73 protein-coding genes, 2 tRNA genes and 2 pseudogenes (2 of these 77 only partly in view) are annotated in these 115,343 nt (G+C 69.0%); 44 read left to right on the top strand and 33 right to left on the bottom strand.

Going from position 1 to position 115,343, the window contains the following annotated elements:
- Positions 1-1,576: the 3' portion of an MMPL/RND family transporter gene (locus tag MRAB57_RS27695; protein WP_077090179.1), read on the top strand. The gene continues 1,334 nt to the left of window position 1, outside the view; 1,576 of the gene's 2,910 nt are visible here — the last part of the coding sequence; its start codon lies off the left edge, out of view; it ends in the stop codon at positions 1,574-1,576.
- Here the strand turns inward: MRAB57_RS27695 and MRAB57_RS27690 are convergent.
- Positions 1,573-2,232 carry an ACT domain-containing protein gene (locus tag MRAB57_RS27690; RefSeq protein ID WP_108638019.1) on the bottom strand — a complete coding sequence of 220 codons (660 nt, stop codon included), beginning with the start codon at positions 2,230-2,232 and terminating at the stop codon, positions 1,573-1,575. The two genes, MRAB57_RS27695 and MRAB57_RS27690, sit on opposite strands and share 4 nt — an antisense overlap.
- A gap of 73 nt (positions 2,233-2,305) precedes the next feature.
- Here MRAB57_RS27690 and gatC point away from each other — a divergent pair, with 73 nt between their 5' ends.
- Both gatC and gatA read left to right on the top strand, forming a co-directional pair.
- Positions 2,306-2,605 carry an Asp-tRNA(Asn)/Glu-tRNA(Gln) amidotransferase subunit GatC gene (gene gatC, locus MRAB57_RS27685; protein WP_077090177.1) on the top strand — a complete coding sequence of 100 codons (300 nt, stop codon included), beginning with the start codon at positions 2,306-2,308 and terminating at the stop codon, positions 2,603-2,605.
- An 8-nt stretch (positions 2,606-2,613) separates the two neighbouring features.
- On the top strand, positions 2,614-4,095 hold the full coding sequence (gatA, locus tag MRAB57_RS27680; protein ID WP_077090918.1) for an Asp-tRNA(Asn)/Glu-tRNA(Gln) amidotransferase subunit GatA: 1,482 nt from the start codon (positions 2,614-2,616) through the stop codon (positions 4,093-4,095).
- Here the strand turns inward: gatA and MRAB57_RS27675 are convergent, their stop codons facing one another.
- Genes MRAB57_RS27675 through MRAB57_RS27665 form a run of 3 tightly spaced genes read right to left on the bottom strand, consistent with a single transcriptional unit; the run spans position 4,096 to position 8,562 of the window.
- Entirely contained in the window at positions 4,096-6,078 is a 1,983-nt protein-coding gene (locus MRAB57_RS27675) for a serine/threonine-protein kinase (RefSeq protein ID WP_077090176.1), read from the bottom strand. It lies immediately after the preceding gene.
- A gap of 34 nt (positions 6,079-6,112) precedes the next feature.
- Positions 6,113-8,029: a serine/threonine-protein kinase gene (locus MRAB57_RS29470; RefSeq protein ID WP_077090175.1), complete on the bottom strand. Its 1,917-nt coding sequence runs from the start codon at positions 8,027-8,029 to the stop codon at positions 6,113-6,115.
- A gap of 38 nt (positions 8,030-8,067) precedes the next feature.
- The gene (locus tag MRAB57_RS27665) at positions 8,068-8,562 is read right to left on the bottom strand and encodes a hypothetical protein (RefSeq protein ID WP_077090174.1); all 495 of its coding nucleotides are present in this window, start codon (positions 8,560-8,562) and stop codon (positions 8,068-8,070) included.
- Between the two features lie 152 nt (positions 8,563-8,714).
- On the opposite strand from MRAB57_RS27665, the gene MRAB57_RS27660 reads away from it, so the two are divergent.
- From MRAB57_RS27660 to gatB, 3 genes are all read left to right on the top strand, one after another.
- Positions 8,715-9,746 carry an ATP-dependent 6-phosphofructokinase gene (locus MRAB57_RS27660; protein WP_077090173.1) on the top strand — a complete coding sequence of 344 codons (1,032 nt, stop codon included), beginning with the start codon at positions 8,715-8,717 and terminating at the stop codon, positions 9,744-9,746.
- A gap of 48 nt (positions 9,747-9,794) precedes the next feature.
- Complete coding sequence (locus MRAB57_RS27655; protein ID WP_083743552.1) at positions 9,795-10,850, top strand: MinD/ParA family ATP-binding protein; 1,056 nt, start codon at positions 9,795-9,797, stop codon at positions 10,848-10,850.
- 107 nt (positions 10,851-10,957) lie between these two features.
- A complete protein-coding gene (gene gatB, locus MRAB57_RS27650) occupies positions 10,958-12,472 on the top strand; it encodes an Asp-tRNA(Asn)/Glu-tRNA(Gln) amidotransferase subunit GatB (RefSeq protein WP_077090172.1) in 1,515 nt (504 codons plus the stop codon).
- Between the two features lie 6 nt (positions 12,473-12,478).
- On the opposite strand, the gene MRAB57_RS27645 is transcribed toward gatB, so the two are convergent.
- Positions 12,479-13,600 (bottom strand): PQQ-dependent sugar dehydrogenase, encoded by a 1,122-nt coding sequence (locus tag MRAB57_RS27645; protein WP_173813978.1) that lies wholly within the window; start codon positions 13,598-13,600, stop codon positions 12,479-12,481.
- 242 nt (positions 13,601-13,842) lie between these two features.
- Between MRAB57_RS27645 and MRAB57_RS27640 the strand changes: the two genes are divergently transcribed.
- On the top strand, positions 13,843-14,685 hold the full coding sequence (locus MRAB57_RS27640) for a DoxX family protein (protein WP_077090916.1): 843 nt from the start codon (positions 13,843-13,845) through the stop codon (positions 14,683-14,685).
- A 4-nt stretch (positions 14,686-14,689) separates the two neighbouring features.
- On the opposite strand, the gene MRAB57_RS27635 is transcribed toward MRAB57_RS27640, so the two are convergent.
- Complete coding sequence (locus MRAB57_RS27635; RefSeq protein WP_077090915.1) at positions 14,690-15,028, bottom strand: PH domain-containing protein; 339 nt, start codon at positions 15,026-15,028, stop codon at positions 14,690-14,692.
- 348 nt (positions 15,029-15,376) lie between these two features.
- On the opposite strand from MRAB57_RS27635, the gene MRAB57_RS27625 reads away from it, so the two are divergent.
- The 4 genes from MRAB57_RS27625 to MRAB57_RS27610 are packed head-to-tail and all read left to right on the top strand — an operon-like array spanning position 15,377 to position 19,171.
- A complete protein-coding gene (locus MRAB57_RS27625; RefSeq protein WP_077090170.1) occupies positions 15,377-17,239 on the top strand; it encodes an acetolactate synthase large subunit in 1,863 nt (620 codons plus the stop codon).
- The gene (gene ilvN / locus MRAB57_RS27620; RefSeq protein ID WP_173813977.1) at positions 17,236-17,751 is read left to right on the top strand and encodes an acetolactate synthase small subunit; all 516 of its coding nucleotides are present in this window, start codon (positions 17,236-17,238) and stop codon (positions 17,749-17,751) included. Before MRAB57_RS27625 ends, ilvN begins: the two co-directional genes overlap by 4 nt.
- Before the next feature lie 33 nt (positions 17,752-17,784).
- Positions 17,785-18,786 carry a ketol-acid reductoisomerase gene (ilvC, locus tag MRAB57_RS27615; RefSeq protein ID WP_108638017.1) on the top strand — a complete coding sequence of 334 codons (1,002 nt, stop codon included), beginning with the start codon at positions 17,785-17,787 and terminating at the stop codon, positions 18,784-18,786.
- 31 nt (positions 18,787-18,817) lie between these two features.
- Complete coding sequence (locus MRAB57_RS27610; protein ID WP_077090168.1) at positions 18,818-19,171, top strand: nuclear transport factor 2 family protein; 354 nt, start codon at positions 18,818-18,820, stop codon at positions 19,169-19,171.
- Here the strand turns inward: MRAB57_RS27610 and wrbA are convergent, their stop codons facing one another.
- Both wrbA and MRAB57_RS27600 read right to left on the bottom strand, forming a co-directional pair.
- Positions 19,172-19,771: an NAD(P)H:quinone oxidoreductase gene (wrbA, locus tag MRAB57_RS27605; RefSeq protein WP_077090167.1), complete on the bottom strand. Its 600-nt coding sequence runs from the start codon at positions 19,769-19,771 to the stop codon at positions 19,172-19,174.
- Positions 19,768-21,231, bottom strand: a complete 1,464-nt coding sequence (locus MRAB57_RS27600; RefSeq protein WP_077090166.1) for a phytoene desaturase family protein — start codon at positions 21,229-21,231, stop codon at positions 19,768-19,770. Before MRAB57_RS27600 ends, wrbA begins: the two co-directional genes overlap by 4 nt.
- A 29-nt stretch (positions 21,232-21,260) precedes the next feature.
- Here MRAB57_RS27600 and serA point away from each other — a divergent pair, with 29 nt between their 5' ends.
- Positions 21,261-22,847: a phosphoglycerate dehydrogenase gene (gene serA / locus MRAB57_RS27595; protein ID WP_077090165.1), complete on the top strand. Its 1,587-nt coding sequence runs from the start codon at positions 21,261-21,263 to the stop codon at positions 22,845-22,847.
- Positions 22,844-23,854: a 3-isopropylmalate dehydrogenase gene (locus MRAB57_RS27590; protein ID WP_077090164.1), complete on the top strand. Its 1,011-nt coding sequence runs from the start codon at positions 22,844-22,846 to the stop codon at positions 23,852-23,854. Before serA ends, MRAB57_RS27590 begins: the two co-directional genes overlap by 4 nt.
- A gap of 181 nt (positions 23,855-24,035) precedes the next feature.
- Here MRAB57_RS27590 and MRAB57_RS27585 read toward each other — a convergent pair.
- Both MRAB57_RS27585 and MRAB57_RS27580 read right to left on the bottom strand, forming a co-directional pair.
- Positions 24,036-25,001: pseudogene (locus MRAB57_RS27585) on the bottom strand (MFS transporter); the annotation flags it as partial.
- Between the two features lie 114 nt (positions 25,002-25,115).
- Complete coding sequence (locus MRAB57_RS27580) at positions 25,116-26,339, bottom strand: MFS transporter (RefSeq protein ID WP_077090162.1); 1,224 nt, start codon at positions 26,337-26,339, stop codon at positions 25,116-25,118.
- Between the two features lie 217 nt (positions 26,340-26,556).
- Between MRAB57_RS27580 and MRAB57_RS27575 the strand changes: the two genes are divergently transcribed.
- The 4 genes from MRAB57_RS27575 to MRAB57_RS27560 all read left to right on the top strand — a co-directional run bounded on the left by MRAB57_RS27575 (position 26,557) and on the right by MRAB57_RS27560 (position 29,151).
- On the top strand, positions 26,557-27,357 hold the full coding sequence (locus MRAB57_RS27575; protein ID WP_077090161.1) for a fumarylacetoacetate hydrolase family protein: 801 nt from the start codon (positions 26,557-26,559) through the stop codon (positions 27,355-27,357).
- The gene (gene gltX / locus MRAB57_RS27570; protein WP_077090160.1) at positions 27,354-28,817 is read left to right on the top strand and encodes a glutamate--tRNA ligase; all 1,464 of its coding nucleotides are present in this window, start codon (positions 27,354-27,356) and stop codon (positions 28,815-28,817) included. Before MRAB57_RS27575 ends, gltX begins: the two co-directional genes overlap by 4 nt.
- A gap of 105 nt (positions 28,818-28,922) precedes the next feature.
- Positions 28,923-28,994: transfer RNA gene (locus MRAB57_RS27565), tRNA-Gln, on the top strand.
- Positions 28,995-29,078: 84 nt separating this feature from the next.
- Positions 29,079-29,151: transfer RNA gene (locus MRAB57_RS27560), tRNA-Glu, on the top strand.
- A 7-nt stretch (positions 29,152-29,158) separates the two neighbouring features.
- Here MRAB57_RS27560 and MRAB57_RS27555 read toward each other — a convergent pair.
- Together MRAB57_RS27555 and MRAB57_RS27550 are read right to left on the bottom strand one after the other, a co-directional pair.
- Positions 29,159-29,671 carry a pyridoxamine 5'-phosphate oxidase family protein gene (locus tag MRAB57_RS27555; protein WP_077090159.1) on the bottom strand — a complete coding sequence of 171 codons (513 nt, stop codon included), beginning with the start codon at positions 29,669-29,671 and terminating at the stop codon, positions 29,159-29,161.
- A gap of 221 nt (positions 29,672-29,892) precedes the next feature.
- On the bottom strand, positions 29,893-30,594 hold the full coding sequence (locus tag MRAB57_RS27550; RefSeq protein ID WP_077090158.1) for an IclR family transcriptional regulator: 702 nt from the start codon (positions 30,592-30,594) through the stop codon (positions 29,893-29,895).
- Positions 30,595-30,676: 82 nt separating this feature from the next.
- On the opposite strand from MRAB57_RS27550, the gene leuC reads away from it, so the two are divergent.
- The 3 genes from leuC to MRAB57_RS27535 all read left to right on the top strand — a co-directional run bounded on the left by leuC (position 30,677) and on the right by MRAB57_RS27535 (position 33,584).
- A complete protein-coding gene (leuC, locus tag MRAB57_RS27545) occupies positions 30,677-32,095 on the top strand; it encodes a 3-isopropylmalate dehydratase large subunit (protein ID WP_077090157.1) in 1,419 nt (472 codons plus the stop codon).
- Between the two features lie 21 nt (positions 32,096-32,116).
- A complete protein-coding gene (gene leuD, locus MRAB57_RS27540) occupies positions 32,117-32,710 on the top strand; it encodes a 3-isopropylmalate dehydratase small subunit (protein WP_077090156.1) in 594 nt (197 codons plus the stop codon).
- 217 nt (positions 32,711-32,927) lie between these two features.
- Positions 32,928-33,584, top strand: a complete 657-nt coding sequence (locus MRAB57_RS27535) for an HU family DNA-binding protein (RefSeq protein WP_077090155.1) — start codon at positions 32,928-32,930, stop codon at positions 33,582-33,584.
- 70 nt (positions 33,585-33,654) lie between these two features.
- Here the strand turns inward: MRAB57_RS27535 and mutT1 are convergent, their stop codons facing one another.
- The 3 genes from mutT1 to cofC form a co-directional block, all read right to left on the bottom strand.
- Positions 33,655-34,572 carry an 8-oxo-(d)GTP phosphatase MutT1 gene (gene mutT1 / locus MRAB57_RS27530; RefSeq protein WP_245836025.1) on the bottom strand — a complete coding sequence of 306 codons (918 nt, stop codon included), beginning with the start codon at positions 34,570-34,572 and terminating at the stop codon, positions 33,655-33,657.
- 75 nt (positions 34,573-34,647) lie between these two features.
- Positions 34,648-36,837 carry an RNA degradosome polyphosphate kinase gene (locus MRAB57_RS27525; RefSeq protein WP_077090153.1) on the bottom strand — a complete coding sequence of 730 codons (2,190 nt, stop codon included), beginning with the start codon at positions 36,835-36,837 and terminating at the stop codon, positions 34,648-34,650.
- Between the two features lie 89 nt (positions 36,838-36,926).
- Entirely contained in the window at positions 36,927-37,589 is a 663-nt protein-coding gene (gene cofC / locus MRAB57_RS27520; RefSeq protein WP_077090913.1) for a 2-phospho-L-lactate guanylyltransferase, read from the bottom strand.
- Positions 37,590-37,668: 79 nt separating this feature from the next.
- Here cofC and MRAB57_RS27515 point away from each other — a divergent pair, with 79 nt between their 5' ends.
- Both MRAB57_RS27515 and MRAB57_RS27510 read left to right on the top strand, forming a co-directional pair.
- On the top strand, positions 37,669-38,700 hold the full coding sequence (locus MRAB57_RS27515; protein ID WP_077090912.1) for an NAD(P)H-dependent glycerol-3-phosphate dehydrogenase: 1,032 nt from the start codon (positions 37,669-37,671) through the stop codon (positions 38,698-38,700).
- 20 nt (positions 38,701-38,720) lie between these two features.
- Positions 38,721-39,830: a D-alanine--D-alanine ligase family protein gene (locus tag MRAB57_RS27510; RefSeq protein WP_077090152.1), complete on the top strand. Its 1,110-nt coding sequence runs from the start codon at positions 38,721-38,723 to the stop codon at positions 39,828-39,830.
- Positions 39,831-39,846: 16 nt separating this feature from the next.
- Here MRAB57_RS27510 and MRAB57_RS27505 read toward each other — a convergent pair whose 3' ends face one another.
- Entirely contained in the window at positions 39,847-40,407 is a 561-nt protein-coding gene (locus tag MRAB57_RS27505) for a DUF3515 domain-containing protein (protein ID WP_077090151.1), read from the bottom strand.
- A gap of 86 nt (positions 40,408-40,493) precedes the next feature.
- On the opposite strand from MRAB57_RS27505, the gene MRAB57_RS27500 reads away from it, so the two are divergent.
- Positions 40,494-41,471 carry a thiamine-phosphate kinase gene (locus tag MRAB57_RS27500; RefSeq protein ID WP_077090150.1) on the top strand — a complete coding sequence of 326 codons (978 nt, stop codon included), beginning with the start codon at positions 40,494-40,496 and terminating at the stop codon, positions 41,469-41,471.
- Between the two features lie 9 nt (positions 41,472-41,480).
- Positions 41,481-42,164: a uracil-DNA glycosylase gene (locus MRAB57_RS27495; RefSeq protein WP_077090149.1), complete on the top strand. Its 684-nt coding sequence runs from the start codon at positions 41,481-41,483 to the stop codon at positions 42,162-42,164.
- Positions 42,165-42,185: 21 nt separating this feature from the next.
- Here MRAB57_RS27495 and rpmB read toward each other — a convergent pair whose 3' ends face one another.
- On the bottom strand, positions 42,186-42,380 hold the full coding sequence (gene rpmB / locus MRAB57_RS27490; protein WP_077090148.1) for a 50S ribosomal protein L28: 195 nt from the start codon (positions 42,378-42,380) through the stop codon (positions 42,186-42,188).
- Positions 42,381-42,591: 211 nt separating this feature from the next.
- On the opposite strand from rpmB, the gene MRAB57_RS27485 reads away from it, so the two are divergent.
- From MRAB57_RS27485 to MRAB57_RS27475, 3 genes are read left to right on the top strand one after another with little or no spacing between them, the layout of a single operon-like run.
- Complete coding sequence (locus MRAB57_RS27485) at positions 42,592-44,265, top strand: DAK2 domain-containing protein (protein WP_077090147.1); 1,674 nt, start codon at positions 42,592-42,594, stop codon at positions 44,263-44,265.
- A 2-nt stretch (positions 44,266-44,267) separates the two neighbouring features.
- The gene (gene recG / locus MRAB57_RS27480; protein ID WP_077090146.1) at positions 44,268-46,481 is read left to right on the top strand and encodes an ATP-dependent DNA helicase RecG; all 2,214 of its coding nucleotides are present in this window, start codon (positions 44,268-44,270) and stop codon (positions 46,479-46,481) included.
- The gene (locus MRAB57_RS27475) at positions 46,478-47,188 is read left to right on the top strand and encodes an HNH endonuclease family protein (protein WP_077090145.1); all 711 of its coding nucleotides are present in this window, start codon (positions 46,478-46,480) and stop codon (positions 47,186-47,188) included. Before recG ends, MRAB57_RS27475 begins: the two co-directional genes overlap by 4 nt.
- Before the next feature lie 4 nt (positions 47,189-47,192).
- Here MRAB57_RS27475 and MRAB57_RS27470 read toward each other — a convergent pair whose 3' ends face one another.
- Together MRAB57_RS27470 and MRAB57_RS27465 are read right to left on the bottom strand one after the other, a co-directional pair.
- Complete coding sequence (locus MRAB57_RS27470) at positions 47,193-48,038, bottom strand: aldo/keto reductase (RefSeq protein ID WP_077090911.1); 846 nt, start codon at positions 48,036-48,038, stop codon at positions 47,193-47,195.
- 5 nt (positions 48,039-48,043) lie between these two features.
- On the bottom strand, positions 48,044-48,889 hold the full coding sequence (locus MRAB57_RS27465; protein WP_077090144.1) for an aldo/keto reductase: 846 nt from the start codon (positions 48,887-48,889) through the stop codon (positions 48,044-48,046).
- On the opposite strand from MRAB57_RS27465, the gene MRAB57_RS27460 reads away from it, so the two are divergent.
- The 6 genes from MRAB57_RS27460 to coaD are packed head-to-tail and all read left to right on the top strand — an operon-like array spanning position 48,888 to position 55,793.
- Positions 48,888-50,009, top strand: coding sequence for an alpha/beta hydrolase (locus MRAB57_RS27460; protein WP_077090143.1), 1,122 nt, complete (start codon positions 48,888-48,890; stop codon positions 50,007-50,009). The genes MRAB57_RS27465 and MRAB57_RS27460 overlap by 2 nt on opposite strands.
- A gap of 35 nt (positions 50,010-50,044) precedes the next feature.
- The gene (locus MRAB57_RS27455; RefSeq protein ID WP_077090142.1) at positions 50,045-50,812 is read left to right on the top strand and encodes a DsbA family protein; all 768 of its coding nucleotides are present in this window, start codon (positions 50,045-50,047) and stop codon (positions 50,810-50,812) included.
- Positions 50,769-51,407 carry a vitamin K epoxide reductase family protein gene (locus MRAB57_RS27450; protein WP_083743550.1) on the top strand — a complete coding sequence of 213 codons (639 nt, stop codon included), beginning with the start codon at positions 50,769-50,771 and terminating at the stop codon, positions 51,405-51,407. The genes MRAB57_RS27455 and MRAB57_RS27450 overlap by 44 nt, the downstream gene beginning before the upstream one ends.
- Before the next feature lie 10 nt (positions 51,408-51,417).
- A complete protein-coding gene (locus MRAB57_RS27445) occupies positions 51,418-54,813 on the top strand; it encodes a pyruvate carboxylase (protein ID WP_077090141.1) in 3,396 nt (1,131 codons plus the stop codon).
- Positions 54,810-55,292 carry an RsmD family RNA methyltransferase gene (locus tag MRAB57_RS27440; protein ID WP_077090909.1) on the top strand — a complete coding sequence of 161 codons (483 nt, stop codon included), beginning with the start codon at positions 54,810-54,812 and terminating at the stop codon, positions 55,290-55,292. Before MRAB57_RS27445 ends, MRAB57_RS27440 begins: the two co-directional genes overlap by 4 nt.
- Positions 55,293-55,316: 24 nt before the next feature.
- Complete coding sequence (gene coaD / locus MRAB57_RS27435) at positions 55,317-55,793, top strand: pantetheine-phosphate adenylyltransferase (RefSeq protein ID WP_077090140.1); 477 nt, start codon at positions 55,317-55,319, stop codon at positions 55,791-55,793.
- A 15-nt stretch (positions 55,794-55,808) separates the two neighbouring features.
- On the opposite strand, the pseudogene MRAB57_RS27430 reads toward coaD, so the two are convergent.
- Positions 55,809-56,713, bottom strand: a pseudogene (locus tag MRAB57_RS27430) (alpha/beta fold hydrolase).
- Positions 56,714-56,739: 26 nt separating this feature from the next.
- The gene (locus MRAB57_RS27425; protein ID WP_077090139.1) at positions 56,740-58,290 is read right to left on the bottom strand and encodes an HNH endonuclease signature motif containing protein; all 1,551 of its coding nucleotides are present in this window, start codon (positions 58,288-58,290) and stop codon (positions 56,740-56,742) included.
- A 200-nt stretch (positions 58,291-58,490) separates the two neighbouring features.
- Here MRAB57_RS27425 and MRAB57_RS27420 point away from each other — a divergent pair, with 200 nt between their 5' ends.
- The 4 genes from MRAB57_RS27420 (at position 58,491) to MRAB57_RS27405 (ending at position 74,475) form a co-directional block, all read left to right on the top strand.
- The gene (locus MRAB57_RS27420; protein ID WP_216823765.1) at positions 58,491-60,140 is read left to right on the top strand and encodes a PfaD family polyunsaturated fatty acid/polyketide biosynthesis protein; all 1,650 of its coding nucleotides are present in this window, start codon (positions 58,491-58,493) and stop codon (positions 60,138-60,140) included.
- A gap of 519 nt (positions 60,141-60,659) precedes the next feature.
- Positions 60,660-67,004 (top strand): type I polyketide synthase, encoded by a 6,345-nt coding sequence (locus MRAB57_RS27415; RefSeq protein ID WP_083743549.1) that lies wholly within the window; start codon positions 60,660-60,662, stop codon positions 67,002-67,004.
- Positions 67,005-67,027: 23 nt separating this feature from the next.
- Positions 67,028-72,451: a beta-ketoacyl synthase N-terminal-like domain-containing protein gene (locus tag MRAB57_RS27410; RefSeq protein WP_077090137.1), complete on the top strand. Its 5,424-nt coding sequence runs from the start codon at positions 67,028-67,030 to the stop codon at positions 72,449-72,451.
- Positions 72,370-74,475, top strand: coding sequence for a polyketide synthase dehydratase domain-containing protein (locus MRAB57_RS27405; protein ID WP_077090136.1), 2,106 nt, complete (start codon positions 72,370-72,372; stop codon positions 74,473-74,475). Before MRAB57_RS27410 ends, MRAB57_RS27405 begins: the two co-directional genes overlap by 82 nt.
- Here the strand turns inward: MRAB57_RS27405 and MRAB57_RS27400 are convergent.
- Positions 74,469-75,641, bottom strand: a complete 1,173-nt coding sequence (locus MRAB57_RS27400; RefSeq protein WP_077090135.1) for a permease — start codon at positions 75,639-75,641, stop codon at positions 74,469-74,471. The genes MRAB57_RS27405 and MRAB57_RS27400 overlap by 7 nt on opposite strands.
- 417 nt (positions 75,642-76,058) lie before the next feature.
- Here MRAB57_RS27400 and MRAB57_RS27395 point away from each other — a divergent pair, with 417 nt between their 5' ends.
- Positions 76,059-77,798, top strand: coding sequence for an AMP-binding protein (locus MRAB57_RS27395; RefSeq protein WP_077090134.1), 1,740 nt, complete (start codon positions 76,059-76,061; stop codon positions 77,796-77,798).
- Positions 77,795-84,355 (top strand): sulfolipid-1 biosynthesis phthioceranic/hydroxyphthioceranic acid synthase, encoded by a 6,561-nt coding sequence (gene pks2, locus MRAB57_RS27390; RefSeq protein ID WP_173813976.1) that lies wholly within the window; start codon positions 77,795-77,797, stop codon positions 84,353-84,355. Before MRAB57_RS27395 ends, pks2 begins: the two co-directional genes overlap by 4 nt.
- 9 nt (positions 84,356-84,364) lie before the next feature.
- Here the strand turns inward: pks2 and MRAB57_RS27385 are convergent, their stop codons facing one another.
- From MRAB57_RS27385 to MRAB57_RS27340, 11 genes are all read right to left on the bottom strand, one after another.
- A complete protein-coding gene (locus MRAB57_RS27385; RefSeq protein ID WP_077090133.1) occupies positions 84,365-85,615 on the bottom strand; it encodes a saccharopine dehydrogenase family protein in 1,251 nt (416 codons plus the stop codon).
- A complete protein-coding gene (locus MRAB57_RS27380) occupies positions 85,612-86,868 on the bottom strand; it encodes a phthiocerol/phthiodiolone dimycocerosyl transferase family protein (protein ID WP_077090132.1) in 1,257 nt (418 codons plus the stop codon). Before MRAB57_RS27380 ends, MRAB57_RS27385 begins: the two co-directional genes overlap by 4 nt.
- 13 nt (positions 86,869-86,881) lie before the next feature.
- Positions 86,882-87,715: an ABC transporter permease gene (locus MRAB57_RS27375; protein ID WP_077090131.1), complete on the bottom strand. Its 834-nt coding sequence runs from the start codon at positions 87,713-87,715 to the stop codon at positions 86,882-86,884.
- Positions 87,715-88,527 carry an ABC transporter permease gene (locus MRAB57_RS27370; RefSeq protein WP_077090130.1) on the bottom strand — a complete coding sequence of 271 codons (813 nt, stop codon included), beginning with the start codon at positions 88,525-88,527 and terminating at the stop codon, positions 87,715-87,717. The genes MRAB57_RS27375 and MRAB57_RS27370 overlap by 1 nt, the downstream gene beginning before the upstream one ends.
- Positions 88,524-89,522, bottom strand: coding sequence for an ATP-binding cassette domain-containing protein (locus MRAB57_RS27365; RefSeq protein WP_077090129.1), 999 nt, complete (start codon positions 89,520-89,522; stop codon positions 88,524-88,526). The genes MRAB57_RS27370 and MRAB57_RS27365 overlap by 4 nt, the downstream gene beginning before the upstream one ends.
- Positions 89,523-89,538: 16 nt before the next feature.
- Entirely contained in the window at positions 89,539-93,972 is a 4,434-nt protein-coding gene (locus tag MRAB57_RS27360; protein ID WP_281254398.1) for a type I polyketide synthase, read from the bottom strand.
- 4 nt (positions 93,973-93,976) lie between these two features.
- Positions 93,977-99,352, bottom strand: coding sequence for a type I polyketide synthase (locus MRAB57_RS27355; protein WP_077090128.1), 5,376 nt, complete (start codon positions 99,350-99,352; stop codon positions 93,977-93,979).
- Positions 99,352-105,864, bottom strand: a complete 6,513-nt coding sequence (locus tag MRAB57_RS27350) for a type I polyketide synthase (protein WP_077090127.1) — start codon at positions 105,862-105,864, stop codon at positions 99,352-99,354. Before MRAB57_RS27350 ends, MRAB57_RS27355 begins: the two co-directional genes overlap by 1 nt.
- Entirely contained in the window at positions 105,864-110,621 is a 4,758-nt protein-coding gene (locus tag MRAB57_RS27345; protein WP_077090126.1) for a type I polyketide synthase, read from the bottom strand. Before MRAB57_RS27345 ends, MRAB57_RS27350 begins: the two co-directional genes overlap by 1 nt.
- Entirely contained in the window at positions 110,618-110,743 is a 126-nt protein-coding gene (locus tag MRAB57_RS29465) for a hypothetical protein (RefSeq protein ID WP_281254397.1), read from the bottom strand. Before MRAB57_RS29465 ends, MRAB57_RS27345 begins: the two co-directional genes overlap by 4 nt.
- A gap of 447 nt (positions 110,744-111,190) precedes the next feature.
- Complete coding sequence (locus tag MRAB57_RS27340) at positions 111,191-111,952, bottom strand: thioesterase II family protein (RefSeq protein WP_077090125.1); 762 nt, start codon at positions 111,950-111,952, stop codon at positions 111,191-111,193.
- A 223-nt stretch (positions 111,953-112,175) separates the two neighbouring features.
- Between MRAB57_RS27340 and sepIVA the strand changes: the two genes are divergently transcribed.
- The 5 genes from sepIVA to MRAB57_RS27315 form a co-directional block, all read left to right on the top strand.
- The gene (gene sepIVA / locus MRAB57_RS27335) at positions 112,176-112,913 is read left to right on the top strand and encodes a cell division protein SepIVA (RefSeq protein ID WP_077090905.1); all 738 of its coding nucleotides are present in this window, start codon (positions 112,176-112,178) and stop codon (positions 112,911-112,913) included.
- Positions 112,914-112,976: 63 nt separating this feature from the next.
- Complete coding sequence (locus MRAB57_RS27330) at positions 112,977-113,573, top strand: YceD family protein (protein ID WP_216823764.1); 597 nt, start codon at positions 112,977-112,979, stop codon at positions 113,571-113,573.
- Positions 113,570-114,283, top strand: a complete 714-nt coding sequence (gene rnc / locus MRAB57_RS27325) for a ribonuclease III (protein ID WP_077090123.1) — start codon at positions 113,570-113,572, stop codon at positions 114,281-114,283. The genes MRAB57_RS27330 and rnc overlap by 4 nt, the downstream gene beginning before the upstream one ends.
- Positions 114,284-114,296: 13 nt before the next feature.
- Positions 114,297-115,157, top strand: a complete 861-nt coding sequence (gene mutM / locus MRAB57_RS27320; protein WP_077090122.1) for a DNA-formamidopyrimidine glycosylase — start codon at positions 114,297-114,299, stop codon at positions 115,155-115,157.
- A gap of 85 nt (positions 115,158-115,242) precedes the next feature.
- A protein-coding gene (locus MRAB57_RS27315; protein WP_245836023.1) for a FeoA family protein crosses the window boundary here: on the top strand, positions 115,243-115,343 show its beginning. 184 nt of this gene lie beyond the right edge of the window; the window shows 101 of its 285 coding nt (coding positions 1-101); the start codon lies at positions 115,243-115,245; the stop codon falls past the right edge of the window.

Here is a 115,343-nt window from a genome sequence, read left to right as displayed (position 1 = left end):
CATGCGTGATCCGGCCGACATGCTCATCCTGGACAAGGTCGCCAAGGCGGTGTTCCACGTGCCCGGCATCGCGCAGGTGCAGACCATCACCCGGCCGTTGGGCACCCCGCTGGTGCATAGCTCGCTGGCGTTCGTGATCAGCAACCAGAGCGCCGCGCAGCAGGAAAACCTTACCTATCAACGGGATCGGGCCGACGACGCCCTCAAGCAGGCCAACGAGCTGTCGAAGACCATCAACATCCTCAAGCAGCAGTACACGCTGCAGCAGCAGCTCGCCGACGCCACGCACAGCGAGACCCAGAACTTCAAGGACACCATCACCACGATCAACGACCTGCGCGACAAGCTCGCCAACCTCGACGACTTCCTGCGGCCGCTGCGCAGCTACTTCTATTGGGAAAAGCACTGCTACGACATTCCCGCCTGCTACGCGATGCGGTCCACGTTCGAGGCGCTCGACGCCACCGACCAGCTGAGCGCGAAGTTCGAAGACCTGGTGGCGACGCTGGACAAACTCGACGCGCTGCAACCGAAGCTGGTGGCGCTGATACCGCCCCAGATCCAAAGCCAGGAGACCAACCGCGATCTGACCCTGGCGAATTACGCGACGCTGTCCGGCATTTACGCGCAGACCGCCGCGGCGATCGACAACGCGACGGCGCTGGGGCGGGCCTTCGACGCGGCCAAGAACGACGACACCTTCTACCTGCCGCCCGAGGTATTCGACAACCCCGACTTCAAGCGCGGGCTGAAGCTGTTCCTCTCACCCGACGGCAAGGCCGTCCGGATGATCGTCACGCATGACGGCGATCCCGCCACCACCGAAGGCATTTCGCACATCGATCCCATCGCCAAGGCCGCGCATGAGGCCCTGAAGGGCACGCCGATGGCCGATGCCAAGATCTATCTCGGCGGCACCGCGGCCACGTACAAGGACATCCAGGACGGCGCGAAGTACGACCTGATGATCGTGGCGTTCGCCGCGTTGAGCCTGATCCTGTTGATCATGATGCTCATCACGCGAAGCCTGATCGCCGCGCTGGTGATCGTGGGCACCGTGGCCCTGTCGCTGGGTGCCTCGTTCGGGCTGTCGGTGTTGGTCTGGCAGTACCTGTTCGGCATCCAGCTGTACTGGGTCGTGTTGGCGCTGGCCGTAATCCTGCTGCTGGCAGTCGGTTCCGACTACAACCTGCTGTTGATCTCGAGATTCAAGGAAGAGATCCATGCCGGGCTGAAGACCGGCATCATTCGCGCGATGGCGGGCTCGGGTTCGGTGGTCACCTCCGCCGGCCTCGTCTTCGCAATCACCATGTGCGCGTTCGTGTTCAGCGGCTTCCAGGTACTCGGTCAGATCGGGACCACGATCGGCCTGGGATTGCTGTTCGACACGCTGATCGTGCGGTCGTTCATGACGCCTTCTGTCGCAACACTTCTCGGTCGCTGGTTCTGGTGGCCGCAGCGAGTGCGGCCGCGTCCGGCCAGCACGATGCTGCGACCCTACGGGTCGCGCGCGGCGGTGCGCCAGCTGCTGCTGTGGGAAGACGACGATCCCGTCGTGGCGTCAAAAACGCACTAGCGCAGCACGGTGGCGACGATCCCGGCCAGATAACCCAGCCGGGCCACCTCCGAGGGCCGGAACTCCGGGCCGGGACGGCCCAGCACGATGGCCGTGTGCGAATCACCCAGCGGGGCAGCGACCATCGTGATGTCCATGTCGCGCCAGGCCTGCGGCACCCAGTCCGCGCTGCCGTCGAGCGTCGCCGCCTGGTCGATGGGCAGCCAGGGGGCCGACGCCGCCCGCGTCTCCGGGGCGCTCTGGCTGGCGGCGAGGCGCTGCAGCTCCCCGTCGTCGGAGCGGCGCAACACCGTGCACCAGCTCACCCGCAACACCCTGGGCGCCTCGTCGGCCAGCACCTGCAGCCTGGCCGCGCGGCCGCTCGCGGCCGCGACGTGATCGAGGAGCTCCAGCTCGCGGTGTGCCTCCAGCAGACCGGTGTGCGGACGGACGCTGTCCACCCGCACGCCGGACAGCGACTCGGCCGCGGTGATCAGCGTGTCGGGCATCGCGCCCGGCGGCAGTTCGATCACCAGGTCGTCGATCGCGTGGCCTCTGGTGCGCTCCACCACATCCAGCGACAGGATGTCGGCGCCGACCGAACCGAGCGCGACGGCCAGCGAGCCGAGGCTTCCCGGGCGGTCGACCAGCTCGATGCGCAATAGATAGGACGGCACGCGCCCACTGTCGCACAACGCTGTTTCCATGGCATTTCGGCGGGGCTCACGGTCGAGGCTAGGCTTTTCGCTCGTGTCCCAGATCTCCCGCGACGAGGTGGCCCACCTGGCCCGGCTGGCCCGGCTGGCGTTGACCGATGCCGAGCTGGACAGTTTCGCCGGCCAGCTCGACGCCATCATCACCCACGTCAGCCAGATTCAGGCCGTCGACGTCACCGGCGTCGAGGCCACCGACAACCCGCTCAAGGACGTCAACGTCACGCGTCCGGACGAGACGCGGCCGTGCCTGACCCAGCAGGAGGCGCTCGCCGCGGCGCCGTCGGCCGTCGATGGCCGCTTCGCCGTCCCGCAGATCCTCGGAGAAAGCCAGTGACGGCGCCATTGAATGACATTCTGCGAGCTGACGCGGCGACCCTGGCCGCCCAGATCGCCGCCAAGGAGCTGTCGTCGGTCGAGATCACCCAGGCCTGCCTGGACCAGATCGAAGCGACCGACGAGCGCTTCCACGCCTTCCTGCATGTGGCGGCCGACCAGGCGCTCGCGGCGGCGGCCGCCGTGGACAAGTCGCTGGCCGCAGGCGAGCAGCCGCCGTCGGCGCTGGCCGGGGTGCCGCTGGCGCTCAAGGACGTGTTCACCACGACGGACATGCCCACCACCTGCGGCTCCAAGATCCTCGAGGGCTGGCAGTCGCCGTACGACGCGACCGTCACCGCGCGGCTGCGCACGGCGGGCATCCCGATCCTGGGCAAGACCAACATGGACGAGTTCGCGATGGGCAGCTCGACGGAGAACTCGGCCTACGGCCCCACGCGCAACCCGTGGAACGTCGACCGCGTGCCCGGCGGCTCCGGCGGTGGCAGCGCGGCGGCGCTCGCCGCCTTCCAGGCGCCGCTGGCAATCGGGACCGACACCGGCGGCTCGATCCGCCAACCCGCGGCGCTGACCGCGACCGTCGGCGTCAAGCCCACCTACGGCACGGTGTCCCGCTACGGGCTGGTGGCCTGCGCGTCGTCGCTGGACCAGGGCGGGCCCTGCGCGCGCACCGTGTTGGACACCGCGCTACTGCACCAGGTGATCGCCGGCCATGACCGGATGGACTCCACCTCCATCGACGCCGCGGTGCCCGACGTGGTCGGCGCCGCCAAGACCGGCGCGGCCGGCGACCTCAAGGGCGTGCGCGTCGGGGTGGTCAAGCAGCTGCGCGGCGAGGGCTACCAGCCGGGCGTGCTGGCGTCGTTCGAGGCCGCGGTGCAGCAGCTGACCGAACTGGGCGCGCAGGTGAGCGAAGTCGACTGCCCGCACTTCGACCATTCGCTGGCCGCCTACTACCTGATCCTGCCGTCGGAGGTGTCGAGCAACCTGGCCCGCTTCGACGCGATGCGCTACGGGCTGCGCGTCGGCGACGACGGCAGCCACAGCGCCGAGGAAGTGATGGCACTGACGCGGGCCGCTGGATTCGGACCAGAAGTCAAGCGGCGCATCATGATTGGTGCCTACGCGCTGTCGGCGGGCTACTACGACGCGTATTACAACCAGGCGCAGAAGGTGCGCACGCTGATCGCGCGTGACCTCGACGAGGCGTACAAGTCCGTCGACGTCCTGGTCTCGCCGGCCACCCCCACCACCGCATTCGCGTTGGGCGAGAAGGTCGATGACCCGCTGGCGATGTACCTGTTCGACCTGTGCACGCTGCCGCTGAACCTGGCCGGCCACTGCGGGATGTCGGTGCCGTCCGGGCTGTCGCCGGACGACGGCCTGCCGGTGGGGCTGCAGATCATGGCGCCCGCGCTGGCCGACGACCGGCTCTACCGGGTCGGCGCCGCCTACGAGCTCGCCCGCGGTGCGCTGCCGTCGGCGATCTGACTACTGCCCCCGCGGCACGTAGGTGGGCGGCTGTGCCGACAGGTCGGCTTGGGAGTCCACCGTGTAGGTAGAGCGCAGCGGCACCGTCTGGGAGTGCAGCGTCGCCTGGGCGCTGTAGTAGAGCGTTCCGGTGATGTGCACCCGCAGTGTCTTGGGGTCGAGTTCGTAGTTCATGTTTTGGGTGCTCTGCAGCTTGATGAGCTTCTGCGAGTTGGGTTCGACCCCGGTGTTCTGGGTTACCGGGCAGCCGCCGGGCGGGCAGCATCCCTCCGGGGGCGCGACGCCGGCGAAGCAATAGACGAGCCTGCGGTCGAGGGCGTCGAGCGAGGCCTGGCGACCGGCGTCGTTGAGCGTGATGACCGGGGCGATGGTCGGCGGGTGCGCGGTATTGGTCAACGCCTCCAGCAGCAGCGGCCTCGTGTCCGCGGTGATGTCGATGTAGCGATTGGACGACGAAACCTGCGGTGTCCCAGGGAATACCGAGATGGTGGTGGCGCCGTCGATGCTGGCGCCCGAAACCGTGAGCGCCTTCATCGCGGCGTCGGCGTTGGGCGGCGGGGTGATCGTGACCGCGATGGTGGTCGCGTCGAGCTTCCACTGGCCGTCCTTCTTGTGCGCCGAGATCGCGGTCTGCGACGGGGTGGGCCCGAAGTGGGCCGACAACGTCAGGTGTTGGGTATCCGAAGGGACATCGGCATTTTGGGTCGGGTCGATGGTCACCATGATGTCGGTGATCGGCGTCGCGGACAGCTGCGCGTTGAGGGTCTTGTCGGTGAGCAGCTGCGGGGTGGCGGGCTGCTGCGTGCTCAGCGACAACACCGTGCGCGCGTCCCCGGTGGCCAGCGCCTCCAGATAGTGCTGGCCGGCCAGGCGTGCGCCATCGCGATCCTGGGCGGCGAGCGCGGCGGCGTCGGGCCCGCCGAACTTGTGGACCGCAACGATGGCGGCGCCCACCAGCACGGCGATCGCGGCCAGGGCCGAAACCAGCCCGAGGACAAGGCGTTTCCGCTTGCGCCTCGGCGGGCCCGGCTGCCACTGCGGTGGCGGGGACCCGGGATAGCCCGAAGGCGGCGGGGGCATGGGCCCGCCGTGCGGCTGAGGCGGTGGCGCGGCAGCAGGCTGCTGTTGCAGCTGGGCGGCCAGCGCCGCGGCGAATTCACCGCACCGGCCGAAGCGCTGCGCGGGATCCTTGGCCAGTGCGCGGGCGAAAGTCGCGTCGGTGGTGGACAATTCGGGCCGGGTGGCCCCTGGGCGCGGTGGGGCGGCGGTCAACTGCGCGTTGATGACCGCGATGGGGTTGGCGTGTGAGAACGGGCGCTCGCCGGTGAGCAGCTGATAAGCGGTCGCGGCCAGCGCGTATTGGTCGGTGCGGCCGTCGATCTTGGCGCCGCGGAGTTGTTCGGGCGCGCTGTAGTTGAGGCTGTGGCCGATGACCGTCGTGGTGGTGTCGGTCACGGCCTGTGTGGCATCCGCATCGTCGGCGGTGGGGCGGGCAATGCCGAAGTCGCTCAACAGGATTCGTGGTGCACTGCCGTCGTCGGGTCGGCTGATCATGATGTTTTCGGGTTTGACGTCGCGGTGCAGGAGCCCGAGGTGATGCGCGTGGTCCAGGGCGTTGGCCACCGCGCTGACCACTTCCACGACCTCGCCGGCCGAGAGCCCGCCCTGGCGGCGCTCGGCCAGCACGGCGGTCAAGTTGGGGCCGTTGACGTAGTCCATGGCGATCCAGAGCCGGCCGTCGTATTCGCCGCGGTCGTGCACTCCCACGATGTTGGGGTGCCACAGCCCGGAGGCCTGGTCGGCCTCCTGATTGAACCGCCGCTTGAAATCGGGGTCGGCCGACAGGTCGGCGCGCAGGATCTTCAGCGCTTCGAACCGGGGCAGGCGGGGGTGGCGGGCCAGGTACACCTCGCCCATCTCGCCGCTGCCGAGCAACCGCGTCACCGTGTAGCCGGCGAATTGCTCGCCCTCACTCAACGGCATTGGGGCTCACTTTCCTTATTCGTCATTCGGCTGGCTATCTTCCCCCGCCGGGGCGGGCGTAGGTCGGTCGATCTTTCGTGAGATCCACCGTTCCGGCGGCGTTGTAGGTCACGGTGGCGGTGGTCTGCGAGTGAGCGATATAGACGACGCTGCCTGACACGGTCACCACCATGGTGTTCGGGTCGAAGGCGAACTGGGCTTTGGAAAAGTCACCCGCGCCGGTGATCGACACGGTGCTGTCGTTGTTGCTGAGGGAACCGCACTCCGGTGGTGGGGCGACTCCCTGGTAGCAATAGTGCTCATCGTTGTCGACGGCCGTCTTGGCGGCGGCGAGGCCCTTGTCGTTGAGGGTCGCGACGGGCTGGATCGTCGTGGGGCTGCCGTTGCCGGTCAGCGCGTTCAGTAGCACCGGTGGCGCTTGCGCGGTGATGTCGATGAAGCGGTTCGACGACGAGACCGCAAGTGCGCCAGGGAAAACGGCGATCGACGAGGCCCCATTGGCCGGGACGCCGAATACGGCGACCGCCTTGTACGAGGCGTTGGTCACGCCGGGTGTGCCGATGTTGACGGGAGCGGTGGCGTTGTCGAGCTTCCAGTCATTTCCGTTGCGGCGCAAGGCGACTCGGGCCTGGGAAAGGGTCTGGCCGAAGCGGGCCGACAGCATCACGTATTGCACGCTGTTGGGATCGTCGCCGGGTGCCGCAGGGGCCGAGGTGACCGCGATGTCGGTGATCGGGGACGACGCGAGCTGGGCGCGCAGCGTGTCGGCGCTGACCCACTGCGTGTCGGCCGGCGCCTTGGCGCCCATCGACAACGCGGCGGCGGCGTCCCCGCGGGACAGCGCCTCGAGGTAGTGCTGGCCGGCCAGCCGGGCGGCGTCCTGCGCCTCCGCCGCGTTCTGGGTGGAGTGGCCGCCGCCGTCGGAGGGGATGGCGAGGTAGCCGGCCACCGCCGCGACGGCGATCACGGCGGCCGCGACGGCGGCCACCCGCAGCGCGCGCCCGCGCCTCTTCGGCGCGGGTCCCTGCGTGTGCGTCGGCGGCGGCGCGGGCCAGCCCGGGTAGCCGGCGGGCGGCGCCGTAGGCGGGATCGATTGGGGATGTGCCGAGATCCGGAGCTGGGCAGCCAGGGCCGCGGCGAAGTCGCTGCACCGCCCGAAGCGCTGTCGAGGATCTTTGGCCAGCGCCCGGGCGAACACTGGGTCGGCGGCGTCCAGGTCGCGCCGTATCGCGCCCGGCACGGGCGGGGGAGCCGTCAGGTGGGCGCTGATCACCGCCACCGCAGGCAGATTGGCGAACATCTTGACGCCGGTCAGTAGATAGTAGGCCGTTGCGGCAAGCGAGTACTGGTCGGCGCGGCCGTCGAGCGGGGCGCCCATGAGTTGTTCAGGCGAGCTGTAATTGACCGTGCCCATCGCCATGTTGGTGGCCGTCAAGCCGGTGGTGTCGTCGATGGGGCGCGCAATACCAAAGTCGCTCAACAGGATTCGGGGCGAACTTCCGTCATTGGGTTGGCTGACGATGACATTGGCCGGCTTGACATCGCGGTGCAGCAGGCCCTGGCGATGGGCGTGGTCCAGGGCGTCGGCCACCGCGCTGACGATGGCGACCACCTGGTCGCGCGGCATTCCGGTCCGATAGCGCGAGCTCATCAACTCGCCCAGGTCCGCGCCGTCGACGTAATCCATCGTGATCCACAGCTGGCCGTCGAACTCGCCGCGGTCGTGCACCCCGACGATGTGGGGGTGCCACAGCCCGGCGGCCAGCTCCGCCTCCCGGTTGAACCGCTGCTGGAAATCGCGATCCGCGGACAGATCCGGGTGCAGCACCTTGAGCGCTTCAAAGCGCGGGAAGCGTGGGTGGCGGGCCAGATACACCTCGCCCATGCCGCCGCTGCCAAGCAGCCGCACCATCGTGTAGCCGGCGAACTGTTCGCCGTCTCTCAACGGCATAGCGTCTCGATCCGCATAACCACTTTTCTCGTCTCGTCTCAGGTAGCTGATGGCTCGGGCAGGCGGCGGCGCCGGCCGCCGCGCGGGTTGCGGGCGACCGCCCATCGATCGTGGAAGGCCTGGACGGACGCCCTGGTGTAGAACCGGCCCGCGGCGCAATGGACCACGGGCGCGGGAAAGTCCGGGTCGTCGGCGAGCTTTCCGGCACGCTGGCGCGACACGCCCAATTCGCCCGCGATCTCGGTGATGCCGATCAGGTCGAGATTCAAAGCTTCCGGGTGCGCGGCGAAGTCGGCGGTGCTCTGCACCAGCAGGCGTATCGGCGTCAGCAGCAGCCCGGTGGTGTCGGCCGCCCGCAGGCCGGTGTCGGTGGCGGCTTCGAGCGAGTCGGCCTCGACCTCGAGCGTGATCTGCAGCCGGCCGCTGCGCGCGTCATAGCTGACGTCGGCGGGACCCAGCCCGCGCGAGAGCGCCGCGGTCTCGTCGGGCGTCAGCGCCGCGGCGGTGTAAGTGAGCTGCGCGGTCCAGGTCATGGCGCGGTCGTCCCCCAGTTTCGGCGCGTTGCGTCTGCGCTCCCTTGGGCCATCGTGGGGCATAACTGTTGACAGGCGCAATAGTGCGGCTTGGTTCGGCGCATCTGAGGCCAATTCCCGCCGCGGGCCGTTCTCACAGGCAAGATGAAGGCATGCGGATCGGAATTCTCACGGGCGGTGGCGATTGTCCCGGCCTCAACGCCGTCATCCGGGCGGTCGTGCGCACCTGCGACTCCCGGTACGGCTCGTCGGTTGTCGGCTTCCAGGACGGGTGGCGCGGGCTGCTGGAGAACCGGCGCATCCAGCTACAGAACGACGAACGCAACGACCGGCTGCTGGCAAAGGGCGGAACCATGCTGGGCACCGCCCGGGTGCATCCCGACAAACTGCGGGCCGGGCTGAACCAGATCAAGCAGACATTGGACGACAACGGCATCGACGTGCTGATCCCCATCGGCGGCGAGGGCACGCTGACGGCGGCGCACTGGCTGTCCGAAGAGAACGTGCCGGTGGTCGGTGTGCCCAAGACGATCGACAACGACATCGATTGCACCGACGTGACTTTCGGTCACGACACCGCGCTGATGGTCGCCACCGACGCCATCGACCGGTTGCACAGCACGGCCGAATCGCACCAGCGGGTGATGCTGGTCGAGGTGATGGGCCGGCACGCCGGCTGGATCGCGCTGAACGCCGGGCTGGCCTCCGGCGCGCACATGACGCTGATCCCCGAGCAGCCCTTCGACGTCGAAGAGGTGTGCCGGCTGGTCAAACGGCGCTTCCAGCGCGGGGATTCGCATTTCATCTGCGTGGTCGCCGAGGGCGCCAAACCCGTTCCTGGCTCGATTGCGTTGCGCGAGGGCGGAATTGACGAATTCGGCCACGAGCGCTTCACCGGTGTGGCCGCGCAGCTCGCCATCGACGTGGAGAAGCGGATCAACAAGGAAGTGCGGGTGACCGTGCTGGGCCACGTCCAGCGGGGCGGCATCCCGACGGCCTACGACCGGGTGCTGGCCACCCGGTTCGGGGTCAACGCCGCCGACGCCGCGCACGCCGGCGAATACGGGCAGATGGTGTCGCTGCGCGGCCAGGACATCGGCCGGGTGCCGCTGGCCGATGCGGTGCGCCAGCTCAAGCTGGTGCCCGAAAGCCGCTACGACGACGCCGCGGCTTTCTTCGGATAGCCCCATATTGTGGTTTAGCTAACACCGGGCAGCGGCTATACGGCTGCCATGAGCAACCGCGGCTCCGTGCGCGGACCTGGTCAGCGGCAGGCCGCTCCACCGGCGTGGCAACTCGACGCCAGCTCGACGGCGGCCACCGTGCCGGAACCGGTACAACGCGTGCGGCGGGGCGTGGCGTCGCTGCGCCGCGACGTGACGCTCGGTGGGTTGGCCCTCGACGGGCCCGATCAGCAGGAATCCCCGTTCAGCGCCGGCACCAGCTGGCGGGACATGCTGCGCCGGGCGACCGGCATCGACCTGGGCCCCAGCAAGGGCTCGGCGCACGAGGACGACCTGCGCCGCCGCATCCGCACCGGCATCGGCGGGGTGTTCCCCGTCGCGGTCCTGAACTTCAAGGGCGGCGTCGGCAAGACCTCGGTGGTCGAGGCGCTGGGCTCGACCTTCGCCGATGTGCGCAACGACCGGGTGATCGCTGTTGACATCGATGCCGGCGACCTGGTTGAACGGCATGGTCGCCGCAACCCGCTGAGCATGGCCGACCTACTCGCCGACAATTCGATCACGCAATACCGCGAGGTCCGGGCGCACACCTACATGAACAGCTTCGGGCTGGAAGTGCTCGGACTGCCGGACTACGGCCGCACCGATTGGCGGCTGGGACGCTCGGGCATCGTCAAGGCGTTTTCGGTTCTGCGCAAGCACTATTCGGTCATGTTGGTCGACTGCGTGAAGGCGATCAATTCCAGCGTGATGGACGCCGTGCTGCCCGAGGCTCGGGCGCTGGTGGTGGTCACCGGTGTCTCCAGCGACGCGGTGCGCAAGACCCGGACGACGCTGGACTGGTTGTGCAACAACGGATACCGGCGGCTGCTGGGCAGGACGGTGCTGGCCGTCAACAATGCCGGCCCGGACAAGCCCGACCGGGTGGTCGCCAAGGAACTGGAGGCGCTGTCGGCCCGCGTCGCCGCCACCGTGGAGCTGCCCTTCGACCGGCATGTGCGCGAGGGCAAAGAGATCGGCCTGGACCGGTTGAGCAAGGACAGCAGGCGCGGCTACCTCGAGCTGGCCGCCGCGCTGGCCGACATGGTGCCGGGCCGGTCCTGACAGTCGGCCCGCAGCACCGGGCGGGCAAGCGTCGGACACTAGGTTGATGGTGGCGGCCCGCTTCGCCCGGCTTCGCCGCCCTCGCGACCGCCACTACGATCGACGGCATGAGTGTTGCTGCCAGCGCCGATGTCATGGACTACGACGAGGTCCTCGAGCGCTTCGATCCGGTCCTGGGCCTCGAGGTGCACGTCGAGCTGTCCACCGCGACCAAGATGTTCTGCGGCTGTTCCACCGGATTCGGCGCCGAACCCAACACCCAGGTGTGCCCGGTCTGCCTGGCGCTGCCCGGTTCGCTGCCGGTGCTCAATCGGGCCGCGGTGGAGTCGGCGATCCGCATCGGGCTGGCGCTGAACTGCGAGATCGTGCCGTGGTGCCGGTTCGCCCGGAAGAACTACTTCTACCCGGACATGCCGAAGAACTACCAGATCTCGCAGTACGACGAGCCCATCGCGATCAACGGCTACCTCGAGGCGCCGCTGGACGACGGCAGCACCTGGCGGGTCGAGATCGAGCGCGCGCACATGGAGGAGGACACCGGCAAGCTCACCCACATCGGCAGCGAAACCGGCCGCATCCACGGCGCGACCACCTCGCTCGTCGACTTCAATCGCGCCGGCGTGCCCCTGATCGAAATCGTCACCAAGCCCATCGTCGGGGCCGGGGCCCAGGCGCCGCAGATCGCCCGGGCTTATGTGACCGCGCTGCGGGATCTGTTGCGCGTCTTGGACGTATCCGATGTGCGGATGGACCAGGGCTCGCTGCGCTGTGACGCCAACGTATCGCTAAAGCCAACGGGGACAACAGAATTCGGTACCCGCACCGAGACCAAGAACGTCAACTCGCTCAAGAGCGTCGAGGTCGCGGTGCGCTACGAGATGCAGCGCCAGGCCGCGGTTCTCGTGTCCGGCGGCCAGATCATCCAGGAAACCAGGCACTTTCAGGAGGTCGGCGGCACCACCAGCCCGGGCCGCGCCAAGGAGACCGCGCAGGACTACCGCTATTTCCCCGAGCCGGACCTGGAACCGGTCGCGCCCAGCCGCGAGCTGGTCGAGCGGCTGCGGGAAACCATCCCGGAGCTACCGTGGTTGAGCCGCAAGCGGATTCAGGACGAATGGGGCGTCTCCGACGAGGTGATGCGCGACCTCGTCAACGCCGGCGCGGTCGACTTGGTGATCGCGACCGTCAAGCACGGGGCGCCCAGCGAGCAGGCGCGCGCCTGGTGGGGAAACTTCTTGGTGCAGAAGGCCAATGAGGCCAACATCGCGCTCGACGAACTGGCCATCACCCCGGCGCAGGTCGCGGCCGTGGTGGCGCTGATCGACGAGGGCAAGCTGTCCAACAAGCTGGCCCGCCAGGTCGTCGAGGGTGTGCTGGCCGGCGAGGGCGAACCCGCGCAGGTGATGACGGACCGCGGTCTGGCGCTGGTGCGCGACGACTCGGTGACACAGGCCGCCGTCGACGAGGCCCTGGCCGCCAATCCCGATGTGGCGGAAAAGATTCGCGGCGGCAAAGTTCAAGCGGCCGGCGCGATCGTCGGCGCGGTGATGAAGGCCACCCGGGGCCAGGCCGACGCGGCCCGGGTTCGCGAGCTGGTGCTGGCGGCCTGCGGCCAGAGCTAGCGCCCGCTAGGTCTTGTCGTCGTTGTTGCGCGGGAAGCCGCCGCCCTGCGGGAACAACGGGAACACCACGTCGTCCAGCTTCTCGGCGTCCCCGGCGGTCTTGTTGACCGTTGCGCCCCAGATGTTTCCGTCAGGCGACATCCGCAGCGCCCACGCGTGGGCGTGAGTGTCCTTCCGGACGACCTCGGGCTCACCGGTGACCGCACCCGTCGCGGGCGCAAGCCGAATCGCCACGGTCATTTTGGTGTTGATCAGGTTGACCATGATGGTGCCGTCCATCGCAGCGCAGCCGGCCACGCCCGGCTTGTCCGGCCAGGTCCACACCGTGGACACCTGAGAGTTCTTGGTGATGCGCTGCAGCCGGTCGGCGCTGGGGGTGCGGTCGGCGACGTACAGCGAGCCGTCGACCGGGTCGGTGCACAGGCCGCCGCCGGAGCCGACGCCGGACAGCGCCGTCGTCGGCGGCGCCTGGCCCACGGTGGTGGGCTGCTCGATGCGCAACACCTTGCCGGCCAGTGATCTGGGATCGGCGGCCATCGCCGGGTTGCCCGCATCGCCGGTCATGACGACCAGCGTGGTGGGGCTGGTGAACATCAACGCCCCCATGTTGCCGGTGGCGCCCTTGGGGATCCCGGTCAGGATGTCCTTCGGAATGTCACCGTCGGCGATCCGGATCACCCGGTTGTCGGTCGGGGTGCTGATGTAGGCGTACATCAGGCGGTCCTGCGTGTAGGTGGGCGACATCACGATGTCCATCAGTCCGCCGTCGCCGGACGGGTCGACTGGGATGACGACCTTGACCTTCGGCTCGGCGCTGACCGCGATCTCCTTGACCGCCCCGGTGGTGCGCTCGGCGACCAACGCGGTTTTGCTGTCGGGGCCCATGATGAGGCCGCTGGTGCTCTCCAGGCAGCCCTGCATCACGCCGGGCGCCGGGCACTGCTTGGGAAAGGGGTTGGGCGGCAACGGCGGCGGCGGGGGAGGCGTCGAGCTGGGCTGTGGCTTGAGTTCCGGATTGGTGGTGAACGGCGCGGAGGCGGCGTCGTTGAACCGTGCACAGCCGGTCGACACCAGCATCAGCGCACACAGCGCAGCAAGCCCGCCCCGCATCGAGCGCCGTAACCGCATGAACGACAGGCTACGGACATGGCGGGCTCCGATGCCACACGCCTGCCGGGTGTGAGCGCACGGGCCGGTCGCGCCGGACCTTCGGGTGGGGGCCGGTTTTCGGCGTGCGTTCACCCGTTCGGAACCACCGCGAGACCATTTCGGGACCAACCGGGCGCATTTGGTGGTTCGGCGACCGATTTCCCGGCGAAAGCGCCGCTCAAATCCCCAATCTGGCGCGAAATGCCCTTACCCTGACACCCGTGACCAGTCAACCTCATGACGCCCCTTGGCAGCGGCCCGGCGAAGCTCCGGAGCCGGCTCCGGGCCGTCCCGCCGCAGCACGCTTGGTCGATCCCGAGGACGACCTGACGCCGGTCGGCTACCCGGGCGATTTCGGGCCCACCACCGTCATCCCGTACCAGGAACTGAATCAGGGGGCCAGCCCCGCGGGCGGGGCGTACCACCCCCTCGACCAGCAGGAGCCGCTGCCGTACGCCCAGCCGCAGGCGGCGCCCCGGCATCTGGCCGCCGAGCCGGCGGAGATCGAGCCGCACGACGACCACGACCGGCACGACGACATCGGCCGCCGCGGCACCCAGAACCTGGGTTTGCTGGTGCTGCGGGTGGGGCTCGGTGTGGTGCTGGGCGCCCACGGTTTGCAGAAGCTGTTCGGCTGGTGGGGCGGGCAGGGGTTGGGCGGGCTCAGGAACTCCCTGGCCGACGCCGGCTTCCAGCATGCCGACATCCTGTCTTACGTGAGCGCCGGCGGTGAGCTCGCCGCGGGCGTGCTCCTGGTGCTGGGGCTGTTCACTCCGGTGGCCGCCGCGGGCGCCTTGGCGTTCCTGATCAACGAGCTGCTGGTCAGCGTCTCGGGACGGCCGCACACGTTCGCGTACTTCCTGCCGCAGGGGCACGAATACCAGATCACGCTCATCGTGCTCGCTGTGGCGATCGTCTTGGCCGGGCCCGGCCGGTACGGCCTCGACGCCAACCGGGGCTGGTCGCATCGGCCGTTCATCGGATCGTTCGTGGCCCTGCTCGCGGGCATTGCCGCGGGTATCGCGGTGTGGGTGCTGCTCAACGGCGTCAACCCGATCGCCTGACGCCCTACCGGTAGGGGTTGGGCACCCACCCGCCGCTGGCCATCGTCAACTGCGGCAACGTCGCGAAGCTGACGGCGGGCAGCCGCAGCTCGCCCCCGCTCTTGAGCCGGGCGCGCGCCCACGACCCGCGGTGAAAGCGCAGCCCGTCGATGTCGTCCCAGCGCACCGTCTGGCTGCCCACGAGCTTGCGCACGGTCACGCCCCGCGCGTCGGCGACCGTGCGCAGCCGGGCGATCATCGCCGACAACAGCACCGGGATGACAAGCAGCGGAGCCGATACGGGCCAGGCCAGCACCGGGATCAGCAGGCCCAGCGTCAGGAATGCCACGGCGATATGCGCCATCGGAGAGACCTTGATGATCAAGGGCGAGTCGGCGGGTGTCGGGGCAGACGAACCAGGGGCCACTCGCTCATCATTTCATCCGCCGCCCGCGCGGCCGCGATCCGCTCCTGCGGCAGCGGATTTGACGGTTGACCTGTGCGAAGGCTACCGTCGGGGGCTATGGATACCGCCGGAACGCCCGGGATGCTCGTAGTACTTAGTCAGCGCGTTGGTGTCTGACTAGCTTTCAGCATTTGAAGCGGCCCAGCACCAGCGCGCAACCCTCGTACAGCGGATGAGCTGACGGGGGTTTTTTCTTGCGTAGCAGCCAAACCTCCACAGCGATCAGGACAAGAGGACGAAAACACCGTGAGCGCACCCACCAGGCCAGATGTCGGGGCGGCGAAAGTCGCGACGGACGCGGCGAGCGCCGTCGCGTCCACTTCGTCGGGCCACCCGAAACGTATTGGACCCGAACAACTTACCGGCGCGCAGTCGGTGATCCGGTCGCTGGAGGAACTCGACGTAGAGGTCATCTTCGGGATTCCCGGCGGCGCGGTGCTGCCGGTCTATGACCCGCTGTTCGACTCGAAGAAGCTGCGCCACGTGCTGGTCCGCCACGAGCAGGGCGGTGGGCACGCCGCCAGCGGTTACGCGCACGCGACCGGCAAGGTCGGGGTCTGCATGGCGACGTCGGGTCCCGGCGCCACCAACCTGGTGACCCCGCTGGCCGACGCGCAGATGGACTCGATACCCGTGGTCGCGATCACCGGGCAGGTCGGTCGCGCGCTGATCGGGACCGACGCCTTCCAGGAGGCGGACATCTCGGGCATCACGATGCCGATCACCAAGCACAACTTCCTGGTCCGCTCCGGCGACGAGATCCCCAAGGTGCTGGCCGAGGCGTTCCACATCGCGTCGTCGGGCCGCCCCGGCGCCGTGCTCGTCGACATCCCCAAGGACGTGCTGCAGGGACCGTGCACCTTCAGCTGGCCGCCGCGGATGGAGCTGCCCGGCTACAAGCCGAACACCAAGCCGCACAGCCGGCAGATCCGCGAGGCCGCCAAGCTGATCGCGCAGTCGCACAAGCCGGTGCTGTACGTCGGCGGCGGCGTCATCCGGGGCGAGGCCAGCGAGCAGCTGGCCGAGCTGGCCGAGCTGACCGGCATTCCGGTGGTGACCACGCTGATGGCGCGCGGCGCCTTCCCGGACAGCCACCCGCAGAACCTGGGCATGCCCGGCATGCACGGCACGGTGGCCGCGGTGGCGGCGCTGCAGCGCAGCGACCTGCTGATCGCGCTGGGCACCCGCTTCGACGACCGGGTCACCGGGCAGCTGGATTCCTTTGCGCCCGAGGCCAAGGTCATCCACGCCGACATCGACCCGGCCGAGATCGGCAAGAACCGGCATGCCGACGTGCCGATCGTCGGCGACGTCAAGGCCGTCATCACCGACCTGATCGCGATGCTGCGGCAGAAGGGAACGGGCGCGGCCGAAAAGCCGGACATGGCTGCGTGGTGGAACTACCTGAACGAGGTGCAGTCCACCTACCCGCTGAGCTACGGCCCGCAGAGCGACGGCAGCCTGAGCCCGGAGTACGTGATCGAGCAACTGGGCAAGCTCGCCGGGCCCGACGCGGTCTACGTCGCCGGCGTGGGGCAGCACCAGATGTGGGCCGCGCAGTTCATCTCCTACGAGAAGCCGCGCACCTGGCTCAACTCCGGCGGGCTGGGCACCATGGGCTTCGCCATCCCGGCGGCCATGGGCGCCAAGATCGCCCGGCCGGACGCGGAGGTCTGGGCGATCGACGGCGACGGCTGCTTCCAGATGACCAACCAGGAGTTGGCCACCTGCGCCATCGAGGGCGTGCCGATCAAGGTGGCGCTGATCAACAACGGCAACCTGGGCATGGTGCGGCAGTGGCAGACCCTCTTCTACGAGGAGCGGTACTCGCAGACCGATCTGGCCACCCACTCGCACCGCATCCCCGACTTCGTCAAGCTCGCCGAGGCGCTGGGTTGCGTCGGGATCCGTTGCGAGCGTGCCGAAGACGTCGTCGACGCGATCAAGGCGGCCCGCGAGATCAACGACCGTCCGGTGGTGATCGACTTCATCGTCGGCGCGGACGCGCAGGTGTGGCCGATGGTGGCCGCGGGCACCAGCAATGACGAGATCCAGGCCGCGAAGGGCATCCGTCCGCTCTTCGACGACGAGAGCGAGGGGCACGCGTGACAACGGGATCGCCCAAGTCGCACACGCTTTCGGTGCTCGTCGAAGACGTGCCCGGTGCGCTCGCCCGGGTGGCGGCGCTGTTCTCGCGCCGCGGCTTCAACATCGAGTCGCTGGCCGTGGGCGCCACCGAGCAGAAAGACATGTCGCGGATGACGATCGTGGTCTCCGCCGAGGAGACGCCGCTCGAACAGGTCACCAAGCAGCTCAACAAGCTGGTCAATGTCATCAAGATCATCGAGCAGAACGACGACAACGCGGTGTCGCGCGAGCTGGCGCTGATCAAGGTGGGCGCCGACGCCGGCACCCGCAGCCAGGTGATCGAGGCAGTAAACCTGTTCCGCGCCAAGGTGGTTGACGTTTCACCCGAGGCGCTGACCATCGAGGCCACCGGCGACCGCGGCAAGATCGAAGCCTTTCTGCGGGTGCTGGAACCGTTCGGCATTCGCGAGATCGTTCAATCGGGAATGGTTGCGCTTTCCCGCGGTTCGCGCAGTATCGGGACCGCTAAGTAGCTGACAAGGAGAAAATCAACAGTGGCATTAGAAATGTTCTACGACGACGACGCGGACCTGAGCATCATCCAGGGGCGCAAGGTCGGTGTTATCGGATACGGCAGCCAGGGCCACGCGCACTCGCTGAGCCTGCGCGACTCGGGCGTGCAGGTGAAGGTCGGCCTGAAGCAGGGCTCGAAGTCGCGGCCCAAGGTCGAAGAGCAGGGGCTGGACGTAGACACCCCCGCCGAGGTCGCCAAGTGGGCCGACGTCATCATGCTGCTGGCGCCCGACACCGCCCAGGCCGACATCTTCAAAAACGACATCGAGCCGAACCTGAAGTCAGGCGACGCCTTGTTTTTCGGCCACGGCCTCAACATCCACTTCGACCTGATCAAGCCGCCCGGTGACGTGACGGTCGCGATGGTCGCCCCGAAGGGTCCCGGCCACCTGGTGCGTCGCCAGTTCGTCGACGGCAAGGGCGTGCCCGCGCTGATCGCGGTCGACCAGGACCCGACCGGCAACGGCGAGGCGCTGGCGCTGTCCTACGCCAAGGCCATCGGCGGCACCCGGGCCGGCGTCATCAAGACCACCTTCAAGGACGAGACCGAAACCGACCTGTTCGGTGAGCAGGCCGTATTGTGCGGTGGCACAGAGGAATTGGTGAAGACCGGTTTCGACGTGATGGTCGAGGCGGGCTACCCGCCGGAGATGGCGTACTTCGAGGTGCTGCACGAGCTCAAGCTGATCGTCGACCTGATGTACGAGGGCGGCATCGCCCGGATGAACTACTCGGTGTCCGACACCGCGGAGTTCGGCGGCTACCTGTCGGGCCCCCGGGTCATTGACGCCGACACCAAGGACCGGATGCGCGCCATCCTGCGCGACATCCAGAACGGCGACTTCACCAAGAAGCTGGTCGCCAACGTCGAGGGCGGCAACAAGCAACTCGAGGGGCTGCGCAAGGAAAACGCCGAGCACCCCATCGAGGTCGTCGGCAAGCGGCTGCGCGACCTGATGAGCTGGGTCGACCGGCCCATCACCGAAACGGCCTAGTTTCCGTCTGCTGCCTGCTGGAGGTGCCCAGGTGAACCTCGATCCGGTCGCCTTCGGCAAGCAGTGGGTCGACGCGTGGAACGCTCACGACGTCGAGGCGGTCCTCGCGCATTTTCACGACGACGTGGTGTTCACCTCACCGGTGGCCGCCCGGATGGTGCCGGAGACCGGCGGCGTCGTTCGCGGCAAGTCCGAGCTGCGACGCTACTGGGCGCTGGCGTTGCAGCGAATTCCTCACCTGCGGTTCAGCATTGAGGACGTCTACCTGGGCATCGACACCATCGTCATCGCCTACCGAAACCAGGACGGTGGCCTGGTGAGTGAAGTGCTCCGGTTCAGTGGCGACCTGGTGATCGAAGGCCACGGAACGTATTTGGCGCGATAGCTACTTCGTCAGGCGATCAGCCACCGACACCACCCGGCGGGCCATGTGTTCCAGGGCGGTGTCGGTGGCTTCGTCGATTTCGTCGATGTTGTCGTGGGTGGTCACCAGGCTCACCCCGTAGGGGTTGCCGTCGACGAACTTGCACGGATCGGTGTAGCCCGGCGGCACGAGGATCCCGCCGAAGTGGATCAACGTGAAATACAGCGAGACCAGCGTCGTCTCCTGGCCACCGTGCAGGGTGTTCGACGACGTGAAGGCCGCGTACACCTTGTCGGCGAGCTTGCCTTGCGCCCACAACCCGCCGAGGGAATCCAGGAAGGTGCGCAATTGCGCCGCCGGCGAACCGAATCGGGTCGGCGAGCCGAAGATCACCGCGTCCGCCCACACGATGTCGTCGCCGGTGGCCGCCGGAAGATCCTTGGTGGCTTCGTAATTCGCCGTCCACGCCGGGTTCTGCGCGAACGACTCCGGGTCGTGCGTTTCGGCGACGTGGCGCACCCGGACTTCGGCGCCCGCGGCCTCCGCGGCCACGGCGACGCGGTTCGCCATCGTGGTGCCGTGCCCGGTGGCCGAGTAGTAGATGATCGCGAGTTTGGTCACGCAGTCAGCTTAGGCCCGGAATCGGGTCCCAAAAAGGGCAGCGCGGCGATGCCGAATTCCCGGCGCAGCAGGCTGCGCGCGGCGTAGTAGCCGGCCATGCCGTGCACTCCGCCGCCGGGTGGTGTCGCCGCCGAACACAGATACGCCTTGGGAATCGGGGTGTGCCACGGGTCCAGGCGCGGCGTGGGTCCGGCGAGCGCACGCCACGCGTTGTTGCCGCCCACGCCGATATCGCCGCCCACGTAGTTCGCGTTGTGGTCGGCCATCCGGGCGGCGGGCACCGCGCGGGCGGCCACCACGATGTCGCGGAAACCGGGCGCAAACTTCTCGACGACCCCGGTCACCGCCTCGGTCGCATCGAGGGTGGAACCCGACGGCACATGTGCATACGTCCAGAACGGCCGCCGGCCGGCGGCGTCGATGCGCTTGGCATCGGCCAGGTGTGGCAGCGCAGCCAGCACCATCGGCCATTGCGCGTGGCGCCCGGCCGCGATCTCGGCCTCGGCGTGCGCCATCTGCTCGCGGCTGCCGCCCAGGTGCAGCGTCGGTGCCTGCCCCAGCCGCGCATCCGACCACGGGATGTCCTCGCTGAGCACGAAGTCGACCTTCGCTACGCCGGGCCCAAAGTGATAGCGGCGCAACGCCTTAGCGTAGCGGCCCGGCAACGCGTCGCCGTATATTCCCAACAGCGCCGTCGGCGCGGTGTCGTACACGACGACCGAGCCCGGCGGCCCAGGGGGAGAGGTGATTTCGACGCCCGCCGTCAGCTCACCGCCATGCGCGCGCAGGTCCGCGATCAGCGCATCGGTGATCGCCTGGCTGCCGCCCACCGGAATCGGCCAGCCCACCGAATGTGCCAGGGTGGCCAGCATCAGCCCGGCGGCCGAAGACGTCAGCGACGGCATCGGCGAAAGCACATGGGCGGCAACGCCGCTGAACAATGCGCGGGCGTCGCGGCCCGCCAACGAACCCCAGGCCGGGGTGCCCTGGGCCAGCATTCGCACGCCCAGGCGCAGCGCCGACGGCAGCGAGCCGGGCACCGAGCGCTTGTCGCCGAGCAGCAGGTCCACCACCTCGCGCCAGTCTTCTACCAGCGGGTGAAGCAGGCGCCGCCAGGACGCGCCGTCGGTCAGCTCGGCGCAGGTGCGCTCCAGATCGTGGTAGGCGATCACCGCGGGCCTGCCCTGCAGCGGGTTGCCGTAGGCGATCTCCGGGACCGCGAGCCGCACGCCGCGCGCGGGCAGATCGAACTTCGCGAAGAACGGCGACGCCAGCGCCAGCGGGTGCACCGCCGAGCAGATGTCGTGTTCGACTCCGGAGAATTCTGGGTCGGCCGCGGTGCGCGCACCCCCGCCGAAGGTCGGCTGGGCCTCCACGACCTGCACTTTGAGCCCAGCCCGGGCACAAATCACGGCCGCGGTGAGCCCATTGGGTCCGCTGCCGACGACGGTGACGTCCACGCCTTTATTACAGCCGATACGCTGGCGGCGTGAACTTGCCTGTTGTGTTAATCGCCGACAAACTCGCTCAATCGACCGTCGCCGCCCTGGGTGACCAGGTGGAGGTGCGCTGGGTAGACGGTCCGGACCGGGAGAAGCTGCTGGCCGCGGTGCCCGAGGCCGACGCGCTGCTGGTCCGCTCGGCCACCACCGTCGACGCCGAGGTGCTGTCCGCCGCCCCCAAGCTGAAGATCGTCGCCCGCGCCGGCGTCGGGCTGGACAACGTCGACGTGGACGCCGCCACCGAACGCGGCGTGCTGGTGGTCAACGCGCCGACGTCGAACATCCACAGCGCCGCCGAGCACGCGCTGGCGCTGCTGCTGTCGGCGGCCCGGCAGGTGCCCGCCGCCGACGCCACCCTGCGCGAACACACTTGGAAGCGCTCGAAGTTCTCGGGCACCGAGATCTTCGGCAAGACGGTCGGCGTCGTGGGCCTGGGCCGCATCGGTCAGCTGGTCGCCCAGCGCATCGAGGCCTTCGGCACGCACATCGTCGCCTACGACCCGTATGTGTCGCCGGCCCGCGCCGCACAGCTCGGCATCGAGCTGCTGCCGCTGGACGAGCTGCTGGCCCGCGCCGACTTCATCTCGGTGCACCTGCCGAAGACGCCCGAGACGGCGGGGCTGATCGACAAGGAGGCGCTGGCCAAGACCAAGCCGGGTGTCATCATCGTCAACGCCGCCCGCGGTGGTCTGGTGGACGAGGCGGCGCTGGCCGAGGCGGTCACCAGCGGGCACGTCGCGGCGGCCGGCCTCGACGTGTTCTCCAGCGAACCCTGCACCGACAGCCCGCTTTTCGAGCTGCCGCAGGTGGTGGTGACCCCGCACCTGGGCGCATCCACCGCCGAGGCGCAGGATCGGGCCGGCACCGACGTGGCCGAGAGCGTGCGGCTGGCGCTGGCGGGGGAGTTCGTGCCCGACGCGGTCAACGTCGGCGGCGGCGTGGTCAACGAAGAGGTGGCGCCCTGGCTGGACCTGGCGCGCAAGCTCGGCCTGCTGGCCGCCGCCCTCTCCGACGGCGCGCCGACCTCGCTGTCGGTCACGGTGCGCGGCGAGCTGGCCTCCGAAGATGTTGAGGTGCTGAAGCTTTCGGCCCTGCGCGGCCTGTTCTCGGCGGTCATCGAGGACCCGGTCACGTTCGTCAACGCCCCGGCGCTGGCGGCCGAGCGCGGCGTCACCGCCGAAATCACCACGGCCACCGAAAGTCCCAACCACCGCAGCCTGCTGGACGTGCGGTTGGCCGGCCACGACGGTTCGCGCGTCAACGTCGCGGGCACCCTGTCGGGCCCGCAGCTGGTCGAGAAGATCGTGCAAGTCAACGGCCGCAACTTCGACCTGCGCGCCCAGGGCACCAACCTGGTGATCAACTACGCCGACGCGCCGGGCGCGCTGGGCAAGATCGGCACCCTGCTGGGCGCGGCCGGGGTGAACATCCAGGCGGCCCAGCTTTCCGAGGACGCCGAGGGCCCCAGCGCGACGATCCTGCTGCGGCTCGACCGCGACGTGCCCGCCGATGTGCGGTCGGCGATCTCGGAGTCCGTCGGCGCCAACAAGCTCGAAGTGGTTGACCTGTCGTGAAACTCGCAGTGATCGGCGGCGACGGCATCGGGCCGGAGGTCGTCGCCCAGGGGCTCAAAGTCCTAGACGCCGTTGTGCCGAACGTGGAGAAGACGGAGTACGACCTGGGCGCCCGGCGTTACCACGCCAGTGGCGAGCTGCTGCCGGAGTCGGTGATCGACGAGCTGCGCGCGCACGACGCGATCCTGCTCGGCGCCATCGGCGACCCGTCGGTGCCCAGCGGCGTGCTGGAGCGAGGCCTGTTGCTGCGCTTGCGCTTTGAGCTCGACCACCACGTCAACCTGCGGCCGGGTCGGCTGTATCCCGGGGTGAGCAGTCCGCTGGCGAGCAACCCGGACATCGACTTCGTGGTGGTCCGCGAGGGGACCGAGGGGCCCTACACGGGCAACGGCGGCGCGATCCGCGTGGGCACGCCCAACGAGGTCGCCACCGAGGTCAGCGTCAACACCGCGTTCGGCGTGCGCCGCGTCGTCAAGGACGCATTCGAGCGGGCCCGCCAGCGCCGCAAGCATTTGACGCTGGTGCACAAGAACAACGTGCTGACCTTCGCCGGCAAGCTGTGGACGCGGGTCGTCGCCGAGGTCGGCGAGGAATACCCCGACGTCGAGGTGGCCTATCAACACGTCGACGCCGCCACCATCTTTCTGGTGACCGACCCCGGCCGCTTCGACGTGATCGTCACCGACAACCTGTTCGGCGACATCATCACCGATTTGGCCGCGGCGGTGTGTGGCGGAATTGGCTTGGCGGCCAGTGGAAATATCGATGCCACCCGCACCAATCCCTCGATGTTCGAGCCCGTGCACGGCAGCGCGCCCGACATCGCGGGTCAGAACATCGCGGACCCGACGGCGGCGATCATTTCGGTGGGACTGCTGCTGGCCCACCTTGGGAAGGGCGAGGAGGCGGCCCGGGTGGACCGGGCGGTCGAGTCGTATCTGGCGAACCGGCCCGACGGACGGCCGTCCACCACCGAAGTCGGCGATCGGATTGCCGCCGCGCTGTAGCTTCCAGGCCGGGCGGCACCAGCCCGGCGGGCACCAGCGGGATGGCCAGCAACGGGAACAGGCCGCACAGCGCCCACGCCGGGGGATACCTGGCCGCGTCGATCAGGACACCGAATAGGGGGGCGCCCGCGGCCGCCATCAGCCGCTGCGTGGTGTTCTGCACGCCCAGCGCGCGCCCGCTCCAGAACGGTCCGGCGTACTCGGTGATCGCGGTCGCCTCCAGCCCGTTGTCCAGCACCGCGATCACCGAGATCGCGATCATCAGCGGCACCTCGAGGGTCCACGTGTGGTCGTCGGCGAACGCGAGCGCGAACAGCGTCAGGGTCGCGGCGATCGCGATGAGGCGGACCGGTCGCATGCGCGAACCGACCCGGTCCGACCAACGGCCGACCGCGATGCGGCCCAGCGCGCCGAGCAGCTGCGAAAGAACGACCACGCCGCCGGCCGCTGCGACCGACCAGCCGTCGTTTCTGATCAGCCACACGAGCATGAACGTCACCGTCACCGTCTGCGGCATCATCAGCAAACCGCCCACCGCGTGAATTCGCCAGAGCGCCAACGATCCCCGATACGGGCTGGCCAGCTCCTGCTCGCTGGCCGCGGTGCGGTGCTTGCGCGGCGGGTCGACGATCCCGATCGCGCTCGCCACCGCCGCCACCGTGCACGCGAACGCAGGGAACATCAGCCCCGCGTGCAGGCCCCGCTCGGCCAGCTCGGGCATCACCAGTGCGCCCAGGGCGATGCCCAGCGGCTGCGCGGTCTGTCGGATGCCCATCGCCAGGCCGCGCTGGTGCGGCGGGAACCACGCGGACACCAGCCGCCCGCCCGCGGCGTTGCAACTCGCCGCCGCCATGCCGCCCAGGAAGAGATAGACGCCGACCAGCACCAGCGAATGCACCGATGCGGCGGCATAGGCCGCGGCGGCGGTCAGCGCCGAGCCCGCGGTCATCACGATCCGCTCGCCGACGCGGTCCAGCACGTAGCCCCAGCCGACCAGCGTGACGACCATGCCCCAGCTGGGCATCGACGACAGCAGACTGGCCTCGGTCAGCGGGATCCCGCGCTTTGCTTCGAGGGAGGGGATCAAGAAGGCGATGCCGTTAATGAATAGGAACGAACTCGCCGTCACCCACAGCGAGACGATCATGATCGACCAGCGCGCGCCGGCGCTCAGCTGCGCCGTCGCTGGCGGGTCGTTGGTCATTACCCATGCTTGCACAGCGCGTGGGTGGGCAGCGTCCATTGATCTCGCGTTGCGGCATCATGATTCGACCGCGGCGGCCTTCTCGGCGGTGGCGTCGGGCGTCGTTCGCGGCGGCGTGCCGACCGGCACGAACGGCACCGCGGCCAAGGGGAACACGGCGCAGGTCGCGAACGCGACCGGGTAACCGGCGGTGGCGATCAACGCGCCGAACGCGGGAGGGCCGAGGGCGACCATCAATCGCTCGAGGGCGTTCTGGGTGCTCAGTGCCCGTCCGCTCCAAAACGGCCCGGCCAGCTCGGGGATCGTCGTGAACGGCAGGCCGCTGTCGCCGGTGAGAGCCGCCGCGACCGTCATCGCGGGCACGGCGAGCGGCCAATCCAGGTGATCGGTGACCGCGAGCACGAGCATGACCGCGGCGGTGGCGACCGCGAGTATCCGCAGCGGCCGCATCCGCGAACCGACATGATCGGCCCACCGCCCGGCGGCGATGCGGCCCGCCGCGCCGAGCAATTGCGAGAAGCCCACCAGTGCGCCCGCCCATCCCACCGACAGGCCACGGTCCATCATGAACCAGGCGAGCATGAACGTCAGTACCACCGGCTGCGGCACCATCAGCAGCGCCGACGCGATGTGTATCCGCCAGAGCACCGCCGTTCCCCGGTAGGGGTTCGCCGACTTGCGATCGGTGGCCTCCGATTGCGCCGGACGCGGAGGATTTCTGACGCCCAGCGCGCTGACCACCGCGGCGACGGCGCACAGCACCGCGGGAAAAAGCAGGGCCGCCGAGAAGCCGCGCTTGGCCAGCTCGGGTATCACCAACGCGGCCAACCCGATTCCCAGCGGCTGCGCCGTCTGCCGGATCCCCATCGCCAGGGCGCGCCGGTGTGGTGGGAACCAGCCGATCACCAGCCGGCCGCAGGCGGTGATGCTGCTGGCCGCGGCCATGCCGCCCAGGACAAGGAATGTCGCCATCGTGAGCGTCGAATGCGCGTGTGCCGCAGCGAAACCCGCCGCCGCGGTCAGAGCCAGCCCCGCGCTGAGCACGATCCGCTCGCCGACGCGATCCAGCAGGTAGCCCCACGCGAACAGGGTCAAGACCATGCCGAGGCTCGGCAGCGACGCGAGCAGACCGCCCTCGGCCAAACTGGTGCCGTGCCGGGTGTGCAGCATCGGAATCAAAAAGGCGACGCCGTTGATGAACACGTTGGCGCATAACGTCGCGCCCAGCGAAACCGCAAGCATCGCCCAGCGACCGGCGGTACTGATCGAGCCGGTCGACACCTAGATTCAGTCCTCCCCGAGCGGCTGCCCTGGTCGCCTCCGCGTGATTACTCAGTGATTCGGAACAAACCGGTCGCCGGACGGGTCGGAGCCACAGCTTTTCGAGATGTGCACCCCGCGCGGGCTTGTACCGGGCCGGTGCTGGTCGAAACGGTGTGAGGCGGCCCGCATCGCCCGGCTGCGCCCGCGGTGATGGCCGATCACTAGGCTCACGGGAATGCGCCTCGGTCGAATAGCCAGCCCGGACGGTGTCTCCTTCGTCAGCGTCGAGGGAGACCTCGACGACCCCGGCGCGATGGTGGCCCGCGAGATCGCCGAGCACCCGTTCGGCACCCCGACCTTCACCGGTCGCTCCTGGCCGGTCCCGGATGTGCGGCTGCTGGCCCCGATGCTGGCCGGCAAGGTGGTCTGTGTCGGGAAGAACTACGCCGACCACATCGCCGAGATGAGTAAGTTCACGACGGGCCCCGCCGCCGAAGACCCCATCATCTTCCTCAAGCCCAACACCGCGATCATCGGGCCGAACGTGCCGATTCGGTTGCCCGCCAACGCATCACTCGTGCACTACGAGGGGGAGCTGGCGGCCGTGATCGGCCGCCCGTGCAAGGACGTGACGGCAGCCCAGGCCGCCGAGAACATCCTCGGCTACACCATCGCCAACGACGTGTCGGCGCGCGATCAGCAGCAGGCGGACGGCCAATGGGCCAGGGCCAAGGGGCATGACACCTTCTGCCCGGTCGGCCCGTGGGTGGTCACCGATGTCGATCCGGCCGACCTGTCGCTGCGCACCGAGGTCAACGGCGAGGTCAAGCAGGACAGCCGCACCTCGCTGATGATCCACGACGTCGGCGCCATCGTGGAATGGATCTCGGCGGTGATGACCCTGCTGCCGGGCGACCTCATCCTCACCGGGACACCGGCCGGCGTCGGCCCCATCGAGGACGGCGACACCGTCTCGGTCAGCATCGACGGAATCGGCACGCTGAGCAATCCCGTGGTCCGCAAAGGAAAGTCGTGACCGCAGGTCAGGTCCGCGTCCGCTTCTGCCCGTCGCCCACCGGCACCCCGCACGTCGGGATGGTGCGCACCGCGCTTTTCAACTGGGCCTACGCCCGGCACACCGGCGGCACCTTCGTCTTCCGCATCGAGGACACCGACGCCCAACGCGACAGCGAGGAAAGCTATCTGGCGCTGCTGGACGCGTTGCGCTGGCTCGGTCTGGATTGGGACGAGGGCCCCGAGGTCGGCGGGCCGTACGGCCCGTACCGGCAGTCGCAGCGCGGCGAGGTCTACCGCGACGTCGTCGAGCGGCTGCTGGCCGCGGGTGAGGCCTACCACGCCTTCTCGACGCCGGAGGAAGTGGAGGCCCGCCACGTGGCCGCCGGCCGCAACCCCAAGCTCGGCTACGACAACTTCGACCGTCAGCTGACCGACGAGCAGCGCGCCGCATACCTGGCCGAGGGCCGTAAGCCGGTGGTACGGCTGCGAATGCCCGGCGAGGACCTCGTCTGGGACGACCTGGTGCGCGGGACCACGACCTTCGCGGCGGCCACGGTTCCCGACTTCGCGTTGACCCGCGCGAGCGGAGAACCGTTGTACACCTTGGTGAACCCCGTCGACGACGCGCTGATGAAGATCACGCACGTGCTGCGCGGCGAGGACCTGCTGCCGTCGACGCCGCGTCAGCTCGCGCTGTACCAGGCGCTGATCCGCATCGGGGTGGCCGAGCGCGTGCCCGAATTCGCCCACCTGCCAACGGTATTGGGGGAGGGCACCAAGAAGCTTTCCAAGCGCGACCCGCAGTCGAACCTGTTCGCCCACCGCGACCGCGGTTTCATCCCCGAGGGGCTGCTGAATTATCTGGCGTTGCTCGGCTGGGCGATCGCCGACGACCACGATGTGTTCAGCCTCGCCGAAATGGTCGCGGCCTTCGACGTGGTGAACGTCAACTCCAATCCGGCCCGCTTCGACCAGAAGAAGGCCGACGCGATCAACGCCGAGCACATCCGGCTGCTCGACGTCGCCGACTTCACCGGTCGGTTGCGCGACTACTTCGGCGTGCACGGGCACGACCTCGGGCTCGACCCCGCCGGATTCGCCGTCGCCGCCGAGCTGGTGCAGACACGCATCGTCGTCCTGTCCGACGCCTGGGACCTACTGAAGTTCCTCAACGACGGCGAATACGCGATCGACCCCAAGGCCGCCGGCAAGGAGCTGGGGCCCGACGCGGGCCCGGTGCTCGACGCCGCGCTGGCGGCGCTCGACGGCATCGCCGAGTGGACGACGGCGGCCATCGAGGAGGCGCTCAAGGGCGCGCTCATCGAGGGCCTCGAGCTCAAACCGCGCAAGGCGTTCGGCCCGATCCGCGTCGCCGTCACCGGGACGACGATCAGCCCGCCGCTGTTCGAGTCGCTGGAGCTGCTTGGCCGCGACCGCAGCCTGGCGCGATTGCGGGCCGCGCGCGACGAGGTGGTCTAAACCTTTGGTAGTCTGCACTGCGGTTTGCAAAGGCTGGCAGCGGCGGTCTCGGGTGCTGGGAATGGCCCGGAGAATACGTTCTGACCAGTGGTTTTAGGCAGCCAATGGGGTATGGTGTAATTGGCAACACAGCGGTTTCTGGTACCGCCATTCTAGGTTCGAGTCCTGGTACCCCAGCAAAAAATCCGTCAGCTGCAAGCAGATGCCAAGCGATTATGCGGCCCTCGCCGCGTGAGCTATGCTGGCTGCTCGGATCGGTCTGGCCCCGTCGTCTAGCGGCCTAGGACGCCGCCCTCTCACGGCGGTAGCGTGGGTTCGAATCCCATCGGGGCTACAAAGTTTTACTGACCGGTCCCTTTCGCGGCCGGGGCGGTCGACCCGCCCACCGGCATCGGCGGCATTCCCAGCTTGCGGTGATCCCACGAACGCGCCCGGCTCGCGACGATGCGCACGCAGACCCGCTTGTTCATCATCTGCTCGACGAACGGCTTCATCTCGTCGGTGTAGGGACCGGTGTAGCGCTCCCACACGCTGACGCCGACGCGGTGCGAGACCTCGGGATCGTCGACGATCTCGGCGACGCCTTCGAAGGACACCCCGCGCAACGTGTCGTAGGTGTCGCCGTCCTCGATCAAGAACGTGACCCGCGGATCGCGGGTCAGGTTGACGGCCTTCTGCGACTTGGCTTTGGTCTCTATCCAGATTTCGCCGTCGACGACGGCGTACCACATCGCGGTCAGGTGCGGCTGGCCGTCGCGCCCGATGGTGGCCATTGTCCCGGTGCGGCTTTTGACGACGAAGTCGGCGATTTCGTCGGAAGACATGACGATGCTCGCGCGCTGGTTGGTTCCCATCGCGTCAGTGTGGCAGGTCAATTGCGATGACCGTGCACTGGTGGCGTTCAGCGTGCGGCCCGGGCGGTGACACGCCGGGGAGTCGCGCCCTGACCGCACCCTCGCCGCCGCCAACGCACGCGCGAAGCCGTGGCCGCACGCCCGAAGCGGTGGCCGCACACGCGAAGCCGTCGACGCACGCGCGAAGCCGTGGCCGCCGACGCATACGCCGCGGCAAACCATTACAGGCGCTGAGCCATTGCCTCGGCGGCCGCGAGCAGGTCGGCCGCCCAGCGCGCGCCGGGACGACGGCCGATCCGATCGACGGGCCCGGACACCGAAATGGCGGCGATCACCACACCTCGGCCGTCGCGCACCGGCGCCGACACGCTGGCCACCCCCGGCTCGCGCTCGGCCACGCTCTGCGCCCACCCGCGCCGGCGCACCTCGGTCAGCGTCCGGTCGGTGAACTTCGCGCCGGGCAGCACCGCGCGCTGAGTGGCCGCATCACTGTGGGCCAGTAGCACTTTGGCCCCCGACCCCGCCGTCATCGGGAGCCTGGCCCCGACCGGGACCGTATCGCGAAGGCCCGCAGACGGTTCCAGGGCGGCCACACAGACCCGTGACGTTCCCTCGCGGCGGTACAGCTGCACGCTTTCGCCGGTGGTCTCGCGCAGCCGGGGGAGTACAGCGGCGCCGGCCGCCAGCAACGGATCGTTGACGCGCGCGGCGAGTTCGGTGCACGCGGGGCCCAGCTGCCAGCGGCCCTCGTCGTCGCGTGCCAGCAGGCGATGGACTTCGAGCGCCGCCGCCAGCCGGTACGCGGTGGCCCGCGGAAACTCCGTCCGCTCGCACAGTTCGGCCAACCCGCAGGGCGATTCCGCGACCGTGTGCAGCACCTCCATGGCTTTGTCGAGCACGCCGATGCCGCTATGCTGTCTCATAGAGAGATACTAGCGTCTCACTATATGAGATCACCAGCCCTGTTGATCATCGAGGCGCGACAAGTTGATTGAGGTGACTTCGATGGCAACCGGCCACCAGCCACGCACCCTGGCCGAGAAGGTGTGGGGCGACCACGTTGTCGTCTCCGGGAACGGCTCGGCGCCCGACCTTATTTACATCGACCTGCATTTGGTGCACGAGGTCACCAGCCCGCAGGCCTTCGACGGCCTGCGCTTGGCCGGCCGGCCGGTGCGCCGGACCGACCTGACCCTGGCCACCGAAGACCACAACGTGCCCACCGTCGACATCGACAAGCCGATCGCGGACCCGGTGTCGCGCATCCAAGTCGAAACGCTGCGGCGCAACTGCGCGGAGTTCGGGGTTCGGCTCTATCCGATGGGCGACATCGAGCAGGGCATCGTTCACGTCGTCGGCCCGCAGTTGGGTCTCACGCAGCCGGGCATGACGGTCGTGTGCGGCGACAGCCACACTTCCACCCACGGCGCGTTCGGCGCCTTGGCGATGGGCATCGGCACCTCGGAGGTGGAGCATGTGCTCGCTACGCAGACGTTGCCGTTGCGGCCCTTCAAGACGATGGCGGTCAATGTGGACGGGCAATTGCCCGACGGCGTCAGCGCCAAGGACGTCATCCTGGCGCTGATCGCCAAGATCGGCACCGGCGGCGGACAGGGCCATGTCATCGAATACCGGGGCAGCGCCATCGAATCGCTGTCGATGGAGGGCCGGATGACGGTCTGCAACATGAGCATCGAAGCCGGCGCGCGGGCGGGCATGGTGGCGCCGGACGAGACCACCTACGAGTTCCTGCGTTCGCGCCCGCACGCGCCAACCGGCGCGCAGTGGGACGCGGCGCTCGAGTACTGGAAGCAGCTGCGCACCGACGACGGCGCCGTTTTCGACACCGAGGTCTTCCTCGATGCGGCCGCCCTGAGCCCCTTCGTCACCTGGGGCACCAATCCCGGCCAGGGCGTGCCACTGGGCGATGCGGTGCCGGACCCCGAGATGATGGCCGACGACGACGCGCGGCAGGCCGCGGAGAAAGCCTTGGCGTACATGGACCTTCGCCCCGGGGTGCCGATGCGCGATATCGCCGTCGATGCGGTGTTCGTCGGCTCTTGTACCAACGGTCGTATTGAGGATCTTCGGGTGGTGGCCGAAATTTTGCGCGGCCGTAAAGTCGCCCCGGACGTGCGAATGTTGGTGGTGCCCGGCTCGATGCGGGTTCGCGCACAGGCCGAAGCCGAAGGCCTCAGCGAGACATTCATCGCCGCGGGAGCCGAATGGCGGCAGGCGGGATGTTCGATGTGCCTGGGGATGAACCCCGATCAGCTTGCGCCGGGCGAGCGCTGCGCCGCGACGTCCAACCGCAACTTCGAAGGGCGGCAGGGCAAAGGCGGCCGTACACATCTCGTGTCGCCGGCGGTCGCTGCGGCAACCGCGATTCGCGGGACCCTATCCAGCCCTGCCGACTTGGCCTGAAAACGAAATCGAGGACAAACGATGGAAGCCTTTGCGACCCACACCGGTATTGGCGTCCCGCTGCGGCGCTCCAATGTCGATACGGATCAGATCATCCCGGCGGTGTATTTGAAGCGTGTCACCCGAACCGGATTCGAGGACGGCTTGTTTGCGACTTGGCGCTCGGATCCCTCATTCGTGCTCAATCTCAGTCCCTTTGACCGGGGCTCGGTCTTGGTCGCCGGCCCCGACTTTGGCACCGGATCCTCACGCGAGCATGCGGTGTGGGCACTGATGGACTACGGGTTCCGGGTGGTCATCTCGTCTCGATTCGGTGACATTTTTCGGGGCAACGCGGGCAAGGCGGGGCTCTTGGCGGCCGAAGTCAGCCAAGAGGGTGTGGAACTCCTTTGGAAGCTCATCGAGCAGAGTCCGGGGCTGGAAATCACTGCCAATCTTCAAGATCGAAATATCACCGCCGGAACGACGGTGTTGCCGTTCAAGATTGACGATCACACCGCATGGCGATTGCTCGAAGGCCTTGACGATATAGCCCTTACGCTGCAGAAACTCGAAGAGATCGAATCTTTCGAGACGAGCCGTCCGGACTGGAAACCGCGCACTCTGCCCGTCTGACGAAGGGTCGAGCGGGACGCCGAATTCGCCGCAGGCGGTTTAGGTAGCCCGTCTTAATTTGCGGTCGCGCCACCGATCAAGGGCGCCAACCGGATTGCGAAATTTTCAATCATCGTGTCGTGAAATTGCGCGTGGCTCTTGGAAATTTGCTAGGTGAGGGTTTACCGTGTTCGCAGTCGGTTCCCAAAAATGGGACCACTGGCTTCGGAGGGTTTGGATGAACAAAGCAGAGCTCATAGATGTGCTCACACAGAAATTGGGCTCGGACCGTCGGCAGGCGACCGCCGCCGTCGAGAATGTTGTCGACACCATTGTGCGCGCGGTGCACAAGGGCGACAGCGTGACCATCACCGGGTTCGGTGTGTTCGAACAGCGGCGCCGCGCAGCGCGTGTGGCCCGTAACCCGCGTACCGGTGAGACGGTGAAGGTAAAGCCGACTTCCGTCCCCGCGTTCCGTCCGGGTGCTCAATTCAAAGCGGTTGTCGCTGGCGCACAGCGCCTCCCGTCAGAAGGACCGGCAGTGAAACGAGGCGTTGTGGCAGGTGCAGGTGCAGCTAAGAAGGCTCCGGCTAAGAAGGCTCCGGCCAAGAAGGCCGCAGTGAAGAAGGCTCCGGCCAAGAAGGCTCCGGCCAAGAAGGCCGCAGTGAAGAAGGCTCCGGCCCGTAAGGTTGCGGCCAAGAAGGCTCCGGCCAAGAAGGCCGCAGTGAAGAAGGCTCCGGCCCGTAAGGTTGCGGCCAAGAAGGCTCCGGCCAAGAAGGCCGCAGTGAAGAGGGCTCCGGCTCGTAAGGTTGCGGCTAAGAAGGCTCCGGCCAAGAAGGCCGCAGTGAAGAGGGCTCCGGCCAAGAAGGCCGCGCCGAAGCGCGGTCGCCGCTAAAGGCAGTAACACAACTTCACACACGAATACCCTCCGGTGGCAGTGCTGCCTTCGGAGGGTTATTCGTGTGTCAGGCCCGCACGTTGGCGGCCAGCGCCCCGCCGATGTGATCGGCCGCGATCAGCTTTCCGCCCGCGAGTGAGAGCACCCACGTGCTGCCCTTGTGGTTGCGGGACTTGTCGGGCCGCACCCCGTCGCGGTCGCACCACCACGCGATGAGATCCGGAATCACCTTGCCCTGCGTGCAGATCACCGGCGTGCCGCCATCCGCGGCGATGTCCAGCGCGCGATGCCGGGCCCGCTTGGTGCTCTTGGCGTAGGACTCTTCGGTCAGGGCCGGCTCGCTGTGGATGCCGACGCCGAGTTCCTCCGCGAGCGGCTCGACGGTCTGCTGACAGCGCACCCGGTCCGCGGCGTACACGTCGGTGGCGCCGAAGGCCAACAGCTGCGGCACCAATGCCTCCGCCTGAGCGCGCCCCCGCTTGTCCAGCGGCCGCTTGGTGTCATCGCCTTTGAAGCGCGACTTCCGACCGGCGGTGCCGTGCCGGACGATCAATACGCTTTGCGTATCCGGCGGCTGTTTTGTGAAGCGGCGCAACACTTTTCGATCCTGTGCATAGTCGAGTTTCTTCATCGCCTCATCGACGGACAACCACACCAGCTCGTCGACTTCCTTGCCCGGGGTGAACTCGCCACCGGTGCTGCGCGCCGCCCAGTAGTACACCTTCTTGACGCCCTGGTCGATCGGATAGCTCACCGACACGAGCCGCCGACCGAGGATGGCGTGGTGTCCCGTCTCCTCTAACACTTCCCGTACCGCGGCAACGGGTGCGGTCTCACCGGGATCCACTTTGCCCTTCGGCAACGACCAGTCGTCGTAGCGGGGGCGGTGGATGACGGCGACTTCCAACTTCGGCTTGGCCGAATCGGCACTGCCCAGTTGCCACAACACCGCACCTGCGGCATAAACGATCCGGCTCTCCGACACCTCACTCCTGCAGGTCAATTCGGGCCGGAGTCATTCCAGGCCGTTGGCTGGACGTCGAAAATTACCACACCTATCTCAGTTGCCGCGGTGGCGCTCCATCAGCGATTCCTGATGATCGCGGACGGTGTGACCCTCCTGTGGTGACGCGATCCACTGTCCGTCGGACGCGAGCTCCCAGCACCGCGTTGACGGATCCAGCGCCGAGGTGAACAGGTCGTCCAGGTAACCGGTCAGCTTGGGATCCTTGACCTGGACCAGCACCTCGACGCGCCGGTCGAGGTTGCGGTGCATCATGTCGGCGCTACCGATCCAGAACTCGTTGATGCGACCGAAGTGGATGATCCGCGAGTGCTCGAGGAAGCGGCCGAGGATCGAGCGGACCGCGATGTTCTCCGAGAACCCTTCGACGCCCGGGCGCAGCGCGCAGATCCCGCGCACCACCACCTCGACCCGCACACCGGCCTGCGACGCGCGATACAGCGCGTCGATGACCTGCTCGTCGACCAGAGCGTTCATCTTCATCCGGATCCGGCCGCCGCCGTGTTCGCGGTGTGCCTCGATCTCACGCTCGACGCGTTCGACGATGCCGGTGCGAATTCCGTGCGGAGCCACCAGGAGATTGCGGTAGGAGACCTTGCGCGAGTAGCCCGTCAGCGAATTGAACAGATCGGTCAGGTCCGCGCCGATCTCGGGGGAGGCGGTGAGCAGACCGACGTCCTCGTACAGCCGCGCGGTCTTTCCGTTGTAATTGCCGGTCCCGATGTGGCAGTAGCGCCGAATCGTCGAACCTTCGCGGCGCACCACCAGGCAGGTCTTGCAGTGCGTCTTGAGACCGACGTATCCGTAGACGACGTGCACGCCCGACTGCTCCAAGGTGCGCGCCCAGCGGATGTTGGCCTGTTCGTCGAAGCGGGCCTTGATCTCCACCATGGCCACTACTTGCTTTCCGGCCTCGGCGGCCTGGATGAGCGCCCGAACGATCGGCGAATCACCGGAGGTGCGGTACAGCGTCTGCTTGATCGCCAGCACGTTAGGGTCGGCGGCGGCCTGCTCGATGAAGCGCTGGAAGCTGGTGGAGAACGACTCATATGGATGATGAAGCAGCACATCGCCTTCGCGCAGCGTCGCGAAAATGCTGCGGGGTGTTTCCCGGTCGACGAATGCGGGACTGGTGGCCGGAACGAAGGTGCGGTCCTTGAGCGCCGGGCGGTCGACGCCGTAGATCTGCCACAGCGACGACAGGTCGAGCAGCCCGGGGACCTCGACGACGTCGCCCGGATGCACGTCGAGCTCGCGCAGCAACAGCTCCAGCATGCTCTCGGTCATGTCGTCGGCGACCTCGATGCGCACCGGCGAACCGAACCGCCTGCGCGCCAACTCCCGTTCCAGCGCCTGCAGCAGGTCTTCGTCGCGGTCCTCTTCGACCTCGTAGTCGGCGTTTCGGGTGATGCGGAACGCGTGGTGCTCGACGATCTCCATGCCCGGGAACAGCTCCGGCAGGAAGGCCGCGATCAGCTCTTCGGTTGGCAGGTAGCGGATTATCGTCCGCCCGTCGTCGGAGTCGGCGTGTCCCTCGAGCTCGACGAAGCGATTGACGTTGTCGGGCACCTTGACCCGGGCGAAGTGCTGGGCGCCGTCGTCGGGCTGGCGCACCGTGACCGCCAGGTTCAGGCTCAGGCCACTGACGAAGGGGAACGGGTGCGCGGGATCGACGGCCAGCGGCGTCAGGACGGGGAAGACCTGCTCGTTGAAATAAGTCGACAGTTGGTCGCGCTCAGCCTGATCCAGGTCGGCCCACGTGACGATGTAGATGCCCTCGGCGGCGAGCGCCGGCCGCACCGAATCGAGGAACTCGCGGGCGTGCCGGGTCGCTATCTGCTGGGTCTGCTCACCGATGCGGGCCAGTTGCTCGCGCGGTGTCAGCCCGTCGGCCGAGCGCACCGACAGGCCCATCTCGTCGCGGCGCTTGAGGCCGGCGACGCGGACCATGTAGAACTCGTCGAGGTTGGAGGCGAAGATCGCCAGGAACTTGGCGCGCTCCAGCAGCGGCAGCGAGGTGTCGGCGGCCAGCGCCAGCACGCGGGCGTTGAAATCGAGCCAGCTCAGTTCCCGGTTGAGGTACCGGTCCTCGGGCAGCGGGTCGGTGATCGCGGCGGGGGTAGCGGCCGGTGGGGCGGTCACGGCCGATTCACCGTGTTGCCATACGGAGTCTTCCAGGCGCGTTTCAGCGTCGATTTCGGTCACTCGACGATCATCGCGCATCACCGGCTGCGCTGCTAGCGAGTGAAAGAGATCTATCCGCCGTTGGCGATCCGTTCACCCCGCGGACAGATTTGCTGGCGCGCCAACAGAAATTACTGCGGCGCGATGGCGCGGGCGGTCGCGCCGCCCACCCCGAGGCGGCGTGCGGCGGACAGGTCGGCCGGGGTGTCGACGTCACATCGCAACCCGGGCCACGCGCCGGTCAGCTCGATGGCGCCCGAACGGCGATGGCGCGCGGCGGAATCCGCGCCGAACTCCGGCGCGAGATCGGCGCCGAACGCACACAGCGCGGCGGTTCCGGTCGCCAGCCGATCGGCCACGAAGCTGCGCTGGTACTGGCGGGCGGCCGTGATCGCCTCGGCCAGCTCCTGTGTCTGCAGCGCGGGCAAATCACCTTGCAGCACAACGATATTGGCGAAGTCCGCGGCCAGCGTCCGGGCGGCGACGGAAATGGCGTTGTTCAGTGGGTCGGCGTGCCCTTCGGGCGTCGGATCCGACAACACGTTTGCTCCGAGCCCGGTGGCCGCGGCCGCCGCGTCGTCGTCGGGGGTGATGACGGTGATAGATCCCACCGAACCCACGCCCGCGGCGGCGGTCAGCGTGTCGATCAGCATGGCCAGCACCACCTTTTCACGGGTGCGCGCCGAAAACACCGGGGCCAGCCTGGTCTTAGCGGCGGCCAACCGCTTGACGGCGACGATCAACGCCACGTCGCTTACGTCCTCGCCCGCCCCGTCGGCGCGTGTGCCGCTCATGAAGGTCATCCTGCCAGCGCCGTGCCACGCGCCCGCCGCGAGCTAGGGTGTAGCGGCTGACGACAGAGTGGAGTGGAACATGGCCGCCACGGCACCCGCGGTTGCGGTGATGGGCGCCGGTGCCTGGGGCACCGCGCTGGCCAAGGTGCTTGTCGAGGCCGGGGGGCCGGAAACAGAGGTCACGTTGTGGGCCCGGCGCCCCGACGTCGCCGAACAGATCAATACGACCCGGTACAACCCCGCCTACCTGCCCGGCACCTTGTTGCCGCCGGGCATCCGCGCGACCGCCGACCCCGCCGAGGCGCTGGGCGGCGCGATGACGGTGCTGCTGGGGGTGCCCGCGCAGACGATGCGGGCAAACCTGGAACGGTGGATCCCGCTGATCACCGAGGGCGCCACCCTGGTGAGCGTGGCCAAGGGCATCGAGCTGGGCACCCTGATGCGGATGAGTCAGGTCATCGTCTCGGTGACCGGGGTGGATCCGTCGCAGGTCGGGGTCATCTCGGGGCCGAACCTGGCCAGTGAGATCGCCCAGAATCAACCTGCCGCGACCGTCGTCGCCTGCAGCGACTCGGGCCGCGCGGTCGCCGTGCAGCGCATGCTCAACACCGGCTACTTCCGCCCGTACACCAATAGTGATGTCGTCGGCACCGAGGTCGGCGGGGCGTGCAAGAACGTGATCGCGCTCGCGGCCGGGATGGCGGCCGGCGTCGGCCTCGGCGAGAACACCGCGGCCGCGATCATCACCCGTGGGCTCGCCGAGATCATGCGGCTGGGGATCGCGCTCGGCGCCAAGGGCGCGACGCTGGCCGGGCTGGCGGGGGTGGGCGACCTGGTCGCCACCTGCACGTCGCCGCGTTCCCGCAACCGGTCGCTGGGTGAGCAGCTGGGCCGCGGTGCCACCGTGGCCTCGACGCTGCAGGGCTCCCCGGACGGCAGCGCCGGGCACGTCGTCGAGGGCGTGACGTCGTCGGAATCGGTGCTGGCGCTGGCGTCCAGTTATGACGTCGAAATGCCGCTCACCGACGCCGTGCACCGGGTCTGTCACAAGGGACTTTCGGTGGACGAGGCGATGGCCCTGCTGTTGGGCCGCAGCACCAAGCCCGAGTGAACCGGTAACCTCTGAAGGTTGTGAGTGCCAACGACCGGGTGCGGGTGGCCGTCGTTTTCGGCGGACGCAGCAACGAGCACGCCATCTCGTGCGTCTCGGCCGGCAGCATCCTGCGCAATCTCGACCCGCAGCGATTCGAGGTGGTCGCGATCGGGATCACGCCCGACGGCGGGTGGGTGCTCACCGACGGCGATCCGGACAGGCTGGCCATCAGCAACCGGCAGTTACCCGAGGTCAGAGCGGATTCGGGGACCGAGCTGGCGCTGCCGGCCGACCCCCGCCGCGGCGGCGAACTGGTGTCGCTGACGCCGGGCGCGGGCGAGGTCCTGGGGTCGGTCGACGTGGTGTTTCCGGTACTGCACGGCCCGTACGGCGAAGACGGCACCCTGCAGGGCCTGCTGGAATTGGCCGGCGTGCCCTACGTCGGGGCCGGCGTGCTGGCCAGCGCCGCCGGGATGGACAAGGAATTCACCAAGAAGCTGCTGCTGGCCGAGGGCCTTCCGGTCGGCGCGCACGCGGTGCTGCGCCCGTCGACGCAGACGCTGCATCCCGAGGAGCGCGAGCGGCTGGGCCTGCCGGTGTTCGTCAAACCCGCCCGGGGCGGCTCGTCGATCGGGGTGAGCCGCGTCGCCAGCTGGGACGAGCTGCCTGCCGCGGTCGACAACGCCCGGCGCCACGACCCCAAGGTGATCGTCGAGGCGGCGATCGTGGGGCGCGAGCTGGAATGCGGTGTGCTCGAAATGCCGGACGGCACAGTCGAAGCCAGCACCCTGGGCGAAATCCGGGTGGCCGGGGTGCGGGACCGGGAAGACTCGTTCTACGACTTCGCGACCAAATACCTCGACGAGGCAGCGGAATTGGACGTGCCCGCCAAGGTCGATGACGAAATCGCCGATGCCGTAAGGCAATTGGCGATCCGTGCGTTCAAGGCCATCGATTGTCAGGGCCTGGCCCGGGTCGACTTCTTCCTTAACGAGGACGGCCCGGTGATCAACGAGATCAACACGATGCCGGGGTTCACCACCATCTCGATGTACCCGCGGATGTGGGCGGCCAGCGGCGTCGACTATCCGACCCTGCTGGCGACGATGGTCGAGACGGCACTGGCCCGCGGCGTCGGGCTGCGCTGAGCCGCCTACCGCGCCTTTAGCGAGGCTGCGCCGGGTCGATGGGCGCCGCCGCGACGGTCCGGTCGATCACCTCGGACAACTGCTGAATGGGCGTCGGTCCGGAGCCCGTGGGCAGCGTCAGCGCCACGTAGACCGGCCGATCCACCGTGTACCAGGTGGTGCGTCCCGCGTCACCGGCGGACTGCTGTTGGCCCGCAACGCGAAACCACTGCACCCGGTCGACGACCTGGATCGGCGCCCCGACGACGAAGTCGGCCGGGCGCTCGAGGCCGCAGCGCAGCAACACCGGCTCGCTGTCCGGCGCGGCCCGCCAGGCGGCGACGGCCGCGGGAGCCGGCTGCGCGACGGGCGCGCGCTGGTAGTCGCCGAGGCGCAGCGGCAGCGCGTCCGTCAGCGCCCGGCAGGCGGGGTCGGCGGCCTGGGGCGCCGGGACGTCGGGAATCGCAACCGGCTGCGTCGGTATCTCGCGGCTGGCGGCGATCGCCAGCACCACGCCGATCACCACGACGGCCAGGGCGACCGCGGCGATCATCAAGACCCGCGGCGGTCCGCCCAGGTCGGTATCCGGATCGGTCATCACCGCCCCCTTTAATAGACTGGCGCGGTCTGCTCGCGCAGGCAGGGACCCAACTTACCGGGCCAACGCGGGCCGTAGGAGGTGGCGTGCGCGACGAAGGTTCCGAGGCGACCGGCGACTCGCCCACGCTGGGGCAGGTCGGCGAGTTCGCCGTCATCGATGGCCTGGTGCGCGGCCGCAGCCAGCCGCTCGCGGTGCTGCTCGGTCCCGGCGACGACGCGGCGGTGGTGTCCGCCGCCGACGGCCGGACGGCGGTGTCGACCGACATGCTGGTGCAGGACCGGCATTTCCGGCTGGACTGGTCGACGCCGCATGACGTCGGCCGCAAGGCGATCGCGCAGAACGCCGCGGACATCGAGGCGATGGGCGCGCGGACCACGGCCTTCGTGGTCGGCTTCGGGGCACCCGCCGATACGCCCGCGGCGGCGGTGGACGCCCTGGCCGACGGGATGTGGGACGAGGCGGCCAGGATCGGTGCGGGCATCGCCGGGGGCGACCTGGTGAGCTGCCCGCAATGGGTGATCTCGGTGACCGTGCTGGGCGACCTGCAGGGCCGCGCGCCGGTGCGGCGGTCGGGGGCGCGGGCCGGGGCGGTGGTCGCCGTCGCAGGGGACCTGGGCCGTTCGGCAGCCGGATATGCCTTGTGGCACAAGGGCATCCACGAATTCAGCGACCTGCGGCGCCGGCACGTGGTGCCGCAGCCGCCCTACGGCGAGGGCGCGGTGGCGGCGGTCGCGGGCGCGCAGGCCATGATCGACGTCTCCGACGGGCTGGTCGCCGATCTGCGGCACGTCGCCGAGTTGTCCGGCGTGGGAATCGATCTGTCCACCGCGGCGCTGGCGACGGACCACGAGCAGCTGGTTGCCGCGGCCGCCGCGGCGGGCTCCGACGCGTGGGCTTGGGTGCTGGGTGGCGGCGAGGACCACGCGCTGGTGGCGTGTTTCGCCGACGCGGCACCGCGCGGGTGGCGCGTGATCGGGCGGGTGCTCGACGGCCCGGCCGAGGTGCTGGTCGACGGCGCGCAGTGGCAGGGATACGCGGGCTGGGAATCGTTCGCCGGTTAAGGTGGCGCAGTGAGCGCGCGCCCGTTGAGTGAACTCGTCGAGCAGGGGTGGGCCACCGCGCTGGAGCCGGTGGCCGATCAGATCGCGGCGATGGGACAGTTTCTGCGCGACGAGATCGCGGCCGGGCGAAGGTATCTGCCGGCGGGTCCAAACGTGTTGCGCGCCTTCACTTTTCCCTTCGACGACGTGCGGGTGCTGATCGTCGGCCAGGATCCCTACCCGACGCCGGGACACGCTGTGGGCCTTAGCTTTTCGGTGGCCCCCGACGTTCGCCCGTTGCCGCGCAGCCTGGCCAACATCTTCGACGAGTACGCGGCCGACCTGGGCCACCCGAAGCCGTCGTGTGGCGATCTGACGCCGTGGGCGCAGCGCGGCGTGCTGCTGCTGAACAGGGTGCTCACGGTGCGTCCCACCAACCCGGCGTCGCACCGGGGCAAGGGCTGGGAGGCGGTCACCGAGTGCGCGATTCGCGCGCTGATCGCCCGGTCGCAGCCCCTGGTCGCGATCCTGTGGGGTCGCGACGCGTCCACACTCAAACCGATACTGGCCGAGGGCGACTGCGTGGCGATCGAATCGCCGCATCCCTCGCCGCTGTCGGCGTCGCGTGGATTCTTCGGCTCGCGCCCGTTCAGCCGGGCCAACGAGCTGCTCACTCAGCTCGGCGCCGATCCCATCGACTGGCGGCTGCCCTGAGCGCGGGGCACTAGCCCCGAACTAGCCTCTGACGACCTTGCCGGCCTTGATGCAGGACGCGCACGCGTTGACGCGCTTCTTGTTGCCGCCCGGGCGGTTCGTCACGTGCACCGTCTGGACGTTCGGGTCCCACCGGCGGCTGGTGCGGCGGTGGGAGTGCGACACCGACTTACCGAAGCCGGGGCCTTTCCCGCAGATATCGCACACAGCGGCCATGGTTCTGACTCCTCAAATGTTCAACGGATCCGGCACGCAGGAGAAATCACACGAGCCGCGACAGCCCAGGATACCGACTGGGGTGGGCAACCTCCAAAACGCTCAACAGTTGATCCGTGACGACCGCTGTTGTCTGCCGCCGTCGCCCCCGCTGGCTAGGCTCAATGGGCCGGTTGGCTAGAAGATTAGGGCGCGAGGAGGTGAGGCGGGCGTGGGCACGTCAGATCGTCCGCTGGACGCCGCTGCGCTGCGCGATTGGGCGCACGCCGCCGTCAGCGACCTGATCACCCACATCGACGAGATCAACCGCCTCAATGTCTTCCCGGTCGCCGACTCCGATACCGGCGCCAACATGCTGTTCACCATGCGGTCCGCCCTGGCCGAGGCCAACGCCGGGGGCAGCGCCGACGGCGGGCCCGGCTGCGTCGCCCGGGTGGCGTCCGCCCTGTCCGTCGGGGCGCTGAACGGGGCCCGCGGCAATTCCGGCGTCATCCTGTCGCAGATCCTGCGCGGCATCGCCGACGTCACCGCGACCGCGGCCGTCGACGCCGGTGGCGAGTTGCGCGTGATGGACGCCGCCCTGCTGGGGGCCGCCCTGGGGCGCGGCGTCGAGCTGATCATCACGTCGATGGGTCAGGAGGTCCCGGGGACCATCGTCTCGGTGCTGCGCGCCGCCGCGGAGGCCGTCGAAGAGTCCGCGCCCGACGGGATGGCCGCGGCCATCACCGCAGGTGGCGACGCCGCGGTGGTCGCGCTGGAGAAGACCCCCGAGCAGCTCGAGGTGCTGGCCGACGCCGGCGCGGTGGACGCCGGTGGGCGCGGCCTGCTGGTGCTGCTGGACGCGCTGCGGTCCACGGTCGGTGGGCAGGCGCCCGCCCGCACGGTGTACGAGCTCGCGCCGCGCGCCCTGACTGCCGCAACCGTCGCCGATCGGCCGGCGCCCCAGTTCGAGGTGATGTACCTGCTGGCCGGCTGCGATGCCGCCGCCGCCGACGTGCTGCGCGAGCGGCTGCAGGAGCTGGGCGAATCGGTGGCCATCGCGGCCGCGCCGTCGGACAACTACTCCGTGCACGTCCACACCGACGACGCCGGGGCCGCGGTGGAGGCCGGGCTGGCCGCCGGGCAGCTGAGCCGAATCGTGGTCTCGGCGCTGAGCTCGGGCATCACCGGCCTGCCCGCCGGCAGCTGGACCCGGGAGCGCGCCGTGCTGGCCGTGGTCGACGGGGACGGCGCCGCCGAGCTTTTCGAAGGGGAGGGCGCCTGCGTGCTGCGGCCGGCGTCGGACGCGCCCGACCCGGCCGCCGACCTGAGCGCGCATCAGCTGGTGCGCGCCCTGGTCGACACCGGCGCCGCGCAGGTGATGGTGCTGCCCAACGGCTACGTGGCCGCCGAGGAGTTGGTGGCGGGCTGCACGGCCGCCATCGGCTGGGGCATCGACGTGGTGCCGATCCCGACGGAGTCGATGGTGCAGGGCCTGGCCGCGCTGGCCGTGCACGAAAAGGGCGCCCACGCCGTCGACGACGGCTACACCATGGCCCACGCCGCCGGCGGGGCCCGGCACGGGTCGGTGCGCATCGCGACCGAGAGCGCGCTGACCTGGGCGGGCCGCTGTCAGCGGGGCGACGGCCTGGGCATCGCCGGCGGCGAGGTGCTGATCGTGGCGCCGGATGCGGCCGCCGCGGCGATCGGGCTCATCGATCTGCTGCTGGCGTCGGGCGGGGACCTGGCGACGGTGCTGGTCGGGGCGGGCATGCCGGCGGACGCCGACGCCACCGCGGTGGGCGACATCCTGGCCGACCACGTACACGACAACCATCCCGGCACCGAGCTGGTCATCTACCGGACCGGCCATCGCGGTGACGCCCTGCTGATCGGGGTCGAGTAGCGGTGGCGTCGCTGTCCGACCGGCTGGACTTCATCCTGGGCGCCAAGGCCGCCGACCTGCTCGACGACCTGTTCGGTATCCGCACCGTCGACGACCTGCTGCGCCACTACCCGCGCAGCTACACCGAGACGGCGGCGAAGTGGGACGCCGAGGACGAGCGGCCCGAGGTGGGTCAGCACATCACCCTCGTCGACACGATCACCGACACCCACTCGTTCCCGATGAAGAAGAACCCGCGGCGTAAATGCCTGCGCATCACCGTGGGCTCCGGTCGCAGCAAGGTGACCGCGACATTCTTCAACGCGGACTACCTCAGCAAGGACCTCACCGAGGGCACCCGGGTGATGCTGTCCGGGGAAGTCGGCTACTTCAGAAACGCCATGCAGCTGACGCACCCGGACTTCCTGATCCTGGATTCCGGACGCAGCCGCGGCAGCAAATCGCTGAAGACCATCGCCGACACCTCCGACGCCTTCAGTAGCGAGGACCTGATGTCGGCGTTCGACCGCCGCTTCTTCCCGATCTACCCGGCCAGCACCAAGCTGCAGAGCTGGGACATCTACGCGTGCGTGCGCCAGGTGCTCGGGGTCCTCGATCCGGTGGCCGAGCCGCTGCCCGACGAACTGATCGCCGAGCATCACCTGATGGCCGAAGACGCGGCGCTGCGCGCGATCCACGTCGCCGAGGACGAGGCGGAGCGCCGGGAAGCCCGCGAGCGGTTGACCTTCGACGAAGCCATGGGCCTGCAGTGGGCGCTGGTGTCGCGCCGGCATGGCGAGCTCTCGCAATCCGGGCCGCCCGCGCCGCGGCGTTCGGATGGTTTGGCCGCGGAACTGTTGGGGCGCTTGCCCTTTGAGCTGACGGCCGGGCAGCGCGAAACGCTCGACGTGCTGTCCGAGGGGCTGGCGGCCAACCGCCCGATGAACCGGCTGCTGCAGGGCGAGGTCGGCTCCGGCAAGACGATCATCGCGGTGCTGGCGATGCTGCAGATGGTCGATGCGGGCTACCAGTGCGCGCTGCTGGCCCCCACCGAAGTACTTGCGGCGCAACATCTCCGGTCGATCAACGACGCGCTCGGCCCGCTGGCGATGGCCGGTCAGCTGGGCGGGGCCGACAACGCGACGCGGGCCGCGCTGCTGACCGGATCGATGTCGACCGCGCAGAAGAATCAGGTGCGGCGCGAGATCGCCGGCGGCGAAGTGGGCATCGTCATCGGCACGCATGCCCTGCTGCAGGACGTGGTGCAATTCCACAACCTGGGCATGGTCGTCGTCGACGAGCAGCACCGCTTCGGCGTCGAACAGCGAGACCAGTTGCGCGCCAAGGCACCCGCGGGCATCACGCCGCACCTGTTGGTCATGACGGCGACCCCGATACCGCGCACCGTCGCGCTGACCGTGTACGGCGATCTGGAAACCTCGACGCTGCGCGAGCTGCCGCGCGGACGCCAGCCCATCACCAGCAACGTCATTTTCGTGCGGGACAAACCGGGCTGGCTGGACCGCGCCTGGCAGCGCATCCGCGAGGAGGTGGCGGCCGGCCGGCAGGCCTACGTCGTGGCGCCCCGCATCGACGAGACCGACGAGTCCGAGAAGGGGGCAGAAGACGTGCGCCCGACGGAAACGGCCGTGGGTCTGTTCGACCGGCTGCGCTCCGGTGAGCTGGCGAGCCTGCGGCTGGGGCTGATGCATGGGCGGTTGCCCGCCGACGAGAAGGACGCCGCTATGACGGCGTTTCGCCAGGGCGAAACCGATGTGCTGGTGTGCACCACCGTGATTGAGGTCGGCGTCGACGTCCCCAACGCCACGGTGATGCTGGTGATGGACGCCGACCGGTTCGGGATCAGCCAGCTGCATCAGCTGCGTGGCCGCATCGGCCGGGGCCAGCATCCGAGCCTGTGCCTGCTGGCCACCTGGAGCACGTCGAACTCGCCGGCGGGCCGGCGGCTGCGTGCGGTCGCCGAAACCCTGGACGGCTTCGCCCTTTCCGAGCTCGATCTCAAGGAGCGCCGGGAAGGAGACGTGTTGGGCCGCAACCAGTCCGGCCGGGCGATCAATCTGCGGCTGCTGTCGCTCGCCGACCACCTGGCCTACATCGAGGCGGCGCGCGAATTCTGCACCCGGACCTACGAAGGCGACAGCCAGAATCCCGGATTGGCTTCGCTGGCAGCGCAATTCACCGATACCGAACGCATCGAATACCTGGACAAGTCGTGAACCGCAAACTGCTGCTGTGGTTGTCGGCGGCCGCGCTGCTTGCGGTCTTGGTGGCCTACCAGACGCTGGGGTCGACGGCGGCCAGGCATGCCGAGGTCGCGGCCCGGGCCGACGTGCCCACGGTGGCGCCGGGCGCCGATGTGCTGGCCGGCGTCGCGGTGCTGCCGCTGCGCGCCCATCGCTACGACTATCACCGGTCGGCCTACGGCGACGCCTGGGACGACGACAACGATGCACCGGGCGGGCACAACGGGTGCGACACCCGCGACGACATCCTCGACCGCGATCTCGTCGACAAAACGTACGTGTCGGTCAAGCGCTGCCCCAACGCGGTCGCCACCGGCACCCTGCACGACCCGTACACCAACACGACCATCGCCTTTCAGCGCGGCGCGAAGGTCGGCGAGGCGGTGCAGATCGACCACATCGTCCCGCTCGCCTACGCGTGGGACATGGGGGCGTACGGCTGGCCCGCGCCGGAGCGGCTGCGCTTCGCCAACGACCCGGCCAACCTGCTGGCCGTGCAGGGGCAGGCCAATCAGGACAAGGGTGATTCACCGCCGGCGCAGTGGATGCCGCCGAACAAGGCGTTCGACTGTCAGTACGCGATGCAGTTCATCGCGGTGCTGCGCGGTTACCAGCTGCCGGTCGACGAGCCGTCGGTAGCGGCGCTGCGGCAGGCCGCTGCCACCTGCCCGGCCGCCTAGCTGGCTACGCGCCCTCGTAGGTCTCGGGATCCGGGCGCAGGCGGGTGCCGTCGTCGAGCGCGTTGATCGCGTCGACGTGCTCGTCGGCCAGCTCGAAATCGAAGATGTCGATGTTGCTGGCGATCCGTTCGGGATTGGCCGACCGGAAGACGACCGCATTGCCGAGTTGCACGTTCCACCGCAACAGCACCTGCGCGGGAGTCTTGCCGTACTCGGCGGCGACCGAGGTGATCGTCGGGTTGTCCAGCAGCCTGCCCAGCGCCAGCGGCGTGTAGGACTGCGTCAGGACGTTGTGCTGCGCGTTCGTCTTGCGCATCTCGCCCTGATTGAGCATGGGGTGCAGCTCGATCTGGTTGATCGCCGGCGTGGTGAACGTCAGGTCGATGACCATCTGCAGGTATTCCTCGGTGAAGTTCGCGACGCCGATCGAGCGCGTGAGCCCGGTGCTGCGGGCCTGCAGCAGCCCGCCGAAGGAGTCCACGTAGGTTCCCTGCGCCGCGGCCGGCCAGTGCACCAGATAGAGGTCGAGGTAGTCCAGCCCCAGACGCTCCAAGCTGGCGGTGCACGCTTCCGGGGCCTTGGCGAACCCCTGGTCGGCGGTGGCCAGTTTGGTGGTCACGAACAGTTCGGCACGCGGAATGCCCGAGGCCGCGATAGCTCGACCCACCGCCGCTTCGTTTCCGTAGGCCGAAGCCGTGTCGATCAGCCGAACGCCGATTTCCAATGCTGCCGCTACGGCACGCTCGGTCTCGTCCTCCGACAAATCCGCGACACCCAGGCCAAGGACCGGGATCGTGTTTTCGTCATTGAGGGTTATCGAGGGTACGGCGGTGCCCGACTCGCCAGTCAACTCATTCACCTGCCTGTGAAACTGAAAGTTCGCGGATTCGGACCAAGTCGGCTTCCATCGTCGAGCGAGGAGATCGACGCCATTTCATTGGCGCTGAGTTCGAAGTCGAACACGTCGAAGTTGCTCGCAATCCGGTTGGGGTCCACTGACTTGGGGATCACGATATTACCGAGCTGAATATGCCAGCGGATCAACACCTGCGCGGGTGTCCGCCCGCGGCCCTCGGCGACGGCGGTGATCGCCGGGTGATTCAGCAGCGCCCCACGCCCCAGCGGCGCCCACGCCTCGGTCGCGATCCCGCGCTGCGCGTGCACCTCGCGCAGCTCGGCCTGGGTGAATCGGGGGTGTAACTCGATCTGGTTGACGGCCGGTACGACGCCGATGGCGTCGACGAGCACGGTCAGGTGCTCCGGCTCGAAATTGCTCACCCCGATCGACCGGATCCGGCCCTGGTCACGCAGGTGCGAGAAGGCCTTGAAGGTGTCGACGAACTTGCCGAGCGCGGGCTGCGGCCAGTGGATCAGATAGAGGTCGAGGTAGTCGAGTCCGAGCCGGTCCATGCTCGCGTCGAACGCCGCCAGCGTGCTGTCGTAGCCATGGTCCGGGTTGGCCAATTTGGTGACGACGTAAAGTTGGTCGCGCGGCACGTCGGACTCGGCAACCGCGCGTCCGGTCTCCCGTTCGTTTCGGTAGGCCGCGGCGGTGTCGATATGCCGGTAACCGGCGCGCAGCGCGGCACTCACTGCCTGCTGGGTGTCCGCCGGCGGGACCTTGAAGACTCCGAGCCCGACGGTGGGGATCGCATTACCGTCATTCAGGGTGACTACGTTTTTTTCAAGGGGGCTGCCCATGACACCGAGTCTGCCAGGCACACCGGATGTGCAGCGCGGACTTTCACGCGGGCCGACGCGCTGGGCCAGCCTCCTGCAGGGGGCCGTCACCAACGTCGGGCCCAAGGTCATTCCGTGGATCCCGGCGCCCGCCAAACGGGCGCTGTCCGGGATCCGCTCGGTGGCCATCGACGGCAACACGCTCGATCCGACGCTGCAGCTGATGCTGTCGGGCCTGCGGCTGGCCGGCATCGACGGCCTGATGATCGCCGGCGGTGACCCGATCGCCTCGCGCGCCCAGATGCACGACTCGCTGACGGGTTTCGCGGGTCCGCAGATCCACGTCGCCGTGGACGACCTCACGCTGCCCGGTCCGGCCGGTGACATCCGGGCGCGGCACTACCGCCCGGCCAGCGGCGACGCCGACGACTTGCTCGTCTTCTATCACGGCGGCGGTTGGACGATCGGTGACCTGGAGTCCTGCGACGCACTGTGCCGATTGACCTGTCGGGACGCCGGAATCCACGTGCTGTCGATCGACTACCGGCTGGCCCCCGAGCACCCCGCGCCGGCGGCGATCGAGGATGCCTATGCCGCGTTCACCTGGGCGTGCCAGAACGCGCGCGAACTCGGCGCGACCTCCGGGCGTGTCGCGGTCGGCGGCGACAGCGCGGGCGGCAACCTGGCCGCCGTCGTGTCCCAGTTGGCCCGCGACGCGGGCGGCCCGACCCCGGTGCTGCAATGGCTTCTCTACCCGCGGACCGACTTCACCGCGCAGACCCGGTCGCTGAGCCTGTTCGCGCACGGCTTTCTGCTGACCAAGCGGGACATGGACCTGTTCGCCGCGCACTACCTGAAGGGGTCCGGGATCGACCCGACCGACCCGCGGGTGTCGCCGGCGCTGGCCGAGTCGCTGGCCGACCTGGCGCCCGCGCTGATCGCGGTCGGCGGTTTCGACCCGCTGCGCGACGAGGGCCAGCACTACGCCGCCGCGCTGCAGGCCGCCGGGACGCCGGTCGACCTGCGCTACATGGGCTCGCTGACGCACGGCTTCGCCAGTCTGTTCCCGCTCGGCGGCGACAGCGCCATGGCAACCAGCGACCTGATCTCGGCCCTGCGGGCCCACCTGAGCCGGGCCTGATCTGCCCGGCTACGGGCGCCGGTAATCTAAAGCGCGTGGCCGACAAACCTAAACGTCCCGAACGATTCGACCTGAAGTCCACGGGTGGCAAATCCGGCCGCCTCATTCAGATCGGCGGGACCGCGTTCATCGTGATCTTCGCCGTCGCGCTGGTCTTCTACATCGTGACGCAGCACCACGACAAGAAGGGCGGAGCCTCGGGGCAGGGCGACACCGTGCGGGTGACGTCCAGCAAGCTGGTCACCCAGCCGGGTACCAACAACCCGAAGGCCGTCGTCAACTTCTACGAGGACTTCCTGTGTCCGGCGTGCGGCAACTTCGAGCGCACCTTCGGGCCGACGGTGTCGCGGCTCATCGACGCCGGCGCCATCGCGGCCGACTACTCGATGGTGGCCATTCTCGACAGCGGCAAGAACCAGAACTACTCGTCGCGGGCCGGCGCGGCAGCCCTGTGCGTCGCCGACGAGTCCACCGACGCGTTCCGTCGCTTCCACACCGCGCTGTTCAGCGCCGGGACGCAGCCCGACGAGCGGGCCAGCAGCTTCCCCGACAACGCCAAGCTGATCGAAATCGCCCGCGAGGCAGGCGTGGTCGGCAAGATGCCCGACTGCATCAACAGCGGGAAGTACCTCTCCAAGGTCACCGGTGAAGCGTCGACCGCGAACATCACCGCGACCCCGACGGTCAAGATCAACGGCGAGAACTACGACCCGTCGACGCCTGACGCGTTCGTCGCCAAGATCAAGAGCATCGTGGGCGATGTGCCCGGGATCGACACCGCCGTCGCTCCTGGCGCTGCGTGAGGCGTCGCCGGTGACCCGCGAGCGGGTGCCCGCGCTCAGCGCGTGGTGGGTGTTGATCGCAGGCCTGATCGGGCTGCTCTGCTCCATGACGTTGACGGTGGAGAAGATCGACATCCTCGCCGACCCGGGGTACGTGCCGTCGTGCAACATCAACCCGATCCTGTCCTGCGGCTCGGTGATGGTCACCCCGCAGGCGTCGCTGCTGAGCTTTCCCAACCCGCTGCTGGGCATCGCCGGCTTCGCCGTGGTGGTGGTCGCCGGTGTGCTGGCCGTCGCGAAAGTTGATCTGCCGCAATGGTTTTGGATCGGCCTGGGGGCGGGCGTACTGGTCGGCACCGTGTTCGTGCACTGGCTGATCTTCCAGAGCCTGTACCGGATCGGGGCGCTGTGCCCCTATTGCATGGTGGTCTGGGCGGTCACCATCACGCTGTTGGTCGTGGTTGCCTCGATCGTGGTGCGCCCGTCGCTTCAGGGCTCGGGTGCGGCGGTGCGGGTGCTTTTCGGATGGCGCTGGTCGATCGTAACGTTGTGGTTCACCGCGGTGTTTCTGCTGATCATGGTGCGGTTCTGGGATTATTGGTCGACGCTTCTGTAAGGAGTCAAGGGTGATCTCCAAAGTGCTGGTGGCCAACCGGGGCGAGATCGCGATTCGCGCGTTTCGCGCGGCCTATGAACTCGGTGTCGGGACGGTCGCCGTCTACGCCTACGAGGACCGCAATTCGCAGCATCGGCTCAAGGCCGACGAGTCGTATCAGATCGGCGACGAGGGCCACCCGGTGCGCGCCTACCTGTCCATCGACGAGATCGTCGAGACCGCGCGCACCGCGGGCGCCGACGCGATCTACCCCGGCTACGGGTTCTTGTCGGAAAACCCCAAACTGGCCGCGGCGTGCGCGGCGGCCGGCATCACGTTCGTCGGCCCCGGCGCCGAAGTCCTTGAGCTGACGGGAAATAAGTCCCGCGCGATCGAGGCGGCCCGCGCCGCGGGATTGCCGGTGCTCAGCTCGTCGGAGCCGTCGTCCTCGGTCGAGGAGTTGGTGGCGGCCTTGGATTCCGGGGAGGCCGACCTGCGGTTTCCGTTGTTCGTCAAGGCGGTTGCCGGCGGCGGCGGACGCGGCATGCGGCGGGTCAACGACATCGACGGGCTGCCCGAAGCCATCGAGGCGGCCAGTCGCGAGGCCGAGTCGGCGTTCGGCGACCCGACGGTGTATCTCGAGCAGGCGGTGATCAAGCCCCGCCACATCGAGGTGCAGATCCTGGCCGACAACGAAGGCAACGTGATTCATCTCTACGAGCGCGACTGCAGCGTGCAGCGTCGCCACCAAAAGGTCGTCGAGCTGGCGCCCGCGCCGAACCTGGATCCCGAATTGCGGGACAAGATCTGCGCCGACGCGGTGAAGTTCGCGCAGCACATCAACTACACCTGCGCCGGCACGGTCGAATTCCTGCTCGACGAGAACGGCGATTACGTCTTCATCGAGATGAATCCGCGGATTCAGGTGGAGCACACCGTCACCGAGGAGGTCACCGACGTCGACCTGGTCTCCAGCCAGCTGCGCATCGCGTCGGGCGAGACGCTCGACGATCTGGGCTTGCGGCAGGAGAACGTTGCGCCGCGCGGCGCCGCGCTGCAGTGCCGGATCACCACCGAGGATCCGGCCAACGGGTTCCGGCCCGATACCGGGCGGATCAGCACGTACCGCAGCCCCGGTGGCGCGGGCATCCGCCTGGACGGCAGCACCAACCTCGGTGCCGAGATCAGCGCCCACTTCGACTCGATGCTGGTCAAGTTGACCTGTCGGGGCCGCGACTTTCCGGCCGCGGTGGCCCGGGCCCGGCGCGCGATGGCGGAGTTCCGGATTCGCGGGGTATCGACGAATATTCCGTTCCTGCAAGCGGTTTTGGATGATCCCGACTTCCAGGCCGGCCGCATTACCACGTCGTTCATCGACGAGCGGCCCCAGCTGCTGACCGCGCACGCGTCGGCCGACCGCGGCACCAAGATCCTCACCTATCTGGCCGACGTCACCGTCAATCAGCCGCACGGCGCGCGGGTTTCGACGGCGTACCCGCACGACAAGCTGCCCGACATCGATCTGGAGGCCGACCCGCCCGCCGGCTCCAAGCAGCGCCTGGTCGAGTTGGGGCCCGAGGGATTCGCACGCTGGCTGCGCGAGTCGCCGGCGGTCGGCGTCACCGACACGACGTTCCGGGACGCGCACCAGTCGCTGCTGGCGACCCGGCTGCGCACCAGCGGATTGAACAGGGTGGCGCCGTATGTCGCCCGGATGATGCCTCAGCTGCTGTCGGTCGAGTGCTGGGGCGGCGCGACTTACGATGTGGCGCTGCGGTTTCTGAAGGAAGACCCCTGGGAGCGGCTGGCCACGCTGCGCGAGGCGATGCCCAACATCTGCCTGCAGATGCTGCTGCGCGGCCGCAACACCGTGGGTTACACGCCGTACCCGGAGCTGGTCACCTCCGCGTTCGTGGAGGAGGCGACGTCCACCGGGATCGACATCTTCCGCATCTTCGACGCGCTGAACAATCTCGACTCGATGCGGCCCGCGATCGACGCCGTCCGCGAAACCGGCTCTGCCATAGCGGAAGTCGCGATGTGCTACACCGGCGACCTGGCCGATCCGGGCGAGCGCCTGTACACCCTGGACTACTACCTGAAGCTGGCCGAGCAGATTGTCGAGGCCGGCGCCCACGTGCTGGCCATCAAGGACATGGCCGGGCTGCTGCGGCCACCGGCGGCACACCAACTGGTCTCCGCGCTGCGCAGCCGGTTCGACCTGCCCGTGCACGTGCACACCCACGACACCCCGGGCGGCCAGCTGGCGAGTTACGTGGCCGCGTGGCAGGCCGGGGCCGACGCCGTCGACGGTGCGTCGGCGCCGTTGGCCGGGACCACCAGCCAGCCCGCGCTCAGTTCGATCGTCGCCGCGGCAGCGCACACCGATTACGACACCGGGCTGTCGCTGCCGGCGGTATGCGCGCTCGAGCCGTACTGGGAGGCGCTGCGAAAGGTGTACGCGCCCTTCGAGTCCGGGCTGCCCGGGCCGACCGGGCGGGTGTACCACCACGAAATCCCCGGCGGCCAATTGTCGAACCTGCGCCAGCAGGCGATCGCGCTGGGGCTGGGCGATCGATTCGAAGAGATCGAGGAGGCCTACGCCGGCTCCGACCGGGTGCTGGGCCGGCTGATCAAGGTCACCCCGTCGTCGAAGGTGGTCGGCGACCTGGCGCTCGCCCTGGTCGGTGCGGGCGTGAGCGCCGACGAATTCGCCGCCGAGCCTTCGCGATTGGACATCCCGGAGTCGGTGGTCGGATTCCTGCGCGGTGAGCTCGGCGACCCGCCCGGCGGATGGCCCGAACCGCTGCGCACCGCGGCGCTGGAGGGCCGCGGGCCGGCCAAGCCGACGCAGCAATTGACCGCAGAGGATGAGGCCGCGCTGGCGCTGAACGGCACCAAGCGTCAGGCGACCCTGAACCGGCTGCTATTCCCTGGCCCGACAAAGGAATTCGAGGAGCATCGGGTAAACTACGGCGACACCTCGCATCTGTCGGCCAACCAGTTCTTCTACGGCCTGCGCCAAGGCGAAGAGCATTCGGTGGAACTGGAGCGCGGGGTCGATCTGCTGATCGGCCTGGAGGCCATCTCCGAGCCGGACGAGCGGGGCATGCGAACGGTGATGTGCATCATCAACGGCCAGCTGCGGCCGGTGCTGGTGCGCGACCGCAGCATCGCCAGTTCGGTCCCGACCGCCGAGAAGGCCGAGCGCGGCAATCCCGATCACATCGCCGCGCCGTTCGCCGGCGTGGTCACCGTCGGGATCGCCGAGGGCGATCGGGTGAGCGCGGGCCAGACGATCGCGACCATCGAGGCGATGAAGATGGAGGCCCCGATCACCGCGCCCAAAGACGCGGCGGTGCAGCGGGTGGCGGTGTCGAGCACCGCGCAGGTGGAGGGCGGCGACCTGCTGGTGGTGCTCAGCTGACCCGCATCATCGGCGGCGTCGCCGGAGGCAGGCGCATCGCGGTCCCGCCGCGCGGGACCAGGCCGACCACCGATCGGGTGCGCGAGTCGCTGTTCAACATCGTGACCGCGCGAATGGACCTGACGGGGCTGGCGGTGCTGGACTCCGATCAGCGCACCGCCGCCGTCATCGCCCGCAACATCGAATCCGTGGGCCTGCCCGGGGCGACGCTGCGCCGTGGGGCCGTGGCCGCCGTGCTGGCGGGCGGGGCGCCGGCGGCGGTGGACCTGGTGCTGGCCGATCCGCCCTACGACGTCGCGACCGAGGAGCTGGAAGACGTGGTGGCCGCGCTGGGCGCCCATGGCTGGTTGCGCGAGGGCGCCGTCGCGGTGCTGGAGCGCGCGGCCAGCAGCGCGCCGCTGCGCTGGCCGCAGGGCTGGACCGCGTGGCCGGAGCGCGCTTACGGCGACACCCGTCTGGAGCTGGCCGAATTTGACTGAGCCGCCCTGCTACCTTGATCGCTTATGAGCGGCGCGGTTTGCCCCGGATCGTTTGACCCGGTGACGTTGGGCCACATCGATGTCTTCGAACGCGCCGCGGGCCAGTTCGATGAGGTGGTGGTGGCAATCCTGGTCAACCCCGCCAAGAAGGGCATGTTCGACCTCGACGAGCGGATCGCGATGATCGAGGAGGCGACCGAGCATCTGCCGAACCTGCGGGTGGAGGCCGGGCAGGGGCTGGTGGTGGACTTCGTGACGTCGCGCGGGCTGACCGCGATCGTCAAGGGGCTGCGCACCGACACCGACTTCGAATACGAACTGCAGATGGCGCAGATGAACAAGCACGTCGCGAACGTCGACACGTTCTTCGTGGCGACGGACCCGCAGTATTCGTTCGTGTCGTCGTCGTTGGCCAAGGAGGTCGCGACGCTGGGCGGCGACGTTTCCAAGCTGCTGCCGGAATCCGTCAATCGCCGCCTGCGCGAAAAACTGTCAGGCTAGTTCAGAACGGTTGCGCTAGACAGCTTTCGTGACACGGCCGATGTGCTCGAGCAGCGCGGCCAGTACCGCGTCGGGCGCCTCGATCTGGGGCCAGTGCCCGATATCGTCGCCCAGCATCACCACGTCGGGATCGGGAATCAGCTGCCGATAACGGTCGGCCATATGCCTGCCAGAATTCGGATCGGCCGGGCCGTCGATGAACCGCATCGGAACGTTCGTCTGGCGCATGGCCCGCACCCACCTGTTGCGATACAGATATCGATCGTTGACGAACCGGCCGACTTTGTGGGTCACCCGCTTACCGTCGTTGACGTCCATGATCTGGTGGAAGAGCTCGTGCATCCGCGGCGACGGCTGCGTGTGCGGGCCGAACAGTTCGTTGATCGTGCGTTCGAGAACCCGCCGTGACAGCAGGATGTTCGGCAGCTTACTTGCCAAGTCGCCCAGCGGAGTTCGGGACAATACCTTCTGTGCCAGCCGCGGCCGGTATGTCTCGTTGAACAATCCGCCGTTGAGCCATGTCACCGATTGGAGCTTTAGCGGACCGCACGACTGCTGGCCCAATTCGTGCCGGGCAAGCATTTCCTGGCCGACGGAGTCACCGATGTCATGGGCCAAGAGATGGCAGGAGGTCACGCTTAGGTGGGCGAGGAGGGCTTCGTGCATATCGGCGTGGTCGGGCACCGAGTATTCGTAGGCGGTGGGCTTGTCGGAAAAGCCCATGCCCAGCATGTCGGGTGCGATAACGGTGAACTGCTCGACAAGAGTGGGCCAGATCGCGGCCCAATCCCAAGTGTTGAACGGGTAGCCGTGGATCAGTAGTAGCGGCGGCCCGGAGCCTTCGCTGCGATAGAACACCCTGAATCCAAGGTAGTCGAAGTATCGGCCCGCGGCTTCCAGCGCTCGAGTTCGGCGTCCATGTCCGGAGCATAGTTGGCAGTGTTTTCTAAAACGGCGGGTCGTCGGGCAGTGCCGTGACGGCCGGCTCGTCGGGGACCCAGTCGGCGGGTAGTTCCTCGGCCTCGCGGGGTTCGTTGACCCAGGTGCACAATGCGCTGGAGCTCGGCGCACCCTTGAACACAAACAGCACGTCGCGCATATGGTTTCGGAACATGCGCGCGTCGACCTCTTCTTTGCGCGCTGTCTGTCGCCGGTTGTGCATGCGGGCCTGGCTGATGCGGGTGCGTCGCTGCCTGGACCGGTCGCTTCTGATCGGAGTCGGCGCCGCGCAGGCCGGCCCGCGCGGCTGCGGGAAGAGATCGGCACCGGCCGGGAACGTTCGATAGGTGCGTCCGGTGGGAGAGGTCCAGATGACCGTGCCGTCGGCGAGTTGGGTGTCATGCCATCCGCCGTGGAAAGTCATGAGCCGATGATGTTGGCGGCAAAGGCATTTGAGGTTCTGCGCCACCGTCCGGCCACCGGCCGCCGGATCGAGATGGTCGAACGGGACGGTGTGGTCGATGTCGCACACCATCGCCGGGCGGCTGCATCCCGGGAAGCGGCAGGTCAGATCCCGGCAACGGACGGCACGCTCGAGCGCCGCCGAGGGTTGGTAGCGCAACGCCTCGACCGGGCTGGTGAACGGATCGGCGACGAGTTGTGCTGTGGCAGCGGCTAATTCACGCACCTGGTCGGCGTCGATGACCCCGTATCCCTCCAGGTAGCCCGGCTGGTCGCTGTCGGAATACACGGTCTGCTCACTGGCGACCACGTTGATCACCACGCGTACCCCGCCCGAATCAGGTTCGGGGTCAACGGAACTGAAGGCGCAGTCCGGCTGACCGCAGCGGCATGCCAGGCCGCAACCCTGGGCCAGCGCGGCCAGCGCGTCGGCGCGGCGCTGATCCATCGTCCGCGGGTCGGCCGCGCACACCTGCCCGGCGAGCTGCGAGAGCCGGCGATCGAATGCCGTCGCGGCCGTCGCCCCGACAGTTCCGTAGATGTCGGCCATTCCGTTGTCCCGGGCGCTGATCGCGATGTACCGATCGCTTTCGGCGCAGTTGCGTCGCTCGCGGGCGGCGTCGGGATCGGCCGCCCGCACCGCGGCGTCGGCGGCGTTGACGATCCGCTGCCGTGACCAGCCGTGCCAGCTGCCGATGCGGGAGGCCAGCGATCGATCGACTTGTGCGATCAATCCCTCATCGGTGATCAGATCGGTGCGGCTGAGGATCAACCGGACGGTGCGCCAATCGGTCCGGCCCTCGGCCAGCAGCGCCGCGACCTTGGGCAGCCTGGTATCCAGCGCCTCGGCGTAGGACACCAAATAGCTCGCGGCCACCGGCGACAGGTTCATCGCGGCGGCCACCTCCGCCGCGGTCTGCTCGAACCCGTCGATGACCGCGTAGCCCGGCCGGTCCTCGGACCGCTCGGTCGCGGCGGCGCGATGCCGCAGCAGTGCCGCGACCGCGGCCATGCGCCGCGCCACCAACACCGCCTCCTGCCGGTGGGTGGACTGGATCTCCGCGACCAGATCGCCCGGGTCGACTATCTCGAACATACGTTCGATAGTAGATGAGGGGTCCGACAAATCGTGTTGTCAGCGGACGAACTGCCGAAATAGCAGAGGGGAGCACCGGTAATTTCGTTTTGGCGCGCGTGATGCCGCTTCGTGACAAAATCGTGTCGGATTTCTGCAGTTAAAGGCATCCGGCCATCTAGGCAATACCCGTCAGCACGGACGTTTGAGGGGAATTGGCAGTGAACGAGCGACCTACCGCCCTACTGGGGCAACGCGCTGAAGCGGGCCCGGTTCTGGGTGGGTGGCGCCCGAGCACCGTGCCCCCGGCCTTCGCCTCGCAAGACATCACCCACCTCCTGCAATATGCGCGGCACCAGGTTCACGTGGTCCGCGAAGAATCCACCGGGCAGCTGGGCCTGGCCATGGGCGGCGAGCTGGTAGGAGCGGGCGAGTCCGATGTCTCGCTGGTGGGAACCCTGCCGCCGATCTACCCGGAGTGGCTGGGCGACCGCGAGTTCTGCGAGGCCCACGGGCTGCGCTTCCCCTATGTCACCGGCGCGATGGCCAACGGCATCGCCACACCGGAGCTGGTGGTGGCGGTCGCCGAGGCTGGGATGCTGGGCTTCTTCGGCGCGGGCGGCCTGTCGTATGCCGGCGTGGAACGCGGGCTGGCCGAGATCCAGACGCGGCTGGCGGGCCGCACCGGACTCGCCTGGGGTGCGAACCTGATCCACTCGCCCAACGAAGCTGCGCTCGAGGCGCGCGTCGCCGAGCTGTTCATCGAGAAGGGCGTCAGGATCGTCGAGGCCTCGGCCTTCATGAAGCTGACCCCCGCGGTGGTGCACTACGCGCTGTCGGGCCTGACGACTGATCCGTCGGGCGCCATCGTCCGCAAGAACAAGGTGATGGCGAAGGTGTCGCGCCCCGAGGTCGCCCGCCTGTTCATGCAACCCGCGCCGGACGCCTTGGTGTCCGCGCTGGTGGCCGCGGGCAAGCTGACGGCCCGTGAAGCGGAGCTGGCGCGGCACGTGCCGGTCGCCGAAGACATCACGGTCGAGGCGGACAGCGGCGGCCACACCGACAACCGGCCTCTACCGGCGCTTTTCTCGGAAATCGTGATGCTGCGCGACCAGCTGGCCCAACAGCACCGCCACGACTTCCGGGTGCGCGTCGGCGCCGCCGGCGGTCTCGGTACGCCCCAGTCCATCGCCGGTGCCTTCGCGATGGGCGCCGCCTACGTGCTCACCGGGTCGGTCAACCAGTCGTGCGTCGAGTCGGGGCTGTCGCCGCAGGCGCGCGCGATGCTCGCCAAGGCCGGAGTGGCCGACGTGATGATGGCGCCGGCCTCGGACATGTTCGAGATGGGCGTGAACCTGCAAGTGCTCAAGCGCGGGTCGATGTTCGGCCCGCGCGCGAAGAAGCTCTACGAGTGGTATTCGCGCTACCCAAGCGTGACGGCCGTCGTGCATGAGCACGGGGCCGAGCTGGAGAAGTTCTTCGGCAAATCCGTCGACGACGTCTGGTCGGAAACACGGCAGTACTGGGCGGACCGGGATGCCGGGGTGCTCGAGCTGGCGACCCGCGACCCGAAGTACCAGATGGGGCTGATGTTCCGTTGGTACCTCGGCAAGTCGAGCCGGTGGGCGATCGATGGCGACGCCGATCGCGTCCTGGACTACCAGATCTGGTGTGGCCCATCGATGGGGGCCTTCAACAGCTGGGTGGCGGGGAGTTACCTGCAGCAGTGCGAAAACCGCAACGTCGTCCAGGTGGCGCTCAACCTGCTCGAAGGTGCCACGCAAATCAGCCGGGCCCAGCAGGCGCGCAAGTGCGGCATTCCTGTCCCGGCGACCGCGTTCGGCTACATTCCGCGCCCGTTGTCCCTGTAGCGCCTTATCGCGTTCGCCCTCGCGCACCGCTATCGGCGGAGTGCATCGCGCATTCTCTAAATGGCCGTCGCAGATTGCCGAAAGCGCCCACCGGCAACTGGCGCGGCCAATAAAGTCAGACCGAGATAACCGATCGCGTCCTTCGGGGGAACGCAGTTCGTGCCGTGCCGGTCATCGCGAAGTGGGGGAGGCGGTGGCCGGCACCGGCGGATCCGGGCGAGCGTGGACCTCGAAGGCGCCGCATAGCGTGGGGGCCGGCCATCCCAGGGGGGACGACCGGTCATTCCGGCTGCGAACCGCCAGCGGGGATCAGCAAACCCGCAGGTCAACGATCGCCTCAGAGTCAATCCATCGGTATTGACAATTCGTCAGTACATGAGTCGTCGTTCTGATAGCGTCCAGGCGAGCGCTTGAGCTGTCTCGGCTGGTCAACGATGCCAAATCCTCGACGATCAGCCTTTCGATGCGACGCAGGTCAACAGACGGGGTTGATCCGCAAACCCGTGCAAAGGAGATTCAGTGGAATCGAAGCATCCTCCTGTTGCGGTTGTGGGAGTAAGCGCGCTATTTCCTGGATCTCCCGAAGCCACCCGCTTTTGGCGCAACATCGTCGAGGGCGTCGACCTATTCTCCGAGGTTCCCGAGTCGCACTGGCGCGCTGAGGACTTTTACGACCCATCTCCGTCCGCGCCCGACAAGGTATATGCCACCCGTGGCGGATTTTTGCCCGAGGTCGATTTCTCACCAATGGATTTCGGAATTCCGCCGAATGTTCTGCCCGCCACCGATACCGCCCAACTACTTGCGCTGAGAGTCGCCCAACAAGTATTGGAAGACGCCGCCGATGGTGACTTTTCTCACATGGATCGAGAACGCGTCAGCGTAGTACTCGGCGCCTCCGGCGGTACGGAATTAATTACTTATATAAGTGGCCGCCTGCACCGGCCGGTCTGGGAGCGCGGGCTGCGGGCCGCCGGTCTTTCCGAGCAGGAGCTCGAGGCATTCAGCGAGCGGGTGGCTTCCAGCTACACGCCGTGGCAAGAGAACACGTTCCCCGGGCTGCTCGGCAACGTCATCGCCGGGCGGATCGCCAACCGCTTCGACCTCGGCGGCACGAACTGCGTCATCGACGCCGCGTGCGCGAGCTCCCTGGCCGCGCTCGAGGTGGGCCTGCACGAGCTGTACCTCGGCGAGTCGGACATGGTGATCGCCGGCGGAGTCGACGCCTTCAACGACATCTTCATGTTCATGTGCTTCGCCAAGGTGACCGCGCTGTCGCCGAGTGGCGACTGCCGCCCGTTCTCCGATCAGTCGGACGGCACGATGCTGGGCGAGGGGCTGTCCATGCTCGCGCTCAAGCGTCTCGACGACGCCGAACGCGATGGCGATCGGATCTACGCGGTGATCCGCGGCATCGGTACTTCGTCCGACGGCCGGGCGAAGAGCATCTACGCGCCGAGCCCGGCGGGTCAGGCCAAAGCGCTGCGCCGCGCGTACGAGGCGGCCGGCTACGGCCCCGAGACCGTCGGCCTCGTCGAGGCGCACGGCACCGGCACGAAAGCCGGCGACGTAGCCGAGTTCACCGCGCTGCGTGAGGTCTTCGACGCCTCGGGGCGTGCCGACCGGCAGTGGTGCGCGCTCGGCTCGGTCAAGTCGCAGGTCGGCCACACCAAGGGGGCGGCGGGGGCCTGCGGCATGTTCAAAACCGTGATGGCCCTGCACCACAAGCTCTTGCCGCCAACCATCAAGATCGATCAGCCGAACGCCGGCCTCGAGATCGACAAGTCGCCCTTCTACCTCTCGACGCAGACTAAGCCGTGGCTGCCCGAGAGCGGAGTTCCGCGGCGTGCCTCCGTGAGCTCGTTCGGCTTCGGCGGCACCAACTTCCACGTCACGGTCGAGGAGTACACGGGCAGCGGAAAGCGCGCGTGGCGCTACCGGTCGTGGGATTCCGAAATGGTACTGCTGGGCGCGTCCTCGGCCGCCGCCCTCGCCAGCGAGGCCACTCGGCTGTCCGCCTCGCTGGTCGACAGCGACGACATGCTGGCCTACGTCGCCCGCAGCACGCAATCGGCGTACGACGCCGCGCAGCCGCACCGCCTGTCTGTCGTCGCCGACAGCGTCGCGACCCTGCGCACCATGCTCGACGAAGCGGCGGCGAAGCTCCAAACTCCCGATCTGGCAGCATCTTTCAGTTCGCCGAAGGGGTATTACTACTCGGCGCGCAAGCCCGGGCCGGTCGCGCTGCTGTTTCCTGGGCAGGGTAGCCAGTACGTCGGCATGGGTGCGGACATCCCGCAGCTGCACGAGGCCGCATTGTCGCCGTGGGAGCTCTCTCGTGCCGAGCACCTGAACGCCGACCGCGACCTGCACCAGGTGGTGTGGCCGAAGACGGCGTTCTCCGACGACGCGCGGGCCCTGCAGGGCGCCGAGTTGACGAAGACCGAGTGGGCGCAGCCCGGCATCGGCGCCCACAGCCTGAGCCTGTTGTCCGTGATTCGCGGCCTGGGCATCGCGCCGGTTGCCGTCGGAGGACACAGCTTCGGCGAAGTCAGCGCGCTCTGCGCCGCCGGCGTCTTCAGCGAAGAGGTCGCGCTGCGGATCGCGCGGGCGCGCGGAGTGCTGATGGCCCAGGCGGCGGCCAGCAGCGACGGGGCGATGTGTGCGGTCGCCGCACCCGCCGAGCAGGTCCGCAAGCTCATCGACGAATGGGGCCTTTCGGTCGTCATCGCGAACCACAACGCCCCCGACCAGGTGGTGCTCTCGGGTGAGAGCGCGGCCATCGACGACGCGGCACCGCGATTCAACGCGGTGGGCATGAAGGCGCGGCGGCTCGACGTGGCCACCGCATTCCATTCCGAGATCGTCAGCTCGGCGGCGGTGCCGTTCGACTCGTTCCTGGCGAACGTCCCGTTCGGTGCGCCCGAGGTGCCGGTGTACGCCAACGCGACGGCCCAGCCGTACGGCTCCGACGCCGGCGCGATGCGGACGACGCTTGCCAACCAGATCGCCCAGCCCGTCCGGTTCGCCGAGCAGATCCAGGCGATGTGGCAGGCCGGCGCGCGCACGTTCATCGAGGTCGGCCCCGGCGGCGTGCTGACGAACCTCGTCGGCAAATGCCTTGGCGGGCGGGAGCATTCTGCGGTGGCCCTGGATGCCAAGGGCAGGAACGGCATTCGGTCGCTGTGGATGGGGCTCGCTCAACTCGCGGCTGCCGGCGTCCCGATGAATTTCGAGAGCCTGTGGGCCGATTTCCGCCCCGGCGACGACCCGCGCGAGCGCGAGCAGCCGAAGCTGACCTTGAAGATCAACGGATCCAACTATGGAAGGCCGCAGTTCAACGACGAACCCGTGCAGCGGCCGGCCGATAACGCTACATCTCCCAACCACAGTGGCCACACCAACGGACACAGGACCGAATCGGAGTCCAAATTGGCGCCATCCGAAGCACTTCCGGCTGTACCCCACGTTAACGGGACGGCATCCGCCGCCGAGCGTCCGGCGCCGCCCCCGTTGCCCCGTCCCGCGATGCCTCCGGCGCCAGTGCCGGTCGCGCTCAACGGCAATGGTGCTCACGCCGGTAACGGTGTGGCCCGGCCCGTTGCCGCGCCCGCGGCCGTGCCGGCCATGAATGCCGAGACGGTGACCGCAATGATCGCCGCGGTAGGCGCTTTGCAGGAGTCCATCGGTTGCCTGCAAGGGGTCCTGCAGAGCATGGTGTCCGCGACCGCGGTCGCCGCACCGCCCGCCGCGCCTGTTGCGCTTGTCGTTCCCGCGGCGCCCGTCGCGCCTCCGGCGATGACCAACGGCACCTCGGTCCTGCCCGCCCCGCCGGCGGCTCCGGTGCACACCAACGGTCACGCGCCGGTGGCGACGAATGGTCACGCGCCGTCGAATGGTGTTGCGGTGGCGCCTGTTGCGGTCGCTGCGGTGTCTGGCGAGTTGGTGTCGCAGATGTTGGATGTGGTGGCCGATAAGACGGGTTATCCGGTGGAGATGCTGGATCTGTCGATGGCGTTGGAGGCTGATCTGGGGATCGACTCGATCAAGCGGGTCGAGATTTTGTCGGCGGTTCAGGAGCGCAATCCGGCGTTGCCTGAGGTGGATACGGCGACGATGGGTTCGTTGGTGACGCTGCAGGAGATCATCGACTACCTGCAGGGCTTGATGGCTCCGGTGCACACCAACGGTCACGCGCCGGTGGCGACGAATGGTCACGCCCCGTCGAATGGTGTTGCGGTGGCGCCGGTGGCAGTCGCTCCGGCGTCTGGCGAGTTGGTGTCGCAGATGTTGGATGTGGTGGCCGATAAGACGGGTTATCCGGTGGAGATGCTGGATCTGTCGATGGCGTTGGAGGCTGATCTGGGGATCGACTCGATCAAGCGGGTCGAGATTTTGTCGGCGGTTCAGGAGCGGAATCCGGCTCTGCCGGAGGTGGATACGGCCACGATGGGTTCGTTGGTCACCTTGCAGGAGATCATCGACTACCTACAGAGCCTGCTGTCTGCGCCGCCCCCGAACGGGTCGCCGCCGCTGCCAGCGTCGCCCAACGGCAGCCCGGCAGGTGGTCGCCTCCCTTTTGAGTTAGCCGGAGCAGCGATCGCCCGCTACGCGGTGCACGCGGTGGCTGCTCCGGCCAGCGGGATGGGAATGCCGGGCCTCTACGGCGCCGCTGACGTCCAGATCGTCGCAAGCCAGGACGCCGTCGTCGCCGACGCGTTGGCCGCGATCCTGCGCACGAACGGCATCCGGCCTTCGGTCGTTACCGAGGCCAGCGCCGACGCCGAAGCGGTGATTCACCTCGGTGGCCTGGCGGCGACGTCCGGCCGAGCAGAGACGCTGGCCGTCAACCGGGTGGTCTTCGCGGACGCACAACGCGTCGCGGCGAAATTCCAAGAACGCGGCGGCGTCTTCGTCACCGTTCAGGACACCGGCGGCACCTTCGGGCTGCTCGCCGACCCCGGGCCGCGCGCCTGGGCCGGCGGCATCGGCGCCCTCGCCAAGACCGCCGCACAAGAATGGCCCGCCGCCCAGGTCAAGACGATCGACATTGCGGCGCAACAGCATTCACCGAGTGCGGTTGCCGAGCACCTGGCCCACGAATTGCTGGCCGGCGGGGCCGAACTGGAAGTCGGCCTGGGCAGCACGCACGGTCGCGTCACCGTCGTCGCCGGTCCGCAGCAGCCGGCCGCACACGTGCGTCGCATCGACAACCGCGACGTGATCGTCGTTTCCGGCGGGGCCCGTGGCGTCACCGCCGCATCGGTGATCGCCCTGGCGAAGCAGACGCAGGCCAGTTTCGTTCTGCTCGGACGGACCGAGCTCGCCGAGGAGCCGGCCGCGGCCCGCGGGCTGACGACGGATGCCGAGCTCAAGAAGGCACTGCTCGCGAGCGCAGCCGCCGACGGCCAGAAGCTCACGCCGAAACTGCTGGAACAGCAGGTGCGGCGCATCCTGGCCGACCGCGAGGTGCGCGCGACACTCGCCGACCTCGCCGCCGCCGGCTCCCGGGTTCGCTATGCCGCGGCCGACGTGCGCGACGCCGCGCAGCTCGGTGCGTTGCTGGACGGTGTGCGAGCCGACTTCGGACCCATCACGGGGCTGGTGCACGGTGCCGGCGTCTTGGCGGATGCGCCGTTGCACAAGAAGACGCTCGACGGATTCGACCGCGTCTTCGAGACCAAAGTCGGTGGGCTGTGCGCACTTTTGGACGCGACCGCCGGTGACGCCCTGACGATCGTCTGCCTGTTTTCGTCGGTGGCCGCCCGCAGCGGCAACGTCGGCCAGAGCGATTACGCCATGGCCAACGAGATCCTCAACAAGGTGGCGCTGGCTGAGCAGGCCCGCCGCGGTCCGGCCTGCCTCGTCCGGGCGCTGGGCTGGGGGCCGTGGGACTCCGGCATGGTGACACCCGCCCTCAAGGCGATGTTCGAGTCGCGCGGCATCTCGCTGATCCCGCTCGCCGACGGCGCACGGGCCTTCGTCTCGGACGTGCTGGACGCGGAGACCGCCGGCCCCGAGGTGACGCTGGGCGACGGCGTATTGGCGGGCCTGCCAACGCATCCGATACCCGCCGAGGGCCGGATCGCCTCGGTGACCGCCCACGCGACGCGGCAGCCGTATCTGACCGACCACCGCGTCCAGGGCAACGTCGTGCTCCCGGTGGTGCAGGCGCTGGAGTGGTTCGTGCGGATGGCCGAAGCCTGCCGCCCGGGATACCACGTGGACCGTCTTCGCGACCTCAGGGTGCTGCGCGGTGTGACACTGCACGACTTCGACCGACACGGTGACCTCCTGCAGGTGCGCTGCGCGCCGGTAGACGGCGACCCGGACCGGCTGACATGCACGTTGTCCGATCACTCGGGAGCGGTCGCCTACTACTCCGCGACCGTCGAAATGAGTTGGGGCGCAACGATTGCGCCAACCACCGAGGTTGCGCCCGCGGGCGGCAGCCAGCTGACTCGCGACACCTGCTACACCAACGGCTCGCTGTTCCACGGCCCGGCCTTCCAGGTCATCGAGGGTGTGGACTGCCAGGCGGCGAGCGCGACGGCGTCCCTGTACGGCCTGACCGCGGCGGGCTGGCCGGGCGACGACTGGGCCACCGACGCCGCGGCGCTTGACGGCTGCCTGCAGGTGGCGCTGGTGTGGAGCTTCGAACAGCTCGGTCGCAAGGTGCTGCCGCTGCGGGTGGGCGAAGTGGTCCGGTACCGGGGCGGCGCGCTCGGCCGCGGCCTGCGCTGCGTGCTCTCCAACGGCGACGCCAAGAGCAGCCGGGCCAGCTGCGACCTCGACCTCGTCGACGCCGACAACCTCGTGGTGGCCAGCCTCAAGCGGCTCGAGTTGTACCCCTACGGCGACTGATCCGAAGATGCCGGGGAGTCGCCTTGAAGTTTGAGCCCATTGCGATCGTGGGCCAGGGCTGCGTACTTCCCGGTGGCCTGAGCCCCGGCGAGCTGTGGGCGACGGTGCACGACGGCCGCGACGTGCTCGGGTCGCCGCGGCCGGACCACTGGGGCGTATCGATCGCGCAGGTGTTGCGGGACCAGCAGAACGCGCCCTACTTCGACCACACCTGGTCCGAACGCGGCGGACACGTGCGCGGCTTCGAGGACATCTTCGATGCCAGCGGGCTCCTGCTGGGCGCCGCCGAACTCGATGGGCTGGATTCGCTGTACGTCTGGGCCATCGAGGCGGCCCGGCAAGCCGTCGAGAGTGCCGGCTGGCGCGCCGGGGAAGTGCCCGGCTCGGCCGGCATCGTCCTCGGCAATTTGAGCTACCCGACGAAGTCGATGACCGACCTCGCCGAAAAGGTCTGGCGTGGAAGCGAACACGGGATCGATTGGCGCAATCGCTTCATGTCGGGACTGCCCGCCCATCTGGTCGCGAACGCACTGGGCCTGACCGGCGGCGCCGCGGCCCTGGATGCCGCGTGCGCCTCCTCGATCTACGCGATCAAGCTGGCATGCGACCGGCTGCACGACCGCACCGCCGATGTGATGATGGCGGGCGGCGTCAACGGCGCCAGCGATTTGCTTCTCCACGTTGGCTTCAGCGCGCTGCAGGCGCTGAGCCGGTCCGGCAGGTCGCGCCCATTCCACCAGGGCGCCGACGGCTTGGTGCCCGCCGAGGGCGCGGCGATGCTGGTGCTGCGCAGGCTCGAAGACGCCATCGCCGCCGACCAGACCATCCTCGGTGTCATCCGGGGCATCGGCCTCAGCAACGACGGCCGAGGCCGGGGTCTGCTCGTCCCGTCCCAGGAGGGGCAGGAGCGCGCGATGCGGCGCGCGTACGAGATGGCCGACCTCGAGCCGCAAGACATCTCACTCGTCGAGTGCCATGCGACCGGAACCTCCCGCGGCGATCTGACCGAGCTGATGAGCATGGCGTGCATCTTCACCGGCATGACGAATGTGCCCATCGGATCGCTGAAATCCAATCTGGGACACTCGATCACCGCCTCCGGTGCCGCGGGGGCCATCAAGGTGCTCGCGGCGATGCGGGCCGGCGTGCGCCCCCCGACGCTGCACGCCGACGATCCGCTGCCGTTCATCGCCGACTCGCCGTTCCGGCTGCTCAACGAGGCCGAACCCTGGGTCTGCGTGGGCCCGCGCCGCGCCGCGATCAACAACTTCGGCTTCGGCGGCAACAACGCGCACCTGCTGCTCGAGGAATGGGTCGAGCCCGCCGAAAAGCGCAGCGCCCCGGTGCGATGGCCGGTGACCGGCCCCCAGGCCGAGCACGACATCGCCATCGTCGGGCTGAGCCTGCTGGTGGGCGATGGGCACGACACCGCCTCGGTCGCCAAGCATCTGATGACGGGCCAGTCGATTCCCACCTTCGACGACAGCGGCACCCTGCGGGCGCGGATGGCCGAGGTGAGCCTCGACCTCACCCAGACACGTTTCCCACCAACCGATCTCAAGCAGACCCAACCCCAGCAACTCGCGCTGCTCGGTGCGGCCCTCAACATCGACGAACTGATCAAGGGCCTGCCGCCGGACACGACGAGCGTCGTCGTCGGGATGGGTTGCGACGCCGAGGTGACGCGGTTCGGAGTCCGGTGGCGCTTGGCCGACGAGATCGACGATCCCGAACAGCTGGCGATAGCGCGCGACGACGTCGTGCAGGGGTGGACGGCCGCCGGCGTGGTCGGCGCGATGCCGAACATCGTCGCCAACCGGTTGAACAGCCAATTCGACTTGCGTGGGCCGAGTTTCACCGTGTCGCGGGAGGAACTGTCCGGCACCACGGCACTGGAGCTGGCCGCACGCGCGCTGCGGCGGGGCGAGGTCGACGCCGCGGTGGTCGGGGCGGTGGACCTCAGCTGCGAATCCGTGCACGAGGCGGCGGCGCGGACGCTGCTCGGCCCGGGCGAGCAGGTGCCCGGCGACGCGGCCATCGTCGTCGTGCTCAAACGCGCCGACGACGCGCGCCGCGACAACGACACCATCCTGGCCACCCTGCCCGCGGACCAGGAACCACGGGGCGAGTGCCTGCACCTGGGCACCGCGCCCGGCGCGGTGAACCTGTCGCCGCTGCTGGGTCACGCTCATGCCGCATCGGGGCTGCTGCACGTCGCCGCCGGTGCGCTCTATGGCTTTTTGGGCGTGTGGCCAGACGGCACGCCGTGGACGACGGACGAGCGCGCGGTCGTCGTCGCGCTCACCGGGATCGGCGGCCAGGAACAACACATCGTTTTGGTGCCACCGTCGCCCCACCACGTCGACGCGGGTGCGCGCGGTGGGCACTTTGCGCCGACCGCCCGTCCGCGCACCGGTAAGTCCTCTCAGCTGTCGTTCCCGGCTCACCTGCCCGAGGTTCGGCTGCCGGCACTTCGTAAAGAACTGACTCCGGTCACCGCCGGACACGTCACTACCGATCATCTGGAGCAGTTAATGGCAACATACGTCCCGCTTCCGCCGCCGCTACCCAAAGCCGCGGATGCATTGACGCGCGTGCCGCTGGGAGAGGCGCTGATAGCGCAGACGCCGCCCGAGCCGTTGGCGATGGTGTACGACCTGGACTCGGAGATCGCGGTCGCGACCGCCGCCGAGGCGAGCGCGCACAGCGCCGTGACGCCGCCGGTTGTCGAGCTCCCCGCCACCACCGAACCGACGGCGCCGGTGGACCCGGAACTGTTGGCCAACAACGAGATCGACAAGCCGCTTCCGGCGGGCGCCAGCAGGGCGATCCAGCCGACCCGTCCGGCCGACAAGGTGGTGCCTGCGCCCACGGCCAAGCGCGCACCGGTCGGCCTGACGCTGGACAAGGGCGGCCTGCGGGTGCACTCCTCGGGCAAGATTTCGGAGATCTACGGTCCGGCGTTCGCCGTGCAGGACGACTACCTTCGCCAGGTCCGGATGCCCGAACCCCCGTTGCTGCTCGCGGATCGGCTGCTGGGCATCGACGCCGAGCCGGCCAAGAACGGGACCGGAACCCTGTGGACCGAAACCGATGTCACCGCCGACGCGTGGTGGCTGCATCAGGGGCGGATGCCGGCCGGCGTCATGATCGAAGCCGGGCAGGCCGACTTGATGCTCATCTCCTGGATGGGCGCGGACTTCGTCAACAAGAGCGACCGGGTGTACCGGCTGCTGGGCTGCGAGGTCACCTACCTGGGTGGCCTGCCCGAGATCGGCGACACCCTGCGGTTCGACATCCACGTCGACGGCCACGCGCGCCAGGGCGACATCCGGATGTTCTTCTTCCACTACGACTGCACGATCGACGGCGTCGAGCGGATGTCCATGCGCAACGGGCAGGCCGGGTTCTTCTCCGACGAGGAGCTGGCGGCCTCGGGCGGGATCCTCTGGCGCCCCGAGGATGAAACCGTCGACGGCCCAATGGAACCGACCCCGGCGCAGACCGCGCGCACGACGTTTGCGCGCGGCGATCTGGAGGCGATGGCGGCGGGGGAGATCTGGCGCACGTTCGGCGCCGGCTTCGAGCGCGCGGCCAGCCATACCCGCACGCCGAGCATCGCGGGCGGCGACATGCTGTTCGTCGACGAGGTGACCCAGCTGGACCTGTCCGGCGGCCCGTGGGGTCGGGGTTACCTGCGCGCCGTCGAACACATAAATCCCGAGAAGTGGTACTTCGGCGGCCATTTCAAGAACGACCCCTGCATGCCCGGAACGCTGATGTACGAGGCGACGATGCAGACGATGGCGATCTACATGACCGCCCTCGGCATGACGATCGGCTGCGACGGCTGGCGCTTCGAACCCGTGCCGTTCGAGACCTACAAACTGGTGTGCCGCGGGCAGGTCACGCCACAGTCGCGCGAGCTGGTCTACGAGGTGTTCGTGCGTGAGGTGATCGCCGGGCCCGAGCCCACGCTGTTCGCCGATCTGCTCTGCACCGTCGACGGCCTGCCCGCCTTCCACTGCCGCCGGATGGGCTTGCGGCTCACCCCCGGATGGCCGATGGACATGGGCGCCAAGGAACTCGAGGGGTACGTCGAGCCCAAGGCCGTCGCGGCGGCGGACGGCTTCAAGTTCGATTACCAGGCGATGCTGGCAAGCGCGACGGCCAAGCCGTCGCTGGCCTTCGGCCCGCTCTTCGAGAAGTTCGATTCGCACCGGAAGGTGGCCCGGCTCCCAGGGCCGCCCTATCACTTCATGTCGCGGGTCACCGAGTTGGTCGGCGAGATCGGGGTCGTCAAGTCGGGTGCCGAAGTCGTCGTGGAGTACGACGTCCCCGGCGACGCTTGGTATTTCGGGGCAAACGGCGTGGCGACGATGCCCAACGCGGTGCTCATGGAAGTCGCGCTGCAGCCGTGCGGCTGGCTGGCCAGCTACGTCGGCTGCCCACTCGACGGCGACATGGACCTGTATTTCCGCAACCTGGACGGCAACGGCACCCAGCATCTGGAGATCACGCCGTCGATCGGGACGTTGCGCACCAAGGTCAAGCTGACGAGCATCGCCAAGGCGGCCGGGACGATCATCGTCAGTTTCGTCGGTGAGATCCAGGCGGACGCCGGGCTCGTCTACACCTTCGACACCGTGTTCGGCTACTTCAAGAGCGAGGCGTTGCAGAACCAGGTGGGGCTGCCGGTCAGCGACGAGCAGCGTGCGCTGGTGGAGCTCGCCTGCGACGCACCGATCGTGGAGTTGGGTGAGCGCCCGCAAGGGTATTTCGGTCCGGGAGCGCGGCTGGCCGAGCCGATGTTGTTGATGATGGACCGCGTGACGGGCCGCTGGCCCACCGACGGCGGCGCCCGGCTGGGGCGGTGGCGCGCCGTCAAGGATGTCAATCCCGCGGAGTGGTTCTTCAAGGCCCATTTCTGCCAGGACCCGGTGCAGCCCGGATCGCTCGGCATCGAAATGCTGTTGCAGCTGCTGCAATTCGCGATGCTCGACATCGGGCTGGGCAAAGAGGCCGGGCCGTCGGCGCGCTTCGAGCCGGTGGCGCAGCGCGACGCGATCACCTGGCGGTACCGCGGTCAGATCATCCCGACCAACAAGCAGATCACGTCGCAGGTGGAGATCACTCGCATCGCGCGCGACGAGGGCGGCGTTCCGGGCATCCTGGCCGTCGCCGAGGCCTCGCTGTGGGTCGACGGAAAGCGGATCTACACCGCGAGCAACCTCGGCATGCGGATCACCCGCGACGCGCCGGGCGGTCAACCCGCTGCCCTGGCCGGCTCCTCCGCGACGCCTGCCGAAGCCCCGGCCCCGGCCCCGCGGCCCCGGTCCCGGCCCCGGTTCCGGCGACAACGACGGTGGAGACGGTCATCGATCCCGCGCGGGACACCTGGATCACCGACCACTGCCCGACCTACGTCATCCCGTCCCTGCCGATGATGTCGATCATGGACCTCTTCGCCCAGGCGGCCGGCAAGGCTTGCGGCACAGGCAAAGTGGTGGAGATCAACGACCTGCGGGTGGTCGGCTGGGTCGTCGTCGATTCGCCCAAGCAGGTGCGGGTGATGGTCGAGCCGACGGAGCACGGCCGCTTCGCGGGCCGGCTGGAGGCCTGGCGCGACGCGCCCAATCCGGTGCTGTCGCGCTGGGAGACGCATGCGACCGCGACGATCGTCACCGCCGACCGGTACGCGGGGGAGGCGGCGACGCCGGCTCCGCTGCGCGACGCGGTGGCCTTCGCCACTCCGTACGACGGCGCGGTGTTCCACGGGCCGGCGTTCGCCAGCCTGCTCGACGGGGCGCGCATCGGCAGCAACGGTTCGTCCGGGACGCTCGCCGTGGACCGGTGCGCGGTTCCCGCGGGCCGGCTGCAGCCGGGATTGCTCGACGGCGCGCTGCACGTCGTCCCGCACGCGGCCATGAGCGTATGGACCACCGACGGTACGGATGTCGCGTCGTATGCCGACGCCCCGGATCCGACGGTCGCGTTCCCGCGGCGCGTGGAGTGGGCCCGCTTCTACGGCCCCACCCCGGCGCAGGGGACGGTTGATGTGCAAACCCGATTCGCCGGATTCGACGACGCCGACGGCCGGATGCCGATCATCGATCTGTGGCTCAGCGCCGGGGGCAAGCCCTGGGCGCACATCCGCCTCGTCGAGATCCTGCTACCCAAGGGCCCTCTCGCCCAAGCCAGCGGCCCGAAGCGGCTGGCGTTCCTGGGGGAGCGGCGGGCGGTGCCCGCGATGTCGCTGAGCGAACGGCTGGACCGCGGGGTGGTCACGCTCGATTCGGCCAGCGCGGCGACGCTGGACTGGTTCAAGGGCACCCTGCAGGCGGTGTATCGCGTTGACAGCAAAGGGGATTCGCTGCTTGCCGATATCGCGACCAAGGAAGCCGTCGCCGACGCGGCCCACGGCGCGATACACCCGTCGCAGGTTCAGTTCATCAACGGGCTGCCGAACTGTCCGGTGCTGCCCCTGCAGCGGGTCTCCGTCGAGGTCGACGCGCGGCCCGGCCAGTGTCGCGCCAGCGCGTCGCTGCAGACAAACTGGCAACCCGTCCGCCGGTGGTGGGCCGACCTGCTGCGATTGCCGCGCGACGGCTTTGGCGACCTGCTGCACTGGGCGCTGCTGTCACGCTACGTCCGGCACGTGATCGTCACGGATCCCGCCGCGATGTCGGCGATTCGCGGACGCCCGGTATTGCTGTTGGGCAACCACCAGGTGCAGGTCGAGTCGCTGCTGGGCACGACGATCGCGTCGTGGGTGACCGGCACGCAGGTCATGCCGATCGCCAACGCCAAACACGAAAACCGTTGGATAGGACAGCTTTTACGGCTCCTGGACGTGGAGGCGGGCCGTCATCTCTCCGCCATCCGGTACTTCGACCAGCAGAACCCACAGCAGTTCCTGCGCCTCATGGACGACATCAAGTCCGACGTCGCCGACCGCGGGGCCTCGACGCTGGTGCACGCCGACGGGACTCGCGCGCTGCACTCCGGGCAGCGCGTCGAGCGGCTCACCTCCACACTGCTGGACATGGCGGTCGAGTCGTCGGTGCCCATCGTGCCGCTGTACTTCGCGGGCGGGCTGCCGCAGCAGCCGGTCGACCGCAAGCTCGAGATCCCGTATCGCCATGCGGCGCAGGACTATATCTTCGGGCGCCCGATCATGCCCGACGAGGTGGCCTCGTGGCCGTATGCCGAGCGCCGGCGCCGTGTCATCGACGCCATCAACGCGCTCGCCCCGTTCGGCGACGCGCCGCACGAGCCGAATACCGCTGTGGAGAACCGGATCAACGCTCGAGTGCCGGGCGCACAGCCGCTCGAGGCGATATGGGCCTGCATCGAGGACGCGCTTGATGGCCTCGGCGTCAACTGGCGAGACATGGTCGGTGGCGACAAGTGGGAGGCGGCCCGATCGACCGGACGCCACACCGCGGACACGGTCATCGGCCGTCAGTGATGGTGGTCGCCGTCCGACGCCTCGGGTGAGCCGCCCATCATCCGCAGCATCGGCATCCCGCCGGACGTGACGAACCGGATGATCAGCAGCGCCGCGACGACGAGAAAAGCGATGTTGAGCCAGCTCGTGTAGTTCCACGAGACCGACGCTTCCAGCACGGTCGCGTTGCGCTGGGCAGGAATGAGACTCGCTGCGCCGAAAAGGAATTCGATGACGTAGCCGGCCGCGACCATCGCCACGTAGAAGGTCCCCAGCAGGGTCAGCATCATCCTGACGCCGTAGTACTTCCGGTAGATGTTCAGGATCGGCAGGATCAGCAGATCGGCGTAGACGAAGGCGATCACACCGCCGAAGCTGATGCCGCCGTTCCACAGCACCGCCGCCAGCGGCACGTTGCCGATCGAGCAGACGAACGACACGATCGCCACCACGGGCCCCACGATCGGCCCCCACAGGGCCGAGAGGCCCGGGTGGTCAGCCAAAAAGAAGGCGCGCCAGAACGTTTCGGGCACCCACGCCGCGATGGCACCGGCGATCAGCAGGCCCAGCACCAGGTCGCGGAGGATGGCCAGCCACTCCATGACGAACACGTGTGAGACCGAGGTGTACCCCTCGGCGGAGAACAGCCGCTGCCAGAATGACCCTTCGCCCTTGATGGACATGTCCATCGCGGCATGCCCCTCCATCGAGCCGGCGATGCCCCGCTCGGCCTGTTCGCGCGCGGCGTCCACCAGGCGGGAGCGCACGAACAGACGGAACAGGATCGCCAGCACCACGATCATCAGCGGGCCGCCGACGAACTCCGCCGCGGTGAACTGCCAGCCCATCAGCAGGGCCAGGATGATGCCCAGCTCCACCACCAGGTTGGTCGAACCGATCTCGAATGCCATCGCGGCGGTGAAGTTGGCGCCCTTGCGGAACAGCGATCGGGCCAACGCCACCGCGGCGTACGAGCACGACGACGACGCCGCACCGAGGCCCGCCGCCACCGCAAGGGTGCGCGGCCGGTCGTCGCCCAACAGCGCCACCACCGTCGAGCGCCGCACCACCGCCTGCACGACCGCCGACAGGGCGAAGCCCAGGATCAGCGCCCACAGGATTTCCCACGTCATCGAGCCCGCCAGCACCAGGGCGTGCTCGATGGCCGCCAGCACCTTGCCTGTCACTCCGGCCCCGCTTCCTTGCGCTCCCAATCGATCATCACGCACGCGCGCCCGGTACGCCCGGGAAGCGCGAAAAAGCGGGGTCGCGGGGATGGCTTCGATCGTGAGCCGTAGTAATTACTTATTGGACCAGCGTCCCAGTCGAGACGGGATATCGGCTGGTCAACGATATCGCCGATTCGCCAACGGGGCCGCCGGAGAAGGGGTAGGTTGCTCGCTGTGGAGGTTGTCATGACCGCGGGCGCTGGCGCATGTCAGCGACGCGCCCTCGGATCGTCATGTCCGGGGTGGTGCTGCCGAGATAGACGTTCGTAACGGTGATGGCACGGGGCGGGGGCTCCGAAAAGGCCAGGCCGCGGCATCCCGGGGGGGACGGGGATGCGCACAAAAGACTTCGTAGAAAATTGAAAGGGTAGTTTGATGTCCGCAATCGAGTCCTCCATTCCTGCGGTGCTCGCCGAAAATGCTGTCCGGCGGCCCGACGAGACGGCGTACACATTCATCGACTACGACGTGGACCCCGCAGGCTTCGCCGAAAGCGTGACCTGGTCGCAGCTGCAGCGTCGCGTGTCGACCGTCGCCGAAGAACTGCGGCGCACCGGCACGACCGGCGATCGCGTGGCGATATTGGGTCCGCAGAGCCTCGAATACCTGATTGGGTTCTTCGGCGCGCTACAGGCCGGGTTCATCGCGGTTCCGTTGTCCGTGCCGCAACTCGGCGCCCACGACAGCCGCGTGGAGTCGGCGCTGGCCGATTGCACGCCCGCCGCCATCATGACGACGTCCGCCGCGGTCGACGGGGTGGTCAAATATGCTGAGATGCAAGGGACTTCGGCCGCACCGGCGGTCATCGAGATCGACTCGCTGGACTTCTATTCCACCGGCGATTTCAAGCCGGTCGATTACTCCCACCCCAAGGAAGCCTATCTGCAGTACACGTCGGGATCGACCGGCCAGCCGGCCGGCGTCATCATCACCCACGAGAACGTGATCGCCAACTGCCACGACCTGGAAAACGGTTTGTTCGACATTTCCGGACCGCCGGAATCGCTGGTGTCCTGGCTGCCCTTCTATCACGACATGGGGCTCATCCAGGGAATCTGTTTCCCCGCCGTCTGGGGACGCCCGTCGGTGCTGACGAGCCCGCTGGCATTCCTCATCGAGCCGGCCCGCTGGATGAAGCTGCTGGCGGCCAACCCGCGGCCGTTCTCCGGCGGCCCGAATTTCGCGTTCGACCTGGCGGTGCGCCGAATTTCCGATGACGACATGGCCGGGCTCGACCTCGGCCAGGTGGTCGGCCTCGCGAACGGCAGCGAACGGGTGCAGCCGGCGTCGATCGCCCGCTTCATGGAGCGATTCGCCAAGTTCAACCTGCCCGAGACCGCGGTCCGGCCGTCCTACGGGCTGGCCGAGGCGACGCTGTACGTGGCGAGCGCGAAGACGGGCCAGGCACCCGGTTCCGCGCGCTTCCAGTACGACCAGCTGTCCGGCGGCCACGCCAAGCAATGCACCGAGGAGCAGGGCGGCAGCGAGCTCACCAGCTATGGCGCCCTGAAGTCACCGCTGGTGCGCATCGTGGACCCCGAGACCAAGACCGAGACCCCGTCGGGCGTCATCGGCGAGATCTGGGCGAACGGAAAGAACATCGGCGCCGGCTATTGGCGCAACCCCGAGCGGACCAAGGCCACCTTCGGCGCACGCCTGGCCAACCCGTCCGAGGGCACGCCCGAAGGCGGCTGGCTGCGCACGGGCGACCTCGGGTTCATGTCCGACGGCGAGCTGTTCATCATGGGCCGCCTCAAGGACCTGCTCATCGTGGACGGCCGCAACCACTACCCGGACGACATCGAGCTGACCGTCACGCAGATCACCAAGGGCCGGGTCGCCGCGATCTCGGTCGCCAACGACACCACCGAGCAGCTCGTCGCGATCGCCGAGGTGAAGAGCAAGGGCTCCGACGAGGACGCCCTGCAGAAGCTCCGCTCGATCAAGCGGGATGTCACGGCCGCGATATCGAACGCGCACGGCGTGCGCATCTCCGACCTGGTCCTGGTGGCGCCGGGTTCGCTGCCGCTGACGACCAGTGGCAAGGTCCGCCGGTCGACGTGCATCGAGAGCTACCGGCGCGAGGAGTTTGAGCGCTTGGACGTCTCGGCGTGACAGCCGCTCTCCCGGATGAAACCGAGGTGCGGCGCTGGCTGATCGACTATTTGGTCACCGAGATCGGTTGCGACCGCGACGACGTCGGTGCGGATGTCACGTTCAACGACTTGGGCGTGGGGTCGCGCGATGCCGTGGTGCTTTCCGGAGAGCTCGCCACGGTGGCCGGCAGGCCCGTCTCCCCGCTGGAGTTCTGGCAGCACCCGACGATCGACGAGTTGGTGCGGTTCCTGACCACGCCCGAGGCGGAGGTCGCTGCCCAGGCGGCCGCCGCGGATCGTGGCTGGGCCGACGAGCCGATCGCCGTGATCGGGCTGGGTTGTCGTTTCCCCGGCGAGATCGCCGGGCCGGATGCGTTCTGGCACTTCCTATCCGAGCGCCGTTCGGCGATCACCGAGGTGCCCGCCGAACGGTGGCAGCCCTTCGACGACGGTTCGCCGGCGATCGGGGCGGCGCTGGCCGGCACCACCCGGTGGGCTTCGGTGCTGACCGACGTCGACGGCTTCGATGCGGAGTTCTTCGAGATCTCCGAGCACGAAGCGACCGCGATGGACCCGCAGCAGCGGTTACTGCTGGAGGTGGCTTGGGAGGCGTTGGAGCACGCGGGAATTCCGGCGGAATCGCTGCGGCACTCGCAGACCGGGGTTTTCGCCGGGGCGTGTGCGGCCGACTACGGCTACCTGGCGGGGTCGGACCTGAGTCGGGTCGACGCGTGGAGCAACATCGGCGGCGCGCTGAGCATCATCGCCAACCGGCTGTCGTACGTCCTGGATCTGCGCGGGCCGTCGGTCTCGATCGACACGGCCTGTTCGTCGTCGCTGGTGGCCGTGCACATGGCGGCGCAGAGCCTGCGCGGCGGCGACTGCGACCTGGCCATCGCGGCGGGCGTGAACCTGCTGTTGTCGCCGGCCATCTTCCGCAGCTTCGACGGGGCCGAGGCGCTGTCGCCGACGGGTCAGTGCAAGTCCTTCGACGCGGGCGCGGACGGATTCGTGCGCGGCGAGGGCTGCGGGGCGATCGTGCTGAAGCGGGTGAGCGACGCGGTGCGCGACGGCGATCGGGTGCTGGCCGTGATACGCGGATCGGCCGTCAACCAGGACGGCCGGTCGAACGGGCTGATGGCGCCCAACCCGTCCGCGCAGATGGCGGTGCTGCGGGCGGCGTGCACCAACGCCGGCGTCGCGCCGCACCAGGTGGACTACGTCGAAACCCACGGCACCGGAACCCTGCTCGGCGACCCCATCGAGGCGCGGGCGCTGGGCACGGTGCTGGGCCGCGGCCGCCCCGCGGACGGCCCGCTGCTGATCGGCGCCGTCAAATCGAACGTCGGCCACCTGGAGGGCGCGGCCGGAATCGCGGGCCTGATCAAGGCGGTGCTGGCCGTGCACCGCGGGCAGATCCCGCCGAACCTGAACTTCGAGACGCCAAACCCGCACATTCCTTTCCAGGACATGCGGCTGAAAGTCGTTGCGGAAAGCACCGATTGGCCGGACACCGGGGCTCCGCGGCTGGCCGGAGTGTCCTCGTTCGGCTTCGGCGGCACCAACGCCCACGTGGTCATCGAGCAGGCGCCTGCGGTGGAAGCCGTTGCGCTGCAGCCGGATCCGGTGGTGAGCACGCTGGTGCTGTCGGGCAAGACCACCGAGCGGGTGGCGTCCTGGGCCTCGACGCTGGCCGAGTGGATGGACGCCGACGGCGCCGGCGTTCCGCTCGCCGACATCGCGCACACCCTCAATCACCACCGGTCCCGGCATGCGCGATTCGGCACGGTGTGCGCGCGCGACCGGGGGCAGGCGATCGCCGGGCTGCGCGCGCTGGCCGAGGGCACGCCCGCCGACGGGGTGACGTTCCCGCACGAGGGTCCGGTGGGGCCCGGCACGGTGTTCGTGTACTCGGGGCAGGGCTCGCAATGGGCGGGGATGGGCCGGCGGTTGTTGGCCGACGAGCCGGCGTTCGCGGCCGCCGTCGCCGAGCTGGAACCGGCATTCGTTGCGCAGACCGGTTTTTCGCTGCAGCAGGTGCTGACCGAGGGCCAGGCCGTGACCGGCATCGACCGGATCCAGCCGGTGCTGGTCGGTGTGCAGCTGGCGTTGACGTCGTTGTGGCGCTCCTACGGTGTGGAGCCCGACGCGGTGATCGGGCACTCGATGGGCGAGGTCACCGCTGCCGTGGTGGCCGGGGCCCTGACCGTCGCCGATGGGCTGCGGGTGATCGCGACCCGCTCGCGGTTGATGGCCCGGCTGTCCGGCATGGGCGCGATGGCGCTGCTGGAATCCGACGCCGCGGCCACCGAGGCGCTGCTGGCCGACTACCCGGACGTGGGCATCGCGGTGTACGCCTCGCCCTCCCAGACGGTGATCGCCGGGCCGCCCGAGCAGGTCGACGCGGTGGTCGCGGTGGTGGCCGACGCCGATCGTCTGGCCCGGCGCATCGAGGTCGACGTGGCCTCGCATCACCGCATCATCGAGCCGATCCTGCCCGAATTGTGCGCCGAGCTGGTCGATTTGGCGCCGGAATCGCCCGCCATCGCGCTGATCAGCACCACCTGCGGCCCCGACGGCACGCCGGTGTTCGACGCCGACCACTGGGCGGCCAACCTGCGCAACCCGGTCCGGTTCAGCCAGGCCATCGCCGCGGCGGGCGCCGACAACGCCACGTTCATCGAAATCAGCCCGCACCCGGTGCTGACCCACGCCATCAACGACTCGCTGGGCTCCGACGATCACCGCGTCGTGGGCACCGTGGCGCGCGACGCCGACGACACGCTGACTTTCCACGCCAACCTGAACGCCAGCCACACCGCCAACCCGCCGCAGACCCCACACCCGCCCGAACCGCACCCGTCGCTGCCCACCGCGCCGTGGCACCACACCCGCCACTGGATCGGGGCCGCCGAGCACCGTCCGGCGCTGGGACTCGAATCGATTGGCGGCCATACCATTTCGGCGCATCCGCTGTTGGGTGCGCACGTGCGGCTCGCCGAGGAGCCCGAGCGGCACGCCTGGGAGGGCGAAGTCGGCACCGCGGCCCATCCCTGGTTCATCGACCACCAGGTCCACGCCGTGCCGGCCTTCCCCGGCGCCGCGTACTGCGAAATGGCGCTGGCCGCGGCCCGGGCAACGCTGGGCGACGTGTCCGAGGTGCGCGACATTCGCTTCGAACAGCTGCTGTTGCTCGACGAGGAGACCTCGCTGAGCGCGGACGCGGTGGTGGACGCGCCGGGTGTCGTCACCTTCGAGGTGCAGACCAACCACGAGGGCGAGCGCGCGCGGCGTGCCTCGGCAACCCTGCGCGCCGCCGAGACCGAAACCCGGCCCGCCGCGCACAACGTCGCCGCTTTGCTTGCGGCACACCCGAATCGGGTGGACGGCGACGAGCTGCGGGGGTGGTTCGACGACCGGGGCGTCAAGTTCGGCCCGGCATTCGCCGGCCTGACCGCCACCTACTCCACCGACGCGTCCGACGGCACCGTCCTGGCCGAACTCGAACTGCCGCAATCGCTTCGCGCGCAGCAGGCCGGCTACGGCGTACACCCCGCGCTGCTGGACGCGTGCTTCCAGTCCGCGGCGGCCCACGCCCGCGACGGCGACATCGGCAGCGGCGGTCTGTTGTTGCCGCTGGGGGTGCGCCGGCTGCGCAGCTACGGCTCGCTGCAGGACGCCCGCTACTGCCTGAGCCGGGCGACCGAGAAGAGCGCCACCGGAATACAGATCGACCTCGACGTGGTCGACGAGAGCGGAGCCGTGCTGCTGATCGTGCGCGGCCTGCGGGTCGGCAGCGACATCACCGAGAGCGGCGCCCGCCAACGACTCATGGCCGACCGGCTGCTGGCGATCGACTGGCAGCGGCGTGAATTGCCCGCCCTGGGCCAGGGTGAAGCCGAGGGGGTGGTCGGGACGTGGCTGCTGCTCGCCACCTCCGCTGCCGACGACATGTTGCCCGCCGAGCTGGCGGACGCCCTGAAAACCGAAGGCGCGCAATGCAAGACCGTGCGCTGGACGCAGCAGGACGCGCAACGGCCGGGGCTCGAGCTGGCCGACGTCAGCGGCGTGGTGGTCCTGACCGGTTCCGCGGGCGGCAACGACGACGAGCTGTGTCCGACCCGGGGGCGCGAGCAGGTGCGCGACCTGGTGCGGATCGCCCGCGAGGTGGCGCAGAGCTCCGAGGAGCCGCCCCGCCTGTATGTCGTGACCCGCAACGCCCAGGCGGTGTTGCCCGAGGACCGGCTCAACCTGGACCAGGCCGGGCTGCGCGGGCTGCTGCGGGTGATCGCCGCCGAGGACGCCCAGATGCAGGCCACCCAGATCGATCTGGACGCGGGAACGGACGCCGGGCAGCTGGCGCGCCAGCTGCTGGCAAATTCGGACGAGGACGAGACGGCCTGGCGCGGTGGGCAGTGGTACACGGCGCGGCTGCGCTTCGCCCCATTGCGTCCCGATGAGCGGCGCACCGCCACCGCCGACCCCCGGCGCGACGGGATGCGCCTGGAGATTCGCACGCCCGGCGACCTGGAAGGCCTGGAGCTCGTCGCGTTCGACCGCATACCGCCGGGGCCCGGACAGATCGAGGTCGCGGTCACCGCCTCCAGCCTCAACTTCGCCGACGTGCTCATCGCGATGGGGCGGTTCCCCAGCGTCGACGGGCGCCAACCGCGCCTCGGCATGGACTTCGCGGGCGTGGTGTCCGCGGTCGGTCCGGACGTCACCGACCACCAGGTCGGCGACCGCGTCGGTGGCGTGTCCGAAAACGGTTGCTGGTCAACGTTTGTCACCTGCGACGCGCGGCTCGCCGTCCCGCTGCCGGCCGGCCTGGACGACGAGCAGGCCGTCGCGGCGACGACCGCATACGCCACGGCCTGGTACGGCCTGCAGGACATGGCCAGGATCAGGCCGGGGGAGCGGGTGCTGATCCACTCCGGAACAGGTGGTGTGGGACGGGCCGCGATCGCGATAGCCCGCCTGGCCGGGGCGGAGATCTTCGCGACGGCGGGCAGCCCGCAGCGGCGCGGGCTGCTGCAGGAGATGGGCATCGAGCACGTCTACGACTCGCGCAGCACCGCGTTCGCCGACGAGATCCGCCGCGACACCGACGGCTACGGCGTCGACGTCGTGCTCAACTCCGTCACGGGGGCGGCCCAACGGGCCGGCTTCGAACTGCTCGCGATCGGCGGGCGGTTCGTCGAGATCGGCAAGCGCGACGTCTACGGCAACACCCGGCTGGGCCAGTACCCGTTCCGGCGCAACCTCACCTTCCACTACCTCGACCTGGCGCTGATGGCGGCCACCCAACCGGCGCACGTCAACGAGCTGCTGGGCACGGTGTACCGGCTCGTAGGCGAGGGCGAGCTGCCCCCGCTCGAGCGCACGGTCTATCCACTTGCCCAGGCGGCCACCGCAATTCGGGTGATGGGCGCGGCCGAGCACACCGGCAAACTCCTGCTGTCCATCCCGCGGGACGGGGAGTGCGCCGTGGTGGTGCCCCCGGAACAGGCCAAAGTGTTCCGCGGCGACGGCGCCTACATCATCACCGGCGGCCTGGGCGGGCTCGGGCTGTTCCTGGCCAGGGAGATGGGCAAGGCGGGTTGCGGCCGCATCGTGCTGACCGCCCGCACCAACCCGCCCCCCAAGGTGCAGCAGGCCGTCGAGCGGATCCGCACCGGCGGGGTCGACGTCGTCGTCGAGTGCGGCAACATGGCCGAGGCCGACACCGCCGCGCGGGTGGTCGCCGCGGCTACCGCCACCGGGCTTCCGCTGCGCGGGGTGCTGCACGCCGCGGCGGTGGTCGAGGACGCCACCCTGGCCAACATCACCGACGAGCTGATCGACCGTGACTGGTCGCCAAAGGTTTTCGGCGCGTGGAACCTGCACCACGCGACCAGGGCCGAGCAATTGGACTGGTTCTGCTGTTTCTCGTCGGCGGCCGCGCTGCTCGGTTCGGCCGGGCAGGGCGCGTACGCCGCGGCCAACAGCTGGGTGGACGCCTTCACGACGTGGCGTCGCAGCCTGGGCCTGCCGGCGCTGGCGATCGCCTGGGGGCCATGGGGCGAGCTCGGGCGCGCCACGCATCTGGCCGACGGCGGCGCCACCACGATGATCGCCCCTGACGAGGGCGCGCGGGCGTTCGAAGAACTCCTGCGCTACAACCGCGGCTACACGGGTTACGTCCCGACCAGCGGCGCGTCGTGGCTGGCGGCGTTGGTGGCCCGCAGTCCGTTCGCCGAAGCCTTCCAGGCCTCCGGGGACCACCGGGCCGACGCCAGCACGCTGCGCACCGAGCTTCGGTCGCTGTCGCAGGACGAATGGCCCACCCGGCTGCGGCAACTGATCACCGAACAGACCGGTCTGATCCTGCGGCGCACGGTCGATCCCGACCGCCCGTTCGTCGAACACGGACTGGACTCGCTGGGCAATCTAGAGCTGCGGACCCGCATCGAAGCCGAGACCGGCATCCGGATCACCCCCAAGGCGATCGCCACCCACAACACGGCCCACGCGCTGAGCCTGCACCTGACGGAGACGCTGGTGGCCGAAGAGGGCCAGGCGCTGGCGTCCGGGTAGCCAACGGCCTCAGCCCAATTGGGTTGTCCCCATGGACACTCCGGCGGCGGGCAGCCGCGCCAGCAGGGCGTCACCCATCGCGGCCGCGGGGGTGAGCACGCCGCGCAACTCGGAAAGCCGGTCGCGGTCCAGCGCCAGCGCCAGACCACTCTCGCCCAGCATGATCGAAGTCCCTTGGTAGGCATCGCAACTCTGCCCGAACGTCGCCACGTAACGGGCGCCGGTCGTCGTGGTGGTGTACGTCTCGACGGCATAGTGGCCGCGCCGCCGGGCCCGCGTGCTGGGACCCGCGCCCGACTTGGGAGTGATGCGCTCCACGAATCGTGGGGGCAGTTTCCCGAAGTACCGGTTGCCCAGGTACACCGCGGCCGACAGGGCGCCGGTCGCGATCGCGGAGGCGACGGGTGCCGCCCATGACTTCCCGAAACTCATCGCCTCGGAGTAGCGAAAGTCGCGGCCGTAGGTCCAGCCTTGTAATGCGTTGCTGTGTCGGGTAATTCGGGCGTTGTGCGCGGCCAGTATGAATGCACCGGTCCAGTAGCGCGCCAGCTCGGGCGCGATGTCGCGCCCCCTGCGCCACCCGAAGTCGGGCTGCGGACCGAGTTCGGGTTCGGCGGCCCGGTCGGTGGTCAGCGTGTAAGGGTCGTCGATGATCCCGCGGGTTTGCGCGTCGCTCGATGCGGCGCGGATGGTCCCCAGCAGCGAGGCGATCGTGCCCCCGGAGGCGCCGAGCTGGGAGAAGGAGCGCAGCACGAGGGTCGTGTCGCACAGTTCGCCGGCGCCGTCGCCGGCCGCGCGCCGGTACAGCTGGTAGGCGTTCAGATCCGAAGGGACCGAGTCGAATCCGCACGACAGCACGATGCGGGCGCCGGTGTCGCCGGCCTGCTTGTGGTAATGGTCGATGGCATTGCGGGCGAACATCAGCTCGCCGGTGAGATCGGCATAGTCCGTACCGGCCGCGGCGCAGGCCGCCACTAGGGGCAGGCCATAGCGCGCGTAGGGACCGACGGTCGTGACCACCACCTGCGTTCGGACGGCCATCGCGGCCAGCGTCGACGGCTGCGCGGCATCGGCGGCGATCACCGGCCAATCCCGCGCCGCGGGACCCAGTGTCTGCCGCACCGCCTGCAGGCGTTCGGCGGAACGACCGGCCAGCGCGATGCGCGCCTGCGAGCCCCGCTGCGCGAGGTACTGCGCGGTCAGCTGGCCGGAAAAGCCTGTCGCACCGTACAAGACGATGTCGAACTCGCGGTCCGTCACTCCATGACCCAGCTGTCCTCGACGGGCGCGGCGCACAGCAGGGAATGGATTCCTTCCAGCGACTTCTCGACGCCCGCCAGGTTGGAGTGGTGCTCGATGAGCAGCCGGCCGTCGAAGGTCACGCAGGTGTACAGATCGATCGGGGCGTGGGGCGCGAAGTAGAACTCGCCGCCGACGTCGTCGACCACCAGTCCGTCGGGTGTGCGCAGGCCGGGAATCCAGCCGACGTCGGTGCACATCACGAAGGGGGGGAGGCCCGGCAGGCTGCCCTCGTATTGCAGGCGGAAATGCAGCGACGATTGCTGAATGAGGCCCTCGGACAAGTCTTCCCGGAACGCGTCCACGATGCCGCGGGCCACGTCGATGAGTTCGGTGTCGGGCCCGATTTCGGCCAGGTAGCTCGCCAGCCCGAGCGGCAGGGTACTTTCGGTCGCACCGACCGGGGGCGTCAGGTGGTAGCGCAGGTCGACGGGGTAGAAGTACGGGATCGGCAGGTGCGGGGTGTTGCGCAGTTCCCACTCGGCCAGCAGGATGGCCGCGGCCACCATGGCGTTGAGGCTGACCTGGTTGGCCCGCCCCAGCTCGACGAGGTCGGCCGTCTCGTCCTGCGTCAACCGGACCTGGGCCACCGGAATCGGCGCAAACGCATCGGGATCCGTCACGATCGGCGGCCGCTGGACGGTCGACAGATCGTAGCGGAACGCCGCCGGGTGCAGCCGCTCCAGACCGGAGCGCTGCTGCTTGGTGATGCCGCGTTGTTCGAGCAACGACTCGAGCGGCTCGGGCGCGGGTCGCGCGGTGATCGGCCCGGCATCGCCGTTGTTCACCACGTCGGTGTACAGCGACATCAGCTCCTCGAACAGGCCGAACACGTGGTGCCCGTCGGCCAGGGAGTGGTGCGCATACAGGGTCAGTACGCTGGGCCCGCTACCGACTTTGAGCCGCAGGTTCAGCAGGGACTGGCTCTGATCCAGGCGCATGCCGGCGATCGCGGCCTGCGAGGTGCGCTCGTTGACGAGCCAGATCCCCGGGTGCATCAGGTCTTCGGCGACGATCTGGTGCCGGCCGTCGTCGGCCTGCTCGAGGTGGCCGGCGAAGATCGGGTGCACTTGCAGCAGCGCATCGAAGGCGTCGGACAACGCGTCGACGTCGACGTCGCCGATGACCTTGATGGTCAGCCCGAAATACGTCTCATTGGTTGCGAACACCTCTTCGCTGTGCGCGAGCTTGCGGATCACTGATCCGGGAAACACCCCTGAACTCCCCTTATCTGCGTGTGCTGGCGCGCCGATAGCCCGACAGCGTCGGTCCTATGCACACCGCGGCGATGCCGACGACCCACAGCAGCGTGGCGATCATCGGCGTTCGCACCGAGCCGCCGAGTGACAGTGCGCGCATCGCGTCGATCGCGCAGCTGATCGGCTGGTGCGCGACCACCGGCTGTATCCACTTCGGAAACTGGTTGACGGGCAAGAAGCCGGTCGAGAAAAGGATCGCGAGCAGGTGCACGAGCGTAATCGCTTCCAGGAGGAAGTTTTTCGACGCATACCACGCGATGGTGGTGATCAGGGTCGCGAAGGCGAGACCGAAGAGCACCGGGATGCTCAGCCACGCCAGGGTCGGCAGAATGCCCTGCTTGAAGCGGAAGCCCATGATCAGGCCGGCGGTCAGCACGACCACCGTCGTGATCATGATCCGGACTATCTCGGCGACGATCCGCGAACAGATTCCGGACGCGCGGTGGATGGGCAGCACCCACAGCCGGCGCAGCAGGCCGTCGTCGCGCTCCCCGATGAGGCCGATGGCGCCGACCGCCGCGCCGTTGACCGCGGCGGCGAGCACGTTCATCGGAACGGTGTTGTACAGCCCGCTGTACCCGGTGACCTGTGAAACGGCGTGGCCCAGAACGATGTTCATCGTCACCAGGAACATGACCGGCAGCGCCGTCACCATGATGATCGCGGTGAGGTCGCGCGCCCACTTCAGCAGAATGCGGCGCGTCTGCACCAGGGTCTGCGGAATCAGCACCCGCGCGGAGTTCTCCTGGACGCGGTCGTGCGCCTGCGGCGGCGCGGTTTCTTCCTCGTAGACCAGTGTCATCACGCCCGCCTTGACAGAACGAGAACCGATACCGGGACCAGCAGCGCGGCCAGTCCGCAGAGCCACGCCACCGTCGGCGCCACGGACGACCAGGTTACCGCGGCATTGAACGGCGCCTGGTCGCCGGCCAGGGCGTGCAGGCTGTCGACCAGCCGCGAGATCGGCTGGTCGCGAACGAACGGCTGGACCCAGCGCGGAAATTGGTCCACCGGTTGGACGCCGACCGACAGCAGCCCGAAGATCAACGGCGGCAGGGTGAGCAGGGGAGCCATGGCCTCCGGGTTGCGGCTACCGGTGCCCATCATGTCCGCGGCGAACGACAGCAGCGCCCCGAACACGAGCACCAGCACGCAAAAGCCGATGGTGTCGGCGACCGAGCCGCGGAATCGGAATCCGATGGTGTAGCCGGAGATCACGGCCACCGTCAGCGACACCACACAGCGGTAGAGGGCGGCCGAGATGCGGGCGATCACCGGGGTGAACGGCGCGATCGGCATGGACCGGAATCGGCGGTTGATGCCCTGCACCGAGTCCGTCGCCGCCCGAAACGCCGTCGACATGGCGGCGAACGTGATGGCTTCCAGGGCGATCAGCGGCATCAGGTACTGCGCGTAGCTGCTGGACACCCCGCGGGTGGCGGCGCCCATGATCTCGTGCAACGGGATGTAGAAGCCGGCCGTGAACACCACCGAGGCCGCGATGGTGATGGCGAGCTCGCCGTTGCGCAGGGTCGGCGCGATGAAGCGGTTGGTGAGCACCCACCACTGGGCGCGTACCGACGGGTGCGCTTGCGCGACGGCCGGGGCGGTCAACTGACGACCTCCGGGACGCCCCGGCGGGGCTGGGGCGAATCCTCGGTCAGCGAAAGGAATACGTCGTCCAGCGACGGGCGCCGCAGCGCGACATCGGCGACGGGGATGTTGGCCGCGGCGAGCCGGCCGACCGCCTCGAGGAGCGTGGTGGCGCCATGCGGCGCGGGCATATGGATTCGATCGGATTCGCCCGTCAGGCTGGCGCGGTTCTTCTCCGGCAGCAGCGAGCCGAGCGTGTCGGCGATGGCCTGCAGGTCGTTGAGATCGACGGGAACGATCTCGCAGTAGCTGCCGCCGGTGCGGGCCTTGAGCTCGTCGGCCGTTCCCTCGGCGATGACCCGGCCGTGGTCGATGACGATGATCCGGTCGGCCATCGCGTCGGCCTCTTCGAGGTACTGCGTGGTGAGCAGCGTCGCGATGCCGCGATCCTGGAAGTGGCTGACCAGGTCCCAAATGCTCTGCCTGCTACGGGGATCCAGGCCGGTGGTCGGCTCGTCCAGGAAGACCACCTGCGGCGGGACCACCAGGCCGCACGCGATGTCGATCCGCCGGCGCATGCCGCCGGAATACGTCTTGACGCGACGATCGGCGGCATACGCAAGATCGAATTCCTCGATGAGCTCCTTGGCGCGGCCGCGGGCGGCCTGCTTCTTCAGGCCGAAGAGGCGGCCGAACATGTACAGGTTCTCCAGGCCCGTCAGCGTTTCGTCGAGTGCCACTTGCTGACCGGTCAGCATGATCGACCGGCGCACGCCGGGCGCCTCGGTCACCACGTCGTAGCCGGCGACCACCGCGCGCCCCGAGTCGGGGCGGCTCAGCGTCGACAGGATGTCGACCAGCGTGGTCTTGCCCGCCCCGTTGGGCCCGAGCAGCCCGAGCACCTCGCCGCGGCCGACCTCGAAGCTGACCTCGTGCAGGGCGACGAAGTCGCCGAAGGTCTTGCGCACCTTGTCGACGACGACGGCCTTGTCAAAGTTTCGCTGTGCGTTGCTCATTGGGAGCTCCTCAACCTCAGGCGTCCGACAGATCCACTAGGGCCAGCTCCACGGGTTGCGAGCCCGTGTCGCCGCCGTCTGGGATGGCGTCGTGGGCGTCGCGCATCAATTCGCGCAACGCCACCGGGAATTGCTGCGCAAGCGCTTCTGCGCGGGCGCTCGAGACGCGGCGAGCGTCGTACCACCAATCCAGGTGCAGCACCCCGGCATGCCGGTACACCCGGAATTCGAGGGCATGGCCCAGGCCCGGAATCGCCTCGCGCACCGGCATTGCCGTATCGGAGTCGAGCTGGACCGGAGCGTCGAGGGGTGGCGGCTCGGGGATCATCCCGATGTACCGCAGGTGGATGTCCGAGGCGTCCGGCGTGGCCAACAGGCGCGCGGTGGGCGCGTAGACGTAGCGCAGTAGCCCGTAGCCGACCCCGAAGTGCGGAACGGCCTTGACGGTGTCGCGCACGGCCGACAGCACGTCCAGCGGGGCGTCGTCCGGCGCGCATCGCAGCGCGGCCGGATGGACGGTGGTGAACCGGCCGACGGTGCGACGCAGGTCGACGTCCGGCCGCAGTACCGAACGCCCGGCGCCCTCCAGGTCGACCGAAACCACACCCGCGCCGACGGTTTGGGCGATGGTCCGGCTCAACGCCGCCAGCAGGACTTCCTCCATCGACGCGCTCAGCTTGCGGCGCACGTCGTCGAGTTCGGCCGATTCGTCGAGCGGTAGCGCCGACGACACCCGCACCAGGTCGCTGGAGCAGGGTTGCCCCGCGGCCTCGCGATCGCCCAGTCGCAGCGTCGCTTTGCTCGCGGTCTGCAGCCAGAAGTCGCAGGTGTCGAGCACCGCCGGGTGGGTGGCCAGGGCCGCGGACCGCAGCGACCACTCGCGCCACTTGGCGCTGGCCGGGGGCAGCATGATCTCCTCGCCCGCAAGCCGGTGGGTGAACGCGGTGAAGAGGTCGAGCAGCAGGATTTCGCGCGAGGCGTTGTCCGCGATGACCTCGTGGGCGGACAACACCAGGTACGAACCGTCGCGCCCGCCGGTGAGATAGGTGGCGGACAGCGTCGCGGTCAGGTCGTCCTGGGCCAGCAGGTCGGCCACCGCGTCGCGCACCCCGGCGCGCTCGGCCGCTGCCCCGTCCGCGGCGTCGCCGGGCAGAGAACGCGACGAAAGGTGCTGAAATTCCTGCGGTTCGGCGATCCGCTGCCCCCACGTTCCGGCGCGGTCGACGAACTGAAGGCGCAACGCGTCGTGGTGGTTCACCAGCGCGGTGAGCACGGCCCGGACGTCGTCTTTAGTGACGCTGGGGGCGAGCCGGAAGACCAGCGGGACCCGCCAGCGACCCGTCTCCTGCACACCGTGTTCGAAGAAGCCGGCGATGTTCGCGGGTACCGGCAGGTGCGCGTCGTCGCCGAGAGGTTCGGTCAGTCCGGCCCCGGTGAACTCGGCGTCGAGCGCGGCCGCCAGCCGGGCCACGGTCGGATGTTCGTACAGGTGCTGTGGGGTGACGGTGAGACCGGCGTTGTTGGCGTTAGTCGAGATGCCGATCGCGATGAGCGAATCACCGCCCAGCTCAAAGAAATTCGCGTTCCGGTCCAGCGCAGTCACGCCCAGGCACTGCGTCCAGATGCGATGCAGCGTCGCCTCGGTGGCCGACTGGCCGTCGATCGGCGCCGCGGCGACAGCGGCCCCGCTGCCGGCCGCGCCGTTCAGCCCCGCCGGGGCCTGGGTCCACACGTTGGTCCGCGCCTCGATCCAATGCCGTTCGCGGGCAAAGGGATAACCCGGCAGCGTGACCAGCTGGGTGTCCGGCCCGGTGAGCGGTGAGAAGTCCACCGGCACGTCGGCCGCCCACAGCTGGCCGAGCCCGAACAGGAAGGCGTCGCGGTCCTCGATGCTCTGCACCGGGTGCCGCATCAGCCGCACCGCGCGATGCCCGCCCGACCACTTCGGGTGCCGGATCGCCGAGCCGGTCAGGCTGCCGCCCGGACCGACCTCGATCAGCACCCGGTTCTGCTGGCCCAGCAGCGCGTCCAGTTCGTCGGCGAATTTGACCGTGGCGCGGATCTGGCGCGCCCAGGTCGCCGGGTCGGTGGCTTGCTCGGCCGTCATCCAGGTGCCGGTGACGTTGGACAGCAGCGGCGTCTGCGGTTCGCGCAGCTGCAGGCCGGACAGGAAGGCCTGGAACTCGGGCACCACGGAATCCATTGCCGCCGAATGGAATGCGTGCGCGGTGCGGACGCGCCGGGCCGGGATGCCGTGCTCGCGCAGGTGGGCGGTGAACTCGCGGATCGCCTCGGGCGACCCGGCGACCACGCAGTTGCCCGGGTCGTTGACCGCGGACAGGTCGACGCCCGCGGTCAGGTGCTCGGCGATGTCGGCGGGGCTGAGCGCGACGGCGACCATGGCGCCGGGCGGCGACGCGTGCATCAGCTGAGCGCGCTTGGACACCACCTTGACCACCGTCGGCAGGTCGAACACCCCGGCCAGCGTGGCGGCGGCGTATTCGCCGATGCTGTGGCCGGCCATCGCCGCGGCCCGCACGCCGTAGCTTTCGACCAGCTTGCCCAGCGCGTACTCCACCGTGAACAGGATGGGCTGGGCCCGGTCGGTACGTTCCAGGTTGTTCTCTTCGCCCGCGGCCTCCTTCGACTCGGAGCCGAACAGGATGGCGTGCAGGTCGATGCCGAGCTCGTCGCGGAATCCCGCCGCGCAGGCGTCGAAGTGCTGAGCGAAGGCCGGCTCGGTGTCGTAGAGCCCGCGCGCCATCCCGGGGTGCTGGGCCCCCTGGCCGGGGAACAGGAACACGACCCGATCCGCGCCCTCCGGATCGTCGATAGCGCCCTCGCTGACGAAGACGTTGTCGTGCTCGCCGGCCCGCAGCACGGTGGCCGCGTGCTCGCGGTCGTGCACGACGACGGCCGCCCGCACGGTGTGCTTGCGGCGCCGGGCCAGGGTCGCGGCGACATCGCCCAGGTCGGGCGCCTCGGGGCTGTCCAGCGCGGTGGCCAGAGCTGTGCGCGCATCATCAACCGCCGCAGCGGATTTCGCTGACAGCAGCAGCACCTGCGGCCCGGGGTGCGCGGCGCCGGAGGGCACCGCGGGCGCCTCTTCGACGACGACGTGCGCGTTGGTGCCGCCCACGCCGAACGAGCTGACCCCGGCCCGGCGGATGCCGTTGGATTCCCAAGCGCCGTATTCGGTCTGCACGACGAACGGCGTCTCGTCCAGGTGCAGCTCCGGGTTCGGGCTGGTGAAATGCAGCGTCGCAGGGATCGCTTTGTTCTTCAGGCACAGAATGGTTTTGATCAGCCCGGCCACCCCGGACGCGACTTCCAGGTGGCCGATGTTCGACTTGACCGCTCCCAGCGCACACGGTCCGGGTCGGGGTTCTTCGGACACCGCGAACGCGGTCCGCAGCGCCTTGATCTCGATGGGATCGCCCAGCGGCGTGGCGGTGCCGTGCGCCTCGATGTAGCTCACGGTCGACGCGTCGATGCCGGCCACCGCGTGCGCCTCGGCGATGCAATCCGCCTGTGCGACCGGATTCGGTGCCGCGTAGCCCATTTTCATGGAGCCGTCGTTGTTGATCGCCGAACCCCGGATGACGGCGTGGATGCGGTCGCCGGCCTCGACAGCGGCCTGCAGCGGTTTGAGGACCACGATGCCCACGCCGCTGCCGAAGACCGTGCCGTCGCATCGCACGTCGAACGGCCGGCACTTGCCCAGGGCCGACACCATCGAGCCGGGCTGGTGCCAGTAGCCGACGTGATGCGGAACGCGCAGCGACACACCGCCGGCCAGCGCGACGTCGCACTCCCCGCTGAGCAGGCTCAGGCAGGCCATGTGCACCGCGACCAGGGACGACGAGCACGCCGTCTGGATGGTCAGGCTCGGGCCGCGGAGGTCGAACTGGTGGGACACCCGCGTCGACAGGTAGTCCTTGTCGTTCTGCATCGACAGCCCGACGGTCTCGAAGTTGAGGCCCTGCCCGAACGCGATGTGCGGGTCCTGGTGCGACATCAGGTTGTGCATCAGGTACGCGCTGGACGAGGTGGTGCCGTAAACGCCGATGGAGCCGTCGAATTCGGCGGGGTCGCAGCCCGCGTCCTCGAGCGCGTGCCACGCGGTCTGCAGGAACAGCCGGTGCTGGGGGTCCATGGTGCGGGCGTATTGCGGTGCGAGACCGAAGAACCCGGGGTCGAACTCGTCGATGCCGTCGAGCAGCGGCGCGCGCCGCACGTAGGACGGATTGGCCAGCGCCTTGTCGGTGACGCCCGCGGCGCCCAGCTCCTGCTCGGTCAGCGTGACGATGGATTCCTTGCCGTCGCGCAGGTTGTCCCAGAACTCGGCCAGGGAGTTGGCGCCCGGGAACCGACCCGCCATGCCGACGACGGCAATCGCGTTGTCGGGCAATGTGGTTGGGTCCACAGCTCCGGGTGAGGGTGCTGTCACCTTGCTATCCTCGCTTTCGCCGCATCGCGGCTTGTTGGCGCGCCGCCGCGCGCTGCTGTGCCCGGTCGCGAACCGCATCCTCGGCCTGGACTGCCTGTGTCTGCCCGCCGATGCCGAGTTGGCGCACCAGTTCGGTCGTCACGTCGTGCAGTGATGCGCCCTGCAGCAGCAGCGCCACCGGTGGTTCGGCCCCGAAGTCCGCGCGGGCGGTGTTGCGGATGCGCACCGCCATCAGGGAATCCATCCCGAGTTCGATCAGCGGCACGCCGGCGTCGACCGTCGATTTGTCGGCGTAGCCCATCACGGCGGCGATGCGGGCCCGCAGCCGGTCGGTGATCAGCGCCTGCGCCTCGCCGGGCTCCAGCCCGGCCAGCGCCTCGGGCCCGGGCCAGTCGCCGCCGTCGCCTGCGGCGTCGAGTTCTTCGACCACGCTGGTGAAGTAGCCCAGGCTGCGGATTTCGGGGAAGGCGATCAGCGCCCGGTCGGGCCGTAGCCGCGCGACACCGGTGTGGCCGCGGTCGATGGCCAGCAACGGTTGCAGCGCCGCGGCGCCCTCGGCCGGGGTGATCGGATCCAGCGGGCCGCCGGTCAGCGCGCGCGCGAGACCGACCTCGGCCCACGGGCCCCAGTTGATCACCGTGGCCGGCAATCCCGAGGCGCGCCGCCAATCGACCAGGGCGTCCAGCCATGCGCTCGCGCACGCGTACGACGTCTGTCCCGGGCCGCCCAGCAGCGATGCCGTCGAGGAAAACCCGAGCCACCAGTCCAATTCGCAATGAGCGCTGGCCCGGTGCATCCGCAGGGCCCCGGTGACCTTGGGCGCCCACACCCGGTCCACGCTGTCCTTGGTCATCGAAAACAGCAGGCTGTCGTCGAGCACCGCCGCCGCGTGCAGGATGCCGCGCAGGTTCGACTCGCCTGCTGCCGCCACTAGCGCGTCCGCGATGCCCTCGGTCGCGACATCGCCCGAGACCACCACGATTTCGGTCTTGCGCTCCAGTTCGGAGAGGACGGCGCGCTGCTCCTCGGAGGGTTCGCTGCGGCCGTTGAGGACGATGCGGCCCGCGCCGCTGTCCGCCAGCCAGCGCGCGACCACCAACCCGAGGCCGCCGAGGCCGCCGGTGATGATGTAGGACGCTCCAGCGCGGACCGCCTCGCGGGTGGGCTCGCCGATCGTGGCGCGCGACAGCCGCTCGACGTGGCGCTGCCCGCCACGCCAGGCGACCACGTCGTCGATGACGTCCGAAACCGGTGCCCGCAGTTCGGCATTCAGCGCGGCCACCGGCTCGGCGCTGACGTCGAGGTCGAGGTCGACCAGCGTGGTGCGCAGCTCCGGGTGTTCGTAGGCCAGGACCCGCACCAGACCCTTGAGCGCGCCGATCCCGGGCTGGCCGGGCTCGCCGCCCAGGGTCAGGCCGCCCCTGCTGACCAGCCACAGCCGCGGCGATTCGCCATGCCAGCCGCCGACGACCGCACGGATGACGGTGGACACCGCCCACATCAGGTCCCGCGCCCGCTCGACGCCGCCCTCGGTCACGTCCGGGTTGGCCGCGACGAGGACGACGATGCCGACCGGCGGGTGTTCGGGGTCGCCGGTGGCTTCGTCGAAGGCGGCGAGCATCGCGGACTCGTCGTGCAGGTCGGCGGTGACCACCCGGTGTTCGGGGGAGCGCCACCCCGCGACGAACTGGTCGGCCTCCGGAGGCTGCCCATCGGTGAGCACCAGCCAGCTGCCGGGGGTGTCCGGCCGCCCGCCGGCGACGGGCCGCGGGAGCCAGGCGGTGTCGAACACCTTCTGCTCCAAGGGAAGTGGCACGCTGCGCCGTTCGACGCGCCGCACGTAGATGTCGTTGATCTCGGCGGTGACGACGCCGGCGTCGTCGGTCAGGACGATCCTGCCGAGCTTGCCCGCGCCGCCCTCGTCGAGACCGGACAGCTGGGCGCGGCACCGCGCGCGCCGGCCCGGGTTGCCGTACACCCGCACCGAGTCGAAGGAGACCGGAAGGTAACTGGCCTCGGTGGATCCGGCGAGTTCGTCGTCGGGGAGGGCGGCGGCCAGGCTCTGCAGGGCCGCGTCCAGCATGACCGGGTGCAGCCGGAACTCGGCATGCCGGGGCGACTCGTCGGGCAGCACGATCTCGGTTTCGACGGACCCGCCGGGGAGCCGGTGGATCGCCGTCAGGGCCGCGAACGCGGGACCGTGGTATTGGCCGGCCTGGCGCAGCCCGCTGTAGACGTCGGCCGGGTCGATCGGGGTTCCGCCGCTCTCGGCGAGCAGGGCGGGCCGCTCGGGTGCGGGTTCCGAGGTCCGCGCCTCGGCCCTGGCCGTGGCGTGCCGGGTCCAGTCGTTACCCGTTGAGCGCGAATAGATTTCGATGCGGATCTTGTCGTCGGCGCCGCGGGTCAGCTGGGTGGTCAGCTGGGTGTGGTCGTTCAAAGTCAGCATCTGCTCGACCTCGAGCTGGTTGATCGACAGCGCGTGCATGGGCACGCCTAGCGCCTCGCTGGCCGCGGCCAGGGCGATCTCGGTGAACCCGGCCCCCGGCATGGTGGGCTGGCCGAAAACCTTGTGGTCGGCGAGCCAGGGGGAGACCTCGGTGCCGACGTCGGCCTGCCAGACGTGGTCCCGGCTGGACGGCACTTCGATATGCATACCGAGCAGGGGGTGGCTGGCCACCGAGTCGGAGATGGCGGACCGATCGGCCACCCAGAAATGGGTGTGCTGCCAAGGAGTTACCGGCACGTCGGCCAGCCGGCCGTCGGTGGTGTTCGGCGCGACGCGCCCGACTGCGGCGAGCTGCGCGTGGAAGGTGACGGTGTCGTCGGTGTCGCGCGACAGCGTGCCCAGCGTGCGGGTGTTGCCCTCGCCCAGGATGTCGGTGATGGCGTGGGTGAGCAGCGGGTGGGGGCTGATCTCGATGAAGGTGTGGTGCTCGGCGCCGGCCGCAGTGATGGCTTGGTGGAAGCGCACCGGGTTGCGCAGGTTGGCGGCCCAGTAGTCGGCGTCCAGCACCGGTGCGGGGTCCTCGGTCGCGGTGGTGATCATCGGGATGGTCGCCGCCTTGGGCGCCAAACCGGCTAGCGCCGAACGCAATTCGGGCAGTATCGGGTCGATGATCGGGTGATGCGAGGCCACGTCGACCTCGATGCGGCGGGCCAGCAGGTTGCGGGCGGCCAGCTCCGCGATGACGGCGTCCACCTGGTCGGGCGGGCCCGCGATCACCGATTGGCTCGGCGACGAGTGCACCGCGAGCGTGACCTGGGGGTGGTCGGTGATCAGCGCCTCGACGGCCGGGGCGTCGAGTTCGAGCAGGGCCATCGCGCCCTGGCCGGACAGCTGCGCCATCAGCTTGGAGCGGGTGGCGATCACCCGCAGCCCCTCGGCCGGGGTCAGGGCGCCGGACACCACGGCCGCCGACACCTCGCCCATCGAGTGACCGATGACCGCGTCGGGGGTCACGCCGTAGTGGCGCCACAGCGCGGTCAGCGCCAGCTGGACGGCCACCAACAGCGGCTGGATCTTGTCGATTCCGGTGACCGGGCTACCGTCGGTCAGCGTCTGGCGCAGCGAAAAGCCGGTCTGCGCAACGAATTCGGGCTCCAGTTCGTCGACGGCGGCGGCGAAGGCGGGCTCGTCGGTCATCAGGCGGCGACCCATGCCGGCCCATTGCGCGCCCTGACCGGAGTAGACGAACACGGTGCCGGGTCCGCTGCTGGCCTCGGCTGCGCCCACCACGCCGGGTGCCGGGGCGCCGGTGGCCATGGCCCGCAGTCCCGCGGCGGCGGCGGCGTGGTCGCGCGCGACGACGGTGCCCCGCCAATTGTGCCGGGCGCGGCGGTGATTCAGGGTGTGCGCGGTGTCGGCGAGCGGCACCGCGGCCCCGGGGCCGGCGAGCCAGTCGGCCAGCGCCGCGGCGCTCGCCGCCAGCCGCTGCGGCGTCTTGCCCGACACCACCAGCGTGGATACCACCGGCGTGAGCGGGGGCGTGACCGGTGCGGCCGGCGCCGGTGCCTGCTCGATCACCACGTGCGCGTTGGTGCCGCTGAGGCCGAAGGACGACACCGCGGCCCGGCGGGGTCCGTCCGCGGGCCACGCGGTGCCCTCGGTAGGCACGAACAGCCGGGTCCCCGACGGGTCGATGGCGGGATTCCACCGGGTGAAGTGCAGGTTGGGCGGGACGTAGGCGCGGTCCACCGACAGGACGGCCTTGATGAAGCCGGTGACGCCGGCGGAGGCCTCCAGGTGGCCGATGTTGGTTTTGACCGATCCCAGCGCGCAGCGGCCGTCGCCGCCGCCGTAGGTGGCCGCCAGCGCCTCGAACTCGATTGGGTCGCCCAAAATCGTTCCGGTGCCGTGGGTTTCGATGTAGTTCACGCTGTCCGCCGTGGCATCGGCCATCCGCAGCGCGGTGGTGATGACGTCGCGCTGCGCGGCCGCGTTGGGGGCGGTCATGCCATTGGAGCGGCCGTCCTGGTTGATCGCCGAGCCGCGGACCACGCCCAGCACCCGGTCGCCGTCGGCCATGGCGTCGGCCAGCCGCTTGAGCACCACCACCCCGCAGCCCTCGCCGCGCACGAACCCGTCGGCCAGGGCGTCGAACGTCTTGCACCGGCCCGTCGGCGACAGGGCCGACCACTTGGACAGCGCGATGCTGGTGAACGGCGACAGCGACAGGTGCACGCCGCCGGCCAGTGCCACGTCGCTTTCCCGCAGGCGCAGGTTCTGGCAGGCCAGGTGGATGGCGACCAGCGACGACGAGCATGCGGTGTCCACGGCCACCGCCGGGCCGCGCAGCCCCAGCAGGTACGAGATGCGGCCCACCGCGGCGCTGTGCGGGTTCCCGGTGCTCATGTAGGCGTCGATCTCGGCGTTGCGCTCGAGGTTGAGGATCGTGTAGTCCCACGCGGACACGCCCATGATCGCGGAGGTTCGGCTGCCGTTCAGCGAATCCGGTGCCACGCCTGCGTGTTCGAGCGCCTCCCACGCGACCTCGAGCAGGATGCGCTGCTGCGGGTCCATCGCGACGGCCTCGCGCGGGGTGATGCCGAAGAAATCGGCGTCGAAGCCCGCGACGTCGTCGAGGAAGCCCCCCCACTTCGTCGTCATCCGCCCGGGTGCCTGCGGATCGGGGTCGTAGAACGCGTCGCCGTCCCACCGGTCGGCCGGGACGTCGCCGACGGCGTCGCGACCGTCGACCAGCAGCTGCCAAAAGCTTTCCGGCCCAGTCACATTCCCGGGCAGCCGGCAGCCGATGCCGACCACCGCGATGGGTTCGGCGACCTCGGTGGGGAAGGCCGTACCGGCGCGCACCAGCTCACGCGCGAGGACCTCGCGCGCCTTCGGTGACATCTGTGCCGCGCGTTCGGCAAGACTTGTCATTACTCACTGCCCCCGGTCGCCGTCTCCAGTTCACTCGCCGCAACGAGGTCGGAGAGCAATTCCATTTCCTCATCGGATAGCTCGTCCTCGACGCTCTCCGCTGCCTGCTCGGCCTCAGAAAGATCGGAAAGCGTTGCGTAGCCCAGGCGTTCGCACATGGCACCCGCGAGATCCTGGATCGTCGGGTATGCCCAGACCAGAGCTGCCGGCAACGTCGTGCCCAGGCTCGCCTCCAGCCGGTTGCGCAGCTCGAGGGCCATCAGGGAGTCCAGGCCAAGCGATTCCATGGGCCGGTCGTGGCCGATCGGCTCGGTCGAGCGCAGCACCGCCCGGATCTCGTCGGCGATCGCGGCCGCGAGCCGGCCCGGTCGCTCGGCGGGGTCGGTCGCGTCCAGCTCCGCACGAATAGCGCCGCCGCCGCGCCGCTCCGACTTCGTCGAGTCGTGCAACTTCGCGAACAACGACGAACCGCCCGCGGCGGGAAAGGATTGGAACCACTGCCGCGCGTCGAGGTGGATCACGCCGGTGCGGCCGCGGTCGGCGGACAGCACGCGCTGCATCGCCGCCAGCCCCTCATCGACCGTGATCAGCGAGACGCCCAGGTCGGCGAAGAACTGGGCGCGGCCCACCTCCGCCCATGGGCCCCAGTTGATTCCGACGGCGGGCAGCCCACGCGAGCGCCGGTAGGAGACCAGCCCGTCGACCCAGGAGTTGGCGGCGGCGTAGGTGCCCTGGCCGGGCGTGCCCAGCAGCGAAGACGCCGACGAGAACGTGAGCCACCAGTCGACGTCCAGGTGCGAGGTGGCCCGATGCAGCATCCAGCTGCCGGTGACCTTCGGGGTGAACACGCGCCGCGCGGCCGCATCCGTGATGTTGAGCACGATCTCGTCGTCGAGGACCATCGCGCTGTGCAGCACGCCCGCCACCCGGAAACCGGCGGCTTCGACGGCCTGCACGAGCCGATCCGCCGTGCCGGGTTCGGCGATGTCGCCGGTGACCACCTCGACCCGGCTGCCGGCGGCCTGCATCTCCGCCACCGCCGCCGTCACGTCGGCGCCGGGGGCCGAACGACCGTTCAGCACAACCAATCCCGCGCCCTCGCGCACCAGCCATTGCGCGACGACCAGGCCGAGGCCCCCCATGCCGCCCACGATGAGGTAGCCGCCGTCCGGGCTGACCAGTGGCTGTGGCGGTGCGGCCGCTATCGCGTCGACGCTGCCGCCCTGCGGAATCGAGACCGCGATCTTGCCGGTGTGCCGGCCGGATGCCATCAGCGCGAAGGCGTCGCCCGCGGCGTCGAGGGTGAAGGTGGTGACGGGAAGCACCTGCAGGGTGCCGGCGGCGACGTGTCCGAGGATCTCGGTCAGCATCGTGCGATAACGAGCGGGCTGCAGCTTGAGGTTCAGGTCGAGGTCGACGACGGAGAAGGAGGCGCTCCGGGTCAGCGCCGCCAATCCCAGGGTGGCGTTGGCGTAGACGTCCTTCTTGCCGAGCTCGATGAAGCGGCCACCGGGGGCGAGGATGTCGACCCCGCGCTGGATCGCGTCGTCGGGAAGCGAATTGAGGATGACGTCGACGCCGTAGCCATCGGTGGCCGCGAGGATCTCGTCGGCGAAGTCGACGGTCCGGGAATTGCCGACGTATTCGACGCCGAGCTCGGCGAGCATGTCGCGCTTGGCATCCGAGCCGGCCGTGGTGTAGATGCGGGCGCCGACCATCTTGGCGATCGCCATCGCGGCCACGCCGACACCGCCGGTCGCGGAGTGGATGAGCACCCGTTCGCCGGGCGCCAGGCGTCCGACCTCGCACAGCGAATGCCACGCGGTCAGGTACGCGATGCCGGACGCGGCGGCCTCGGGATCTCCCAGCGTGTCGGGGATCGGCGTGACCAGGTCGGCCAGCGTCGTCAGGTGCGAGCCGAAAGTGCCCGGGCCGATGGCGATGACGCGCTGCCCGACCCGAAGGGAGTCGACGTCGCTGCCGACGGCGGTGACGACGCCGGCGCATTCGCCACCGACGATCGGCGGGGCGCCGTCGAGGGTGGGGTAGATGCCCATCGCCTTGAGCACGTCGCTGAAGTTGAGGCCGGCGGCGGCAATGCGGACCTCGACCTCATCGGCCTTCGGCGGGACCCGCTTCACCGCGTGCAGGCGCAACGCGTCCAGGCGCCCGGGCTCGTCGATCGACAGCCGGACCGCGCCGCCCGCGTCGAGATCCACGACGGTGTGGCGCGTTTCGCCGGCGAGCCCGCCGGCCGACGTGATGGGGGCGGGCAACAGCCGGTTGAGGTATCGCTGCCCGTCGCGCAACGCGATCTCGTCGGCGTCGGAGCCGGCCAGCAATTCTTGGGTCAGCGCGGCCAGCGAGGCGGTGCCGTCGGCCTCGACGTCGACCGTGGTGGCCTTCAGTTCGGGATGCTCGAAGGTCAGCACCCGCGCGATGCCGCGAAGGCCGGTCTGGGTCAACGTGACTCGCTCGTCGGCGCCGACCTGCTGGGCGCCGCGGGTGACGATCCACAGCCGCGGGCTGTTGCGGGCGCCCCTGCGCGTCACCGCCTTCGCGATCTCCGCGATCAACAGCGTGCGCGACAACGCCAGGTCGAGTTGCGCCGCGTCGGTCTGCGATTCGTCGACGGTCTGTGACGGGGAGAGCACGACGATGCCGTCCCACGCGATATCGGTGCGGGCGATCGCCGCGCGCAGCGCCGCCGCGTCGGTCGGCGACACCACCTCGACCGTGCCGACGCCATCGCCCAGCGATGACCGCAGGCCGGGCAGCAGGGGGTCGTCCGCGGCGGCCTCGCCGATCAACAGGACGCCGGCGAGGCTGGCGGCGGGCTTGTCCAGCGGTGCGGGCTCCCACGCGAGGGCGAGCAGCTGGTCGTTGAGTTCGGCTGCGCCCGCGGCGGATCCGAGCACCGCCATCTCGACTTCGTCGATCACCAGCAGCGGCCGGCCCTGCGCGTCGGTCAGCTCGACGTGGCCGCGCAGCCGGTCCGGGCTGTCGGTCTCGGTCAGCGTGCCGACCGAGCACACGCCGTCGGCAACGTCGCCGTACACATGCACGCCCGCGAAACGGATTGGTAGCACCAGGGTTTGGCGGGCGCTCTGGCCGCCGGCCAGGTCGGTCGCGGCCCGGGTGGCGCCGAGCGCCTGCACGGCGATGTCCATCATCACCGGGTGCAGCACGAAGTTGCGGGAGCCGGCCTTGGCCGACGAGGGAAGCTGCACGTCGGCCCGGGCGGCGCCGGACGCGGCGACGTGCAGGCCGGTGATGCCGCGGAACGCCGGCCCGTGTTGCTGCCCGGCGTCGCGCAGCCGCTGGTAGAGGTCGTCGGGGTTGAGTTCGGCCGCACCATCTTTGGTGTCGCCGGGCCGGGCCACCGGGACCTCGGACGAGGTCTCGCGCGCCACCGTCGCCGTGGCGTGCTTGATCCAGCCGGAGTTGGCGCCGTGGGTGCGCATTTCGATCTGGCAGCTGTGCTCGCCGCCGGTGAGCGTCGTGACCAGAACCGTGCCGTCGGTCACCTGCAGCATCTGATGCAGGCTCAGCTCGCGGATCGTCCACGGCTGCCCTTCGGTTCCCGCGAACGCCTCCGTCGCCGCGGCCAGCGCGACGTCGGCGTAGGCGGCGCCGGGCAGCACGCAGAGGTCGTCGATCACGTGATCGCCGAGCCACAGCAGCTCGGGGCTGAGTTCGGCCTCCCAGACGCGGGTGCCGTTGGTCGGGTCGGTGACACCGAAGCCCAGCAGCGGGTGCGTGTTTGGCGCGTGGTGTGACGTCGTGCTGGGAGTGAACCAGTGCGACGTGTGCAGCCAGGGGGTGGTCGGCAGCACGGGGTGTGGGCCGCAGGTGTGCGCGGACTCGGGCGGGCGCGTGGTGTGCGCGGCGTTGAGGTTGGTGCGGAAGGTCAGGGTGTCGTGCGCGTCGCGCTGCAACGTGCCGATGCTGAGAGGACCGTCGTTATCACTCGCGGCCAGCGTCTCGCTGATGGCATGGGTCAGCAGCGGGTGCGGGCTGACCTCGACGAAGGTGTGGTGTGCGGCGCCCGCGGCAGTGATGGCCTGCTGGAAGCGGACCGGGTTGCGCATGTTGGTGGCCCAGTGCTCGGCGTCGAAGACCGGCTTCGCGTCGAGATCGGCGTAGGTGGTGGAGATGATCGGGATGGTCGGCTGCCGCGGCACCAGGTCGGCCAGCTCCGCGCGCATCTGCGGCTGCAGCGCGTCCATCGCCGGATTGTGCGGGGCCACTTCGATATTGACGCGGCCGGCGAGGCGCTCCTGCCCGCGCACCTTCTCGATGAGGGCGTCGATCTGCTCCGGGGGGCCCGAGATGACCGTCTGGCGCGGTGAGGCATAGATCCCGAGGGTGACCTCGGGGTAATCCGCGATCAGCTCCTCGGTGGCGGCGGCGTCGAGTTCGAGCATCGCCATGGTGCCCTGCCCCGACAGCGGCGCCATCAGCCGCGAGCGGATGGCCGTGATCCGCAGCCCCTCGGCGGGAGTCAGCGCGCCGGCCACCACCGCGGCCGCCACCTCGCCCATCGAATGCCCGATGACCAGGTCCGGGGTGATCCCGTGCGAGCGCCACAGCGCGGTCAGCGCCAGCTGCATGCCGATCACGCCCAGCTGGATCTGCTCGATGCCGACCAGTTCCTTGCCGCCCGCGATCACGTCGCGCAGCGAAAACCCAGCCTCCGCAACGAAAACCGGCTCGAGTTCGGTGATGGCCGCGGCGAACGCGGGCTCGTCGGCCAGCAGCTGGCGCCCCATTCCGGCCCACTGCGATCCGCGGCCCGAATAGACGAATACCGTGCCGGGCCCTACGGAGGCCTCGGGGCAGCCCACCACGCCCGCGGCGGGCTCGCCGGCGCCCAGCGCGCGCAGACCCGCGACGGCCTGGGCGCGGTCGACGGCGGCCACGGTGGCGAACTTAGGCTGTCGGGGCCGGTGATGGTTGAGCGTGTGCGCGACATCGGCCAGCGGGACGGCGGCACCGGGGCCGTCCATCCAGTCGGCCAGCACCGACGCCGTCGCGGACACCCGTTGCGCCGACTTGCCCGACACCACCAGGGTCGTCACCGCGGGTTCGGGGTCGCGCTGCGGCGCGGGCTGCGGTTCCGGGGCCTGTTCGACCACCACGTGCGCGTTCGTGCCGCTCACCCCGAACGACGACACCCCGGCGCGGCGCGGCCGTTCGGTCGACGGCCACTCCATGTCCTCGGTGGCGATCTTGAGGCGCGAAACGCCTTCGCTGGCACGGGGAGTGAGCTCGTTGAAGTTCAGGTTCCGCGGGATGCGGCCGTGCCCGACGGCCAGCACGGTTTTCATGAACCCGGCGATCCCGGCGGCGGCCTCCAGGTGGCCGAGGTTGGTCTTCACCGCCCCGAGCACCAGCGGCGCCCGGCCTTCGCGGTCGTCGAAAACCTTGCTCAGCGAGTCGAGTTCGATCGGGTCGCCCAGCGGCGTGCCGGTGCCGTGCGCCTCGATGTAGTCGATGTCGGCCGGCGTCAGCTTGGCCGTCGACAGCGCCTGGCGGAGCAGCGCCTGCTGCGCCGGGCCGTTGGGCACCGTCACCCCGCTGCTGGCGCCGTCCTGGTTGACCGCGGACCCGCGCACCACGGCGAGGATGCGGCTGCCGTCTTGCTGTGCGTCGGAGAGCCGCTTGAGCACCACGACGCCCGCGCCCTCGCTGCGCACATAGCCGTCGGCGCCGGCGTCGAACGTCTTGCACTGGCCGTCCGGCGAGAGCATTCCCCACCGCGAGCACGCGATCGAGGTGCCGGGGCTCAGCAGCAGGTTGGTCCCACCGACCAGCGCGGTGTCGCTCTCGCGCCAGCGCAGGCTCTGGCAGGCCAGATGGATGGCCACCAGCGACGAGGAGCACGCCGTGTCCATCACCACCGCAGGGCCGCGGGCGCCCAGCAGGTACGCGGTGCGCCCGGCGGCGAAGTTCGCCGAGTTCCCGGTCAGCACATAGGCGTCCAGCTCTTCGGGTCGCACCGCGGTGGACAGGTTCAGCATGTAGTCGTAGGCGGTGACCCCGACAAAGACGGAGGTCTGGGTGCCACCCAGGGTGTGCGGCGGAATTCCCGCGTGCTCCAACGCTTCCCAGGCCACCTCGATGAACAGCCGCTGCTGCGGGTCCATCGCGGCCGCCTCGCGCGGCGGTATCGCGAAGAACTCCGCGTCGAATTCCTGGGGCTGCCAGCCCGACAGGAAGCCGCCCTCGCGGTTGCAGATCGTTCCGGGAACCGTGTGGTCCTCGGTGAACAGGGCGTCGGCGTCCCACCGTTCGGGGGGAACCGGCACGATGCCACTTTGCCCGTCGCGCAACAACTCCCAGTATTTCTCCGGGCTGTCCACGCCGCCGGGCAGCCGGCAGCCCATGCCGACGACGGCGATCGGCTCGGTGCTGGCCTTCTCGGCGATCTCCAGCCGCGCGGTGAGATCATCGATTTTGTGCAGCGCCTCGGTGATGATCGCCCGGCGGTCCGGTGTGGGGGCAGTCATCAAGAGCCTCGTAGTCTTTCGGAAAGTTCCGCGAGCAACGCGTCCTCATCGAGCTCGTCGTAGGCGTCGGCGGCCGGTTCGGTCGCACCGGCGTTCGCATCGACGAGCTCGGGGAGCACGGTGGCCAGGTAGTCGGTGAGGCTGTAGACGGTCGGGTAGTCGAAGACCACCGAAACCGGCAGCGCCTCACCGAGATCGTCCGACAACCCGCGGCGCAGCATCGCGCTCATCAGCGAGTCCATTCCGAGCTGGAAGAATCCGGTCGAGGGATCAAGCGACTCGCCCGCCGACAGCCCCATGGCCTTGACGGCCAGCTTGGCGACCTGGTCGAACAGCATGGCATGCCGGCGTTCGGGCTCGCACCCGCGCAGCGCGACGCGGAATTCGCTTTCCGGCAGGGTCGTGTCACCGGGCGCCGACAGCAGGTCGTCGACGATGTGCAGCGCCCCGCGGGCCCGGTAGGCGTCTGCCAGCAACGGCCAATCCGCTTCCACCACAACGGAATGCACTCCGGCGGCGGGGCTCAGCACGTACGACAGCGCGCCGATCGCGACCTCGTCGTCCATGGGCAGCAGCCCGGATCCCACGCTGACCTGGCTGGCCTCGTCGACGTCGGCCAGCGATTTCCACAATCCCCAGTTGACCGTCGTGGCAGGCAATCCCATCACGCGGCGGGCGTACGCCAGCGCGTCCAGGTATCCACTGGTGGCGGCGTAGTGGCCGAGCCAGCGTGATCCCGTCAGCCCGGAGATGGAGGAGAACAGCACGAAGTGCTCCACCGACGGCTTCGTCAGCGTCAGCCGGTGCAGCAGCGCGGCGGCGTCGAGCTTGGGCGCGAACATCGCCCGCACGTCGTCGTCGGTCATCTCCCCGAGTAGGACGGGCTGGCCGGCGAAGGCCGCCAAGTAGATTCCCTGCAGCGGCGGCAGGTCGCTGCCGAACCGGTCGAACAGCGCGCCCAGCGCGGCTTCGTCGGTGGCGTCGGCGGCCACCGTGACGAGGTTCGTGCCCGCCGCGGCAAGGCTTTCGGTCAGCGCGTGCAGGCGCTGGCCGGGATTGCGCGACACCGCGACGATGGTCTTGGCGCCCATGCTCGCGAGCTGGCGGATCAGGTGTGGGCCGATGTTTCCGGTGGCCCCGATGACCAGCTGGCTGGTGTCGGCGTCCAGCGTGACCGGCGATTCGGTCGGCAGGTTTCGCCGCTGCAGCCGGGCCACGTGGCGGGCGCCGCGGCGGTAGACGACCTGGTCTTCACCGTCGGTGTTGTTCGTTTCCTCGAGCACCTGCCTGGCTACTACCGCGGCAGGCACCGACGCGTCGAAATCGATGATGCCGCCCCAGATTTCGGGGTGCTCCAGGGCGATCGTGCGACCGAGGCCCCAGAGCAGCCCGTGCGTGGGGTTGGCGCGATCGCCGTCGAAGACGGGTTGGGCGTTGCGGGTGAGCAGGACCAGCTTCTCCGACGAGTCGCCGGCCGCCAGCACCGCGACGAGCCGGCGCACCTGGTCGAAGAGCCGGTAGGCCAGCGCGACGTCGAACGAATCGCCGTCCACCGCGGGCGCGAACAACACCTGGTCGACATCGCCGAGCGCCTCGGCCAGTTCCACCTGGTCAGCAGCCCAGTCGTCGAGGGACAGCGTGGCCGCCGACAACTGGGTTGCCAGGTCGGGATCGCCGATCACCAACCAGCGATTCGCGGTGTCGATCTTGGCGTCCGGCAATGGCTTGGCCGGCCACGACAGCTGGTACGACCATTCGTCGAGCGGGGTACCCGTGGCGGCGGGCAGCGCGGAACCGTTGGGGTGCAAGGACTCTGACCCCTGGCGCAGCAGCGGCGTGCTGGTGATCCAGTGGCGGGTGTGGTGCCACGGGGTGGTGGGGATCTGGATGTGCGGCTCCGCTGGGTGCGGCGTCTGCGGCGGCGCGCTGCTGACCGTGTTGAGGCTGGCGCGGAACGAGATGGTGTCGTCGGCGTTGCGCTGCAGGGTTCCGACGCTGGTGTATTTGCTTCCGTGCTGGGCGACCTGCATGGTCTCGCTGATGGCCTGGGTCAGCAGGGGATGCGCGCTGACTTCGATGAACGTGTGATGGTCGGCGCCCGCGGCGGTGATCGCCTGCTGGAAGCGCACCGGGTTGCGCATGTTGGTGGCCCAGTGCTCGGCGTCGAAGACCGCGCGGGTGTCGAGGTCGGCGTACGTGGTGGAGATGATCGGAATGCTCGGCACCTGCGGGGCCAGGTCGGCCAGCTCCGCGCGCATCGCCGGCTGCAGCGCGTCCATCGCCGGATTATGCGGGGCCACTTCGATATTGACCCGCCCGGCGAACCGGTTCTGACCGCGCACCCGCGCGATCAGGTCCTCGATCTGCTCGGTGGGTCCGGAGATCACGGTCTGGCGCGGCGAGTTGTAGATGCCCAGCGTCACTTCCGGGTATTCGGAGATCAACGCCTCGGTCGCGGCCACATCCATGCCGAGCATGGCCATCGCGCCCTGCCCCGACAGCGGTGCCATCAGCCGCGAGCGCGTCGCGGTCACCCGCAACCCCTCGGCGGGCGTCAGCGCGCCGGCCACCACGGCGGCGGCCACCTCGCCCATCGAGTGGCCGATCACCACGTCGGGCCGCACTCCGTAGGAGCGCCACAGCTCGGTCAGCGTCAACTGCATGCCGATCAGGCCGAGCTGGATCTGCTCGATGCCGATCAATTCCTTGCCGCCCGCGAGCACATCGTGCAGCGAGAAGCCGGCCTGCTCGACGAAGACGGGCTCCAAATCGGCGACGGCCGCGGCGAATGCGGGCTCGTCGGCCAGCAATTGGCGGCCCATGCCCGCCCATTGCGATCCGCGCCCGGAGTAGACGAACACCGTGCCCGGTCCCGCATCGTCGCTTTCCTGCGGGCCGACCACCCCCGCGGCGTGCTGGCCGGCGGCCAGGGCGCGCAGCCCGGCCAGGGCCTGGGTGCGCCCGCGGGCAACGACCGTGCCGAACCTGGACTGCCGGGCCCGGTGATGGTTGAGCGTGTGCGCCACCTCGGCCAGGGGCACGGCGGCCCCGGTGCCCTCCATCCAGTCGGCCAGCGCCGACGCGGTCGCGGCCACGCGTTGCGGCGTCTTGCCCGCGACGATCAGGGTCGAGATCTCCGGATCCGACGTCGTCTGCGGCGCGGGCGCGACCTCCTGGCCCTGCTCGAGCACCACGTGCGCGTTGGTTCCACCGAAGCCGAACGACGACACCCCGGCGCGGCGCGGGTGCCGCGTCTGCGGCCAATCCGTCTGGGTGTCAACGACTTTCATCCGCATGTCGGTGAACGGGATATGCGGGTTCGGGCTTTCGAAGCGTTGGTTCGGCGGAATCTGGCCGCGCTGCAACGCCAGCACCGTCTTGATGAAGCCCGCGATCCCGGCCGCCGCCTCGGTGTGGCCGATGTTGGTCTTGACCGCACCGAGCAGTAAGGGGGCGTCTTGCGCGCGGCCGCGGCCCAGCACCGTGCCCAGCGCGCGCGCTTCGATGGGGTCGCCCAACAGCGTTCCGGTGCCGTGGGTTTCGACGTAGTCGACCTCGTTCGGCTGCATCCCCGCGTTGGTGTAGGCCGAGCGCAGCACCGCCATCTGGGCCGCCGGGTTGGGGGCCATCAGCCCGTTGGAGCGCCCGTCCTGGTTGACGGCCGAGCCGCAGATCACCGCGAGGACCCGGTCGCCGTCGCGTTGCGCGTCGGTCAGCCGCTTGAGCACCACCACGCCGGCACCCTCGCCGCGCACGAATCCGTCGGCGGCCGCGTCGAACGCCCGGCACTTGCCGGTCGGTGACAGCGCGCCCGCGTGGTCGAAGCCGCGAAATACCGTGGGGGACAACAGCACGTTCACCCCGGCGGCGATGGCCAGCTGCGAATCCTGGGTGCGCAGGCTCTGGCAGGCCAGGTGGATGGCCACCAGCGACGACGAACACGCCGTGTCCACCGCCACCGACGGGCCGCGCAGGTCAAGGAAATACGAGAGCCGGTTGGCGATGATGCTCATCGCGCCGCCGGTGTTGTTCCAGGCGTCGACCTGGCACAGGTCGCCGATACCGATGGCCCCGTATTCGCTCGCGCACGACCCGGCGAACACCCCGGTCTGCGACCGGCGCAGCGAGCTCGGCGGAATGCCTGCGTGCTCCAGGGCTTCCCAGGCGACTTCCAGCAGCAGGCGCTGCTGCGGGTCCATCTTGTCCGCCTCGTTGGAGGAGATCTCGAAGAACTCCGCATCGAAGGCGTCGACGTCGGGCAGGAACGAGCCCCAGCGTGTGGTGCGGGCCAGCGCCGCCGCCACCTCGGGCGAGCCGTCGTCGAACGGCGCCCACCTGCCTTCCGGCACCTCCGAGACCGAGCAGCCGCGGCCGACCAGGAACTGCCACAGGTCCTCTGGCCCGGAAATCCCGCCGGGGAATCGGCAACCCATCCCGATGACGGCGATGGGCTCGTCGAGCGAGTTCTGCGCCGGGCGCTTGCTGGTGGCGTCGGATTCCGGGTCGGGGGCGGGCGCGGTCAGGTAGGCGGCCAGCGCGTTGATCGTCGGGTGCTCCCAGAACTCGACCGGGGAGACCTTCCTGCCCAGCAACTGCGACAGCTCACCGGACAGCACGACTGACTCGCGGGAGCTCACGCCGAGGTCGGACAGCGACAGCTCGGGGTCGACCTCGTCCGGCGTGCGGCCGATGTTGGTCACCAAATAGTCGACCAGCCAGTGGCGAAGATCGGCCTCGCTCCGGATGCTCGACGTCATGCCGCAGCCCGTCCAGCAAACTTCGTCGGGTGGCCGTTGGGGGCGTCGTTCGCCGACGCCGCCGCACCCGGTCGCCGGCCGATCAGCTCCTGCAGCAATCCGAGCGCAGAAGAGGCGCTCACCCGCATCGCGTTACCTTCCCGTTTCGCCGTCGGCGCTATCTACGCGCGCCAGGCCGCCGCCCCGTGGAGCGGCTTTCGCGGGCCCTCAGCGGAGCCCCCCTGGCACACGGCAGCTGCTAGTTGGAAACGTCGGCGCACTAGAGCCGGATGGCCACAATTGCGACGATTGTTACCCCCGACCACCCGTCTCTGATGAGCAACGTATGCAATTTCGAGTCGTCACGTGGTGGTATTTGAAAAATCCACAGGTTTTTGTACGCCCGTACAGTAAGTGCACGTATCGCGCGTGCAAACGGGCTGTGACCAGCGCCGCACTTTGCGCAGGTCATCAGGGTCAAAGTCGGGGCGGCCGGTGGTGCTAGTGGTGCAGAAGGGCCTGCTGATAAGCAGGATGCGGCAACGTGCGGGTACCCACGCCGGCCGGATCGCCGGAAGGAGCGCGTCCAGCTAACTATTCGCGGACCGGTCGAGCGTCCTTCCCTCGACCTCTTTCACCAGTTCGGGCAAATTGCTGTTCAGGTAGAAGTGATCCCCGGGGAAGACCCGCAGGGAGAACTCCTCGGTGGTGCGATCGGCCCAGGCCGTCATGTTCTCCGAGGCGACGATGAGGTCGTCGTCCCCGACGAACGCGTGGATGGGGCACGACACCTTGACGTCCGGCTCGCGGGTGTAGTTCGCGATGGCCCGGACGCTCTGCAGGGTCGGATTGATATTCGACGCGAATTCGTCATTCGCCAGGCGCTCGGGATCCGTCTCGGTCACCTGCGCGACCAGGTTCAATATGTCGTGGTCGGATCCCTGCAACTCCTTGTACCGGATATGGCCCGGCGCCGCGCACGACGATATGAACAGCGGGCCGATCGGATAACCGGCGGCCTGGAACCTCAGCGCCACTTCGAAGGCCACCAGCCCGCCCATGCTGTGGCCGAAGAAGGCCACTTGACCCGCGGCTTTTACCGCGGGCGTCATCATGGTGAAGATCTCTTCGGCCAGGTCAGGGATGCTGGAGAGCTGCGTCAGGCCGCGATCGCTCTTGCCCGGATATTGGATGGCGATTCGCTTCATGTCCGGGGAAAAGGCCTTGGCGAAGGGAACGTAAAAAGTCGTCGAACCACCGGCGTGGGGAAAGATGAACAGCGTCGGCGGAGTCACGTCGTCCTTGCCTGGGTCGTGTGGCCCGTTCACCGGTGCAGCGTATCGCGGCGTCATTAGCCACCCCGTCTTCGCTGTCCGGCGAGGTCGGCGGTCGGCGGACTGGGCGGTCGGCGGGGCCGCCTGCCTGGGCATCGGCGCAGAAGTCCTGGAAGAATCGATTTTGTCGCGCGATTGACGCCAATGTCCGACACACCGGCGTCGCCACCGCCGTCACAGACGTAACACCAGGCACACTGGTAACTACAGGATCTTTTAAAGATGCCAGGAGGGTATGGCCGTGTACCGAGTCTTTGAAGCGCTGGATGAATTGGGCGCCATTGTCGAAGAAGCCCGCGGTGTGCCCATGACCGCCGGCTGTGTGGTGCCTCGCGGTGACGTGCTGGAGTTGATCGACGACATCAAGGACGCGATCCCGGGCGAGCTCGACGACGCCCAGGACGTGCTGGATGCGCGCGATTCGATGCTGCACGACGCCAAGACGCACGCCGAATCCATGGTGTCCTCGGCGACCACCGAGTCCGAGTCGATGCTCAACCACTCCCGTGCGGAGGCGGACCGGCTGCTCTCGGACGCGAAATCGCAGGCCGACCGCATGGTGAACGAGGCGCGCCAGCACAGCGAACTGATGGTCGGCGAGGCCCGCGAGGAGGCGATGCGCATCGCGACCGCCGCCAAGCGGGAATACGAGGCGAGCGTCGGCCGCGCCCAGGCCGAGGCCGAACGGCAGATCGAAAACGGCAACATCGCCTACGAGAAGGCCGTGCAAGAGGGCATCAAGGAGCAGCAGCGCCTGGTGTCGCACAACGAGGTCGTGCAGGCCGCCAACGCGGAGTCGACGCGGCTCATCGACACCGCCCACGCCGAGGCCGACCGGCTGCGCGGCGAATGCGACATCTACGTCGACAACAAGCTCGCCGAGTTCGAGGAGTTCCTCAACGGCACGATCCGTTCGGTCGGCCGCGGCCGACACCAACTGCGGACCGCCGCCGGCACGCACGACTACGCGACGCGCTAGCGGCGGGGGCCCGTCGGCCTCGCGGCCGTGGCTTTAGCTGATCCGCGCCGTAATATTCCTTCTATGGCGCGGCAACACAGCAGCACAGCGCAGCGACGTTCGAACTCGTCGAACTCCCCGATGGCAATCGACGTGACGCGGCTCGGGCGACGACCCGGATCGATGGTCACCCTGCGGCACACCGTTCCCAGCCCGATGCGGATCGGCCTGGACATGATCGCGATCCAGCAAGATGCCCCGTTGGAGCTGGACCTGCGCGTGGAATCGGTGTCGGAGGGCGTACTGGTCACCGGGACGGTGGCCGGTCCCACGGCGGGTGAGTGCTCGCGTTGTCTCAAACCGGTCGACGGGCGCGTGCAGGTGTCGTTGACCGAACTGTTCGCCTACCCGGACAGCGCGACCGAGGCGACCACCGAGGAGGGCGAGGTCGGCCGGGTGGTCAACGACGTCATCAACCTCGAGCAGGCCGTCATCGACGCCGTCGGGCTCGAGCTCCCGTTCGCCCCGGTGTGCCGCGAGGGATGCCCCGGATTGTGCCCGGAATGCGGCGTGCTGATGGCCGACGAGCCCGGCCATCAGCACGACCGCATCGATCCGCGGTGGGCGAAGCTGACGGCGCTGCTGCCGGACGACGCCGACGGGTCGCGGGGTGATCGATGACGTCACGACAAGGCCTGGTCGACGCGCTCGGGGTCGTTCTCCCGGATCAGCTGCTGACGCTGGCGTTGACGCATCGCAGCTACGCCTACGAGCACGGCGGGCTGCCGACCAACGAGCGGTTGGAGTTTCTCGGCGACGCGGTCCTGGGCCTCACCGTCACCGACGAGCTCTACCACCGCCACCCCGACCGCTCGGAAGGCGACCTGGCCAAGCTGCGCGCCAGCGTGGTCAACACCCAGGCGCTGGCCGACGTCGCGCGCACCCTGTGCGAGGGCGGCCTGGGCGCCCACCTCTATTTGGGCCGCGGCGAGGCCAACACCGGCGGGGCCGGCAAGTCGAGCATCCTGGCCGACGGCATGGAATCGCTGCTGGGTGCGATCTACATCGAGCACGGAATCACGGTGTCGCGCGAGGTGATCCTGCGATTGTTCGGCCCGCTGCTGGATGCCGCCCCGACGCTGGGGGCCGGGCTGGACTGGAAGACCAGCCTGCAGGAGCTAACCGCCGCGCGCGGCCTGGGGGCGCCGTCCTACGTCGTCAGCTCCACCGGCCCGGACCACGACAAGGAATTCACCGCGGTGGTCGTCGTGATGGAGACCGAATACGGCTCGGGCGTGGGGCGCTCGAAAAAGGAGGCCGAGCAAAAGGCCGCCGCCGCGACGTGGAAAGCGCTGGAAGTGATGGACACCGCGGGGAAAACCTCCGCCTAGATGCCTCGCCTAAATGCCTGAGCTGCCCGAAGTCGAGGTGGTGCGCCGCGGCTTGCACGCCCACGTGGTGGGCAAGACGATCACCGCGGTGCGGGTGCATCACCCCCGCGCGGTGCGCCGGCACGAGGCCGGTCCGGCCGACCTCACGGCGCGGCTGCTGGGGGAGCGGATCACCGGGACCGACCGGCGCGGCAAATATCTGTGGCTGCTGCTGGGCGGTGATCCCGAGCCCGACACCGCGCTGGTCGTCCATCTCGGTATGAGCGGGCAGATGCTGCTGGGCGAGGTGCCGCGGGCCGACCACGTCCGGATCTCCGCGTTGCTCGACGACGGGACCGTGCTCAGCTTCGCCGATCAGCGGACCTTCGGCGGGTGGATGCTGGCCGGCCTCGTGGAGGTGGACGGCAGCGTGGTGCCCGAGCCCGTCGCCCACCTGGCCCGCGACCCGCTGGACCCCCGGTTCGACCGCGACGCCGTGGTAAAGGTGTTGCGCGGCAAGCATTCCGAGATCAAACGCCAGCTGCTCGATCAGCAGGTGGTGTCGGGCATCGGCAACATCTACGCCGACGAGGCGCTGTGGCGGGCCAAGGTCAACGGCGCCCGGATCGCGGCCACGCTGAGCCGCAAGCAGCTGGCCGACGTCCTGGACGCCGCCGCCGAGGTGATGCGCGAGGCACTCGCCCAGGGCGGCACGTCGTTCGATTCGCTCTACGTCAACGTCAACGGCCAGTCGGGCTACTTCGACCGGTCGCTGGACGCCTACGGGCGTGCGGGGGAAAGCTGCCGGCGATGCGGAGCGGTGATGCGCCGCGAGAAGTTCATGAACCGCTCGTCGTTCTACTGCCCGAAGTGCCAGCCGCGTCCCCGCCGCTAACTTTTCTCGCGAAAAGCTGAGGCTAACCTCAGCATCGCGAGGTTATCCTTACCTGAATGATGAACCTCTCGAACTGGGGTGGGTAATGCGCAGATTCGCGCGGAGCGGAAGTGGTTCTACTGGTTCGCCCACCCTGCTGGCCGAGCTCGCGGTGGGCCAGCGGGCAACCATCACCGGCGTGGCGCC

Origin of the sequence: Mycobacterium rhizamassiliense, from assembly GCF_900157375.1 — a bacterium.
GTDB classification, from domain to species: domain Bacteria; phylum Actinomycetota; class Actinomycetes; order Mycobacteriales; family Mycobacteriaceae; genus Mycobacterium; species Mycobacterium rhizamassiliense.
Note: the sequence above shows the minus strand (reverse complement) of the source record. Positions and strands in the feature narration are given on the sequence as shown.

Coding starts and splice junctions, on each gene's coding strand:
- MRAB57_RS27515 (WP_077090912.1), top strand. CDS start 37,669: ATGGCCGCCACGGCACCCGCGGTTGCGGTGATGGGCGCCGGTGCCTGG.
- MRAB57_RS27505 (WP_077090151.1), bottom strand. CDS start 40,407: ATGACCGATCCGGATACCGACCTGGGCGGACCGCCGCGGGTCTTGATG.
- cofC (WP_077090913.1), bottom strand. CDS start 37,589: ATGAGCGGCACACGCGCCGACGGGGCGGGCGAGGACGTAAGCGACGTG.
- MRAB57_RS27660 (WP_077090173.1), top strand. CDS start 8,715: ATGCGGATCGGAATTCTCACGGGCGGTGGCGATTGTCCCGGCCTCAAC.
- MRAB57_RS27675 (WP_077090176.1), bottom strand. CDS start 6,078: ATGCCGTTGAGTGAGGGCGAGCAATTCGCCGGCTACACGGTGACGCGG.
- MRAB57_RS27550 (WP_077090158.1), bottom strand. CDS start 30,594: ATGAGACAGCATAGCGGCATCGGCGTGCTCGACAAAGCCATGGAGGTG.
- leuC (WP_077090157.1), top strand. CDS start 30,677: ATGGCAACCGGCCACCAGCCACGCACCCTGGCCGAGAAGGTGTGGGGC.
- MRAB57_RS27425 (WP_077090139.1), bottom strand. CDS start 58,290: ATGTTCGAGATAGTCGACCCGGGCGATCTGGTCGCGGAGATCCAGTCC.
- coaD (WP_077090140.1), top strand. CDS start 55,317: ATGAGCGGCGCGGTTTGCCCCGGATCGTTTGACCCGGTGACGTTGGGC.
- MRAB57_RS27645 (WP_173813978.1), bottom strand. CDS start 13,600: ATGCGGTTACGGCGCTCGATGCGGGGCGGGCTTGCTGCGCTGTGTGCG.
- MRAB57_RS27365 (WP_077090129.1), bottom strand. CDS start 89,522: ATGAGCAACGCACAGCGAAACTTTGACAAGGCCGTCGTCGTCGACAAG.
- MRAB57_RS27350 (WP_077090127.1), bottom strand. CDS start 105,864: ATGACTGCCCCCACACCGGACCGCCGGGCGATCATCACCGAGGCGCTG.
- leuD (WP_077090156.1), top strand. CDS start 32,117: ATGGAAGCCTTTGCGACCCACACCGGTATTGGCGTCCCGCTGCGGCGC.
- MRAB57_RS27465 (WP_077090144.1), bottom strand. CDS start 48,889: ATGGGCAGCCCCCTTGAAAAAAACGTAGTCACCCTGAATGACGGTAAT.
- MRAB57_RS27575 (WP_077090161.1), top strand. CDS start 26,557: ATGCGCCTCGGTCGAATAGCCAGCCCGGACGGTGTCTCCTTCGTCAGC.
- MRAB57_RS27555 (WP_077090159.1), bottom strand. CDS start 29,671: ATGGGAACCAACCAGCGCGCGAGCATCGTCATGTCTTCCGACGAAATC.
- gatB (WP_077090172.1), top strand. CDS start 10,958: ATGAGTGTTGCTGCCAGCGCCGATGTCATGGACTACGACGAGGTCCTC.
- MRAB57_RS27395 (WP_077090134.1), top strand. CDS start 76,059: ATGTCCGCAATCGAGTCCTCCATTCCTGCGGTGCTCGCCGAAAATGCT.
- mutM (WP_077090122.1), top strand. CDS start 114,297: ATGCCTGAGCTGCCCGAAGTCGAGGTGGTGCGCCGCGGCTTGCACGCC.
- MRAB57_RS27655 (WP_083743552.1), top strand. CDS start 9,795: ATGAGCAACCGCGGCTCCGTGCGCGGACCTGGTCAGCGGCAGGCCGCT.
- MRAB57_RS27635 (WP_077090915.1), bottom strand. CDS start 15,028: ATGGCGCATATCGCCGTGGCATTCCTGACGCTGGGCCTGCTGATCCCG.
- MRAB57_RS27460 (WP_077090143.1), top strand. CDS start 48,888: ATGACACCGAGTCTGCCAGGCACACCGGATGTGCAGCGCGGACTTTCA.
- MRAB57_RS27355 (WP_077090128.1), bottom strand. CDS start 99,352: ATGACAAGTCTTGCCGAACGCGCGGCACAGATGTCACCGAAGGCGCGC.
- MRAB57_RS27450 (WP_083743550.1), top strand. CDS start 50,769: ATGTGCCCGGGATCGACACCGCCGTCGCTCCTGGCGCTGCGTGAGGCG.
- MRAB57_RS27345 (WP_077090126.1), bottom strand. CDS start 110,621: ATGACGTCGAGCATCCGGAGCGAGGCCGATCTTCGCCACTGGCTGGTC.
- rpmB (WP_077090148.1), bottom strand. CDS start 42,380: ATGGCCGCTGTGTGCGATATCTGCGGGAAAGGCCCCGGCTTCGGTAAG.
- MRAB57_RS27665 (WP_077090174.1), bottom strand. CDS start 8,562: ATGACCTGGACCGCGCAGCTCACTTACACCGCCGCGGCGCTGACGCCC.
- MRAB57_RS27330 (WP_216823764.1), top strand. CDS start 112,977: ATGGCGCGGCAACACAGCAGCACAGCGCAGCGACGTTCGAACTCGTCG.
- MRAB57_RS27340 (WP_077090125.1), bottom strand. CDS start 111,952: ATGACGCCGCGATACGCTGCACCGGTGAACGGGCCACACGACCCAGGC.
- MRAB57_RS27375 (WP_077090131.1), bottom strand. CDS start 87,715: ATGACACTGGTCTACGAGGAAGAAACCGCGCCGCCGCAGGCGCACGAC.
- MRAB57_RS27535 (WP_077090155.1), top strand. CDS start 32,928: ATGAACAAAGCAGAGCTCATAGATGTGCTCACACAGAAATTGGGCTCG.
- ilvC (WP_108638017.1), top strand. CDS start 17,785: ATGTTCTACGACGACGACGCGGACCTGAGCATCATCCAGGGGCGCAAG.
- rnc (WP_077090123.1), top strand. CDS start 113,570: ATGACGTCACGACAAGGCCTGGTCGACGCGCTCGGGGTCGTTCTCCCG.
- MRAB57_RS29470 (WP_077090175.1), bottom strand. CDS start 8,029: ATGCCGTTGAGAGACGGCGAACAGTTCGCCGGCTACACGATGGTGCGG.